Genomic DNA, 113,064 nt, shown 5'->3' on the forward strand with positions numbered 1-113,064 from the left:
TACTATCTGAGTCACTCACAGGCCTGATTTTCCAAGTCTGGATGCTCGGTTATCGGGGAGAGGGTCACTGTGGACTGAACTCTACTTTTGAAACCCTCTGAAAATGGGGGTATTACCCCCCGTTACTGATTCGAATACCTACCCAGCTCGCTGCCTCCACGCCCATAGGTCTGGGTCGGCAACCCATCGCCGCCAATCATCAACCAAAAAGCTTGAGGGAGCAGGGCGTGAGAGCCGGTAAAGCGGAGTATGACTTGCGTTAAGATGGGCTTGCCAATGGGCAATAAGCACCGCGGTAGGCGTCTCGGGGATATCGAGACCCGTGAATTCCTCATGAGGTAGCGGCCACTCGGCGGCCAGGTTGGTCAGCAGTTGCGCCCATAAACGGTCGATCTCTTCCTGAATCAGCAATTTGACTTGTGTAATGTCTGCCTGCGGGCACTGCACAATGTATGCCACGCTTGCCGGGTCGCCATCGATAAAGCGGACGGCGGCGATATAGCCCAGTTGGTGGGTTTGCCGCATAGCTTGAAAGAAAGGCGCGCTATGGCGTTTGGCCGCAATTGCCATTAACTGGCGATGAATAGCGCTGCCCGGTAGCGTTAGCGTACGCATCAACGTTACACGTTGTGACGGCGTGGCCGGGCCTTCTGCCGCATGGGGGGTGGGTACTTCAGGAAGCGCTGCCAGTAGCGGTGAAAGGGCGTGCGCCGCTTCGGTGCTATCTGTCCAGAGAAGTGGCCTGGTGGGGCTGGGCGTAAGCTCGGCAAGCAGGCGGTGCGCTTGCAAGCCCGTTAGCTCAGGTAGTGGCGTCAGCCAAGCTTTCTGCATTACCTCGCTTAGCGCATTGGCAAGCGGCTGTGCCCCATGGGCGCAAAGCCAGCTTCCATGCGCGGTGGTGTGCTGCAAAAGCCCAATGCCCTGGGCGGCCAGGCGCTTTTGTGCAAGTGCTGGTAGCGCTATTTTTCTGTCAGGATAAAAACAGGCAAGCCAGTGCGGGGGCAGGCCAGTGCCGCCGCCATCGCCCACTTTACTGATGACGTTGGCTGGGGGCATGGCGTGGTTTTGAGGCGCCATCTTATGGGCAGTGGCATTTGCGGGCGCGGTTAACAGTGCGTAAGCGGCCTGAGTGGCCAGCAGCCCCGGGCCGCTTATTTCTGATCCGGTAGCGCCAAATCGCTGGGCGAGGGCCTGCTGGCGCGTCTGGGTAAATAGCCACTCGGCAAGCGAGGGCCGGTCAACGGTGACCAGGGCGCGGTCAGTATGCGCTTCTAGCACGCGGTTAATCACTTGGGTAATACCTGCGCTGCGCGTTAAAAGTTCACGCTGTTGGTCTGCCGGTAGGTGAACCGTCACGGCGAGCGTATCGGTGGCACCACTTGGGCAAAGCGTTGCTTCATAGTCGTCGGCTAGGCCGTCCAATAGTTGTGTCAGTGCGCCTGCGTTGAGTGCTTGCTCGCTTGCTTTCAACACGTCCATGTTGTGAGCAAGGCCTGCAGCAGCAAGCGGCCAGAGTAGCTCTACTGAAGATGCCGCCCCCTCGATCTCTACCGGTTGCGAGGTAGGGCGCCAGCGCCTGCTCAACGGCTTGGTGTCAGGCGGCGTTGAAGGGTAATCGCCGGGCAGGATGGCGTCTAGCAGCGCCTGCTGTTGCACCTGGGGTAGCGGTGCCGAAAGGCCCACGCTGATACGTGAAGGCGTATAGTAACGCCTGTGAAAGTGCTTTAGTTCGTCTTTGAGCGTTTCAGGCGGGCGCCCCAGGCTACGGCGCGAGCCGTGGTGGCAGAACGCACCGGGGTGGGTAGCCTCGGCGAGCGTTTGAAGCCCCGCCAGCCGGCGCATGGCGGATGTGCCCAGGCGGGCCTGGTACTCGGCGTCAATCGCGGTGCTTTCGCTGGCAATGGTGGCTTCATCGAATCGTGGCGCAAAAAGCGTCTGGTGTAGGTAGGTCAGAAACTGCGAAAGCGACCCGGCAGGCAAGCTAGCGTGAATATCGGTGATCAGGTCATCGGTGCGTGCATTCAGCTTGCCTCCCAATTGCTCGGTCAACGCGAGCAGCGAGCTGCCCTGCACAACGGGCTGGGTGAGCAGTACGTGCTCCAGTAGGTGGGCAAGGCCAGGTGTCGATTCAGGCTCATCAAGATAGCCAGCACCGACGACGATGATGATATGGACAAGCGGCGTTGACTGGCGGGTATGAAAAAGGCCCTGGGCACCGCCTTTCAAGGCGGCCAGCGTGTAGGGGGAAGTGGGCAAGTGCAAAGCCATGGCCTAGGAGGAAAGCGACCTGTAGAAATCGAGTTCCTGACGGATCATCGTCATGCGGTTCTGAGGATTTTGCATACCGTGACTCTCGTTATCAAAAATCAGCACCTCAGCGCGCCCGCCGCTTTTTTCGAGTTGGCGAGCCAACCGATGGGCCTGCTCCGGCACCACGACTCTATCAAGCTTGCCCTGAATCAGCAGCACATTGACCTGATGGCCGCTCTGGGCAAGCGTATGCATGGGGCTGCGCTGCTGCTTTTGCGTTTCATCACCCAGCAGCCAGTCCAGATAGCCGGATTCAAAGCGGTGGGTCTGCTGTGCCAGGCTGACCGCATCGGTAACGCCGTAAAGGCTGGTGCCTGCCAAAAACCGTTGAGAGTGGGCGAGCGCATTGAGCACCGTAAAACCACCGGCACTCTGGCCGCGAATGAAGCAGCGCCGCGGGCAGATACTCCCCTGGGCAATCAGCGCATCGGTAAGTGTCTCGACGTCCTCGGTATCCAGTACACCCCATTGTTGGTGCAGTGCCTGACGGTAGTCCCGGCCAAAATTGCCGCTGCCACGCGGGTTGATATCCACCACGTTGAAGCCTTGCGCCACCCAGTAGTGAATCAGCGGGTCATACACCGGGTAGCAGGCCGAGGTAGGGCCGCCGTGTACGCGCATGATCATCGGAGCGGGGGCATCTTGCGCCGTTTGGCTTGCTGGATATAAAAACCCCTGCACGCGTTGCTCGCCATCACCCAGCGGTATGCTCAGGGTTTCGGGTTGGGGTGGATTGTCGATGGGGGCAGCGCCTCTTAATACCTTGTGGGGCTCGCCGTGCCTTCCCAGTTTGATCAGTTGCGTCGTGGTCGCCTGGCCCTGAGCCAGCACATACTGCCCGTGCGAGGCCTGGGCAAGGCTCACCACTCTGCCGGTATTCAGCGCAACGGGGTCGCTTTGGGTGGGAGTGATGCGGTAAAGCCGTGCGGCACCTTGCTCAACGCGCAGGCAAAGCCCTGCCTGGTTGCCCCAGGTGTGCTGCCGCTCGCCTAGATGCCAGGGGGTGGTGATGTGGTCAAAGGGGGCGTCGCTCAGGCAGTGCAGGCTGTCTTGAGCAACATGCCAGGGCTGCCACCAGCCCGCATGGTCGCTCATCACGATGAGTCCATTATCCGCAGTGAAGGTGGGCTGGCTGACGGCCGCCCCAAAATCGAAGGTGTCGATGATGTCAAGCGAGCCGTCACCGGTGATGGCGGCAAGCGTCAGCCGACTGCGCTGCCAGGGCATGTCAGGCAGAGACCATTCGACCCAGGCCATCAAGGCGCCGTTAGGCGAAATAGCCGGGGCGCCGTAAAAGTCGGCGCCTTCGGCAAGCACTTGCTGGCGGGTTTGGTCGATGGCGATCAGGCGCTGCAGGGTGCCCGCGACGCGTCGCTCCTCCACGGCGATGATGCGCTGACGCAGCGGGTCGGCGCTCAGCCCGCCCAGGCTGCCCTGTGCGGGGGTGTACCAGGTGTGGGTTTCCAGGGCAGCGCCATTTGAATCCAGGCCCTGCCAATAGCGAAGCGACTGATCGCGTTGGCGTATCCAGGCCGCGCCCTCATCAAGAGGTACGTGGCTGCCGCCACCGTATTGGTTGACCCGGCTACCCACGCTCTCTTCACTGCTCAAGCAGTGGGCCTTCGCCATATCGCCCGCCGGGCAGCGCCACAGGTGAGTGGTGCCGCGCTCGGCATGGCGTTCCAGCCAGAAAAGTGCCGATTCAGTGCAGTGTAGCTCGGCCATCCGCTCTGGCGGTGTTGCCGCTTCTTCAAGCGAGGGAGTCAGCATGAGCGCTCCTTATGCTCAGGTTTGACGACAAATGATTTGCGACTGGCGATGCTGGCGCGGTATGAGCGCCTGCTCGTCAGTCTGGGTGCTCTTCAGGCTGGCGACCAGCGCCTCGTGTTGCGCCGAGTATTGGCACACCGGATCGGTGGCAGCGGGGTCGCCGGTGAGAAGGTACGCCTGGCAGCGGCAGCCGCCCTGGTCGGTATGGCGCTCATCACAGGATTGGCAGAGCGGCGACATCCAGTCTTCGCCGCGAAACGCGTTGAACGCATCGCTTGATCGCCAGATGTCGGCAAGCGGTGTATCGCGTGTATTGGGAAACGTGAGCGGCAGCTCGCGGGCGCTATGGCAGGGCAGTGCCGTGCCGTCCGGCGCCACGGCCATGAAGATGCTGCCCCAACCGCCCATGCACGGCTTGGGTTTATTTTCGAAATAATCGGGCACTACAAACAGCAACGACATCTGGCGGCCCTGCCGGGCGAGCTTATCGCGCCAGCGTTCGGTGACGGCTTCGGCATGGCTTAGTTGTTCTTGGGTAGGCAGCAGCGCATGGCGGTTCAGAAACGCCCAGCCGTAGTACTGGCAGTTGGCCAGTTCCACCGCGTCTGCGCCAAGCTCGTCACACAGGGCGATAAGCTCATCGATCTGGTCGATATTGTGGCGGTGCAATACCACGTTGAGCACCATGGGGTAGCCCGCCGCCTTGACCGCCCGCGCCATGGCAAGTTTATTGGCGTGGGCCTTTTGTGAACCCGCTAAAATCGCCGAAAGCTCAGGGTCGGCGGCTTGCAGGCTGATCTGGATATGATCCAGCCCGGCTTCTGCCAGGGTGTTGACGCGCTTTTCGGTCAAGCCCACCCCGGAGGTCAGAAGGTTGGTATAAAACCCCAGCTCGCGGGCGTGGCTGACCAGGGTCTCCAGGTCGCGCCTGACCAGCGGTTCGCCCCCGGAGAAGCCAAGCTGGGCGGCACCCATTTCACGGGCCTGACGCAGCACGTTCAACCACTCATCGGTAGTCAATTCGTTGCGGTACTGGCTAAAGTCCAGCGGATTGGAGCAGTAAGCGCACTGCAGCGGGCACCGGTAGGTAAGCTCTGCGAGTAGCCAAAGCGGACCGTGGGAGGGAAATTTCGCCGTCGGCATACCTTACGACTCCTTGGCTAGCCAGCCATTTTGTTGCGCCTCACTAAGAAATTCGAGTACATCGCCTTCAAGCGCGCCTGCCTCGGGGTAGAGCGCTTCAAGGTTTTTGATGATCGATAACACGCTGCTTTCACCGTCGATTTGATTCAGGATCGCCCCGGCGGTTTCGTTGAGCTTGACCATGCCTTCAGGGTAGAGCAGTACGAAGCAGTCCTGGGTGGGCTCCCACTGGAACCGCCAGCCGCGCCGCCATTGGGGAATCGTTTCAAGCTTCATTAAACGCTCCCTTAAGCGAGCGGGTGCCAAGGCCGCGATGATAGACCCGCTCGTTCGTGACGGTATGGTAGGGCGGGCGGTCGAGCTGGTAGGCCAACGTCATGGCATCGAGCATACTCCATAGCACATCCAGCTTGAACTGGAGTATCTCCAAGGCCCGCGCCTGACGCGCGGCGGTTGTGCATACCTCCAGGGCGATCTCCAGGCCGTGATCCACATCCCGCCGGGCTTCGCTCAAACGCTTGCGAAAATAGCGGTATCCCTGCTCGTCAATCCAGGGGTAATGGGTAGGCCAAGTGTCCAGCCGGCTCTGGTGCGCCTCGGGGGCGAAAAGCTCGGTCAACGATGAGATCGCCGCCTCTTCCCAGCTCGCCTGACGCACAAAGTTGAGGTAGGCATCGACGGCAAAACGCACGCCGGGAAGCACATGCTCCTGGGCCACAAGCTCTTCACGCGTAAGGCCCACTGCCTGGCCAAGCGCTATCCAGGCTTCAATGCCGCCTTCATCATCCTGGTCGCCGTCGTGATCGAGTAAGCGCTGCACCCACTGCCTGCGCACTGCCGCGTCCGGGCAGTTGGCCAGCAGCGCTGCGTCTTTTTGCGGAATCATGAGCTGGTAGTAAAAGCGGTTGGCGACCCAGCCTTGAAGCTGCGCTTTGGAAAGCTCACCCCGGGCCATGGCTTGCTGAAACGGGTGGTGAAGATGATAGAACTGCCCTTTAGCCATCAGCGCCTCTTTAAACGCCTGCTGAGTAAGCGGCGCTGCGGTCTCAAGGGAGGAAGTGTTCGATAACATGGTAGGCCTCTTGAAAAGCGGCTTCGTGATGGCGTTCACCTGCGGCAAACGTGGCTTGGCAGCGCGAACTTGTTCTCAGGATTTCAAAGCAGGGCGTAAGCATCAAAGCGTCAGACGCATTCCATCGAACGCCACTTCGATATGCTCTTGGGTCAAGAGCGCGCGCTCCTCGCTTGCCTCATCAAGAATGGGGTTGGTGTTGTTGATATGGATGAGAATCTTGCGCGTGGCATCGGGCAGCGTGGCTAAATATTCGCGCATCCCGCCTTGGCCGTTCAACGCCAAGTGCCCCATTTGCTGGCCGGTTGAGGTACCCACCCCGGTGCGTATCAGCTCGTCATCTTCCCAGACGGTGCCGTCCACCATGAAAACATCGGCCTTTTTTAAATAGCCCATGGCCTCTTCGGTGGGCTGGCCCAGACCCGGCGCGTAGCAAAGTGACTTGCCGGTGGCCTTGTCGGTAATGAAAAGCCCTAGGTTGTCGCCGTTAGAAGGCCGGCCGCGGCGGGGTGAATAGGGGGGCGCGTTGCTTGCCAGGGCAAAAGCGGTAAAGTGAAGGCCCTCGCAGCTGGGTACATCAAAATCGATGGTCGAGGTGGTTTCATCGAGCCCGATGGCGCGCCATTGAAGACCACCGTTCCAGTGGCTCAGCATATTGAAAAGCGGGAACCCGCTGGTTAAATCGCTATGGGCGTTGGGGGTACACCAGACATCCAGCGGGCAGCCTTCACGTAGCGATAAAAGCCCTGTCACGTGGTCCACCTGGGCATCTACCAGCAGCACTTCGGCGATACCGCTGCCGCGAAGCGTATTGGGCCACAGCTCAGGGGTGGCGTTTAGCTGGCTGCGAATATCCGGGGAAGCGTTGCAAAGTAGCCAGCGTTTACCGTCGCTGCTGATGGCAATCGATGACTGGGTGCGGGCCGTATACCCCTCACGATTCTGGCGCACGCTTTCGCAGTTGGCGCAGTTGCAGTTCCATTGAGGAAAACCGCCGCCGGCTGCCGAACCAAGCACTAGTACCTGCATAAGCGTAACGCTCCATGTCTTGTGGCCAACGTACATCCGTGACGCAGCCTTTGATCAAACGTATTCATCAAGCAAAAGAAATGCCTGCCATGAAGGCAGGCATTGAGACGATCTTAACGATTTGAGATGTATAGGGTTACTTCAAACCCGAGACGAATATCCTGGTAAGCAGGTTTTTTCCACATGATGCGCTCCTTGATAGAAAGACAGGGGAAGATGCTGAGTCTACAAACAATCTTCACACTACAGCCTAGACCCTAACACAAGGTTTTGTGGATTTTTAAAGCCTCTTTATTGAGCAAATGATGCTGATACCTTGATGATGTCTACCCTCGGCCTATATATCATTGCCGACAACGGTAAATACATTGATAAGCCTGTGTTGAAACTCGGCTTAGGCACAAACCCAGCCATGATTCAGTAAGCCCAAATAACCGCAAACAGGACACCCCACCCTAAAGCGCTGGCCGCCATAATGGTGTAAGTAACCGAGATCGTGATGACATCAAATTCCTTGTGTGTACAAAGAGCCTGTAAACCGTGGTAAATCAAGCTGCAAGAGATGACCAGCGCAGAGAGTATGACGACAACGTTGAACAGCAGGTTAGGTACCAATAGCGCCAATGACGAGGCAAATAGAGGCAGTGGTGCAAAAGCGGCGAGTAAATAAGCATCTTGATAGCTGATGGATAACTCGTCAGTACCATTCACGACGGTATGTATTAACCAACCCATAATGAAAAAACTTAAGAGTTCTGCAAGGAAAATAATCGTGGTTATAAAACGCCACTCTCGATCAGCAAAACCTGCCATAAAAGCATCGCCATAGTGAGTGCCCGCAAAATAGAGCATCATGGGCGGTAGGAGCGACATGGGCAAAACCACTAGCCATACCAGTAATGGAATAGAGGGTGAAGAGGCCTGTAATTCTTTCCAACCGACGCGGTGGTTGAATGGCATTTTACAAAAAGTTAGAGCATTCATGGCAGTTTCCCCTTGGAGAAATATCCAAATGACTATTTATATCACATTGTGATATTATATTTTTAGAAGAACCACTATCATTTGTCAAGACAATGATCGTTGCGAATAAGGCACTGAGTAAGACACAGAGAATAGGCAAAATGGATAAGAAACCTACCCTTGATAAAAACGACTTTGAGCGGTTGTCCCAATTTCGTTATCGGCTTCGCTGTTTCCTTCGCCAAAGTGAAAATATCTGCCAGCGCTATGGGCTGACATCGTTGCAATATCAACTATTGCTACATCTACGTGGTTTCCATGGGAGGGACTGGGCAACCGTGGGAGAGCTTGCTGAACGACTCCAGGCGAAACACCATGGGGTCGTGGCGTTGGTTGACCGTTGTGAGCAGCTAGCGCTGGTTGAGCGGCGGCAAGGGCGCGAAGATCGCCGTCAAATAGAGATACATTTATTGGAAGAGGGGGTGAAACGGGTAACGCAAATAGCCGAAACCCATCAACCCGAATTGCGTCATTTGCACGAAGAGTCACCGTTCCCCCTTTGGGATCACCCCACTTAATGCAGGCATGAGGTCGGCTTATATAGCTAATAGGCATTGTTTTTCCTCATTAGAAAAAAAGTGGTTCTACCGTCATTTCTTTTTATGTTTACTCGGTGGCATTTAAGTGCCCTATTTCTATACTGTTGACTTACATACATAACTAACCAGGTACCTCTCTATGAAAAAGCATGATTTGCCTTCGGGAGCCGGAGATGTCGCCAACCAGTATCCTGAGATATGGGATGCTTATGCCGCTCTCGGCAAAGCCTGCGCTGAAGCTGGGCCGCTTGATGAACGTAGTCGGCGCTTGGTAAAGCTCTCGTTGGCCATCGGGTCGCGCTCAGAAGGGGCGGTGCATTCCCATGTTCGCCGTGCTCTGGATGAAGGCATCAGCGCTGAAGAGCTCAAGCAGGTTGCCATGCTGGCGATTCCTACCACCGGGTTTCCGACAGCGGTCGCGGCCCTGACTTGGATCGAGGACATTACCGATCCTGACTAAGGCCGCTTTGAAAGATCCTGGTGGTTGCTGAATGCTCGTTACTGTTCAAGGTTCTACCCGACACATGAGCGTCGGGTAGAACCGTTAGGGTAGAGCGTTAATACTACCCATCACCGTAGCGTTTAAGGCTTGGCGTTCTGTAGCGCTTGCGCTTCGATATCTCTATCGACTGAAGAGACGTAGTACTCGTCATCAAAGGCGCCCTCTGGCTCCTTGAGCCATACCAGGCAGATAAGCCAACTGATGAACGCGCCGGTAGCGATGATGTAGAAGAACTGCGACGGGGTGACAAAGGTAAAGATGGTCAGGTAGACCACTGCGCCTACATTGCCGTAGGCGCCAGCCATGCCTGATATCTGACCGGTGATACGACGCTTGATAGAAGGAATGATACCGAACGTCGCCCCTTCGGCCCCTTGCACGAAAATCGATGTGCCGATGGTCACGATCACCGCCAGTATCAGTGGCCAGCTAGAATTGAGCATGGCCATCAGCAAAAAACCCACGCTAATACCAAACATGTAGCACAGCATCACGAAACGCCGGTTACCCATGCGGTCAGAGACCATGCCGCCCATGGGGCGTGCCACCAAATTGACGAAGGCAAACGACGCCGCGATGATCCCCGCCGTCGCGGCATTCAGCCCCCAGGTTTGTTCAAAGAACATGGGCAGCATCGACACCACCGCCAGTTCAGCGCCGAAGTTGGCAAAGTAGGTGCTGTTAAGCGCGGCCACGCTATTGAAGGAGTACTTGTCATCCTCAGGGACGCCCTTGCGCAGGATCGGCAGGTTGACTCTGAGAATCTGGACTATCTGGTAAATGACGATAGCGATAATGACAAGATAAGCGACGACCGCCCCGGCAACCGATAAATAGCCCATATACTGGATACGCCAGACCAATATGGCGAGCACGCCGACCAGCGGAATAGTCCAGATAATCAGCTTGATCATATCGCCCCAGGAGCTAACCTCCATCGCGGCGGTCTTGCGTGGCTTACGGTGGGCCTGAGCATCGGGGCCGTCAGTGATCGCAAACCAGTAGTAAACACCGTAGGCTGCCATGACGATAGCGCTTTGGGCGATGGCCCAGCGCCAGCCATCGGGGCCGCCATACATGCTCAAGGCGATGGTCGGCAGCGACATGGCCGCCACGGCGGAGCCAAAGTTACCCCAACCAGCATAGAAACCTTCGGCAAAACCGATGTCCTTGGGTTTGAACCAAAGAGCGGTCATGTGGATACCCACCACGAAGCTGGCGCCAATCGAACTCAATACCAGGCGCGCCACCAGTAGCTGCGTCATGCTGTTGCCGAAGGCAAACGCCAGCGCCGGTAGCGACATGCTGACCATGAGTACCGAAAAGACCCGACGCGGGCCGAAGCGATCCAATGCCATGCCGACGATAATACGGGCGGGAATGGTCAAGGCGACGTTGCAGATGGCGAATAGCTTGAGATCATCCTGTGTTAGCCAGTCAACGCTCTTGAGCATGCTCGAGGCGAGTGGCGCCATGTTGAACCAGACATAAAAGGTAATGAAGAAGGCGATCCAGGTAAGGTGCAGGGCCCGGATTTCAGGACTGCGAAACTTGAATACAGCGGAAACTTTCATGGTCGTATCATCCTGTGTCCCAAAATGGCTAGGTGGGCTTTCAAGGGCTGGGTAGGATCAATAAAGGACATTCGGCGCGTCGGGCCAAAAACGAGCTGACGCTGCCAAAGGTCATGTAGTCGAGTTCGTCGACAAAGTACGTCAACGACTTGGCGATAATGCCGCCGTCCGGTTGGTGGCTATGGCGGGCAATCACCAGTAAGTCAGGCGCTAGCTTGCGTGTTGCCTGAAGAAGCATCTTGCGGGCATCGCCTTCGGCAAGCAGTTGTTCGGCCTTGAAGCCCTCGCCGGTTGCAAACGCCACGCCCTCCTGAAGGTGTTGTTTAAGGTCGCTCTGCTCCTGCTGAAAAAGCGTTTCGTTGTTATCGGTTGAGTCCAATGGGTTCTCTACGACGCCCACCAGTACAAGTAGTGGCTGGTTACAACGGAACATGTTGACGACTTGAGCGAGCGCCAGCTTGGCATTTCGCGAACCGTCGTAGGCAATCATGATCTTCATGGTGTCCTCCCGCAGTGGGGTAGGGGGTTGAACCCCGGAGCCAGGCTCCGGGAGTAAAAGGGCAGGCGGTGTTAGGGGTTCTTGACGTAGGCGCCTTTGCGCAGATAGAACCACCAGTTAATGACCAGACAAATGGCGTAGAAGACAGCGAAGCCGTACATGGCAAGCTCCGGTGTTCCGGCCTGGATTTGCTCACCCATTACCCGCGGTGCAATGAAGGCGCCATAGGCTGCTACCGCAGAGGTCCAGCCAAGTACCGGGCCTTTTTGTTGCTGGTCGAAAATTACGCCGATGCTGCGGAAAGTAGAGCCATTGCCAATGCCGCTGGCGGCAAATAGAACAATGAAAAGCAGCAGGAATAACCAGAAGAACTGATTTGGGTCGGTAGCGTTGTAGGCTTGCATCATCACGTAGCCGGTAGCGATGGAAGCGACCACCATGACGGCAGAGATGATTTGAGTAACGATGGAGCCACCCACTTTATCGGAGATCCACCCGCCCAGCGGGCGGATCAGAGCGCCCACGAAGGGACCTATCCAGGCCCAGGTCAAGGCGCTAGGTGCTTGCGGGTTGGCTACACGAACCAGCGTGCCGTCGGCGGCTGCTTCCATCATGTTGCCGAAAATGACGTTGATGGAGAGCGGTAGCGCCGCCGAAAAGCCGATAAAGGAACCGAAGGTCAGGATGTAGAGAATGGTCATCGACCAGGTGTGCTTATTGCGAAAGATGGCGAACTGCTTCTGGATATTGGGTTTGATATCGCCAGGAATCAGGCGTAATAGCGCCAGTGTCAGAACAATAGTCAGTGGCAAGGCAATCCACATGTTCAGCCAGCCGAGTGCCAGCATGCCAATGATGGAAGTAACCAAGCCGACACCGTAGAGCCCTAATATCTTGCTGAAAGCCGCCAGCGGCGAGCCGGGGTTAGGCGTAATAGAGCGCAGGTTATTCATGCCGAACCAGCCGATGAACGCCAATGGAATCAGAAACACCAGCCAAATAAAGCCAGCGTTTTGGATCCAGGTGTTGGTGCCTGCCTCGATACGGCCAATCAAGGTGCCGCTGGCGCTTTGCAACTCCATCGGAGCGCCGCCGATCACGCCGAAAATACCCACGGTCATCACCAGTGGAATCACGATCTGCATGGTAGTGACACCGAAGTTGCCAAGACCCGCATTCATGCCCAGGGCATAACCTTGTTGCTTGCTGGGGAAAAAGGTGGAAATGTTGCTCATGGAGCAAGCGAAGTTACCACCACCGATACCGGAAAGCAGGGCTAACGCCTGGAATACCCAGAACGGCGTGCCTGGGTTCATCAACGCGATACCGGTACCTGCGGCGGGAAGCATCAGTAGTGCCGTGGTCAGGAAGATGGTGTTACGCCCACCCGCTATACGGATCATGAACGAGGCAGGAATGCGCAATGTCGCGCCTGCCAAGCCCGCAAGCGCGGTCAGCGAAAATAGTTGAGTAACCGAGAACGAAAAGCCCAGATTCTGCATCTGGGTGGCAATCATTCCCCACATCATCCAAACAGCAAAGCCCATTAGCAGGCTGGGTATGGATATCCATAGATTACGGTTGGCGACCCGCTTGCCTTCCTGTTCCCAGAATTGGGGGTCTTCGACATCCCACTTCTCAATGTCGGCGTTTCTTTTACTCATGGCGGCTTCCCCTTGGCATCAAACCTTTTCTGCACTTAGCAGTTAGAAAGCAAGATACGCTCGGGAAAGGGGTTGTGGAATAGGCGAAAATAGCCTGAAAATCAGCGACATACCTCTTGAGAGGTAGTCGCTGATAAGGCCGAGTAAATTGATTTTAAAGGTAAAAAACTGGCCGGGGGTAGGTAGGTCGCAGTACAAAAAAACCTTGAAAGTCTTTGGAGGTAACCACTCAGAGCTGGCTAGTGGTCGATACCTTCCTGGACAGCCCAGACGGCGGCTTCAACGCGAGAGCGTAGGTTGAGCTTCTTGAGCAGATGCTTGACGTGTACCTTGACGGTGCCTTCCGTGATATCAAGCTTACGGGCAATAAGCTTATTGGAGAGGCCCGCAGCAAGCTCTCTCAGGATCTCGCGTTCGCGTTGAGTCAGGCTATGGATGTCGGGAGTGGTAGGCGCGCTTCGCTGATTACGCAAGGCTTCGGCCAGTAAAGCGGTCAGGCTTTCGCTAATCACCATGCGCCCTAGGGCCGCCTGACGCAGCTGGCGCACCATGTCTTCGGGCTCCATATCCTTCAACAAGTAGCCGTCGGCACCAGTACGCAGCGCCGCGACTACATCATCTTCATGGTCAGAAACGGTGAACATTACCACCCGACCACTGTAGTTAGCTTCGCGCAGGCGTCGCAATGCTTCCAGTCCGTTAACGCCCGGCATATTCAAGTCCAGCAAAACAAGGTCTGGCTCTAGCTTGAGGGCCAGCGCAATGCCTTCTTCAGGGTCACCCGTCTCGCCCACCAATTCCAGGTCGTCTTCAAGCTCGAGCAACTGCGCCACGCCACGACGTAATAGTGGATGGTCATCGATGATCAGCAGGCTGGCGGGGGATTCGTTGGAGGTTGATTGCGTCATTAAGAGGTCTCTGTACCTATAGGAGAGTCAGCGGCAGCCGAGTTTGGCTGCTGTTGGATTAAGCGAGCGGTCAAGGGCGTAAACACAAGTTCGACACAGGTCCCGCCGGTAGGGCGGTTGGCGATGCGAAGCTCCCCGTTCAGGGTGTTGGCCCGGTCACGTATGATGACCAATCCATAGTGCATCGGTGGCGAGCTGTCGTCTTCCAGACCAATGCCGTCATCCTCGATGCGAACCAGCAATTGAGCATCGGCAAAGCGTACCGTCACTGCGGCCCAGTGCGCATTGGCATGCTTATGGGTATTAGCCAGCGCCTCCCGGATGATCTGAAGAACATGGATATCTTCGTTAGGATTAAGTAAGTAAGGCGGCACATCATAATCAAGCTCGACCGTGGCGCCTATACGCCGGGAAAATTCATCCACGGTTTCACGCAAGGCAAACTGTAAACCCGGGCCTTCGAGCTTAAGCCGGAAGGTGGTGAGCAGTTCACGCAGTTGGCGATAGGCACTATTTAAACCGTTACGCAACTCTTCGAATACCGCCGACTGGGCTTCTCGAGTGGCTTCCTTTTGCTGCATGCGTTCGAGCCTGGCGACCTGCATCTTGAGATAAGAGAGTGATTGCGCCAGGGAATCGTGAAGTTCACGCGCAATGATGGTGCGTTCATTGATCAAGGTAACCTGTTGCTGCTCCTCGATACGTCGCTGTAGATATACCGCCGTGGCCAACTGGTCGGCCAGCATGGTGAGCAGCCGGCGGGTACTATCGTTGAGTCGCTCCAGGGGATACCACACTTCCAGTGTGCCTAGCAGCGTGTCGCCTACGCTGATCGGTAACAGCAGACATTGGGCCTGGTCAGAGGCCACCATGTCCAGAGGCCTGGGGTCGATCAGGCAGGCATTGCACTCCTGATCACGGCAATACTCTGGCCGGGTTCGCGAATGCGTTTCCAGTACCGCCATTTCCCGTTGGTCGAAAGGATCGTTCAGCGAAAGCCTTATTGGCCCGATATCCAGCAGCTTTTCCAGTTCACGCAACATCGGGGCTGCACTGGAGCAAAGGTCATTGCCGCCGCCATATAGCGAAAGACTGGCATCGTGCATCACCTGTAGCGCCTGATTGCTGCGCTCGAGCTCCTGTTCCTTGCGCGAGACTTTATCTTCCAGCGCTGCGTAGCTTGTCGCCAATTCGGCAGACATCTTGTTAAAGGTTCGGCCCAGCAGAGCCAGTTCATCACTGCCACGCAGTTGCGAACGCGGCTTGAAGTTACGCTGTGCCGCTTCACGTGCAAGCTCCATGAGTTGACGCAAAGGTACCACCAGATTGTGGCGAACATCGTAAAGGGCGATGGCGACCACAATGGCAATCAACACTAAAAAGAGGACTTGCATCATACCCAGCAGGCGTACCTTGGCTTCGGTACTCTGCTCCAGGTAGGTCACCAGCATTTCGATATCATTGACCATCGCCACGATCATCGTTTCAAGCGTATCAAGCGCCAAGTCACTGGAGGGGGCCAGTAGCGCCGGGCGAAGTGTAAGCTGCCAGTAGGTCTGTATCTTTTCCAACTGACGGTGGCGCTCATGGCGGTCATCATCCGGGATAGTTTGTTGCAGGGTGGTGCCATTCAAACGCCGGTCGAAACTGGTAATCAAATTTTCCAGTTGTTCTTCGCTTGCTTCCTCGGGTTCATACTCAAGGCGCTGCAGGGCCCCCATGATCTGGTAAGCATTCATGCGTAAGGAGCCTGCGACATTAATCGCGGCAGCATCGCCTCGACTGCCGTTGGACATCGCCATGGTCAGCAGGATGCAGATAAGTGCCATGCCGCTAATGGCTAGCAGTGACGCAATGATGCGAGCAACCAGCGAACGTTTAAGTAATTTCATGGCAGGTCCGGTAGTACAGAAGAGATAAGAGTGTAAGGCATTGTCTGCATCTTGATACGAGGACTATCCCTTTAGGGTTAGCCGAACTACCTCCGATGTTTTTTGACCTAGGCTCTGTATATACAGACAATTCTTACATGTCTTCTGATGTCTTCATACCCTTGCCGGGAATCGCTATGCCCTCATCCATGCCCCCACCCACAGTGGAGACATCTACCGCGCCGGTAAATGGCTATCAGTTGTTGGTCGCCATGCTGCTGATGCCGTTGGCTAGCGCCTTGGCGGTGGCTAGCTGGGCGCTCTACGCCTTGCTCGCCAAGCACCCAGTCTTTGTGCTGGTACCGATGAGTAGCGGCATGTTGTTGGCATGGCCTGTCTGGTATTACGCCAGGCGAGGCGACACCTGCCGGGTAATGCAATGGCTACTGCTGGGGCTGGCCCTATCACTGGTCGCCTTTGCGATGGCGAGCCAACCATGGGAATTTCTGTGTGTGGGGGGTGGGCTTGGCTTAGGTGGCGCGATGATTGCCACCGGCGTTGCTCACTCCGAAGGCTGGATGCCTGGCCGAACTGCCCGCTCATGGGTGGGGCTTTGTCTGGCGTTGGCCGCAGGCATCGGGTTTTCCTTACGAATGACGCCTCTTGTGGTGCAGGCCTATGGGTGGCGAGCGGCGCCCCTGAGTCTGCTGATCCCTCTTTGCATGATAATGCTGTTGCTATGGTTTTTCGTGGAGTCACCTGAGTAGCGCCTCCCTCTAAATCTAGTCGACTAATCTTACCTAAAGCGATAAGGCCCATTATATGACGATAGCAACCTTTGCCGATCTACTACAGGAAGCCCGTAAACAGCCAAAGCCTCAGCGGCTGTTGTTTGTGTTTGTGCGCGCAGAGCTGCCCGACTTTCCCGATGAAGAGCAGCGTCGTCGCTTTGAGCAGGGCGAAGGTGGCGTGTTGGTGCCGGTAATTTGCGTGGACAAATCGACCGAAGAGCTGAGCAACATGGCGGCATTGGTTGAGGAATCACGCCGCACGGAGATCGAATGGGATCTGGTGTTTGCTGCTGCCATGGACGATCCAAGTGATGACAGTGAGGTTGAGCGCCAGCTTCAGCGCATGATGGAATCGCTACAAATGGGTAATATCAGCTCATTTCTTGCCTTCGATCCCCACGGTGAAGCGGTGAACGTCGGCTAGGGAGTGATCATGGAGCACTATTTTCTCATCAAGCAACTGCACATGACCGCCGCCACGCTGAGTATTTCGTTTTTTGTACTACGCGCCTGGTGGTCGGTGCGCGAAAGCCCCTATATCAACGCGCGCTGGGTCAGGATATTGCCCCATCTCATTGATACGGCCTTGCTGGGGCTGGGCGTGACCCTGATGGTATTACTTTCCTTATGGCCCTGGCAGCTGCCTTGGCTTGGCGCCAAGTTACTCGCGTTGCTGGCCTACATTGGTTTTGGCACCATCGCGATCAAGCGCGGGCCAACCCCCCAGGCGCGAGCCATTGCCGCCGTTGTGGCGGTGGCTATTTTCGCCTATATGGTGGGAGCCGCGGTTCGCCACAGCCCGCTTTCCTGGCTTTCCTGACCCGCGGCCAGGTGAACCTGGCCGCTTCGCTTTGCACGTAAACGCGCTACGTTGCCTGTTTACGTGCATGTTAGTGTGCCATTGAGTGGGGGGCATGGCCCTCCATATGGCCGCCCGCATGCTCGTCCGCTTCGCCGCGCCCAAGCTGGGCCAGTAGTTCCAGGTTGATATCCTCATAGCTGATTATCTCGCCACCATGCTTGGCCACAAACTGCGCGGCACGTTCACGGTTGGAAAAGGGCGCCAGCGTATGCCCCATGCTGCCGCGGCGATCATGGCCAATGACATACCAGGCATCTTCAGCGCCAATGTAGGCATCCTCCTCAGGCGCCTCCCAGGGCGTCTCTCCTACATCATGCACATAGGCGTGGCGTAGCTGTGCCTGATTTTCGGGCTGTTGGAGAAAGACAAACATCTCCAATGTGGAGCAGAACTTGCGTGCATGGCTGCTGTTCTCCATCAATGCTTGCCCTTTGGGACCTGGAAATTCAGAGATGAGCATCCCACACACATGGCAGATATCATCACTGCTGATAGGCTGAGGCGACGAGTTGTCGGCGCTATCGGTGGCGTTGTTGCAACCGACCAGCAGCAAAGAAATCAACGTAAGGACTGGCAATAAAGCGGGCATGGTGAATCCTCCGAAACGGATGTCAGACAAAACTTAGGCGGCATGGCGATAAAAACGACGCATGGCCAAGAGTAGCGGCACGGCAATCCACGCAAGCAACGCCAGGGGCGGCCAGGCAGGATGAAACGCGCCGTGGTGAGCGAGAGCGGCGATACCATTGTCAAGCTGTGTGCCGTCAAAGCCCGTCAGGTTGATCAAGCGAAAGCTGTCGGTTGGATTCAATAGCATCAGGTAGGGAAGCCAGTTACCGCCTTGCTTGACGCTGACCAGCAGCGCCAGCAGGATCAGGTCGAATACCAGCACGAAAAAGAACCACACGCCCAGCGCCAGTCCGGCGGCGCGGGCTTTTTCACTGACCGTTACACTGATCAGGTAGGCGAAGGCCAAGAATACCCAGCCCAGCAGCACACTGCTGACAATCAACCGCGCTAAACCGATGCTCAGCTCTATCAATGAAACGCCTTCAGCGCCGAGGCCGATAACGACACCGGCAATACCGAACCCTAGCAACGTGGCAACGGCCATGATCAAACCATGACCGAGAAACTTGCCTAACAAGAGCGAAGATCGGCTCAAGGGGTAGGTCAGTAAGAGCAGCAGCGTGCCGGCTTCCTGTTCGCCGACAATCGCGTCATAAGCCAACATTAAGGCGATCAGCGGAATCAGAAACACGGCCAGGGTAGACAGACTGACCAGCGTGGTTGCCAGCGACGTAAAGCCGAGCCCGCCGCTCGCCGCAGCACCAAAATAGGCGATACCCATGGCCAGCACGGCAAGGGTCAGGGTAATTGCCAGCACCCAGCGGTTACGCAGCCCGTCCTGGAACTCTTTAGCGGCGACGATGAAAATGGCCTTCATGAGCTGACTCCAGAAACCGGGGAGGCGGGACGAGTAGAAAAGTGCGTATAAAGGTGTTCAAGCGTCGGTGGCGATAGCTCGATGTCGTCGATATTCGGCATGGCGGTTAACTGGCGCAGCACCTGCATTTTATCGTCGGGTGGCACACTGATTTCCACACAGCGCTCATTGAGTGGCGTTGGTTCAAGTGACATGGCTTTCCAGAACTGAGCATGCATTTCCAATGATGAGCCTTGAATACGAAATCTAAGCGGTAGCTGTGCTTCTAGTCGTAGCTGTTCAAGGCTACCTAGCGCCAGACGGCGACCTTTACCCAGGATCAAGGCGCGATCGATATACGGCTCGATACCGGGCAATACATGCGATGAGAGCAAAACGGTGCAGCCTTTATCGCGCAGGTCTTTAACGGCGTGGTAAAAATCGCGGGTAGCCGCGGGATCAAGACCGGTGGTGGGCTCATCAAGCAGCAATAGCCGGGGGGAGCCGAGGAGAGCCTGGGCCAGACCAAGGCGTTGGCGCATGCCCTTGGAGTAGGTCTTGACGCGCCGGTCAGCGGCCTCGACCAGGCCAACCCGCTCAAGCAGAGTGGCGACCTGGTGCCGATCTGCTTGCTTCAGACGCGCAAAATAAGTGAGCACTTCGCGTCCGGTAAGCTGCTCATAGAAGGTGACGTTTTCGGGCAGATAGCCAAGCTGACGGCGCAGGCGCTCGGCATGTGGGCCGTTGGGAGCACCACCAAGCACCTCAACACGGCCCGAGCTTGGCGCAATCAAGCCCAGAATGAGTTTCATGATGGTCGTCTTGCCAGCACCGTTATGCCCCAGCAGGGCCAGCATCTCGCCTTCCTGGATAGTGAGTTCCAGTTCTTCCAGGCGTGCCAATGCCCCGTGACGCTTGGTAACGCGCTGGAGTTCTATTACCGATGTCATAAGGAGGTACCTTCTAGGCTGGGTTCGTTCATCAACGGCGCGCTATCTTTCACTCCAGCCGGAAGAAATACTGGAAACTGACGCTGTACCCAGCGTAGCGCCAGTACGGCTGGGCTTTGCATCAGTAGGCGAGCAGAAGGGTGGTGCCACAAGAGATGATCCATGGCGTCGTTAGGCTCGTAGGTAGTGTCGCCGATGCCGTCGTTGTCCAGATCCCAGCCCAGGTAATCGCTCCAGTAGTTACCGGACCAATCCTGCTCGCGGGTGGCGACATACATGACTTGCTGCTTGTTGGCGATAAAAGCGTTGCCCACCATGGTGTTGTCCTCTGAACCGGCGGTGAGGTGGATGCCGATGTCGCTGGCAGCGAAACGATTGTGCTCAATACGGTTGAACTGCGAGTTATAAACAAACAGCGCCTTGCCATCGCCGCCATTCAAGCGACCCTCGCCATCGGCACCCAGCGGTTGGGTGATGCCGGTAACCCGATTGCCGCTCAAGTGAGAGTCGGTAATGTTATTCATCAGGATCCCGTAGTTGTCGTCTTCTTCTGAGCGGTTATTGATGACGTCCAGACGTTTGGATTGCATTAAGGCGTAGCCGGTCCGGGTTCGTTGAGTCAGGTTGCCTTCCAGACGATTATCGAAGGAGTACATGTAGTGCACGCCGTAGCGCAGCTCATGCAAGGTGTTATCGCGCAGTACATTGTGGCGGCTGGTATCGAGGTAGATCCCGTCGCGCGTGTTTGCAACATCATTGTCGTCGATAAGGGAATTACTGACGTTATAGAGGTGGATGCCGTTGCCGCGATCCTGGGAACGTAAACTTGTATCGCCACGAATGGTATTACCCACCACGCTGACCTCGTTGACCGCGTCGAGCCAGATGCCGAAGCCAGGTCCGTATAGGTGGTTGTCACGAATGCTACTACCATGAGCGCTGGGTGCGACGAAAATAGCGGCGTCCATCTCGGTCAAGTTTTCTCCCCAGCCTTCGATAGTCAGGTTTTCGAGGACAACGTCGGGGGCCGTCAGCATCATCGCATTACCCTGACCGCCCGCATCGATGATGGTGCTCGCCTCGCCCCGTATATGCAGCGAACGGTTAACCAGTATCTGTCCGGGGTAACGTCCTGCTGGCAGCAGCAGTCGGTCGCCGTCAGCGGCCTGGTCGATCAGTGGTTGTAACGGCTCCCCGGGGGTAGCGTGCCAGTCGGCGGCCGCAACCCCGCCAGAGAGCCAAAACAGCCATAGCGCTGCCAACACGCAACCCAGGTAGCCAGGATGTCGTTTCATGGTGTTCTCCCGCAGCGGGCCGACAGAATCGGCCCGCATGGTGGCGTCAGAGTCCTTGAGCCAGTGAAGCGTCAGGCGGGCTCGACCAGCATACGGCCGGTCATTTCCATGTGCATGGCATGGCAGAACCAGTTGCAGTAATACCAGTGCACCCCGGCTCTGTCGGCGGTGAAGGTCACACTAGAGGTCTGTTGCGGGCTTATCTCCATCTGTACGCCGTGATTGACCATGCAGAACCCATGGGTCAGGTCTTCGACTTGATCGAGGTTGGTAATGACCACTGTCACCTCATCGCCCTGTTTGACTTTAAAATCGGTCAAGCCAAATTGTGGGGCGATGGAGGTCATGTACACCCGCACCTTATTGCCGTCGCCGATTACCTTGCTTTCGCTTTCAAGATTGACTCCATCGGCCTTGGCCATGGCCACGGTCTCGGCAAAGAAGGGGTCGTCCCGAGTCCATACCCGGCTAGGAGTGATCTGGTCGGCACGAACCAGAATACAGTCATGGGGCTCGGCGTAAGTAGGGCCGTCGTGCACCAGCTTCATTTCCTCGCCGGAAATATCGATCAGCTGATCGTTTTCGGGGTGCAGCGGACCTACCGGCAGGAAGCGGTCCTTGGAGAACTTCGACAGCACCACCAGCCATTTGCCGTCGGCATCCCGGGTCTCAGTGAGGCTGGCGTGGTTGTGCCCCGGTTGGTAGTGCACATCGAGCTTCTGGCGAAGGTAGTTGACGTCTTCGCCGTTGTAATGGCGGATCGCATCTTCGATATTCCACTTGGCCACCTGGCTGTCGATGAATAGCGTGGTATAGGCGTTGCCTCGGCCATCGTAGGTGGTGTGAAGCGGCCCCAGGCCAAGCTCAGGTTCGCCGACGACAGCATCACGTGGCTCAATGCTGTCATTGAACAGTTGCGGTAACTTGTCGATGGCGATGATGGTGCAGGTAGGAGATAGCTTGCCGTTGGCGATGAAGTATTTGCCATCCGGGGAGGTATTCACGCCGTGTGGGTTCTTGGGGACAGGAATGTAGCGCGTCAACGGCGAGCCCTTGCGTCCATTCAATACCGGCACACTTGAATCGCCCAGGGTCTTGTAGTCGCCTGCTGCCACCGCCGCTTCAATTGCCTCGACATCAAACACGACGACCCAGTCGCGCTCGTTACGCATGGTTTCGGTCAGGGTCATGCCCATTTCCGAGTTATAGCAACTGGATGCCACGAAACGACCGGTGTAGTCGGCATCGGTATTGTCGAGGTTGCCATCGACAATCACTTGCCAAGCCACGTCCATGGTCTCGGCATCGAGCGCGTTGAACATGGTGGCGTAGTTAGCCGGTGTTTCCAGGTCACGACCGTCATTGAGCTGAGGGATTGGCAGCTCGGCGTTGGCGAAAACATATTTGGTGTAAGGCACTTTCTGCAGACGCAGGCCGTGGATCGCCTGGACGTTGGGGATGGTAGTGATCTTGTCCGTCTTCATGACGTCAAGGCGGATACGTGCCACTCGTGTATTGGCCTTGTCGTTGATGAACAGATACTTGCCGTCATAGCTGCCATCGGTCATGGAAATATGAGGATGGTGGCAGTCGCCGTTGAGAAAACGGCTCGATTCGCCCAGTATCCGCTTAGACTCGTTGCTGATTCCCCAGCCGGTGGCGCTATCCACGTTAAATACCGGGATACGCATCAGTTCCCGCATGGAGGGGATGCCGAGTACCCGAACCTCGCCCGAGTGGCCGCCGCTCCAGAAACCGTAGTATTCATCAAGTTCGCCCGGCGCCACTTCGACACCGGTGCCGCTAGCTGCCTGTGCTTGGCGGCTGTTGAGCAACGCTCCTGCGCCGAAACCTCCGGCCAGTCCCGCTCCGGCTACGCCAGTCACCGCGGTATTACGCAAGAAATGGCGGCGGCCAATATTATCAATATGGTCTTTTTTATCGCTCATGCTGGATTCCCCTTGAATCAGTCTTGCTGGTGAAGAGGGATACGTTGCCATTCGGCCTGTTTGCCGCTGGCGGAGGCATCCCGTTGGGTCGCAACGCTATTACCACGCGATGACATGTTGGCCGCCTTCTCAAAGCGCTTGCGGCGCTTGACCATCGGTGGGCAACGCTGGTCATCGTGATAGGTCACTTGGCAGTCGAGACAGTAGTGGCACTCGTTGGCGTTGATATGGCCGTCCGGATGAATGGCCCCGACTTCGCATTCATGGGCACATATCTGGCACGGGGTGCCACAGCTACCGCGGTGGCGCTTGAGCCAGTCGAACAGACGCAGACGAGAGGGAATTGCCAGCCCCGCGCCCAAGGGGCATACGTACCGGCAATAGAACTTGTGATTGAAAGCGGAGACGGCGATCAGTCCCAGGGCATACAGGACGAAGGCCCAGTCGCGCTGGAAGCGCAGGGTGATCGCGGTCTTGAACGGCTCCACCTCGGCGTAGCGTTCAGCCGTGCCCAGTGAGTGCAGCGAGACGGCGAACAAGGCCAGCAGAATGATGTATTTGATCGCCCATAGCCGCTCATGGAGCCCAAAAGGTACTTCAATCTGTTTGACATGCAGTTTGCGTGCGATCTGGTTCACCAGGTCCTGCAAGGCGCCGAAGGGGCAAAGCCAGCCACAGAACACCCCGCGACCCCAAAGCAGTAGGCTCACCGCTACAAACGACCAAAGGATGAACAGCATTGGATCAATCAGAAACGACGTCCAACTGAAGCCACTGATCAGCGAGTTGGTAAAGGTAAGAATATTGACGACCGATAGCTGAGCCAGCGAGTACCAGCCGATGAAGAACAGGGTGTAAAGCTTGAATCCCTGGCGTAGCGGATTCAGCACGCGTGGATGGCGCGCCAGCACGTCCTGGAACAGCATGATGCCGGTGAGCACCAGTAACCCGGCACCCAGTATGCCGATTTGGAAGACCTTGTCCCGCCATACCTGTACCCAGATAGGCTCTTCCACCAGCGGCTCGGGCCGCTCGATATAGGCTTCAGGGACGCTGTAATCGGCGCTGAAGCGGCTGAATTCGGTATCCAGGGGACCCGAGGGACGGCGGACCAGCAGTTCCAGCTGCCAGGGTTGGCCGGGGTCAAAGCCAGCTTCCTCACGAACGATAAAGATATCGCGCTCGGCCAGGGAGGGCGCCTCATCCAGAGCCAGTTCGCCCAGGCGGATGTGATCACGATCATGAAAGCTGACCCGGTTGCTTCCCTGGGAAAGCTCGATACGGTCGAAGATGCCGCCGCGTACATAGCCAGACCCCTTGAAGGAGTAGTCACCTCGACCCATGACGGCAATGGCGTGCTCGTCTGGCGCCAGCTCGGCCATAAGTTGCTCATAACCGGTGTCGCCCAACAGATTGCGCCCGGCAGTGGGCGGGTTGAGGTAGGTGTAGAACAGCTCGATAAAGGTGTTGTCTGCGGGTTGTGGCGTGCGCAGGTAATTTTCGGCGGGTGTGCCTACGAAGCTTTCATCGACCTCGCCATGGGTGAGATGCAGGCGGCGAATGGTGCCGTCGCCAGTGAGTTCGCTCCAGTCGGCGGGGACGAAAACATCGTCGCGAACCCGTGCCACCGGGGCCAGCGATGGGTCGGCAATCAACTGCTGTTCAGCCGCCACTTTCCTGGCACTGCGCATGATGGTATCGCTGACGACAATGACGGTAACGGTGGCGCCAGAGATAGCGTCAAGTTCGCCGCCGACTCTGAGCCTGTCATTAACGTGAGCCGAGACATGCGCGTCGGCGAAGTTATCCAGCTTTGACTCTGGAATGCCGACCAGCATGATAGGTTCTGAATGGCTGATAACGTCGGCCTGAACAATGCGGCCCTCAAGGTCTATTGCCATCAGCATATTGACCGGTTTGCCCGAGTAGGCGGGGATCGGGGCGACCTCAACACTTTCATAAGCGTACCCGAGCAGTTGACCGTCGCCGTCAACGACACGGCTTACTGGCCATTGTGAATCCGCTGCCTCAAGGCGTTCGGCTTGAGGGAATCCCGTGAGCACCTGTTCAAGCTCAATAGCCTGCGCGGGGAGCGCGGTGGCCATGAACAGCAAAAGGCCAAGCCATAGGCTGGTAAGCCAGGGTAGAGAAGCCACACGGGACATGGCGGTTTCCTCTTGGGTTAATAGTGTTACAGCACTGGTTCGAGCAGGTAATCCACGGCGGCTTTCACGTCGTCATCACTCAGGTTCAGTTGGCCTCCCTTGGGCGGCATTGCCTGAAAGCCGTTGATGGCGTGGTCGTAAAGGGTGTCGACGCCTTTTTCGAGGCGCGGCGCCCAATTATCTGCATTGCCACGAATGGGGGCGCCAGCAGCGCCAGTCATGTGGCAGGCCATGCAGGCTTGGTTGTAGGTGGCTTCGCCATCCGCCTGAGCGGTAATCGAGACAGCGGTGACGACGCCTAACAGCAGTATGGACAAGCGGGTTTTCATTGAAGTATTCCTTATGCATCTTTTGAGGTGTGGTTACCGGTTCTGCAGCGTGAAAATGTGATTGATAAGGGTAACGCTAATGGCTGGTTAGGGATTTCGGCGTGCGAGAAAAGGTATGGAATTCACTTTAAAGACAAGTGGTAAGGCGATTGTTGATCTGGGTCATTTTTGCCACCGTCTACTCCTTTAGCGTGCTGGGTTACCTCTAAAGAGGTAAATCAATGGGAAAGGTTGAGGGCATCAGGTGTGTGACTCATTCTTCAGGTGCCAGATAGAACACCACGACCATAGGGTCGTGATGCTGTTTGCAAGCGGATTTCCCAGCTCGCTATTTCAACATTCTCAGGTACTGGCGCAACACTTCAGCGTTGTTGTGGCGTTCATCCTTGGAGGCGAACACAAGGGTGACCTTTTCTCTCTGGGCACGCTGCGCCAAGTCGCGAAGGCTTTCACGATGGTCAGTTAATTCTTTCATATAGCGCTGACGAAAGTCGCCCCAGCCCAGCAAACCATCATGAAAGGCCTTGCGTAGATCACTGCTGGGGGCGAGCTCCTTGCGCCACTCATCGATCTTGGCGTCTTGCTTGGAAACTCCCCGAGGCCAGATTCCATCAACCAAAACACGATGACCATCGTTGCTATGGGGCGAGTCAAAGGCGCGCTTCAATTCGATATCCATTGTTACCTCCCTATCAAAGATCTATCTACGGGGTTATCAACCAAGCGGACTTGCTTTTTAAGCCTAGTGAAACCATGCCGCTTGTTCTACTTATGACCTGTTTCTGAGGCGAGAGCTTATTGTATGCCTGCCCCCGGTCACGCCGTTTCTGGCAGGCCGGTGGTAGCGGTGTATGGCAAGGGAGCGGTTGCTGGCAGGCTTGTCTGTGGTGATTCGGGGCGATATTTTCGCATGACATAACGTAGCCGTTTCATCACATCCAGATTGGCAGCCTCCATTCGTGCCAGAGCAGTCATTGCTTCGTCCATGCGCCCTTGCTGGTGGTATGTCACGGCTTCGATAGCCTGCTGATGCACTTCGCGATGCGGCGCTTCCAATGCCCGGAAATCCTCGTCACTGTAAAATTGCTGATTACCCGTGCCTGTGTAGTACCACTGGCCCAATGCGCACTCGGATTCACCGGGAAGATCTGAGGCTGTCTTGGTCGAGAGGCCCATAAAGATACGATAAACTTCTAGCTTGATTTCCAATTCCTCTAAATTCGCCAACTCCACTTCACTAAGCATGGCTGAGAAAGAGAGTGCCTGACGGCTCTCGTTGGTCAACGCCAGAAGATGTTCCGTACGCTGCATCACATGATTGGTCTCGGCGCTCAACCGCTCGGCTTTAAGGGCATTGTCGTTCATCACGCTGTCCACTTGGTCGGCCTGACTCCTGATGCTGCTGTTCAGATCGCCGATGACATGGGTGGCTTCATTGGTTTTGACGGCGAGCCCACGTACTTCGGTGGCCACCACGGCAAAGCCTCGTCCGGCTTCACCGGCCCGCGCTGCCTCGATACTGGCATTAAAGGCGAGAAGCGTTGTCTGCATGGAGACTTTGTCGATGGCATTGACAAAACTGTCGATACGCCCGGCGTCATCCCGCAATGAAGTGACCTGTTTCGCGGCACTGCCAATACATCCATTGAGTGCGAGCAAATCCGAGACCATGGCGTTCAAGGCCTCTTGGCTGCGCTGGGATTCGCTGGCGGTGAAATCACTTATTTGCTGATTGCCCAGCAGCAACGTCGAGAGATCCGAGAAAGACTCGCGTAAAGCCACCACGGAATCGCCAAACTCGGTCAGGTTGGTAAACAGATGTTGGTGAAGCCGATGTTGTGCTTCCAGATCGTTGACACGGGATTGAAGTCGGTCGCGCTCGGCATGCAGTTTTGCAACGTGAGTATGTTCGCTAGGTGATGGTGAGGCGGAACTAGAGCGGAAAAGGCGCATGGTCTCTCCTGTTTGTTGAATACAAACCGCTTAATACGATCTGTTGAGCATGGAAAACTCGTTTAGCGCACGGAACTAGAAGGAGTTGCTTCCCCTTGTTGGGTCAAGACGGGCATCATTTTCCTGCCTCGTAATGGGTAGTGATCTTGGCTGGCTTTAAAGTATCATCTTATGATATTAATTGTCTGAATCAAGCGCAACGGAAATTCACAGCAACGTTAGTGACTGCAGGTGTTGGTTATTTGGCGGGTATAGACCTTCATTCTCATTCCCATACGAGAGGCTTATACAAGACGTCGGCGCCTCTCGCTTTTCAAGGAGATATCATGAGCGATACGATTCAGCAGGATTGGGATCCGCGCGCCGAGAGCGTTCTGAATGATCAGATCGCAGCTTATGACGACATACGCGGGCGGTGTCCGGTGGCCTTCAGTGACTATCTACAATGGTCACTTTTTCGCCACGAAGACGTGAGGCGAGTGCTTAACGATCACGAGACCTTCAGTAACGCAGCAAGCCGCCATCTGTCGGTGCCTAATGCCATGGACCCGCCCGAACACAGCCATTTTCGCCAACTCATAGAACCCTATTTCGGTCCTGACGCCATGCGCGTGTTCGCGCCACAATGCTGGGCTATCGCCGAACGCGTAGTGGGTCGCTTACCGGTCGATGGTGACGTGGAGGCGATGACTGAAATGGGGCAGGACTTTGCCCTGGAGATCCAGTGTGCCTTTATGGGCTGGCCGACTCGACTTCACGAGCCGCTGCGCGCTTGGGTAAAACGCCAGCAGGACGCCACCTTGGCTGGTGATCGCCAGCGGTTGGGCGAGCTGGCGCTGGAATTTGACGGCGTGATTCGCGAGCAATTGGAAAGCCGTCGCGCGCTGGGTGATGCTGCCCCCGTGGATGTCACCACCCAGATCATGAATGAAACGGTGAAAGGGCGTTCGCTGAGCGACGAGGAAATCGTCAGCATCTTGCGCAATTGGACGGTCGGCGAGCTCGGCACCATCTCGGCGAGCATCGGCATCTTGATGAACTATTTAGCGCTCAATCCCGAGTTGCAGGCTCGCTTGCGCGTCGAACCGTCATTATTGTCAGCAGCCATTGATGAGATTCTGCGTGTCGATGCGCCGCTGATGTCGAATCGTCGTATCACCACGCGCCCGGTGGAGATCGGCGGCCGGCACATTGCGGCCGGTGAGCGTCTGACGCTCTTGTGGGGCTCGGCTAATCGCGACGAGGCAGTGTTTGGAAATGCTGACGAGGTGAGGCTGGATCGCAACCCGAAGGACAACCTGCTTTACGGTGCAGGTGTGCACGTTTGCCCCGGCGCGCCGTTGGCACGCATGGAGCTGGAGTTCTTTATCAAAGCGTTGCTGGAAGCAACCGTTGAATTGGCGCCCATCGCAGAGCGCCCCGCGATACGAGCGCTCTATCCAGCCGGGGGATATTCAGCGGTGCCGCTAAAAGTACGCCGCCAGCAAGCTTGAAACAAGCGAAACGGGCACCTCATAGCCCGATGCGATGCGCCCGGTCGGTAAAGAAGATGCCGCTGGGCGATTCGCTTTCCAGCCGCGCCACTTCATTCAGGGTGCGGGTATCGTAGACCGTCACACGATTGCTGTCCCTGGCCGAAATCCATACCTGCTCGCCACGGGGAGTGAACTCCATGTGCAATACGGCCTTGCCGGGTGACAGTGTTGCTACGATCTCCCTCGTTTCGGTATCGATGACCTGTACTACGTCGTTGTCGGGATGCGCAAAGCTGACCCAGACCTGCCGCTGATCTGGTCGGCTCATGACGAAGATGGGTTGGCCGTGCACCGGCAGGCGATCGAGCAGCGACCAGTCGTCCTTGTCCGCGATGAGTACTTCGTGGCGGCCGACCGCCGGCAACCAGGCTTCATTCCCCGCGATGGCCCAGCCTTCAAGGTGCGGCATCTTGTAGACCGGCAAACGTTCTTCCCCGCGGCCGTAGTTGGGCAGAATGCGTTGCACACCGGCATCAGGGTGCCATAGATCGAGCAGGGCGAGGCCATCCTCTCCGAACAGCCCGGCAATGTAATAGCGTCCACTGGGATCTATCAGCGCGTCATAAGGGTTTTTACCTATCTGAGTGAAGCGCATCAGTTCAGGGGTTTCTCCGTTCATGTCGACGACATGAATCTCGCCTGCTTCGAACAGGCTATACACAAAGCGATTTCCTGGAGCGTCCACCAGGCCGACCACCTTGGCGCGCTGCTCGTGGCCGTTTTCGTCCTGCCAAGTGGCGGGAATATCGGCCACCAACTCAAGGTTGGCGCTGTCGAAGAGCTTCACACCGCCCGGTTCATAGTTGGCCACGGCAACTAGCTGGCCATTCTGGGAGATAGCCCCGCCAATACTGTTGCCTGACTGCATGACTCGTGCGGTGACGTCGCCAGTCAGCAGGTCGACCTTGCTTAGCCCCCCGTCGCGGCCAAAGACAAACGCGTAACGGGCATCGCGTGAGAACTTGACCGAGGCGTGGGAAAGATCGCCCAGTCCTTCTATCCGGGCCAGTTGCCGCTGGTGGCTGGTATCCACCAGGGCAAGGCTCCCTGTGGCACGCTCCACGATGACGCCAAGATCGCCCGTTCCTCTTAGGGCGTCAGGCGTTGTCTGGCAACCGGCAAGCAGTGCCGTGAGCACCATGGTCGCAAGGAGGGAATGCCGTAGGGAGTGCAGGGCTGTCAATCTCATAAGACCTCCAGGTCAATGCTCAAGGGAATTGTCGTTTTGCAGGTGATCGGCTAGCCAGTGTGCATCCTGCTCACTGAGCAAACCCTTCCACCGGGGCATCGCAGTGCCGGGAACGCCTTGCAGAATCAAGTTCGCCAGGGCATCGGGCGTATAAAGGTTCATGCGTTCACGGGAAAGGGCGGGGCCTAACCCACCTTTCAATGTCATTCCATGGCAAGAGCCACAATCCTGATAGAGCAATGTTTCCAGTTCTTCCTCACGTTCAGGGTCAATATCTAACGCGCTTGCTTGGAGAGCGATTAGCCAAATCACACAGAGTAGTAGGGTGCGAATCAGAAAATGCATAGCGGCTCCAGGTGATGACGACTCGGATGAGTGTCTGCCGTATGTTTAATGTTTTTATTGATAGAGATCACAAAACTCATTAGGCAACCGTCAGTTCACCTTAATGTTCAGTGGTGTGCTGCTTTGGGAGACAGAAAATCGAGAGTGAAAAAACAGCTTGATATAAATCAATAACGAGCGGGAAAGCTGGCCTACCAATCAAAAGAAGCATGAAAAATATATTTTATTGCTCCATGCTTTTTTAAAGCAGCGATACGCCTGGATTTTCCAGCGAAAATTAAAATAGCGCATTACCTGACAAGGCTGCTTATGTTGACCATGACATAGGTGAAGCAATGAAAAAGAGAAGCAGGTATTTAAAACCACTAGCTGTGGCCGTGACAGCGGCCTCACTTGGTTTAGGTGTAGTTCATGCGTTTGAAGATGACCCCAATCAAGATCAAGATGCTGCGAGGCTGTATCGTGGCACAGAGTCAACGGTGGATTCGACATCAGTGAATACAGTGAGGACGCCGGGCGCTCCTGATCTCACCGAGGAAGAGTTCGAGCGGGCCAAGGAGATCTATTTTCAGCGTTGCGCAGGATGCCATGGGGTGCTCAGAAACGGGGCGACCGGCAAGCCGTTAACCCCGGATATTACCCAGGAGCGCGGCCTCGATTATCTCAAGGTCTTTATCAATTACGGTTCTCCCGGCGGCATGCCCAATTGGGGAACGTCGGGTGATTTCTCCGAGGAAGAAGTCGAACTGATGGCCAAGTACGTCATGCACGAGCCTCCGGTTCCGCCTGAATTCGGCATGGCCGACATGCAGGAAACCTGGGAGGTAGTGGTACCGCCAGAAGAGCGCCCCACGCAGCAAATGAACGATCTGGATCTTGAAAATCTTTTCTCGGTGACGCTTCGTGATGCTGGTCAGATTGCCTTGATAGACGGTGAGAGCAAGGAAATTGTCGATATTCTTGATACCGGCTATGCGGTGCATATCTCGCGTATCTCCGCCTCGGGGCGCTATCTGTTTGTGATCGGTCGCGATGCCAAAGTGGACATGATCGACATGTGGATGGAGGAACCGGGAATCGTCGCCACCATCAAGGTAGGGATGGAGGCGCGTTCCGTCGAAACCTCAAAATATGAGGGATATGAAGATCGCTTTGCCATTGCTGGCGCCTACTGGCCGCCCCAGTACGTGATCATGGATGGTGAAACCCTGGAGCCATTAAAAATCGTCAGTACCCGTGGGATGACGGTGGGGACTCAGGAATACCATCCTGAACCGCGCGTGGCGGCCATTGTCGCCTCTCATCAACATCCTGAGTTCATCGTCAACGTCAAGGAGACTGGCAAGGTTCAACTGGTCAATTACGAGGACCTGGATGCCTTGAGCATGGTGGAAATCGACACTTCGCGCTTTCTACATGACGGCGGCTGGGACAGCACCGGCCGCTACTTCATGACCGCGGCCAATGAATCCAACCAGATCGTGGTGATTGATGCTCAGGAGCGTGAGCTAGAGGCCATCGTTGACGTAGGCAAGATTCCCCACCCTGGTCGCGGCGCCAATTTTGTCGACCCTGAGTTCGGACCGGTATGGGCGACCAGCCACCTGGGAGATAACACCATTCAACTGATTGGTACCGATCCCGAAGGCCACCCGGATAACGCCTGGAAAGTCGTGCGCACACTCGAAGGCCAGGGTGGCGGTTCGCTGTTCATTAAAACGCATCCAGAATCGAGCAATCTGTATGTCGATACGGCGCTCAACCCCGAAGAAGCGATTAGCCAAAGCGTTGCGGTCTATGACCTGAACAACATGGACGCTGGATATGAGGTGCTGCCTATCGCTGAGTGGGCCGATGTTGGCGAAGGCCCCAAGCGGGTAGTACAGCCCGAGTACAACAATGCTGGTGATGAAGTCTGGTTCTCGGTATGGAACACCATGGACCAAACCTCTGCGCTGGTGATCGTGGACGATAAGACCCGTGAGTTGAAGGCAGTGATCAAGGATGAGCGCTTGGTGACGCCGACAGGCAAGTTCAACGTCCTCAATACTCAGCACGACATCTACTGAGCGGAAAAAGCAGCAGTCCGCAGGGCTGCTGCCTTTCCTATGCCAGAAGCACACGACAAGAGTGAGCTGCGCGTATGCATTGCCGTTACCCCGATCTAGACTCGCTGGACCGTCGTTTAATCGATGGATACCAGCGCGACTTGCCGGTTTGTTCACGGCCCTTTCTCGCCATGGCCAAGCGACTTGATACGACTGAAGAGCAGGTGATCGGGCGCCTACAGCGGCTGCAGTCGTTGGGTGTATTGAGCCGTGTTGGACCGGTCTTCGATCATGCCCTGGCCGGTGCCAGTCTGTTGGCCGCGGTGGCCGTTCCAGAAGAGCAACGCGATGCTTATGCAGAGCTTATCAATCAGATGCCAGGGGTAAATCATAATTATGCCCGGGAGCACTATTACAACTTATGGTTCGTCATGACGGCCGCAGATGAAAACAGCCTTGCCGCTTGCCTTAACCAACTTGAAGCCATGCTCGACCGGAAAATTCTGCGCCTACCCATGCTGGAAAGTTTTCATATCGACCTGGCGTTTAACATTCCCTGGTCCGAGCTGGAGGAAGTATGACCCCCACACCGCTGCCTGCCATGGTGAATGGTGGCCAACCGATTGAACTCAGCGCACATAATAAGTTGCGTGCGCTTCTTGAGCAGGGCTTACCGCTAACCTCGCATCCTTGGCAGGCCCTTGCTGAACAAAGTGGGCTGGAGGAAGCCGAGGTCATGGCCTGCGTAAGTCGTTGGCAAAATGATCATCTGATCAAGCGCTTGGGGCTGGTCGTTCGCCATCGCCGCCTGGGTATCGACGCTAACGCCATGGTGGTGTGGAACGTGCCCGATGAGCAGGTATCCCTTGTGGGGCAGGCGTTGGCAGCGGAGAGCGTTGTCACCTTGTGCTATCGCCGGCCCCGGCGTCTGCCCGATTGGCCGTTCAACCTTTTTTGCATGATTCATGGGGTTAAACGCGAACAAGTTCTTGAGCAGTTGGAGGCGCTTGTCCACCGTCATGGGCTGGCGGAAATAGAGTGTCAGGTACTGTTCAGTCAACATGCCTATCGTCAGTGCGGTGGACGGTATGCAAGGAGGAAAAGCGATGAACACGCTGACGCTTGATACCCGTGACCGTGCCATCATCAATCGTCTGCAGGACGGCTTGCCCCTGGTACTGCATCCTTTCGTGGCGGTAGCGGCGGAACTCGGTCTTTCTGAGCAGGAGTTGCTCGAACGCCTGGCACACTTGCGCGCTACCGGCGTGCTTAGCCGGTTTGGCCCCATGTACCACGCTGAGCGCCTGGGAGGTGGTCTGACCCTGGCGGCTCTGGCGGTACCTGAAGCCGACTACGAACGTACCGCCGACCTACTTAATACCCTCCCCGAAGTGGCGCATAACTACCGCCGCGAGCACGAGTTGAATATGTGGTTCGTCCTGGCCACCGAGACATCAGCGCGTATTCCGCAAGTAGTCACAGAAATCGAGTCGGCCACTGGTCTGACGGTATTTAACATGCCCAAAGAAAGGGAGTTTTATGTCCGCCTTCATCTACCCGTCTGATACCCGTGAGGCCGACGCTATCCGCTTGGATGAGCAAGACCGGGCCATTGTCCTGGCTACCCAGGAAGGCCTGCCGCTGGTCAGCGATCCTTGGTCTGCGGTGGGCGCGCAGGTGGGTATGAGCGGTGATGAAGTACTTTCGCGCATGCAGGCGATGCTCGAGCGTGGGGTGATCCGTCGCATTGCCGCAGTACCCAATCACTATCGTCTGGGATATGTGGCCAACGGCATGACGGTGTGGGACGTGGCGGATGCCGATATAGAGAGACTAGGCCGCACGATCGCCAGCATAGAGGGCGTCAGCCATTGCTACCAACGCCCTCGTCATCTGCCTCATTGGCCTTATAACCTTTTCGCTATGCTCCATGGTCGAAAACGTGAAGACGTCGAACAGCAGACCCAAGTAATTCGAGACTCTCTGGGGGAGGCATATCGAGACCATCGGATCCTCTACAGTACGCGCATCTTGAAAAAAACCGGATTACGTTTGACCGCCGCCAATCCGCAGACCGCTAGCACCGAGACCGACGCGCGAGGCTAAGCCTTGTGGCAGAAGGAGAACGCTATGTTTCGTGTCACCCGCTATATCAAGACCCTGCTAGAACCTGGCCCCCTCCCGGCAGCGCGCAAGCCTCCCGGCCCGGTGGTGATCTGGAACCTTATCCGTCGCTGTAACCTGACCTGTAAACATTGTTACACCGTCTCGGCAGATATCGATTTCAAGGGCGAGCTGACCACCTTGGAGGCGCATGCGGTACTCAACGACCTACACAATTTTCATGTGCCGGCGTTGATCCTCTCCGGCGGTGAGCCGCTGATGCGCCCGGATATCTTCGAGCTTTCACGCCGCGCCACCGAGCTTGGCATCTATACCGGGCTTTCCACTAACGGCACGCTGATCACCGAGGCAAATATCGATGAGATCGCCGACGTTGGCTATCACTACGTGGGTATCAGCATCGACGGGTTGGAAACCACCCACGATACCATTCGCCAGCGCAAGGGAGCCTTTCGCGAATCCATGCACGCGGTGAAGCTATGCAAGGAAAAAGGGATCAAGGTAGGGCTGCGCTTTACCTTGACCCGAGAAAACTACGCGCAGTTCGGCGATATCCTGGCGCTGATCGAGGAGCACGATATCGACAAGTTCTACCTCTCGCATCTCAATTACGGCGGTCGCGGTAGACGCCACAGCAAGCAGGATGCCTGGTATCAGATGACCCGCGATGCCATGTATCGATTGTTTGAGCATTGTCATGGCGAACTCAAGCGTGGGGTGGAGCGAGAATACGTGACTGGCAACAACGACGCCGACGGTCCCTTTTTACTGCAGTGGGCCGAGCAGCATTATCCTGAACAAGCCGATGCGTTGCGTCAGCGCCTGGTGAACTGGGGCGGTAATGCCTCAGGAGAACATATCGCCAATATCGACAACCTGGGTAACGTGCACCCCGATACATTCTGGTGGGATCACGACCTGGGTAACGTTCGTCAACAGCCCTTTTCGAGCATATGGCGAGACACCCAAGATTCATTGATGGCGGGGTTTCGTCAGCGGCCACGTCCGGTGAAAGGGCGCTGCCGCGACTGTCGATATCTGGCTATCTGCAATGGTAATACCCGCGTGCGGGCCTGGAAGGTCAGCGGCGATCCCTGGGAAGAAGATCCCGGCTGCTACCTGACCAATCAGGAAATAGGGGTGGCTGATAGGGCGTTACGGCGCATCGACGCGCCCTTTGCATCCAGCATTGATGCCATCGAACTCTAGCGGAGGCAGTGCCATGACATCCCATCGTGTTGCTTATGACCTTAACGAGGCACTACTGGCGCCCGGCGAGGTGGCCATCATCGGGGCTGGCCCCGGCGACCCCGGCTTGCTGTCGCTTCGTGCGCTGGCGCTGATCGAACAAGCCGACTGTCTAGTGTTTGATCGGCTGGTGTCCAAGGAGGTTCTGGCGCTGGCAAATTCCGGTGTGCGGCGTTTCTATGTCGGCAAGGCCGCCAACTGCCATGCCATGACGCAGGAGCAGACCAACGCCTTGTTGGTGCGCCTGGCCGGTGAAGGTAAGCGTGTAGTGCGACTGAAAGGGGGAGACCCGTATATTTTTGGGCGTGGCGGCGAGGAGGCGGAAATACTGATCGATAATGGCATACCGTTTCGTGTCGTACCGGGCATTACCTCGGCGCAAGGGTGCGCCGCCTACGGCGGATTTCCACTGACGCATCGCGACCATGCCCAGAGTGTTACCTTCGTGACCGGTCATTGCAAGGGCGACGGTGAACTTGCCTTGAACTGGCAGGCCCTGGCGGCGGCGCATCAAACCGTGGTGTTCTACATGGGACTGGCCAATGCCGCGCTGATCAGCGAAAAGCTACAGGAGTACGGTTTGGGCGCCGACCATCCAGTCGCCCTGGTGGAGCGGGGCACAACACCTGAACAACGCCAGGTTATCACCTGCCTGGGCGAGCTGGTCAGCACGATAGACGAGCAGGACCTGCGGCCGCCGACGCTGATCGTGGTCGGCAATGTCGTGCGTCTGGTCGATGTGCTTGCCCAGCCAATCCCCGAAGAGACGGTTTTTGCCAGCGGCGAAACACTCGAACTAGCCTGGGAGCGCATCGTCCTGTGAAAGCGCATCGTCCTGTGAAGCTTATTACTCTTGTCGTCCGATTGGCGCTTTTTTTGCCAGCTTTCTCCGTTCTGGCGGATGACGCGGATACAGGCGCGCTTTATCAAGCCCAGTGCGCCGCGTGTCACGGTGAGTCTCGCCTGGGCGGTCTTGGCCCGGCGCTGTTACCAGGCAATCTCTCGCGGTTGTCGCAAGAGGCCGCGGCGGATGTTATCCGCGACGGGCGCTTGGCCAGCCAGATGCAGGGGTTTGGCGAGACACTTTCCGATAACGAGATTACCTCACTGGTGGAGTGGATCTATCGTGCGCCGGCGTCTGCACCCAGCTGGAATGAGGCGGATATCCGCGAAAGCCAGGTCGTGCCTTACCCCGACGGTAGCCTGCCGGATCAGCCTCTGTTCGAAGCTGACCCGCTTAATCTGTTCATTGTGGTAGAAACCGGCGATCACCATGCCAGTTTGCTCGATGGCGACAGCTTTGAGCGAATCCATCGATTTGAAACCCGCTATGCACTGCATGGCGGCCCCAAGTATACCCCCGACGGGCGTTACGTCTTCTTTGGCTCGCGCGATGGCTGGATCACCAAGTACGACCTTTACAACCTCAAGGTCGTCGCCGAAGTCCGTGCTGGCATCAATATGCGCAATATCGCTGTCTCGGCCGATGGTCGCTATGTCATGGCCGCCAACTACCTTCCGCATAGTTTGGTGCTGTTCGATGCCCATGACCTGGATCTGATGCATGTTTATCCGGTGGCCGACGAGGCGGGTAACGGCTCACGGGTCAGTGCCGTCTACGCCGCGCCGCCGCGAGGCAGTTTCATCGCCGCGCTGAAGGATATCGAAGAAGTATGGGAAATTCCCTGGCCACTGCCTACCGAGCCCGTGGTGTCCACTGGTCACATGAGCACACCATTGACGCCCCAGCGTTCCCATGACACGCCCAATTTCGGCGTCCGGCGCATTGCGGTACCGGATTACCTGGACGATTTCTTCTTTGATCTCGATTACCGCCATGTCATTGGTGCCTCAAGGGGCGGGCAGGGCGGAATGGTGGTCGACCTGGACAGCGGCGAAAAAGTGGCCGACTTGCCGCTGGCCGGGATGCCGCACCTCGGCTCCGGTATCACCTGGGAGTACGAGGGGCGCCGGGTAATGGCCATTCCGCACCTCTCTAAGGCGGAGGTGTCGATTATTGACATGAATGACTGGTCGGTAATCAAGACCCTTGAGACCGACGGCCCAGGATTCTTCATGCGTAGCCATGCCGAGTCGCCCTATGCCTGGGTGGATGTGTTCTTCGGCCCTCACCGCGACCGGGTGCATGTCATCGACAAGGCAAGCCTGGAAATCGTCGCGACCTTGACGCCGGAGCCTGGCAAGACCGCTGCGCATGTGGAGTTCGACCGCTACGGCAAGAAGGTACTGTTAAGCCTGTGGGAAGAGGATGGCGCGGTGATCGTCTACGACGGCGATACCCTTGAGGAGCTCCAGCGTATCCCCATGAGCAAGCCGTCGGGCAAGTACAACGTCTGGAACAAGACGCACTACGAAGAAGGCACTAGTCATTGAGGCGATGATGTGACGCTGAGGACAACGAGGTTGCTTTGACTCGTTGCCCAGTCATCTATTGTTAGCGTTTTTTTAAAGGATAGCGTCTTTTCAAAACTTGACCTGCGACAAGGCCAGTGGGGTTATTCTCTTGCTAACATAAAGTTGTAATTTAAATACATCTTAAAAGAGGCGCCTTTGGCTGCCAAGCCTCAGGCCAATCAAGACTAGCAAGGGAGTACGGCTTATGGCTGATGGTCTGACTAAATCGGCGGCCCGCAATATCTTCTACGGCGGCTCGCTGTTCTTCTTCCTGCTATTTGCCGCGCTAACGGCTCATAGCCACTGGTACATGCTCAATGTGTCCACCGACAGCGAAGGTCTCACTGATTCCGTGAAACACGGTAAAGAAGTATGGGAAAGGAACATGTGTATCAACTGCCATAGCATCATGGGAGAAGGCGCTTACTTTGCTCCTGAATTGGGCAATGTGTGGGAACGCTATGGAGGCCACGATAATCCTGATGCCGCTCGAGCCGGTATCAACGCCTGGATTCGGGCCCAACCATTGGGGATAGAAGGGCGCCGGCAAATGCCCTCGTATGATTTTAGCGAAGAAGACATGAACTCGTTAATTGACTTCCTCGAATGGACCGATGGCATCAACGCTCAGGATTGGCCCCCGCATCCAGCTGGTTGAAACATCCGCCAGGGGATGAATCAAGGAGAACCGTGTAATGAAATATGCAACACAGAAGGTCGCTTTACCCTTTTTCATGGTAGCCATGGCGTTATTCGCGCTACAAATCGTCTTCGGACTACTGGCGGCCACCGTCTATGTCATGCCGAATTTTATAACCGAGGTGATGCCCTTCCATATCATGCGCGTCAGCCATACCAATCTGTTGATTGTGTGGTTATTGATCGGTTTTATGGGCTGTACCTACTATTTGATGCCTGAAGAGGCCGAGCGGGAAATTCATAGCCCCATGTTGGCTTATATACAACTGGCGATCTTTGCCTTCGCTGGGGTCGCTGCCCTGGTTGGCTATCAGTTCGGTATTCACGAAGGGCGCGAGTTTCTGGAACAGCCGTTCTGGGTGAAAATACTCATTACTATTTCTTTCCTCATCTTTCTGTTCAATACCAGCATGACGTTACACAAGGGCCGCAAGACCGCCATTAATCTGGTGCTGATGCTGGGGCTTTGGCTGGCGGCGGTGTTCTGGTTATTCGCTTTCTACAATCCGAGCAACCTCGCGATAGATAAACTCTACTGGTGGTGGGTGGTGCACCTCTGGGTTGAAGGTGTATGGGAGTTGATCATGGCTTCCTTGCTGGGTTACCTGTTGATCAAGATGACCGGTGTGGACCGCGAGGTGATCGAGAAATGGCTCTATATCATTGTCGGATTGGCACTATTCTCCGGCTTGCTGGGAACCGGGCACCACTATTACTGGATTGGCGCGCCTGGCTACTGGCAGCCTATCGGCAGTATCTTCTCGACGCTTGAGGTAGCACCGTTCTTCGCCATGGTGATTTTCGCCTACACCATGTTCTGGAAAGGCAGCCGTAACCATCCCAATAAAGCGGCCATGCTCTGGGCCCTGGGCTGTCCTACCATTGCGTTTTTCGGCGCGGGTGTCTGGGGCTTTATGCATACACTCTCGTTCGTGAATTACTACAGTCACGGCACCCAGGTGACTGCTGCACATGGTCACCTGGCCTTCTATGGGGCGTATGTAATGTTGATTCTGGGGGTCGTTACCTACGCCATGCCACAGATCCGCCGTGTGCAACCTTACAATCAAATAATGAATATGTGGGGCTTTTGGATCGTGACCAGTGCCATGTGTTTCATGACATTTACCCTGACGTTTGCCGGCGTAGTGCAGACTCATCTGCAGCGCGTCAATGGCATGAACTATATGGAAGTACAGGATCAGTTAGGCCTGTTCTACATCATGCGTCTTGGCGCTGGTGTGGCCGTCGCCGTGGGGGCAATCATGCTGCTCTACTCATTCTTTGGGCCCGCTCGTAAGCAAGTGCCATCAGGCGGCACACAGATTACATCCGGGGTGGGCTCGGCCTAAACGAAACGGCCCTTCGGGGCCGTTTTGCTTCTTTTATTACTTTCCGGCCATGGAGGGTTCCCATGCCTCTGTCTTCTGTCGCTAACCGTGCCGATCAACGTGAGATACCTTTCTACGAAAGTGTGGGTAACGAATGCGCCATGTTCGAGCACGCCTTTCAACAACGTTTGCCGCTGTTGCTCAAGGGCCCCACGGGGTGTGGTAAGACGCGCTTTGTCAGCCACATGGCTGCCAAACTAGGGCGTCCGCTATACACGATTGCTTGTCACGATGATCTAACCTCAGCCGACCTTACCGGCCGCTACTTGTTGCAGGGTGGTGAAACCCGTTGGGTGGATGGCCCACTTACCCGAGCAGTACGCGAAGGAGGAATATGCTATCTCGATGAAGTGGTAGAAGCGCGCAAAGACGTTACCGTGGTGCTGCATCCGCTCACCGATGATCGTCGCTTGCTGCCATTGGAACGTACTGGTGAATTGCTCGAAGCGCCCGATGATTTCATGCTGGTAGTATCCTATAACCCCGGTTATCAGCATATTCTCAAATCGCTTAAACCCAGCACCCGCCAGCGTTTTCTGGCCATGTCGTTTGATTTTCCACCACCCAAGGTGGAGCGCGACATCGTCGCCCGGGAAAGCGGCCTGCCCGGCGAACAGTGCGCCGCGCTGGTCAATCTTGCCGCCAGCTTGCGGGCCATGAAGGGACAGGATCTAGAAGAGGGGGTTTCCACGCGCCTGCTGGTTTACTGCGCCACCCTTATTGCCGCGGGGATGCCTGTGCTTGAAGCCGCCCGCGCTACCCTGGTAGAGCCATTAAGCGATGATGCAGATGTTCAGGAAGGGCTGATGGAAGCCATTAAAGCGACCTTTGGTTGAGGGTGTCGTATGCTTGATTTTCTAGAAGTCGAAGAGTTTGTTGGCCGTCATTGGCATCGCTGGGCTTCCGGTGCGGCAAGCTATCCCGACCACCCTGAGGCGGCGGTGCGCCTCGAAACGCTGCGGCCCATGCTGGGGGTTTTCTTTCGCGCTAGTGGCGGCGAAGCGGGCATCGAGGTAGCTGCTATCGCAGGGCGCTCTTCGTTGCACCGCTTGTCTCTACGTCAACGGCTTGGGCTTGATGAAGAAGTGCTCGACCAGGCCCGGCGTGATGAAGAAAGCCTGCTGTTACCGCCGCGCATCGCGCTGTTCGCCGAGGCTTCCTTGAACCGGGATCTTTACCTCTGGTTGGTGGCGTATTTAGCAGGTGCCCGGCGAATCCCTGGCGCGCAAGATCCGCTGCAAAATGACCTGCTTCGATTACGCGAAGCCCGACGGGGGGTACAGGCAGCACTCGCTCTTTTTCCCGGGCTTGAGTCGCGTTATACCCGGCTATGTCAGCAATTACTGGCCATTCGCCCACAGCGCAAGCGGCTACCTCCGTTGGAAGCGGCACTAGAGGTGGCGCTATGTGCGTTGCTTGGTGACCCGGTGCCGAAGGATGGGTGGGCCAGCGACATGTATCGTGCCATTGTCGATAATGCAGTGGCTCTGGACGACTTTCATGCCCCGAGAGGGTATCGTCCGCCGCTGCCGGTGCCGCTATGGGGACAGGCGGTCACCTTGGGCACTAACCTGGAGGCCCGCAACGAACAAGACGATGATGAGGCGCCGGTCGCGGCTAACAATACCCCAGAAGATGATCATGGAAAACGCAAGGCTGACCGCCGTGAGCAGGATCAGGCCGACCGTGACGACTCCTTGATGCTCAATGCCTCTGAAAAGATGCTCTCCTGGGCCGAGATGGTCAATCTCAACCGCCATATAGAGGATGATGACGATGACGAGGCCAAACTGGCTGCCGATCAGATTGATGAAATCGTGCTTAGCGCCAACCGCAAGAAAGCCTCTTCAAAGTTAAAGCTAGACCTTGATCTGGTGCCGGAGGAGGTAAGTGGGGGGCGGCTGCGAGGCCGTCATACCTACCCTGAATGGAATCATCGCAAGCAGGCCTATCTGCCGGATCACTGTGTCGTACTCAGCGATATACAGAGCGAGGAAGGCGAGAGCTGGCAGCCTGATGAAATGACCCGGCGGCGTATTCGCCGTGTCCGGCGCGAGTTTGAAGCACTCAGGCCGCGTCGGGAAACACTGCGTGGCCAGCTGGATGGCAGCGAGCTGGATATGGACGCGGTGATTCGCTCACGCTGCGATCTGGCCGCTACCGGTGAAGCCAGCGATCGTCTTTATCAGGCAAGCCGCACCCAGGCGAGGGACTTGGCGGTCTCGATTCTGGTGGATGTCTCGCTTTCCACCGAGGCGTGGCTGGAAGACCGGCGCGTGCTGGATGTAGCCAAGGAGGCGCTGCTGGTGCTGGGGCACGGCCTGGCGGGCTGTGGCGATGATTATGCGATTCACAGCTTTACCTCGCATCGCCGTCAGCGTGTTTGGGTCAACACCCTTAAAAGCTTCGATGAGCCTATGGGCGAGCGTGTGTCACGGCGTATCGCCGCGCTCAAACCAGGCCACTATACCCGCATGGGGCCGGCTATTCGGCACCTTTCCAAAGAGCTTGCCAAACGACCCAACCGGCACCGGTTATTACTGCTGTTGACCGACGGCAAGCCTAACGATACCGACTATTATGAAGGGCGTTATGGTATTGAGGATACGCGTAAAGCGGTACTTGAAGCGCGACAGGAAGAAGTGCGTGTATTCGGTGTAACGATTGATCGGGAGGCGGGGCGCTATATTCCTCATCTGTTTGGGCGCGGTGGTTATGCCATTGTGCAGCGACCAGAACATCTCTCCTTGGCGCTGCCGGGTATCTACCGTCAGATTATTGCTTCCTAAGGGGGTTCTTCATGTCTCGCTGGCGCTTCGTAGTGGCAGTTACCCTGTGGTCCCTGGTTGCGTTAGGCATCATTGTACCGCTGGTATGGCTGATCAATAATCGCGATTGGGGGGTGGCGTTGATGTTGCTGGTCCCCTTTATCGTTTACGGCTTGATGCGTCTAGGTCGACGGCTGGAGCAGTGGGCAAATACTCCTCCTCGGCCTTCAACTACGTCAGGTTCTGGCTCCACCCGGCGCTGAAAAGCCAGCTGCGTTAACCCACCAAATGAAAGCGCCCGACCAGGTAGCCCGCCGCAATCAACGTCAGTGTTAACAGCGTCAAAGCGATGAAAACCCCTTTCCAGGCAGCAGTGGCCGCGCGCAAGTTTAGGTAGACCATTAATACGCGGTGGGCTTTAAAGCCTGTTGCCATCAGTACCAGAGCTGCTGACCAAAGGGGCAGCGCCTGCCAGTTGGACTGATCTAGTCGAGCTGACACCATGGAAAGCACGGTCAGCGCCATTAACAGGCCCCAGGTCATCAGCAAGCGTCGTGTGCCGGGTAGTGCCGTCATTGTTACCTCGGTTTTATCTAAGCAGGTAAATCAGCGGGTAGAGTAAAATCCATATCAAGTCCACCATATGCCAGAAGGCGGCTGCCGTTTCTATGTTGTCAGTCGAAGCGCGCCAGCTTACCAAGCCCAACAGCATCAAGCCGAACACGACATGAGCAAAATGAAAGGCGGTTAACCCGTAGTAAAAACCAAAAAAGACGTTGGTTTCCGGGGTTATCCCGGCAGCAAACTTGTCGGCGTACTCAACACTTTTGATAATGCAAAAGGTCAGGCCTAGCAGCATGGCGCCCCCTAGCCACTGTCTGCTGCGTCGACGACGCTTAGCGCTTATCGCCTCCACGGCAAAGGCAACGCAAAGCCCGCTGGTTAATAGCACCAGTGTGTTGATGCCCCCCAGCACTGGATCAAGCTGTTGTTGTGAGGCATTGAATAGAGCGGGATCAAGGGCGCGCTGAGCCGCGTAAAGCGCAAAAAAAGCGGTGAAAACCAGCATTTCGCTGAGAATCAGCACCCACATCAACGGGTTGCCAGGTAATGCCGATAAGGGCCCCCAGCCGGGGTTAGGCAGGTCGCGGCTCATTCAACCTCCACACGTAAGGTGCGCATTAATATTGACTAATATAATAAGTTGTATATTAAATGAATGTTAATAGTCGCGCAATATTTGGTCTTATTTGATGTATATCAGCATCCTCTTACAAGGCAACGCTTAGCATCCTTTATCTAGTGTTTGCCGACGATGCCTTACCTCGGAGTATTTGTTATGTCATTACTGCCTTCATCTTTATCGCTCTCCTCTTTTTCATCTCCTCCTGTTACTGCTAGTCATTTGATTCGTTTCCTTGACCCGAAGGTTCCTTTTACCCTCAAGCGTCGGCTTGTCGAGCCTTTACTCAACCGTACGTTTGCCAAACCGCTTTCCGAGGGTGACTTCGACGCGGTAGAGGGGCGGCGTATCAGCCTTGCCATTGCTGATTTGGGGGTGACACTAAGCCTGACCCTTGAGGCTCAGCGCTTGATCTTGTGCCGTGAAAAGGGGGAGGCCACTATTCGCGGAGGCTGGCGTGAGTTTTTATGTTTGGCCGCGCGCCAGGAAGACCCTGATAGCCTGTTTTTCCAACGGCGTTTAATAATAGAAGGGGACACCGAGCTGGGATTGACACTCAAGAATCTACTCGACGGTTGTGAGGAAGGACTTGTTCAGGGGCGTTTAGGGCAGCTGGTGTTAGGCCTTGAGCGCTTGGCTCGCCAGTAATGGCATGATCTTGATGCTCGGCTCCATGCGTTTTAACAAGCGACCCCGGCACCGGTGCCGGGGTCGCTGCCATCACGCTGCGCTGAGGGGGCGAGAGGGGCCGAAGTGTTCGAAGTGTCGGCGATCTTCATCAACGCCCAGTTCAGACAAGGCACTATTGATCGCGGTCATGAACCCTTGAGGCCCAACAAAATAGCAACGTGCCTTAAGATCTGGCAGATAGTGCGCCAATAAGTGGCGGTCGATACGACCAATATGTTCGGCGTCGATTCCGCGCTCATGAATGAACACTGGCTGAAAGCGCTGCGGGTATTCGGCTTTCAAATCAGCTAATTCTTGTTGAAAGGCTTGGTGCTCGGCATCGAGAGAAGCGTGTAGGTAGACCACCTGCCGTCCAAGCGCCAAGGCATGGCGTGCCATGGGGAGTAGAGGCGTTTGACCCACGCCGCCACTGGCAAGCAGCAGCGGCTCGTTGCCATCGATCAGGGTTAGATCACCTGCCGGTGGTAAAAGCTCAAGAGTATCGCCGGGCTGCAATACATCGTGAAAGTGACGGCTGACGCGTCCCTTGTCTTCGCGTTTGATCGAGATTCGGTAGTGTCGGCCATTCGGGGTATCTGAAAGGCTGTAATGCCGATAGACAGGTTCGCCGTTAATGGTTAAACGTACACCAATATACTGACCTGGCTCATGGTCAGCGACGGGCCCACCATCCTCGGGTTCGAGTATAAACGAGCGAATCAAGGCGCTTTCCTGTTGGGTGCTGGCGATCTTGAAACGGCGTGTGCCCCGCCAGCCGCCCGGCCGCTGTTCGAACTCTCGATAACGCTGATCTTCAAGGTCGATCAGAAGGGCAGCAAGCTCGTTATATAAAGCGCCCCAGGCATCGGCGATGTCAGGCGTCACTGCATCTCCCAAAATTTCACCAATCGCCGCCATCAAACATTCACCAACGATAGGGTATTGCTCGGGAACAATGCCTAACGAGATGTGTTTGCTGACGACTATATCCAGCGTGGCACGCGCTTGAGCAGGATTATTGCGTAATTGGACGTACGCCAGGACAGCATTGGCCAAGGCACGAGGCTGGCCGCCGCTTTGTTGATGGACCTCATTAAAGAGCGGCTTGACCTCTGGGTAGCGAGTGAACATCAGCGGATAGAATCGCTGAGTGATTGCATTCAAGTGTTCGGCAACGACAGGCGCCGTGGCGTTGATCAGTTTTTCCTGCTCATTTGTTAACACGATGTATACCTCTAGCCTTAAGATTCATTACAAATACATCTTAAAGCCGGGAGGCTGAAAATGCCAATAACAAAGCAGAATTTATTACCGCAGATTTTTTGCTAAATAAACACCAGTAGGCAGCCATGGGTACGGCGCTTTTCTTCAGGCCGAGCCAAGCAGACAATCACTGTTGAAAAGTAGCGCAAACAGGCGCTTGCTCTTCGGGAGCGAGCTTGACCACTTCGGTTATATCGTCGCTGATATTATTGAAGGCAAGTCGCCACTGGTGATCGATATCGATAGGGTCACAGCTTCCTTCGCTTCCCTCACCGAAATTGGAATCGATCCAGTAGTGCACATCGTAGAGCTTGCCTTCTTCAAATACATCCGAAAAATGAAATGAGAAAGAGGGTTCTTCGGTCCCTGAAATGGTGCCTGACTGCTTTGTCACTACGTCGTTGGCATGGATGTCGACGATAGCGACATGAATGCTGTTACCTTGATGTGGAATCAAGAAGGTGCCGTCACCCTCGAAGGTGAGATCATGACTGTTATTGGCTTGCGCCTGAGTGACGGCAAAGCATAAAGGAAGCAGCCAAGCTGCGTTTGCTGAGCGAGCCATTAAAGACGAAATAGACATAGTTACCTCATCATTTGACATTAAATTCAATTATTTAGCCAAGCGTTTTTTTACAGCATTGCGCTTCAATTGCAGCCTGTCGGCGGTGGCTTTCTGCAAAAAAGCGCCTTCACCCATAAGCGGCTAGCATACCCAAGGCTTAAAGATGCATTATTGATACTTGTCATGGTTTTTGTCATTGGTCTGACGCACAATGGCTCTCAAGCAAATCAGTGGGGTATTACGCTATGTCGACTGTCACCTCTTCCCAACCCACCTCCCAACCCAAGCAACTGCCGTTGTTACGTCTGGCTTTTCGGCCTTTTTTTTTACTGGCCGCTTTGTTTAGCGTCATATCGCTGCTGGTATGGTTGGCCTTTTGGCATGGCAATATTCTGTTACGTCCGTATGGCGGTTTGGTGTTTTGGCATCAGCATGAAATGCTGTTTGGCTTTGCTGCGGCGATTGTCGGGGGATTTTTACTAACGGCTGTACGCAACTGGACCGGTTTGCCGAGTTTAAATGGCGGGCCTTTACTGGGGCTGGTGGCGTTATGGATAGTGGCTCGATTGGTGATGGCATTCCCCATGAATTTGCCAGGATGGCTGCTGCTGGTGGTTGACCTTGCGTTTCTGCCGGTGGTCGCCATTGTGATGGGCTACCTGGTGATCGCCGCAAAGCGCTGGCGAAACCTGATTTTTATTCCCGTGTTGTTGCTGTTTGCTACCGCTAACCTGGCCATGCACTTAGGCGTCATGAAAGGTAACGCTGAGTTGATTCGCCAAGCGGCGTACCTCGCTGTCCTGTTAATTACCTTAATGATGACGGTGGTGGGTGGTCGGGTGATCGCCATGTTTACCGCTAATCGTTTGGGGCGCCCAAAACCAGCCCCTCTTCCTTTACTTGAAGGGGTCACATTGGTTAGCTCGGTTGGCGTTGTGCTGCTGCAGTTGACCATCATGGTGGGAGGACATGTTCCTGCTTCATTACTAGGTGGAGTGATGCTGTTGGCGGCGCTCGCCAATATCGTTCGCATGGCGCGTTGGGGCGGTCTGCACAGCTGGCGTGAACCATTATTATGGGGCCTGCACGGCAGCTATGCCTGCATTCCACTAGGACTCATCATGTGGGCTTTATCGCTGACGGGTCTGATGCGTACAGAACTTGCCGTGCATGCCCTCACGATAGGAGGAATAGGTACCATGATGCTGGCGATGATGGCGAGGGTGTCGTTAGGCCATACAGGCCGTCCCATCCGTACGTTGCCGGGGGTAGGTGTCGCTTTGGGGCTGATGCTATTGGCGGCATTGGGTCGCTCGCCGGTCTTGGCGATGTTTCCCCAGATCACTCATTGGACCTACACCCTGAGTATTATCTTCTGGTGTGTGGCCTACGCAATATTTCTGGCGCACTACACATGGCCGTTGATGCAGGCAAGAATCGATGGGCAGGATGGTTAAGAAGATAAGCACATTACGCCTGCTGAGGCAGGCGTAGAAACGTCATCAAGAAGGTTGGATCAAGCAGGTTGGATCAAGAAGGTCAGTTCTAATCAACGGTCAGCCAGTGTGACCCGGGCGCCGCCAAAGGCAAGGCTTCGCGGGTTGGCGATTGGTCGGTTGTTGGTGAGGTGGGTGATACCGATCCCGCAACGACCCACCATCCAGATCAGGCAGGCGGTAAAATAGAGATAACCCAGTGCCCAGGGGACATGGGCCGGCAACCCGATCCACCCGAGTAGTTGCCAAGCGGCCATAAACAATATCCCGCCTATTAGCCCTAACCAGAACGTGCGAATCTGAAACTGCAGATGGGAAGCAACCCATTCATCCGCATTATGTTTTTTCAGATGGGCTATGAGCGCTCCTATGGGAGCGGTCACGACCGCTAATACGCTACCCAGAAATAGCATATACACAATGATCGCTACGCCACGCCCGCGGCTATTCTTGAGGGAAGTAGCGGCGTCCGTGGTTATGGGCACATCGGATTGAGCATGGGAGGAAAGGGAAGGGGGAGTAGTAGCCATAGATAACCTCATTGAGCAAAGCGAAGATTATTAACAGTGGAACTAAGGTGCATTTATAATGCATTAATTAACATGACGCTAAGTGTGGCTTTTCTAGCTGAAATGCATCGGCTTGTGGCTAATAACTGTTAGGTATTGACGGCGGGTATACGCATTAATCCCGCCAGTTGCGGGTAACGATTGCTCAATACATCTGCCAAGGTATAACGGTCAAGTACTGACAGGAACGCTGTCAGTGCTTCGCCCAAGATGGATTGGAGCTGACACGAGGGGGTGATAATGCAGGCATTATCGCTATGAAAGCACTCGACTAATTCCATCCCATGTTCCATTTCGCGCACCAGCTTGCCCAGCACGATTGTCGCTGGATCGCGGGTGAGCAATAAACCACCATTCTTGCCTCGGATAGCCGTCACGTAGTTCTTCTGACTAAGCTCTTGAACGACTTTCATCAAATGGTTGCGAGAGATATCAAAGGTCTCCGCGATCTCATTGATGGTGGAGCGCTCTTCTCCTTTTACGGCAAGAAAGATCAATACACGTATTGAATAATCGGTGAATCGAGTCAGATGCATGGAGGGCGCTGTGCTCCGCTAGTAGTCAAACCATTAAACAAATATGTTGTATGAATATTCAGTCAGTTGCAATCACAACATGGGTGCATAATGTTGACCTGGATCCATAAGGTGAGCATTAGTGGCGCAGTTCAAGTCGGCAAAAATACGGTGCCAAGCGTTTGACCAGCGCATTCAACTGAGTGAGCGAAGGTGAGTCATTAACAGGTTCGGTATAGCGTGGATCAAGACATTGCTCGCTGCGAGCTAGCTGTAACGCATAGTGGCGTACTCCGCAGTCGGCAAGCGTGAGTGCCAGACGTTCCACGTCGCCAAACTGAAAGTCTTTCCAGTGCAGGGTGGTGCGGCACTCGAAGCTGATACCGCTTTCAATCAAAGCCCCCAAGCTGCGTGCATGCCGTTGCCACATACCCGGCTGGTTGCAGATACGGTCAAATGCGTCGCCGCGACCTTTGACATCCAACCCCACCCAGTCAAGGTGCATCAAGAGCTGCGCCAAGCGGTCAGGATAGACGCCGGCGGTATGCAGCCCTACCTTGAATCCCATGGCTTTTACTTGCTTGACCGCCTCAAGCAAACCGCTATTCAGGGTTGGTTCTCCACCGCTGAACACCACGGCTTCAAGCAGTCCCTGGCGAGAGGTTAAGAAATCAAGCACCGCCTGCCACTCTTGAGGCTCGCCTCGTCGCGGTGAGATCATGGCGGGATTGTGGCAATAGCCGCACCGTAGCGGGCAGCCTTGCAGAAAGACCACGCACGCCAGGTGATCGGGATAATCCAGCGTCGTCATGGGAACAAGACCGGCGATCGGCAGCCTGACTGAGGCAGGCTGGGCGCTGGTATCGTCAAGTGTCGTGATAAGAGCCATTGTGATAACCCCACTCTGGGTGCCTGTTGAAGGCACCCAGCCGTCGTGTATGAAAGAACAGGGTGTGGGTTACCGAGAAGCGGCACCTTCCGTGAAGTGGCGGCGTTCCTGATGTTCGGCATGCTTGCCGATATTGAATTGGCTCACCGGCCGGTGGTAGCCCATGACACGGGTCCATACTTCGCAACGTTGGCGTTGTTCAGTAGGCAAGTTGGCGTATCGAGTGGTTTGCATTGGTATGCTCCTTTGATGTGTTGATATTACTGAGACAATAGCCTCATGCGGTGGCGACGTCGGTTGCATTCGCCGTTTGCGCCCAGAGTGCTTCATCGCACTTCGGACAGAACTCGTGTTCACCGGACAGGTAGCCATGTGACGGGCAGATAGAAAACGTCGGCGTCACTGTGAGGTAGGGTAAGCGAAAGTGAGAAAGCGCCGTTTTTACCAGCTTGCGGCAGGCTGAGGCCGAGGTGATCCGTTCACGCATATAAAGATGCAGCACCGTGCCGCCGGTATAACGCGTCTGTAAGGGATCCTGGTGGCTAAGCGCCTCAAAGGGATCATCGGTATGGCCCACCGGCAATTGACTGGAATTGGTGTAATAGGGCGCCTCGGGAGTGCCAGCCTGGAGAATGGCAGGAAAACGGGCCAGATCCTCCCGGGCAAAACGGTGCGTCGTGCCTTCTGCCGGAGTGGCTTCAAGGTTGTACATATGGCCGGTCTGTTCCTGAAATTCGCGCATTCGCTCACGAACGTGATCAAGCAGATCAAGCGCCAGCTGTAGCCCCTCTGACGTGGCGATATCGCAGTGATCTCCAGTGAAGTTACGCACCATTTCATTGAGCCCATTTACTCCCAGCGTGGAGAAATGATTGCGAAGCGTGCCCAGGTAGCGTTGAGTGAAGGGATACAGTCCCTGGTCCATCAGTTGCTGGATACGCTCGCGCTTGAGCTCGAGGCTATCGCGCCCAAGACACAGCAGACGATCCAGCTCGGTGAACAGCCCGGCTCGGTCACCCGCGAAGCGGTAACCAAGCCGAGCGCAGTTGATCGTCACCACGCCTAACGAACCGGTTTGCTCTGCGCTACCGAACAGGCCGTTGCCGCGCTTGAGTAGCTCGCTTAAATCAAGCTGCAGGCGACAGCACATGGAGCGCACCATGTGAGGTTTTAGATCTGAATTGAGAAAGTTCTGAAAGTAGGGCAGTCCATACTTGGCGGTCAGTGCGAAAAGCCTCTCGGCGTTGTCACTTTCCCAATCAAAATCATGGGTAATGTTGTAGGTGGGGATAGGGAAGGTGAACACCCGCCCATAGCGGTCACCCGCCTCCATGACATCCAGGTAGGCACGGTTGATCAAGTCCATCTCAGCCTGCAGCTCAGCGTAGCTGAAAGGCTGCTCTTCGCCGCCGATGACCGGCACCTGCTGGCGCAAGTCCTCGGGGCAGACCCAATCGAAGGTCAAGTTGGTGAACGGTGTCTGACTCCCCCAGCGCGACGGCACGTTGAGATTGTAAATGAATTCCTGGATCGCCTGCTTGACCTGGGCATATGAAAGGCCGTCCTTGCGAACGTAGGGAGCTAGATAGGTATCGAAAGAGCTGAAGGCTTGAGCCCCGGCCCATTCGTTCTGCAAGGTACCCAGAAAGTTGACCATCTGACCCAAGGCGCTGGAAAGGTGACGGGGTGGATTGCTTTCAGCCCGCCCCGGGACACCATTGAATCCCTCAAGCAGCAGCGTGCGCAGCGACCAGCCAGCACAATAGCCGCAAAGCATATCCAAATCATGAATATGCAGGTCACCTTCCCGGTGGGCTTCCCCAACGGCGTGTGGGTATATCTCATCGAGCCAGTAGTTGGCGATTAACTTACCCGAGACGTTGAGGATCAAACCGCCCAATGAATAACCCTGGTTGGCATTGGCATGAACTCGCCAGTCGGCGCGTTGGAGGTACTCGTTGACTGTCGACGCAACATCGATGTGACGTTTTGGGTGAGGGTGGCTCGTGGGCATGCTCATGGTATTAAGCCTATATATGCTATGTTTTTTAATAAAGTGCACAATATGTGGTATCTGGATGCTAATAGTTTTGGCCTGGACGATAGGTGATTCAGGTCAAGAAAAGCACAGGTGAGGACGATGGCGGGTAACGCTGGTAGTTAGACCAGCGTCATTTGAGAAGGGGTAGCGACAGGCAAGGACACTTCTAGAGAAGCACGTTCCTAGATAGATAGGGAGACCAGATGGCAGCCGGAGACGTAACAGGACTGGACGCACCGGGCGCATCCCAGGCAGTCATCGACTGATACGTGAGGAAGCCCCTCGCCAGGCAAGATGATGGCCTGGCTGGGGCACGCCTCTTGACACAACGAGCAGCACTCGCCGTAGCTCAATACGCAATTATCGTTGAATACCGGGAAAAGCCCGCTCATGGGGGGAAGCTCAGGCGCGAGGGCGCGTGTCTGGCAGGCAGTGGTGCAGGCCAGGCAAAGGTCGCAGACGTTGTGTTCCAGATTCAGGCGCGGGAGACCTTGTTCCATACTGATGATCTGGTTAGGGCAGGCGGTAACGCAGGCACCGCAGTCAGTGCACAGCCGGGCTAGAAGCGACTCCTCCTGTGCCTGAGGGGGGCGGGGGGTTTCGCGCTGCAGCCGGGGCGGCGTTTGCGCGAAAGAGTCGGTAACCGGGCGCAGTAATCCACGCAGCAGTTCACGGCGGCTGAGGTGGGTATGGCCGAGGCGGGCACGCAGGTAGCGCTCGTCAAGACGGCTCACCGGTAGAGCCTCGGCTGTAGTGGCGTGATACCTCGTTCTGTTTGCCATTGGTGAAGCGTTACGATACTCAGTCGGGCCAGTGTGCAGTAGAAAGAGTGCGGGGAATATTCCTCGAGCTGCTCGAGATAGCGCCAGCTCCAGGGCAGGAGGAACTCACCGAGTAGTCGGTCAACGTGGGCCTCTTGTCCTTCTTGCGCCCATTGACTGAGAAGCAGCAGCAAAAGGCCAATATGATCGAGCGGCTCACGCCGGTCGGCCATGAGGGATACGCCCACTTGCTGCTGTAAAAAATGCTTGAGAGCCTGGTGAGACTCGCCGAAGAGCACCTGCTCAGGGTCCAGGTAAACCGACCCCCAGGGGGGAGCAGCGAGCGCATCAGGGCCGACGAACAGCTGCTGATAGGCGTCCTTGAGTTGCGGCCGTCGGCATGCCTCACTTAGCGTCACGAGTAGAGGGGCTCCCGCCGCGTAGGGCCATGCGTTGGCAAGGCGGCCCTCATCAAGGTGCAGGCCCAACTGTGCCAGCGCCGGCGCATCCGGTGGATAGTAGAACCAGGCACCCAGCAAGCGGGCGGAATGAGCGAGGTCCCGCATGGCGTGATTCATAGCCCCGCGGTCATGTGCAGATTGTAGAAGAGATTACGCCCCAGCATTTCCGCCACCAGCAACAGCGCAAAGCTTGCGCCCAAGGCTAGCGGCTGGTGACGAACGTTACGTAGAGCGAATAACCACAGCGCCAATACCGTGGCCAACAGGGTCATGCGAATGAGTAACAGACCTTGAAAGTGAGGCACCAGATCAGCCGCCGACTGAATGGCCGTTTGGATGCTCGCAAGGCTCATGGCTTGGGCCACGCTGGTGCCCAGTGCGAGCGCTATCGCCAGCCCCCCCAGCCACGGTAACAAACGCGCCAGCTGCCCTTGACCGCTCACGTTTAGCAGTAAATGGGCAAGCAGGGCGCCGCCTATGACACTGGTCAGCAAAAAGGCTATAGGCGTGTAAGGCGTGTCCCACGTGGGCACGGTGGGTATCATGTAGACACGGATAGTGGCAAATACAAAGGCGACGCCCACCAGCATGGCAATACCAAGCAGTATTCTGCGCAGTAGCGGCTTGCCCATGCCGAGGAGCGTTAACAGCCAGAAGAATCCGCCTAGCGCAAAGAAGAGGCTACCCAGGAAAATCTCATTGCTTAGCCAGGAGCCACCCAGGCGCAGCAAGGCATTGGGCGCCCGTAGGGGTGTGCCCAGGTGCAGCGTTGATGCCGCGAAGGCCAGGCCCATCAATACCCAGATAAACAACATCTGACGATTGAGGCGACGGAGGGACGTGCTCTCGAGCCGGCCCATGAGGATTAGCGCGCCCAGCAGGATGAAAGCACCCACGGCGCATTGGGTGAGAACGGTGAATATCACCAGAGGAAGTTCGTGCCAGCCCATTTCACACCTCCTTGGGATTAGCGAGAGAACCGGTGGTGTCGCCCACTGGACGCGCATTGCGGTTCGGTTTGATCACGATGCTGGGGCCGGTGAACGATGCCGGCGGAAGCGGGGCTACCTCATCAAGGGTGCCGTAACGTTCGCGTAGCTCCTCTATCGGGGCGAAATCCAGCGCCCGCAGGGGGCATGACTCTACACACACAGGCTTGAGTCCTTCAGCGACCCGTTCGTAGCAGCCATCGCACTTGGTCATATGGCCCTTGCGTGCGTTGTACTGAGGGGCTCCATAGGGGCATGCCATCGCACAGGATTTGCAGCCGATACAGGTATCGGTATCCACCACGACCAGACCATCTTCTTGGCGCTTATGCATTGCACCGCTAGGGCAAACCGGTACGCAGGCGGGCGCTGCGCAGTGGTTGCAAGCGATTGACAGGTAATAGGAAAAGATTGATGGCTGCCAGGTGTCGCCATCGGCTTGCCATGAGCCACCGGCATACTCGTAGATACGCCGGTAGTTCACGTCGACGTCAAGATCCTTGTAATCCTTGCAGGCCAGTTGGCAGGTCTTGCAGCCAGTACATTTGCTGGAATCAATGTAGAAACCGTATTGCGTCATGACGTCCTCCTCAGGCCTTGTGCACTTCGACCAGGTTGGTGTGCGAAGGATTACCCTTGGCCAGCGGCGAAGGTCGTTGGGTAGTCAGCACGTTGATACTGCCGGCCTGGTCCGTGCCGCTGCGGTTTGGGGCATACCAGGCACCCTCAGCAAGCGCCACCACGCCGGGCAAGATGCGCGGCGTTACCTTGGCGGCGATGCGGACCCTTCCATGCCCGTTATAGATTTCCACGTTGTCGCCGTTGTCGATCCCGCGTGCCTGGGCATCGATGGGGTTGATCCACATTTCCTGGCGGGCAGCGGCCTTGAGCAGTGCTACGTTGCCGTAGGTGGAGTGCGTGCGTGCCTTGTAGTGGAAACCGATTAACTGCAACGGGTATTGGGCTCGTTCCGGTGCGTCCCAGCCATCGAAGGTGGAAACGTGAATCGGCAATGGATCGATGACATCTCCCTCTGCAAGCTCCCACTCGGCAGCGATCTTGGCCAGTGCCTCGGAGTAAATCTCGATTTTGCCGGAAGGGGTGGTGAGCGGATTCGCCTGTGGGTCGCGCCGGAAGTCACGGTAAGCCACAAAGAAGCCATCTGGGTTCTTGCGCTTGTAGATGCCCATTTCGCGAAACGCCTCGAAATCAGGCAGTTCCGGGTCACGCTGGCGGTTCTTGGCGAGCAGGTGACGCAACCACTCCTCCTGCGTACGGCCTTCGGTAAACGCTTCGCCAACGCCCATGCGTGCGGCTATTTCACTGCACATCTCGTAGATCGATTTGCATTCAAACAGGGGGTCGGTGGCCTTGTCGGCAAAGATCAGGTAGTTCATGTTGCCAGCGTTGGCATCCATGGCGAAGTCCATCTGCTCGGAGGTCGTCAGGTCAGGGAGCAGCAGGTCGGCGTAGCGTGCCGAGGAGGTCATGTGGTTATCGATGACCACGATCATCTCGCAGAGCTTTTCATCGGACAGGATCTCGTGGGTGCGGTTGATGTCGGAATGCTGGTTCACCAGGCAGTTGCTGGCATAGTTCCAGATAAACTTGATCGGGACGTCTAGCTTATCCTTGCCGCGAACGCCGTCGCGGGTGGCGGTCATCTCGGGGCCTCGAACAATGGCATCGGTCCAGGTGAACATGGAAATGCTGGTGTCAATTGGATTTTCCAGGGTAGGAAAACGCTCAAAGGGAATAGCGTACCCACCTTCACGGGCACCGCTGTTGCCGCCATTGATCCCCACGTTACCGGTAAGAATGGCCAGCATGGCGATGGCGCGCGAGACCAGTTCACCATTGGCGTGTCGTTGGGGCCCCCACCCCTGAACGATATAGCACGGCTTGGTAGAGCCGATCTCCCTTGCGAGCTGAACGATCCGCCGAGAAGGAATGCCGGTGATGCGCGAGGCCCACTCAGGCGTTTTGGCGACCCCATCGGGCCCCTCGCCAAGAATATAAGCCTTGTAATGGCCGTTGGCTGGCGCGCCTTCGGGCAGAGTGCGCTCGTCGTAACCAACGCAATAGCGATCCAGAAACGGCTGGTCGACCAGGTCTTCGCTGATCAGCACATGGGCTAGACCCGCCGCCAGGGCGGCGTCGGTACCCGGGCGAATGGGCACCCACTCGTCTTCGCGTCCCCCGGCGGTGTCGCTATAGCGTGGATCGATGACGATCATCCGCGCGTCGGAGCGTTGGCGAGCTTCCTCGAGGTGATAGACAATGCCACCGCCACTCATGCGTGTCTCGGCGGGATTGTTGCCAAACATCACCAGTAGTCGGGTGTTGGCGATATCTGAAACGCTATTGCCCGCGGCCCAGCCACCGTAGGTGTAGTTGAGCCCTTCGGAGATCTGCGCGGTACTGTAGTCGCCATAATGGTTGAGGTAGCCACCACAGAGATTCATCAAGCGCGCCACCAACGATGAAGCAGGTGGCCATGATTTGGTGACGGTGCCGCCCAGGGTACCGGTACCGTAATTGAGATAGACAGCCTCATTGCCGTACTCAGCGATAATACGCTTGAGGTTGTCGGCGAGCAGTTGGTAGGCCTCATCCCAACTGATACGGGCGAATTTTCCCTCTCCACGTGGGCCGACACGCTTCATGGGGTACTTCAGGCGGTCAGGGTTATAGATACGCCGCCGCATCGAACGGCCACGTAGGCAAGCACGAACCTGGTGCTCACCGTATTCATCAAGCCCGGTATTATCGGTCTCTACCCAGCTGACCTCGCCGTTGCGTACATGCATGCGTAAGGGGCAGCGACTGCCACAGTTGACCGTACAGGCGCTCCATACTACGCGCTCCTCTGCCTCAGATGCTGGCGCAGCCTGGGCCGACGCCCTGGCCGACACAAAAGGAAGCGGGATGGAACTCGCCGCCAGCGCCAAGGTGCCGGCGGACCCCGTCTTTAACACGTCCCTGCGGCTGACGTTCGGATTGAAAACCTGATGGAGGAGACTAGTTGAAGACTCGTTTTCCATTGCCGATGCCCTTTAGGAGGATAGTTATTTCACTATAGGGCGATGGCTGGAAGCGGAGTTGTCACGCATCAATGTTTAGTCACTTAGTCATTGTTTGTAAAAGAGTTTTGATATCATTTGAGGATGCTTCTCGCTGCCATTTAGGACGGAATCATGGCGGCCTTGTTACGGGTGCTCTCCATGCCTGGTCGGCCATACCAGTATCCGTCGCAGACGTCGGCCTCCACCAGTGCCAACGGGTCGGGAGCAGGCAGTTTGCCGTGTCGAGCCTGATCGAAGGCGTTGACGACCTCGGCCATTCCCTGTGCCCGGGGGCTAAGTCGTGCCACTGAAACGCCCATCTGCGCCATGGTGGAAAGCTCGTGGCGCAGATCCTGACAGGCGCTGGAAAGGGTTTGAATACCGTTCAGGGTAAATACATCGTGGGACTCCTGTGAGCGCAGCACCAAGCCTTCGGGATACTTCTGGCAGACAAACTTGCAGCGATCCTTGGGTGTTTGATGGCGCCGAGCGGTAAAGCAGCGTGACGACCAGGCCAAAGGCAGGTGCCCATAGGCAAACACTTCGCAAGGGTGGGGTATTCCCGCCTGACGGCAGTCGCTGATCAGCTGAGCCAAGCCTTGCTGCGACATTTCCACTGGGGCTTGCCAGCGCTGCATACCGGCACGCGCCAGGACCTGCAGAGTGGGTGGGTTGTAGAGATTGAGCGCGGCCCCTGCGATGAACGGCAACCCTGCCTTTGAGAGGCGTTGCAGGGCGCTTTGGTCATTGGCCTCGACGATAAAATCACCGTTGTCACACAGCTTGCGCAAGTCACGCAAATCGGCTTCGGACTCGATCAAGGTCTGGCTGGCGAGAACGACCTGCTTGCCAGCCTGGGTAAGCTCGCGTCCAATGCCCAGCCAGTCGTCCAGCTTCATGTCGCGTCGCCTGGAGCAGACCGTTTCGCCCAGAGTAACAATGTCTACCGGCCAGTCGGCCGCGTCGCGATAGAACGCTTGGTAGCGTTCCCGGGTCCAGTAAAAAAGTACCGGCCCGAGGGAGAGTTGCAAAGGGGTGGGGGCTGAGATCGGTGGCGTGGTTGTGCGGGTCATCTTTAGCTCCTATTTCCAGCGCCGCTCGTAGGCGCCCAGGGTGGTAATCGCTCCTTCGGAAAGCTCGGCAAGGCCGTTCATCCAGGTGGCTTCTGGGTGAAAGCGCTCAGGCTCGGCTTCCAGGCGGTTGAGCGCCTGACGCCAGATGCCGGCCACTTTCGAGACATAGGCAGGGCTGCGCTGACGACCTTCAATCTTGACCGCGCTGATACCCAGTTCACGGAGTTCCGGTAACAGTTCCAGGGTATTGAGACTGGTGGGTTCTTCGATGGCGTGGTACGTCTCACCGGCGACCTCAAAGCGGCCCTTGCATAGGGTGGGGTAGCCTGCATGCTCGCCTTCGGCGTAGCGATCAATCAGCACATTGTTAAGCCGCGACTCCAAGCCTTGAGGGGTTTCTTCCCAGCGGACATGGGCAGCCGGTGAGCAAACGCCGCGATTATTGGGAGAATCGCCGGTGAGATAAGAAGAGAGATAGCAGCGGCCTTCGGCCATGATGCACAGGCTGCCAAAGGCGAACACTTCCAATTCCACGGGGGTGTGCCTGGCCAGGTCGCGTACCTGAGTGATCGACAATACCCTTGGCAGCACGGCGCGCTTGATGCCAAAGTGCTCGTGGTAGAAACGCAACGCTTCATGGCTGGTTGCTGACCCCTGCACCGACAGGTGTCGCGAGAGTGCTGGGTGGTGTTGGGTCGCGTAATCCAGCAGCCCCATATCGGCGAGAATCAGCGCGTCCACCCCTAACTCAGCGGCTTGATCGACGGCCCGGGTCCACTGTTGCCAGCCATCGGGCTGGGGGTAGGTATTGATCGCGCAAAAAACACGCTTGCCGCGTTGGTGGGCATAATCGATACCTTCACGGGCACGTTTATCGGTAAAGTTTAGCCCGGCGAATTGGCGCGCATTGGTAGAATTCTGGAAACCGAAATAAACCGCGTCAGCTCCCTCGTCAATGGCACGTTTCAGGGCGGGCAGGTTACCAGCGGGGCATACGAGCTCCATAGCGAGACTCCAAGCGATAAAAGTCCGAGCATTTTAGTCACCTTTTCTGGTCAGCTTTTGACACAGGTCATAAGGGAGGGGCTTTCAAAAAGCGAGGAGCGCCACAGAGCCGGTATGCTGGGGGGCAGACGGTTTATAAAATGTATACTGTACGAATATTAATCTACGCTTGCTTCACCCACTGCTAGAGACTTTTCCGATCATGCAAGATGACCTGCTCTTCAATCGTCCCCTGGTGGAAAAATATGACCGTCCAGGGCCGCGTTACACCTCTTATCCCACCGCGCCGCAGTTTCATGCAGCCTTCGCCGAAGATGATTATCGTAGCGCTGCCGAGCGCAGCAACCGGGCCGAAGAGCCGAAGCCGCTGTCGGTGTATGTGCATATCCCGTTCTGCAAAAGCCTGTGTTATTACTGCGCCTGCAACAAGATCATTACCCACAATACCGAGCGAGCGGCTGAATACCTCGAATGGTTAAAGCAGGAGATTGGTGTTCAGGGGGCGCTATTTGATAGTTCCCGGAAAATGACCCAACTGCATCTGGGCGGCGGCACTCCGACCTATCTAAGCAACGCGCAGCTAGGTGACCTGATGGAGGCGCTCGATGCAGCCTTTCATTTCGCCGCGCCTGAAAAGCGCGAATTCTCGCTGGAGGTCGACCCGCGCACCGTGACACCCGAACAGGTGTATGAGCTATACGCGCTGGGCTTCAATCGGTTGAGCTTCGGTGTTCAGGACTTTGATCACGACGTGCAGGAGGCGGTCAACCGGGTCCAGAGCGAAGAGCAGGTGGTATCGCTGGTCAAGGCAGCCCGCGACGCGGGGTTTGACTCGGTCAGTGTTGACTTGATCTATGGCTTGCCACTGCAAACCGTGGCGAGTTTTGATACCACGCTTGCAAAAATCATTGCCCTGCAGCCGGATCGCATCGCGGCCTACAGTTACGCTCATTTGCCTGAGCTGTTTAAAGCGCAGCGGCTGATTCGCCCCGAGGACATGCCGCCGCCCGAGCGCAAGCTGGAGTTGCTGGAGCTGACCATCAAACGCCTGACGGCCGCCGGGTATGTGTACATCGGGATGGACCACTTCGCGCTACCGAATGACGAGCTGAGCCTGGCACGTGAAAATGGCACTCTGCAGCGCAATTTCCAGGGCTATTCCACCCACGCCGATTGCGACATGATTGGGCTGGGGGTCACCTCTATCGGTAAGGTCGGCGATACCTATAGTCAGAACGTCAAGGAGACGGCCCAGTACCAGCATCGTCTGGATGAAGGTCGCTTGCCGGTCTTTAGGGGCTATCGCCTTAGTGACGACGATCGGCTGCGCCGTGATGTCATCAACACCTTGATGTGCCACGGTCGTCTTGAGTTCGCCGCTATCGAGGCTCGTCACAATATTGATTTTCGAAGCTACTTCGCGAGTGCCTTGGCGAGCGTGGAAGAGATGGCGGACGACGGTCTGATTGCATTACGCGACCATGAAATCGAAGTGCTGCCGCCGGGGCGGCTGATGGTCCGCAATCTGGCCATGGCCTTCGATGCCTATCTGAAACCAGCCGAAAATCGCTATTCGCGCACGGTATGAAGTCATCCATTTCAAGCGTCTATTCCCATCTGTGGGCCGCTCTATCACCTTGGGGGTAGAGAGGGTGTATATGGAGGTAATCACGCAGTAATTCTCTTGTCGATCGCGCAGAATCTACTCCATGGAACCCGCCTGGCGGGTATGCAAATTTCCGAGGAGCCTGGAGATCGACCATGAGTCACTTCATAGATCGGCTGAATTTCTTCCGCAAGTCCCGCGAGCCTTTTGCCAACGAGCACGGTGAATTACGCAGCGAATCCCGCGAGTGGGAAAATAGCTATCGTGCCCGCTGGCAGCATGACAAGGTGGTACGCAGCACGCACGGTGTGAACTGCACCGGCTCTTGCAGCTGGAAAATCTACGTCAAAAACGGTTTGGTTACCTGGGAGACCCAGCAGACCGACTACCCGCGTACCCGTCCCGACCTGCCCAACCATGAACCGCGTGGCTGCCCACGCGGTGCCAGCTACTCCTGGTATCTGTACAGCGCCAATCGCCTCAAGTACCCATTGGTCCGTAAGCCGCTGCTGGCGCTCTGGCGCGAAGCGCTCAAGACCAATCCGGACCCGGTAGAGGCCTGGGCATCTATCGTCGAAGACCCGGCCAAGACCAAGCAGTACAAGCGTGCTCGCGGCATGGGCGGTTTCGTGCGCGGTGACTGGGATGAGCTCAACGAGCTGGTCGCCGCCTCGAACGTATACACAGCCAAGCAGTACGGTCCCGACCGTATCATTGGCTTCTCGCCGATTCCCGCCATGTCGATGGTCAGCTATGCGGCGGGCAGCCGCTACCTGTCGCTGATTGGCGGCGTCTGCATGAGCTTCTATGACTGGTACTGCGATTTGCCACCGGCGTCACCGATGACCTGGGGCGAGCAGACCGACGTTCCGGAATCCGCTGACTGGTATAACGCCGGCTACATCATCGCCTGGGGTTCTAACGTTCCCCAAACGCGTACCCCGGATGCTCACTTCTTTACTGAAGTGCGCTACAAAGGCACCAAGACCGTCTCGATTACCCCGGACTACGCCGAGGTTTCCAAACTCACCGACGAATGGCTGTCTGCCAAGCAGGGCACCGATGCCGCCCTGGCGATCGCCATGGGGCACGTCATTCTCAAGGAATTTCACCTTGAGAATCCCAGCGCCTATTTCACCGATTACGTGCGTCGCTATACCGATATGCCGTTTCTGGTAGAGCTTGAGGTACGTGAAGATGGCAGTTTCGCCCCTGGCCGCCAGCTGCGTGCCAGCGATTTCGATGCCGCGCTGGGTCAGGAAAACAACCCCGAGTGGAAAACCGTTGCCTGGGATGAAACCCGTGACCAACTAGTGGTACCGCGTGGCTCCATCGGTTTCCGCTGGGGTGAAACTGGCGATGAAGTGGGCAAATGGAACCTGGAATCGCTGGACGCTGAAGGCACCGAAATCAAACCGCTACTGAGCCTGGCCGAGCATCACGACAGCGTTGCGCGGGTAGCGTTTCCCTACTTCGGTGGCATTGAACATGAACACTTCAAACACGTAAAAGGGGCCGGTGCTGGCGCCGCCGATGACCTGCTGTTCCACAACTTGCCCGCCAAGCGGCTAAAGAGAGCCGATGGCAGCGAGATGCTGGCCGTTACCGTTTTTGACCTGATGTGTGCCAACTACGGCATCGACCGTGGTTTTGCCGGAGACGGTGAAGACGACGGCGCCACCTCGTATGACCAGATTCGTCCTTATACCCCGGCGTGGCAGGAGAAAATCACCGGCGTTCCGGCTGAACAATGCACCCGTATTGCCCGTGAATTTGCCGACAACGCCAACAAGACCAACGGACGCAGCATGATCATCGTGGGTGCCGGTATGAACCACTGGTACCACATGGACATGAACTACCGTGGCCTGATCAACATGCTGGTGATGTGTGGCTGTATCGGTCAGAGCGGCGGTGGCTGGGCGCACTATGTGGGCCAGGAGAAGTTGCGTCCACAAACGGGCTGGACCCCGCTGGCCTTTGGCCTTGACTGGCAGCGCCCGCCGCGCCACATGAACTCCACCTCCTTCTTTTATAGCCACTCTTCCCAGTGGCGCTACGAAAAGCTGGAAATCAAGGAAATCCTCTCGCCGCTGGCCAAGGTTGAAGACTACCCGGGCAGCCTGATCGATTTCAACGTGCGCGCCGAGCGCATGGGCTGGCTGCCGTCGGCACCGCAGCTGGACACTAACCCGCTGCGCCTGGCGAAAAAAGCCGAAGCGGCGGGCATGTCTACCGCGGACTATGCCGTCCAGCAGCTTAAAAGTGGCGAACTGCGCTTTGCTGCAGAAGACCCGGATGCGCCTGAAAACTTCCCACGCAACATGTTCATCTGGCGCTCCAACCTGTTGGGCAGCTCCGGTAAGGGCCATGAGTACATGCTCAAGTACCTGCTGGGCACCCGTCACGGTATTCAGGGCAAGGACCTTGGCGACTTCGGCGGCCAGAAGCCTGAAGAAGTGGTATGGCGTGAGGAGGCACCGGAAGGCAAGCTCGACCTGCTGGTGACGCTGGATTTCCGTATGTCCACCACCTGTCTCTACTCGGATATCGTGCTGCCGACAGCGACCTGGTACGAGAAGAACGATCTCAATACCTCTGACATGCACCCCTTTATCCACCCGTTGACCGCAGCGACCGACCCGGCGTGGGAATCACGTAGCGATTGGGATATTTACAAGGGTATCGCCAAGGCCTTTTCCAAGGTGTGCGTAGGACACCTGGGCGAGGAGACTGACCTGGTCACGCTGCCGATGCAGCATGACTCGCCAGGAGAGTTGGCTCAGCCGGCGGTGATGGATTGGAAAAACGGCGAATGCGAAGCAATTCCGGGCAAGACCATGCCCTCGCTGATCGAGGTCAAGCGTAACTACCCTGAAACGTATGAGCGCTTCACCTCTGTTGGGCCTTTGCTTGAAAGCATCGGCAACGGCGGCAAGGGGATCGCCTGGAATACCGATGCAGAAGTCGAACTGCTGGGTAAACTCAACCATCGCAAACTGGATGGGCCGCACAAAGGTCGCCCGTTGATCGATAGCGCTATCGATGCCGCCGAAATGATTCTGACCCTGGCACCCGAAACCAACGGTCAAGTGGCGGTAAAAGCGTGGGATGCGCTGTCCAAGATTACCGGGCGCGATCACACCCACCTGGCAAGACCCAAGCATGAAGAGAAAATCCGCTTCCGCGATATCGTGGCCCAGCCGCGCAAGATTATCTCCAGCCCGACCTGGTCTGGTCTTGAAGATGAGCACGTCTCTTATAACGCCGGTTACACCAACGTTCACGAGCTGATCCCCTGGCGCACCGTGAGTGGCCGTCAGCAGTTCTATCAGGATCACGCCTGGATGCGCGCGTTCGGCGAAAGCCTGCTGGTCTATCGTCCACCCATCGATACCAAGGCAGCTAAGGGCTTCCAGCTCCCTGCTGATAATGGCTTCAAGAGCAAGGCGTTGAACTTCCTCACGCCGCACCAGAAGTGGGGTATTCACTCCACCTATTCAGACAATCTGCTGATGTTGACGCTCAACCGCGGCGGCCCGGTGGTATGGCTTTCCGAGGCGGACGCAGCGGAAATCGATATCGAGGACAACGACTGGATCGAGGTCTACAACGCCAACGGCTCGATTGCGGCACGGGCCGTGGTCAGCCAGCGGGTCAAGGACGGCATGGTGATGATGTACCACGCGCAGGAGCGTCAAGTGAACGTTCCAGGCTCCGAAGTCACCGGTACGCGTGGCGGTATCCACAACTCGGTGACCCGTGTCTGTCCCAAGCCCACTCATATGATCGGTGGCTACGCGCAGCTCTCTTACAGCTTTAACTACTACGGCACTGTCGGCTCAAACCGCGATGAGTTCGTGTTGGTACGCAAGATGAAACACGTTGACTGGCTGGATGATGAAGGCAATGACAGTGTCCAGGAGAACGTGGCTCTGAATAACAGTACTAGGAATAACAGTGCTCAGGAGGCCGTGAAATGAAAATTCGCTCCCAGGTAGGCATGGTCCTCAACCTCGACAAGTGTATCGGCTGTCATACCTGTTCGGTGACCTGCAAAAATGTCTGGACCAGCCGCGAGGGTATGGAATACGCCTGGTTCAATAATGTCGAGACCAAACCCGGTATCGGCTATCCCAAAGAGTGGGAAAACCAGACCAAGTGGAAGGGCGGTTGGATGCGTCGCACCGACGGACGGATCGAGCCGCGCATCGGCGGCAAGTGGCGGGTATTGGCGAACATCTTCGCCAACCCCGACCTGCCCGAGATGGACGACTACTACGAACCGTTCACGTTCGACTACCAACATCTGCATACCGCCAAAATTGGCCAGCATCAGCCGGTGGCGCGCCCGCGCTCGCTGATTTCCGGCAAGCGCATGCAAAAGATCGAATGGGGCCCGAACTGGGAAGAGATCCTGGGCACCGAGTTTGCCAAGCGGCGCAAGGATGCCAACTTCGACAAGGTCCAGGCGGATATCTACGGCCAGTTCGAAAATACCTTCATGATGTACCTGCCGCGCCTGTGTGAGCACTGCTTGAACCCCACCTGTGTGGCGTCCTGCCCCAGTGGTGCGATCTACAAGCGCGAAGAGGACGGTATCGTCCTGATCGACCAGGACAAGTGCCGCGGCTGGCGCATGTGTATCTCTGGCTGTCCGTACAAGAAAATCTACTACAACTGGAAAAGCGGTAAGTCCGAGAAGTGCATCTTCTGCTACCCGCGCATCGAGTCCGGCCAGCCGACCATTTGTTCAGAGACCTGTGTAGGCCGTATTCGCTACCTCGGCGTATTGCTCTACGACGCTGACCGCATTGAAGAAGTGGCAAGCTCACCCGATGAGCGCGACCTTTATCACCGTCAGCGCGAGATCTTCCTGGATCCGCATGACCCGGAAGTGATTGCCCAGGCCAAGCGGGATGGCATTCAGGAAAACGTGATCAAGGCCGCCCAGGCCTCACCGGTCTACAAGATGGCGATTGACTGGGGGCTGGCGCTGCCGCTGCACCCGGAATACCGCACGCTGCCGATGGTGTGGTACGTGCCGCCGCTTTCGCCGATTCAATCCGCCGCCGAGGCCGGGCATGTCGAGTTCGACGGTATCCTGCCCAAGATCGAATCGCTGCGTATCCCGGTGAAGTACCTTGCCAACCTGCTGACTGCCGGCGAAGAAAAGCCTGTGGTGCTGGCGCTCAAGCGTTTGATGGCGATGCGCCTTTATATGCGGGGCAAGCACGTGGAAGGCGCCCCGGATGCCAAGGTGCTTGAGGCGGTGGGGCTCAGCGAGGCGCAGGTGGAAGAAATGTACCGCTACCTGGCCATTGCCAACTACGAGGATCGTTTCGTGATCCCCACCAGCCATCGCGAAATGGCTACCGAAGCCTTCCCCGAACGGGGCGGATGCGGCTTTACCTTTGGCGATGGCTGCCACGGTGAAAGCCAGCCCAACCTGTTTAACGGCCGCAAGCAGACCAGCGTGCTGGTCAAGCCTGTCGAAGTCTTCGAGCCGCAGCCCCAACTTGAGGAGACTCGTCATGACTGACGCTGCTATCCAATCGCCTGACACAGCTGGTCTGGTAGACCCATCGTACGAGTCAGTCCAGGGCATGCGTAGCCTGCGTGTGCTGGCCCGCCTGCTCGATTACCCGACTCGGGAATTGCAGGATGCCTGCGGCGAGCTAATCGAAATCCTCAACGCCGAGCGCCGCCTGGGGGCGGCTCTCAAATCGTCATTGATGCAGTGGTGTCAGCAACTGCAAGACGCTGATTTGATGGAGCTGCAGGCCGAGTACGTGGCGATGTTCGATAAAGGACGCGCTACCTCTTTACTGCTGTTCGAGCACGTTCACGGCGAATCCCGCGATCGTGGTCAGGCGATGGTCGATCTGATGGCCGAATACAGCGCGGCCGGTTTCGAACTGGATGCCCGCGAGCTGCCGGACCACCTGCCGGTATTTCTTGAGTACCTTTCGTTATGTGACGACGCCGAGATCGGCCGCTGGCTGGGCGAAATACGCCACATCCTGGCGCTGCTCACCGCGCGCCTTGAGGAGCGAGGGGCGGATCACGCCCTGGTGCCGCTGTCACTCTTGGCGTTGATCGGGGCCGAAGGAGATGTCGAAGAGCATCGGCCACAGGTCAAACAGGAAAAACCCGACAACACGCCTGAAGCACTGGATGCGGTTTGGGAAGAAGAAGCGGTGCGCTTCTCGGCGACGTCAGACGAAGATTGCGCTTTGCAGTCTGCCGAAGGCCGTCGTCTTGCTGAGCGCAAGAATACCGTCAAGAGCGAGGCCGTGCGCATCATGACGCCCGCCTCTTCAACCTCTTCTGCCAATCGTTAATAGGAGAACCGCTATGTACGACGCGATTGCGCACTACTTCACCCATCTGATCTATGGTTACTACCCTTATCTGGCGGGCACGGTATTTCTACTCGGAAGCCTGCTTCGTTTTGATCATGGCCAGTACACCTGGAAGACCGGTTCCAGCCAGATGCTGTCATCGAAAAACATGCGCCTGGCCAGCAATCTTTTCCATATCGGTATTATCGTGATCTTCTTCGGCCACTTGGTGGGCATGCTGACACCACACTGGGTCTACGCGCCATTCCTGCATGCCGGTACTAAACAGCTGGTGGCTATTGTGGTGGGCGGTATTGCCGGCGTCATGTGTCTGGTGGGCGGGGGCATGCTGTTATACCGCCGCCTGTTCATGCCGCGCGTGCGCCAATCCTCTAGCCTGATGGACACCTTGATACTTGCCATTCTGGTGGTTCAGGCAAGCCTGGGGTTGGTCACTATCTTCTTTTCGCTGGGGCATATGGACGGCGAGATGATGCTGACACTTTCCAGCTGGGCACAGTCCATTGTCTTCTTCAGCGGTGGTGCGGCGGACTACATGCAGGAAGTCTCGTGGATCTACAAAGTTCATATCTTCCTGGGGTTGACCATTATTCTGCTGTTCCCATTCACCCGGCTGGTGCATGTGTGGAGCGCCCCGTTTGGGTATGTTACCCGGCGTTATCAGCTTGTCCGTCGCCGGGGCTAAAAACTGGCTTGTGCACAGCTTTCGCTCACTCAGTTTTATCGAGAGGAGAAATAACATGCAGATGATAGATATAGAACAACTACCCGGCGGCGCTGCGGCGCCCCTGGTACGCGTCGGCAACGCCAGCATCGATGAAGCAACGATTGCGTTGGAAATGCAGTATCACCCCGCCGACACGGCGGGAGAGGCCCAGCTCCAAGCGGCCCGCGCTCTGGTGGTCAGGGAACTGCTGCGTCAGCGGGCTAACGTGCTTGGTCTGATGCCCTCTGAGGATCCGACCGAAGCGCAAGAGGACGCGGCCATTGCCGCTTTGCTCGAACAGGAACTGGAAGTCCCCGAACCTGATGAGGCCGATTGCCAGCGCTTTTTTGACACCCACCGTGAGCGCTTCAGTGAACCGACCCAGTTACGCGTGCGGCATATCCTGCTGGCCGCCGCCCCCGATGACTCCCAGGGGCGCGATGAAGCCTACCAACTGGGCGAAAAGCTGCTTAACGAACTGGCGCTGATACCCGAACGGTTTGCCGAATTTACCCAACACCACTCTGCTTGTCCTTCCAAGGAAATGGACGGTGATTTGGGCTGGCTGGTACCAGGGCAGACCGTGCCTGAACTTGATCGCGCGTTGCAGCACTTGCCGGAAGGGTTGCACGAGCGCCCCTTGGCGTCTCGCTATGGCTGGCATGTGGTGAGTATCGATAAACGGCAGGAAGGGCGGTCGTTACCTTTTGACCAGGTGGCTGATCAAGTGCGTCACAGCTTGCGCGAACAGGCGACCCGGCGTGCGTTACGCCACTACCTGCTGGCGCTGGAAAGTGACATTGGCGTCGAAGGGATCGTGCTGGATGACGATGCTGGCGGCAGTTTGATGCAATAGCTTGATGCAATTGTTTGTTGCAATAGGAAAGCTTTAGGAGAGTGTAATGTCCCATGTTCCTGCGGATGCGCTTTTCATCCCGCTTAGCATTGCAGTGTTGACGGTGTCCGATACGCGTGGCTTCGATGAAGACGGCAGTGGCGATCAGCTTGTAAAACAACTGAGTAAAAATGGTCATCTCCTGGCGGAGCGCCGCATCGTACCCGATGACATCTATCAGCTGCGAGCGGTGGTCTCTGAGTGGATCATGCGTACTGATATTCAAGTGGTGTTGGTTAACGGCGGCACTGGCTTTACGCGTCGAGATACCACTCCCGAGGCGCTGACACCTCTGTTTGACAAGGCCGTCGAGGGCTACGGCGAGCTGTTCCGGTACTACTCCTTGCAAACCATTGGCACGGCGACGATTCAGTCGCGAGCCGTGGCGGGGGTCGCTAATCAAACGCTTATTTTTACAATGCCCGGCTCCCCCAAGGGGTGCACCTTGGCGTGGGAAAGAATTATCTCCTTGCAGTTGGACGCCCGCACCCGGCCCTGCAACTTTGTGGCGATGGTCTTACCTTCTGTGACCCCGTGCAGTGGGCGTCATCCGGCGCCGACGTCAAATGAGCTGGAGCACTTATGAACTGCCAGTGTGGTGAGGTGGTTACCCCTGGCTTGCTGGACGTGTTTAAAGCACGCCAATGGCTTATCGATGCAGCTTCCCCGCTTGATTCAATTGAGGATATAAGCCTGGACAGCGCGGCAGGACGAGTGCTGGCGCAAACGGTGGTGGCACCTCTCGATATGCCCGGAGTAGACAACAGCGCGATGGATGGCTATGCACTGCGTCTGGCCGACTATCACGCTTCCCTTGGTGGGGCAGGGCTACTGGTTCTTCAGCGCGTTCCCGCCGGAGCCGGGGTATTGCTGCTTCCCGCGGGAGGCTGTGCACGTATTTTTACCGGCGCGCCGGTGCCGGTGGGTGCCGATACCGTGGTGCCACAAGAGCGCGTCACCCTTGACCAGCATGGTCATGTTCACCTTGAAGGTGCGCTGGTGAAAGGCGCTAACATTCGCCGCCAAGGCGAGGAAACGTGTGCAGGAACCCAACTGCTTGCGGCGGGAGAATATCTCAATGCTGCCTCAATAGCGCTGTTGGCAAGCCACGGTATCGATACCGTTAGCGTTAAACGGCGCCTGCGGGTGGCGCTACTATCAACCGGCGATGAGCTGATAGCCCCGGGTGCTTTGCGCTCACCAGGGCAGGTGTATGACAGCAATCGCGCCATGCTCAACGTTCTGTTGGCACAGGCGCAGTGCGATGTGGTTGATTTGGGCGTCACCGCCGATTCGCCTCATGCCTTGCATCACGCTTTTGATCATGCCCAAAGCGCTGCCGATGTAGTGCTATGCACCGGGGGCGTTTCAGTCGGTGAAGAAGACCACGTACGACCGGTGATTGAACAGCGTGGCGGGCTGCATTTTCACGGCGTCGCCATGAAGCCTGGAAAGCCGTTTGCGTTTGGCTATCTAGACGCCGGGAGGTTTTCCGTCACACCGTTAATCGCGCTGCCGGGAAATCCTGTGGCTTCTTTGGTGGGCTGGCAACTATTAGCGCTGCCGTTTATCCACGTTATGCAAGGCAGGCGTCCGATGGCGTTACAGCGCTATAGCGTCAAGGCAGGCTTTGCCAAGCGAGGCCCGCGGGGGCGCTGCGAACTGCTAAGGGTAGTGCTGGATGGGTCAAACGAAGAGCCGGTCGCGCAATTAGCCGGTGGGCAGGGCTCGCATATGCTCAGCGCGGCAAGTCAGGCCCATGGTTATCTGATGGTGAATGCGGACACCGATGTAGTGGAAGGGGGCGACTACGTCTACTACCCCATCAGCCAGTTCGCTGCTTGAAACGCTGTTGCTGGTGTGACGCATAACGCCCGTTCCCCGATGCCCGTCCCGTTAGAGGAGACCACAAATGAATGCGTTGGTTGATGGCTTTGGCCGCACGGTGCGTTACCTGCGCATATCGGTGACTGACCGCTGTGACTTTCGTTGCGTTTACTGCATGGCGGAAGAGATGACCTTTCTGCCGCGCGCCCAGCTCCTTACGCTTGAAGAGATAGCCATGCTGTCGAAGGCATTCGTTGAGTTGGGCGTGGAAAAGATTCGCCTGACCGGCGGTGAGCCACTGGTACGCCAGGGGGTGCTGACGTTAGTGGAGAATATTGCGGGGCTTGAAGGCCTGCGCGAACTGGCCATGACGACCAATGGTGCAGGGCTCGTCAAACATGCTGATGCGTTGCGCCAGGCGGGGCTTGATCGGCTCAATATCAGCCTTGATTCACTCAAACCCGAGCGTTTTAAAGCATTGACGCGTACCGGAGATCTTAACCAGGTGATCGCGGGTATTCGCGCAGCCCGTCGCGCGGGGTTTGCGTCTATCAAACTCAATGCGGTCTTGCTCAAGGGGCGTAACGATGAAGAGATTCTCGATCTGGTCAATTTCGCACGGGATGAGCAGGTAGATATCAGTTTTATAGAGGAAATGCCGTTAGGTGCTATCAGCGAGCATCACCGTGGCGAAACTTTCCTTTCTACCGATAAAGTACGCGAAACCATTGAGCCGTATTATCCCCTCCTGCCCACCACCGAGACCACCCTGGGGCCGTCACGTTACTACCGTATGGCAGACAGCCATTCACGCATTGGGTTTATCTCCCCTCATAGCCATAATTTTTGCGATGCCTGTAATCGCGTCCGGGTGACCGCGGAAGGGCGTTTGTTACTTTGCTTGGGTCACGAGCACTCGGTCGACTTACGCGCCGTGATGCGGCGCTATCCTGGCGATAGCCAACGCCTCAAAGCAAGCATAGTGACGGCCATGCAGAAAAAACCGGAGCGCCACCATTTCACTACTGATGGTGACGTTCAAATAGTGAGGTTTATGAATGCCACTGGCGGATAATTCGTTTTAAACAACGCTAGCCCACCTTTTTAGAAAGCCTTTCACAACCATTGCTGTTGCGGAGGTATAACGGTTGAATGGTGTTATTCAGAATAAACTTGTCTGTTTATTAACCGTGAGTGTTTATCGCTAATGCCTAAAGGCAGCAAGCCTCGCCAGTTGCCCGGCGAGGCTTGCTCGTATCTTTTCGTAAATACGTTTGAATTTTTAATATATGTTATTGCTTTAGTGTTTAAGGTCGGTTGTTAGTGTGGTCATTTGGCCGCCTTTCCGGAGTATTGCGCGGGGTTGCCTGAGGCTGTTGGGGTGACTGTTGTCCCGTCTTGCGCCCTTGGTACTTGTTCCAGGCGTCTTTGGCTTTTTGCCGGTTGGCCGGCTTACGAAACCAGTTCGCAACGGCCATCATTATCCACTTTTTCATATGAACCTCCTGGTTCCTTTTGAGAGGTGTATAGTTATTCTACCCTTAGCTATAGCCTAATTAATGGTATTTGACTAGCGCTGATCTGACTCGGACTCGCTACACCTCACATTGTTTCAGCATGAATTGAAAACAACTTGCCCCGGTTAGCGCAACATGGCTATCCGCATTGGTTCAGGGGTTAACGGGTACCTAATGAGGTGATACTGGCGCTGCTTAAACGTAGAACGATGTTCCCTATGTGCTTTCTATGCGCTTTCTATGTGCTTGGAGAGAGGTAGATAATAACACCTACATAAGATCCGGTCAGTCAGTGCTAAACGACGACTATCTTACCTTCTTTATTTTCCAAAAATGAGGGTGTGAATAATACGGCAATTAATGAGCCAGATAATGATTAGCCGGCTTAGAGTTATAATAACCTATATTATATTTTTGATTAATACCGCCGCGCCAAATGATTTAGATATAATTAACAACAAGATATATTTTTTTAGCTCGGCCTCATGAGTGACGCTTAAGGGTGAACGAGGCAACGGTAAATGCTGATGTGCAACCTAAAGCAGGGTCACAACAATGATAAAAAACATATAGTATTAAGCTTCAGGAAAATCCCATTTAGTCAGCACGAGACGAGCGTATGCCCCCACGAACGACCACAATGCAATAAATGCCTTGCCGATGGTTGGCATTGGGGGCTCGGCAGGGTCGCTTCAGTCCCTTAAATCCTTTCTTGCCAAGCTACCTGCCGATACGGGAGCGGCGTACATTATTGTGACTCATCATCCTAAAGGTGAGCGCAGCCTGTTGCCCGACATTTTGGGGCCTCATATGGACCTGCCGGTACAGTTGGCCGAAGAGGGTGAAAACTTGGTGTCGGACAGAGTGTACGTGGCGGTTCCCGACGATGGGTGGATACTATGCAAAAGACAACTAGTGCGATCCGGAGGGAGCCGAGAAGGCGCAGAGGCAGATACGCCAACGTATCGGGCTGGAGTTCCGCATCCTATTGATACGTTGTTTCGCTCGCTCGCGGAAGAAGCAGGTCACTGCGCTGTGGGGGTCGTTCTTTCTGGCACAGCAAGCGACGGCACCCTCGGCATTACCGCTATCAAGTCCCAGGCCGGGATGGTAATGGCTGAGGATCCAAACACAGCCGAGTACGGTGATATGCCCGCCAATGCTATCGCCACCCACCAGGTTGACTATGTGCTGCCTGTAGAGGATATGCCGGCTACCTTGGCAGGCTACCTCAGTACGCAAAGCCATCGCCAAACGCAGGTTGAGTACCAACAGCATGCTATACCCCCAGACATGTTGAGAAAGATACTCCATCATGTGAGGTATCGTACCGGTCACGATTTTTCGGGTTACAAGGTCAGTACCCTGAATCGTCGTCTGGAACGCCGCATGGACTTACGACAGATCCTTGAGCCTCAAACGTACCTGGTTTATTTGCAGGACCATCCCGAGGAAGTCGATCTCCTGTTTCAAGAGTTTCTTATCAGCGTTACCAACTTTTTCCGGGACCCTCGCGTCTGGGCTTCACTAAGAGACTTATTGCCGGCGATGCTTAAGCAGTCTGTCCGAACGGGACAGGAGTTCCGGGCCTGGGTGCCGGGGTGTGCCACGGGCGAGGAAGCTTATACCCTGGCTATTCTCATTCAGGATTGTATTGCAGACTGGGAACAGCCTCCGACAGTCAGAATCTTCGCCACCGACGTGGATCAATCCGCTATCGAGAAGGCTCGAGTGGGTCGCTATCCCTCCAGTATCGGCCAAGATCTTGGCGAGTCACAAATGCAGCTGCATTTCAATGCCGAGAGCGATACCGTGCGGATTAATCGTGATGTGCGCGACATGGTTGTGTTTGCCGAGCACAACGTCTTACAGGATCCGCCCTTTACCAGTTTGGATATCATTACCTGTCGCAACCTTATGATTTACCTCGAGCGAGACCAACAAGAGCGTCTCTTGCTGGTATTCCGCTACGCCTTGCGCAGCCAGGGCCTAATGATGTTGGGTCCCTCTGAAAGCCTGGACCATCAGACCGAGGCTTTCTCTGTGGTAGATAAGGACAGCCGAATCTACCGTGTGGCCGAAGGTTATTCGACGCCCCGATTGTTGGATATGCCCAGCCCCAGCCGTCACCGTCGTTCACTGCCCTTTGGAGATTCGGCCAGGAGCGCCACACAACAGTCCAGTGAGGCGCTTTCTCATAATGTCGAGTGCCTGCTCGCGCTTCAGTTCGCCCCACCAGCGGTAGTGGTCAATGACCGGGGTGAGGTGATTTATGTTCATGGCAGGACTGGCCGCTTTCTCGAGCCTGCCAGCGGCCCCGCCCGTAATCAGTTGCTGGAGATGGCCCGTCCAGGCTTACGTGCTCCGTTAAGTCAGGCACTACAGAAGGTATCCAGCGGCGATACAGACCATGTCAGCCAGCAGGTCGAGGTGCTAACGGACGGCGACTCCGAACGGGTTCGGCTTGATGTGAGAATGGTTAGGACACCCAAAGCGCTAGCGGGGTTTCACCTTGTGGCGATGCAGGTCGTGCCTTTAACGGACGAGGTGACGGCGGCCAATCAGCCTGAAGGCGCTAACATCGATGCTGCAGACACCCATAGCGGGGGCAGTGAGGCCGAGGCGCGACTCACTAGGAAACTGGACATCCTTCGTCAAGAAAAGGAGATCGCGCTCAAGGAGATGCAGGCCGCCAATCAGGAGCTGCAGTCGCTGAACGAGGAGCTTCAATCCATGAACGAGGAGCTTCAGAGTAGCAACGAAGAGCTGGAAGCGGCCAAAGAGGAAGTGGAATCTCTCAATCAGGAACTGCGTAGCGTCAATGCCGAACTCAATATTCGTGTCGATGACCTGACAGAGGTTAATGACGACCTGAAAAATCTCTTGGATAGCCCTCATCTCGCCACCCTGTTTCTTGACGAATCCCTGAATATCAAACGTTTCACCGCTCCCGTTCAGAAATTGATCGCCGTGCGCACGTCAGATATTGGTCGGCCCCTGAGCGAACTGACCACTAAGCTTTGTTACGACTCCTTGCTTGACGATGCCGATGCCGTGCTGGATAACCTGGTCACCAAAGAAATAGAGGTACAAACCAAGACCGGGCATTGGTATCTACTGCGCGTCCAGCCCTACCGTAGCACTCGAAATGTCATTCGCGGCGTGGTCTGCACGTTTCAGGATATTCAGGCGGCGCATAGCATCGCCAAGCGCGAAACCATGCTTCGCTCCGTTGTCGACACCATGGTTGAGCCGTTATTGGTGCTTGATCCGACATTCCAGGTAGTGACCGCCAATAACAGCTTTTATAGCTCCTTTCTTTTGCCCTCGCATGAAGTGGAAGGCAAGAGCCTGTTTGACTTGCGTACAGGAAAGTGGGACCACCCCGCGTTAAGAACTCTGTTAGCCGAGGTACTGCCCGAAGGGCGCGCTTTCGAGAACTTCGAGCTGAGCATGGAGCTCGGTGACCCTGATCCGGCATGCTTGCGCATAAATGGGCGTCCACTAGCACTGGAAGGTGGTTCGGCCATGATCCTGCTTACCATCAAGGTGCAAAGGACCTAACCCTAGTCTTTGTAACCATCGAAAGGAACTCGGATCATGAACCATAACGACCTTCGGTCTTTATCATCCACTTCGCTTAGGGAGGCTGCTCGCGAAAGCCTAGACCAGAGCCTAACCGATGTATCCACGTGGACCAATGCGGACATTCAGTCGTTAGTATCCGAACTGGAGCTACATCAGGAAGAGCTTCGAATCCAGAACGAGGAGCTTCAGCAAACCCGAGACCGGCTTGAAGTAGCCTGGAAAGTTGCCCAGGACGCCTATCGTGATCTCTTTGAACTAGCGCCAATGAGTTATCTTCTTCTGGATGCACAAGGATGTATCTTGGAGGCCAATCGAGCTGCCGCTCAACTCCTGGCTCCTGGTTCTGATCTGGTAGGCAGCTTGCTGTCTGCTTTTGTCGCTCCTGAATCCCAGGATGCCCTCTACCTACACCGACGTGGACTCGCCTCGGCACGTAATACGATTGCCGTCGACCTGACATTGGCCGTCGGTGAAGACGTTAGCCGTACGGTGCGTATGGAGAGTGTGGTTGAGCCTTCTGATGATCCCGACGCTATGCGCTTTCGTTGCGCACTAATCGACATTACCGAGCGACAGCTAACGGAAGATAAACTTCGCATTGCCGCTAGGGTGTTTGAGGAAATCGGCGAGGCAATCGTGGTGATGGATCCCACGGGCTGCATTCAGTCTATCAATAAGGCCTTTACCTCTATTTCCGGCTATACCGAGAGCGATGTTCTGGGCGTTACCATGAGCGGTCTGGTTAAGTCCTCTCGTCAAGGTCATGCCTTCTACAAACAGATGTGGGAGAGCCTTAGTGCGCGGGGCTGCTGGCAGGGAGAAATTTGGGGGCGTCGCAAGAGTGGTGAGATCTACCCGCAGTGGCTGACTATCAATCACCTTAGTGGCGATGAAAGGCAACCACGCAATTTAGTCGCGGTATTCTCTGATATTAGCCAAATCAAGGACTCGCAGCGCAAGATCGAATATTTGGCTAGCCACGACGCCCTGACGGGGCTTCCTAATCGTAGTTTGTTCCGTGAGAGAGCCCAACAGGCCATTGATAAGGTGAAGCCTGGTGGAGGAGGGGCAGCGCTGCTTTTTTTGGATTTGGATCATTTCAAGGATATTAACGACACGCTTGGCCATGAGGCGGGAGATGAACTCCTTGTTCAGGTGGCCAGCCAACTTCGTGAGTGGGTTCGAGACGGAGATACGGTCGCAAGGATCGGCGGTGACGAATTTACCGTCGTTCTTACCGAATGCGGTAAGGAGGAGGCTGAGTTTATTGCTCAACGCTTGGTGGCCGAGTTTGCTGGAACGTTCAGTGTCGGGGAGCGCAACTTGCGCGTCACGGCGAGTGCCGGGCTAGCCTTGTATCCTCAAGACGGCGAAGACGTGGACACCTTATCACAGGCAGCCGACATGGCGATGTACTGCGCCAAGGCTGAGGGGCGCAACCGGCTCCGGTTATACAAGTCAGAGCTACATCAACAGATACTGGATGACACCGCCATTGAGGAGGCGCTGCGCCACGCGCTCACCAATGGTGAACTTCGTCTTGTGTATCATCCTCAATTCGATGCCAATGAGCCCCAAAGACTGGTGGGGGCGGAGGCACTGCTGCGCTGGGATAAACTTGAGAAGGAACCCATCAGCCCAGAGCGTTTCATTCATATCGCTGAGCGATCCAACTTGATCACTGAGATGGGTTGGCGGGTGCAAGAGCTGTTGTGCAAGGATATCCATGAGTGGCAAACGGTGGGACTCAAGCCTCCGGTGATTTCTTTCAATGTCAGTCCCAAAGCTTTTCGGGAAGGGAAATTTGCTTCCCGCCTACGTGATGTTATGACCCGATACGATATATCACCAGGCCAGCTCCAAGTAGAGTTTACTGAGAGTACGCTTACCGAACGCTCCGATATTGTCCACCAGGAGATACGCGAACTTCATGAGGGGGGGATTGAACTGTCGATCGATGACTTTGGTACCGGCTATTCCTGCTTGATCAATTTAAAGCGTCTGCCTTTGGCGGAGCTTAAACTCGACAAATCCTTTGTCGATGGGTTGGGCGAAAATGAGCACGATGAAGCGATCGCCAGAGCCACCCTTTACATGGCTCAGGCCTTTGGACTTAGAACAGTGGCTGAAGGAGTTGAAACTCACTCACAGCTCTCTTGGCTGCAAGCGCATGGTTGCAACCGTATCCAGGGCTTCCTGCTTGCGTATCCACTGGAAGCCAGGGAATTCCAGTCCATGCTTTCGCATAGCTAACCCAAAAACTGATGCCAGCACGTAAAAAGGCGGTTATTGGCTATTGCATGGTGGGCGTGAATAAGAAGGTAGGAGTGAATACGGACGTGACTGGACGCTTTGCGTTAGCCAAGCATTGATAACGGATACCTATGACCTCTATACATGCCATCGGTAGGGAACCTATTCTTGTGGCCGTGGTTCTAAATAAGCAGTAATGGCAAAAGGAGAGCCAAGATGAAGCGTATCGAACAGTGTCAGAAATGCGGTCAAGACTATAAGGCGGATGGGAAAGAAGCCCCGGAAGAGGTAGCTAAATGTAATACCTGTGGCGCCGAAATAGTCCCAAGCGAGGCGCACAAAGAGCATGAAGTTCAAGGCCCTAACGATGACGAACATCTGATTGAAAAGGGTTTGCGTAAGGTAACGGATGGCATAGCCGCCAATAAAACGAAACACTAAAAACCCCTCAGGCCAATCAGCGTTGCCCCGGTGGGCGTCCTTGCCGGGGCAATTAAACAGCGCTAACTGGCTGCTAGCGCATTATCGCGCGCCTCATCTAAACGTCTCATCAGCTCTGCAACGCTAATGTCCTTAAGGTCGCTCGGCGTTTCAAACGATACCGAGACGCTCGCTTGTTTATCTTCATTAATATATTTCCCTTCCACAAAACCACCATGACTCATCACGTTGACGGAAAAGTCCGCTAGCGTCCAATGGCTCATCGCTGCCTCCTGTTTGGTGCGTGGACATTGATGCATTACCCACATAATGCTGGTCTTACCGTGAGGCAATATCAACCGTCAATGTGATGCCTCCATAAAATTGCTTTTGAATGTGTCCAGCGAATGGCAAAACACTCGCCAATAATAAGACAGTATCTGCCACTTGGTGGGTAGCTCGTGGGCCATTTAATCTATGTTTGTCTAAAAAACAGGTTATCCCCCAGGCTTTTTACTAGTTTGTTAGTAACGGTTGAATATGAGTGTTACCGAGTGCTTAGCGCGTCATGAGCTTGGTGCGAGTATTCATCGGCACGATGCCAGGAACAAAGGCACGCTTAGGAGAAATGGGGATAACTAATAAAACGACGTCACCTTGCTATCGATTAGCTATAAATAGCCAGATGTTCAGGCACACTCATTGGCAACCCTCGCGGGTACTTGGAGCCGCCGTGATGGGGCTTCTTAATGTCAGTGCTGCTCAAGCTCAACAACCCGCGCCGGAAACGTTGGCGGGCGCCAACGACCCCCTGGAGGTAACGCTCGAACATCCCAGTGAGCACCTTATTGTCAGCGGCTTTCCTGGTACCGCCGTTGATGCCGAGCTGTCAGTCTGGCAGGAGTACATTCCGGGTATTGAGGATATCGACATCCCGTCTTCGGCGGATGACACCAGGCAGCCAGCCCTCTTCTATGACTCCGGTACGGACGAAGAGAAGCCATTGTTGCTGGTACTGCATAGCTGGAGCATCAACTATCTGCAAAATATTGATATCCCCCTGGGGCAGTTTGCGGAGGCTAATGATTGGGTGTTTATACACCCTGATTTTCGTGGCGAGAATGATGGCCGTCCCGAATCGACGGCCTCCGAACTGGTGATATCGGACATGGAGGATGCGCTTGCCTATGCACGCGAAAACGCCAACATCGACGAGTCGCGAATTTATCTACTCGGCTACTCCGGCGGAGCGATGAATGCTCTGCATTTCGCCAGCCGCCATCCCGATGACTTTGCTGGTGTTGTGGCATGGGTGCCGGTTTATGATCTGGTGACCTGGTATCAATGGAATGACGAGCGTGGTGAGCCGTATGCCAGTGAAATTGCCGGTGCCTGCGGCGGAGTGCCTGAAGAGGTGAGCAACGCTCAGGAAGAGTGCGCCGAGCGCAGTGTTAGCGTCCATTTGTCTGATGTGGCGGGAGAGGTTCGCGTGCTCATCGGTCACGGTATTGATGATCACACCGTGCCGCCGGAGCAGGCGCTTCACGCTTTCAACGACCTAGCCGCCGAGGAGGACACTATTCCGCAAGATCAGATCAATCAGCTCATGGAGCATCGAGAGGTGCCCGACGCGCTGGTCGAGCGCTCAAATCTCAATGAGCGTTCCTTCCCGTATTTCGATGAGGCTGGTGCGGAAGTCCTGCTTTATCTGCAGTCGGGGCCAGCCGAACTAATACTCTTCGATGGCGAGCATGACATGCTTTACCGGCCCGGCCTCGAGTGGCTTGCTCGTCAACAACGCAAGTGAGGCAATCTTCAACCAATGTCTTTTATAACGGGCTTCTACCATCGTTGTTAACAACAAGGAGACCTTATTGATGTCCTGTGTTTTCTTTCAGCGGCGCTTCTTACGAGCCACCAGCACATGGCTCGCCGTTGCTGCTGCTTGTGGATGCTGGAGTGCCAGTGCGCTCGCCGCCGACGATTGGGCTGATATCACCGAGCCAATGTCCGGCGAGCCCCGTATCATCGGCCATCATGGTGGGGCCTGTTTGATTGGCGCTGAGCAGCTTCCTCCGGAGGGCGTTGGCTACCAAGCGGTGGATCTAGTGCGTAATCGCCATTACGGTCATCCTACGCTCATTGACTATATTCAACGGCTTGGCCAGCGTGTCGAGGCGGCGGGGGTTGGCCCTATGCTAGTGGGGGACATGGCCCAGCCACGCGGAGGGCCGATGCCCTCTGGGCATGTAAGCCACCAGAGTGGATTGGATGTCGATATCTGGTTTCGGCTTGACCTGCCTCCGCTAGCGCGTAGCGAACGCGAAAATCTCGCACAACCGATACTGGTGGACCCCGCGACCAACCGAGTTGAGGGTGTCTGGGGCGCCGATCACGCCACGCTGATTCGTCTTGCCGCGGAAGATGAGCGTGTGGCCCGTATCTTTGTTGATGGCGCGGTCAAGCGCGACCTTTGTGAGCGGGAGTGGGATGACCGTTCCTGGCTGCGTCGGGTTCGTCCCTGGCACTCCCATGACGAACACCTACATGTACGTCTGCGTTGTCCGCCTGGGGCTACTGAATGTGTTGGCCAACCCGCACCGCCCCCTGGTGAAGGCTGCCATACGTTCGCCCCAACCCCTCGCCCAGAGGTCTATCCCAGTCCAAACCGAACGCTACCGCCTGCCTGTGCTGCGGTATTAAACCCCTAAGCGTTTATTTATGACTGCTTTGGTAGAGGTTGTTGGCTGTTTCGATTAAGCTCCCTGCACATTTATATCCACCTACGTTAAGGTAAATGTATGGGGAGCCTCCTAAGGCTGTCTGCAATCACTCTGTCAGTGTTTTTGATAACCGGTTGTACAGATCCAAAAATCGATACAAGCTCCATGCCGGCATCGGTGCTCTCGGTCGAGAAAGTGCGCAACGCATTGCCCAGTTACAAGCGCAATGATTTTGATCAAGCGTTGATCATCATTGCCACGTCAACAGCGTTTAATGGCATCAATATTCTTAATCCTGACCGCATGAATGCGGTCGAAATTGCCGAATCAGCCAATGAGAAAATGCATGGTCTGACGGGAGACCAAATTATTCATCGTGCGGACGAGATACTCCGTGAGCAACGGTCACGCGAGCGTGACCAAGCCATTCGTACCTTGAAACGTCTGGAAGAAAAGCAGGCTACCGCCAACCGTGAGCAACAGCAGTTAGCACTGTTTACCATTGATAAAGCACATTATTACATGAGCCAAAGTCCGTACGGCGTTCCAGAGCCCGTCATTGACCTTGAAGTGACCAATGGGACTGATCAAACGATCAGCGAGTTGGTGCTAACAGGTGTTCTTAACAGTCCTGGTCAATTAACCCCTTGGGTCGATGAAACATTTTATTATGTGATACCGGGAGGAATTGCCCCAGGAGAGACGTTGGCATGGAGTCTGGCTCCAAATCGATTTGGCCCATGGGGACAGTCGGAAATACCTGATGATGCTCAGCTAACGCTTGTATTGGAAGGGGTGCGGGGTAGCGAACAACAGCCTTTATGGGATGCTCCCGCACTGACAGATAAGGAGCTTGCCACATTGGAACGTTTGCGTACTGAGTACGGTGGGGTGCTCTTCAGCGTGGAATAAAACGACTTAACGTCACTGAAAGCGCTCTAAACGAGAGTCCTTAGAGCGCTCCTGTCATGACCTGGTTAAAGTGGGTTATTGGTTGGCTTCATGATCTGCCAGCGCAGCCGCAATGGCCTCTTCCCACTGTCCTTCGGATAGTTCCCAATGTTCCATTTCCGCTTGATCAGCACTGCCTTCGGACGCATCGCGTAACTTCTCAATACTGCTACTTTCATAGCAGTGTTTAGCGAAGTCTTTGGTGTTGCCATCTTTCAGTTGGTCGATCATCGACATGTTGAGTTCCTTTCAAGGTGTCAGAGCGAGAAAATACTCACTAAGCGTCGTTAGTTAGGTTATGTATTTCTAAAATGGTTCCTGGCGCTGCCTTGTCCAAATGGCAGCGCCCATTGGTTATGGTGCTTTCATGATTAGTTGGCAATCAGCGTATCGATGAAAATTTTGCCAGCGATGCCTGCAAGCAACAACATAATCAAATTATCAAACCAGCGGTGGGGTAGCTGCTTACCCAGCCGCGCGCCAAGTGGCATAGTGGCCACGATAACGATCAAGGCCAGCACACTGAAGCAAAAAAGCTCTACTGTTAAAATCCTGGCGCTGACAAGGGCTGGTATTTGTACGCAAGTGATCGCAACAAAGAAAACCGAAATAGAGCCAATATAGACTCGCCGCTCCAGTTGCATGGCATTCAGAAACGTGACCGACGCGGGGGCCGACATACCTGCCGCCCCTTGCAGCATCCCAGCAAGTAAGCCAACCGGAATCACCATCCGCTGAGCAATATGAAAGGGCAGTGCCATTTGGCGTCTGGCTAGTTTAATAATGAGATACAGCACAATGGCACAGGCGACCCCTAGTGACAGGGTCTCAGCCGAGAATGCCACCAGCCCCCATGTTCCCAGCACAATACCCAGGCCACCGGCGAGAGAAAAAGCAGCTAGAAAACGTAGCGGCAATAGGTGGCGCCGATACTGCCATACCTGTAGCGCATTGCTGAACAGATTGGGCGCCACTAATACGGCAATAGCGAGCTTCACATCGTAGAGCATGGTCAGAATGGGCACTACGATAACCGGGACACCCGAGCCGATGGCCCCTTTGACGATGCCTGCGGCTAACAGCGTTATCAACGTAATCAGCATTGTAAGCATCCCGGTGTTTTTCTCGTGGCGCTTCTATGGAAATAGCGGTTTATTTAATCGAGCGCCCCTATTTAAGTACATAGCAGGGCGTATAAGGTTGGCCATCGAGTTTCATGCGTCCTTGAGCCACAAACGAGGTTAATAACTCATCAAGCCGTTGCATTAGTTCAGGCTCGGCTGTCAGCACAAACGGGCCATTAGCTTCAATGGCGCGTATGCCGGCCTCTTTGACGTTACCTGCCACAATGCCTGAGAAAGCGCGACGAAGATTGGCCGCTAGCTCGTGGGTAGGTTGTTGGCGATGAAGCGCTAAGCTGCGCATCGCTTCGTGGGTGGGTTCAAACGTAGCCTGAAATTCTCGAGCAATGGTGAGCCGCCAGTTGTAGTAAAAAGCGTCCTGATGGGCACGTCTAAACTCCGCGATCTCATTGATGCCATGCCGCATAGCGCGCGCCACTGCCACCGGATCACCGGTAATGATGGTGTAATAGCGGCGGATGTCCTCGCCGAGGGTATACACCAGGAATTCATCAATTTTCTGAAAATAAGCCGACGAACTAGCCGGGCCAGTGAAAATCAAGGGGAAAGGCGTGCCCGTGTTACTGGGGTGCAGCAGAATGCCCAGTAAATATAAAATTTCCTCGGCGGTACCGACCCCGCCTGGGAAGACGATAATGCCATGCCCCAGTCGAACGAACGCTTCCAGGCGTTTTTCAATGTCCGGCATGACCACGAGTTCGTTAACGATAGGGTTAGGTGCTTCGGCGGCGATAATGCCGGGTTCGGAAATGCCTAAATAGCGGCTATCCTTGCGTCGCTGCTTGGCATGGGCGACGTTAGCCCCTTTCATCGGGCCTTTCATTGCACCGGGCCCACAGCCAGTACAAATATCCAAATCACGAAGCCCTAAGTGATACCCCACATCTTTGGTGTATTCGTACTCTTCCCGCGAGATAGAGTGGCCTCCCCAGCACACAACAAGACTGGGATCGCGGCTGGGTTGTAAGGTGCCTGCTTTGCGTAAAATATGAAAAACGGCGTTGGTGGTGCCTTCTCCGGTGCTTAGATCAAAACGATCATGGTGCTGGATTTCATTGTAGACATACACAATGTCGCGGATTATCGAGGATAAATGCTCACGTATACCGCGTATCATGCGGCCATCGACAAACGCTTCAGCGGGCGCATTCGTTAGTTTTAAGCGAATGCCGCGATCTTGCTGCAGTACTTCAATATCAAAATCTTTATAAGCTTCTAAAATCGCCAGGCTGTCGTCGCTGGGATTGCCGCAATTGAGTACAGCTAATGCACAGCGCCGTAACAGATCATGTAGGCCGCTTTGGGAAGTGCTGTGAAGCCGATTAACCTCATGCTGTGAGAGTACTTCAAGGCTCCCTTCAGGAGAAATTATGCTGGAAAGGGTCTCGCGGGGTTGAGCGTGCTCGGTCATTATCGGGATTATCCATAATCGTTTGGTGGCTATTGGCATACTACCATGCACCTGCATTGGGTACAGCGGGGCGGATGGCTAAGCCGGCTGTGTTATTATGGGGCTTATTTAAATCACGGCGGCTAACGAGCCGATTGTTACCCAAGACGGTTTTTCAAACCGGTTTTCAAAATCATGGCGCTTAACTATGTTTAATGCCCAATATTTTCGTACCTTTATTACGCTTGTAGAAACAGGGAGTTTTACACGCACCGCACAACGCTTGGAAATGACTCAGCCTGGCGTAAGCCAGCATGTGAGTAAGTTAGAGCACTATTTAAATAAAGAGCTGCTAGCGCGTAGAGGCCGTAGTTTCACGCTCACGGAATCTGGGCGGCGTGCTTATGATTATGCGCTAAAACTTTTTGCTGACCATGAGCAGTTTCGCCATGGACTGGATGACGATTCATTAGATAGTGGCGATTGCCGGATTGCCTCTCCAGGCAGCGTGGGGCTAATGTTCTATCCCTATATATTGGGGCAGCAGCAAATGCACCCTAATCTAACCGTTAACTACAGCTTTGCCTTCAACCACGAAATCGTCAACGACTTGCTGGAAGGACGTTACGACATCGGTATCGTCACCGAAGCCATGAGCCACCCCGAGCTTGACTGCACTATTTGGCATCAAGAGCCGCTCTGTTTGGTCGTGCCCGCTGATTTTGCCGGTGATACGCTGTCGGACTTGATGGGGATCGGGTTTCTTAACTATTACGACGGCATTAACCATGCGAATGCGCTGCTGCGCGCGAACTACCCGGACGAGTTTCGCTCCATGACGCATTTTCGTCATCAGGGGTTTACCAATGAAGTCAGCATGGTGCTGGACGCGGTAGCGCGTGGGTTAGGCTTTACCGTTGTTTCACGCCTGGTCCTGGAAACCTCACCCTGGCAGCGTCAGGTTAAGGCACTCAACCTCGCCAATGCCGTCAATGAAGTGCTTTATTTACTGCGTCGCCGTGATTCAGTACTGCCCAAGCGCTATGAAAAACTGCTCAGTGGTTTTCATGCCCAGCGTTTGCAAGAAAAAACACCCCTGGTGTCATCGCCTTTATAAGGCACCAGGGGCGTCGTGTCGTACAGTGTTTAATCGAACAGCGTGTTAATCGCGGTAGTCGTCGATGCTGGGGCAGGAGCAGATTAACTGACGGTCGCCAAACACGTTATCGACCCGGTTAACGGCAGGCCAGTACTTCGCTGCCTGCACGGCCGCGGTGGGGAATGCCGCGGTCTGGCGGTCATAAGGGCGCTGCCAGTCGCTGTCCATCAAATCCGCTTGGGTATGCGGTGCATTCACTAGCGGATTATCGTCGAGCGACCACTCGCCGCTCTCGACTCGGGCAATTTCAGCACGAATAGCGATCATGGCATCGCAGAAGCGATCGATTTCATACAGCGACTCAGACTCCGTCGGCTCAATCATCAACGTGCCAGGCACCGGGAAGGACATGGTCGGCGCGTGGAAGCCATAATCCATTAATCGCTTAGCGATATCCTCTTCACTAATACCCGAGGCGCTTTTTAACGGACGAATATCGATAATGCATTCGTGCGCCACGGTGCCGTTTTTACCCCGGTAAAGAATCGGGAACGAGGCTTCCAGGCGTTTGGCGATGTAGTTGGCGTTGAGGATGGCAAGCTCGGTAGCTTCGCGTAGCCCTCGGGCACCCATCATTTTAATGTAGGCCCAGGAGATTGGCAGAATGGAGGCACTGCCAAACGCGGCGGCAGCGACAGCACCACTATCAGCGTTAACACCGTTGATAGGAGTGACGACATGGTTAGACACGAAGGGTGCCAGGTGTGCTTTGACACCAATCGGCCCCATGCCAGGGCCACCGCCACCGTGAGGAATACAGAACGTCTTGTGCAGGTTGAGATGCGACACGTCGCCGCCGAAATCGCCAGGACGGGTTAAGCCAACCTGCGCATTCATGTTGGCGCCGTCAATATAGACCTGACCACCGTTGTCATGCACTACGTTGCATGCTTCCCGCACACTGGTCTCAAACACCCCGTGGGTGGAGGGGTAGGTCAACATAATGGCAGATAGATGATCGCGGTGCTGTTCGGCTTTAGCACGCAAGTCCGCCATATCGATATTGCCATTATGATCGCATTCAACCACCACCACTTTCATTTGCACCATCGCTGCCGAGGCTGGGTTGGTGCCGTGGGCGGAGCTAGGAATCAAACAAACATTACGATGCCCTTCGCCCTGAGCGGCCTGATAGCGACGAATTGCCACTAACCCAGCATACTCGCCTTGCGCGCCTGAGTTGGGCTGCATGGAAAGATGGTCGTATCCGGTTACTTCCACCAGAAAAGCCGATAACTCATCAATCATCTGGTGGTAGCCAGCCACTTGATCACGCGGTGCAAATGGATGCAGATGGGCAAACGAGGGCCACGAGACAGGGATCATCTCGCTGGTTGCGTTCAGCTTCATGGTGCAGGAGCCAAGCGGAATCATCGCGTGGGCAAGCGACAGGTCCTTGTTCTCCAGGCGCTTTAAGTAGCGCAGCATTTCGGTTTCGCTGCGATAGCGGCTGAAGGTGGGATGCTGTAAAAAGTCGCTTTCGCGCTGACAGGCAGCGGGAATGCCAGAGGCACCCTCAGCGACTATCTGTTCGTCAAGTTGGGTAACGGAAAGGCCGTGTTCATCGCCCAACAGGACATCCAAGAGCGTCGCGGCATCGCGGGCAGTGGTAGTTTCATCCAGGCTAATGCCGACATCACCATTCGAAAAGTAGTGCAGATTGATATCATGGGTCATGGCACGACCATGAATTTTGCCTGCGTCTACCCCCGTCAAGCGCAGCGTATCAAACCAGCTGTCATGGACGAGCGTGACGTGTGCCTGTTTGAGGCCTTCTGCGATGACCGTGGTTAAACGATGAACCCGGTTGGCAATTTTGCGTAACCCTTCCGCACCGTGATAGGTGGCGTAAAAGCCTGCAATGTTGGCCAGCAACGCCTGAGCGGTACAGATGTTAGACGTGGCCTTTTCGCGACGGATATGTTGCTCGCGGGTCTGCATTGCCATGCGTAGGGCGGTATTACCCCGGCTATCTTTGGAAACGCCGATAATACGTCCAGGAATAGAACGTTTGAGCTTATCAGAGGTGGCAAAAAACGCCGCGTGAGGGCCGCCAAAGCCCATTGGCACCCCAAAACGTTGGGAGTTGCCGACGACAATGTCTGCTCCCAGCGTGCCTGGCTCTTTGAGTAATACCAGGCTTAAAAGGTCACTGGCCACGCAGGTCATGATATGACGCTCGGCCGCCGCGCTTAATAGCGGCGCCAGATCGCGAACTTCGCCGCTGGCAGAAGGGTACTGAATAAGAGCACCAAACACATCGTGCTGGGTAAGCTCTTCTGCTGGGCCGGTAATCAGTTCGAAACCAAAGAACTCCGCACGGGTTTTAACTACATCAAGCGTTTGGGGAAAGACATCGTCAGCAACGAAAAAAGCGTTGGAGTTGGTTTTTTTATTGCTACGTTTGCATAACGCCATGGCTTCGGCAGCGGCGGTCGCTTCGTCGAGCAGGGAAGCGTTCGCCAGTTCCATACCGGTCAGGTCCATGACCACTTGCTGAAAGTTAAGTAGTCCTTCCAGGCGACCTTGTGAGATTTCCGGCTGGTAAGGCGTATAAGCCGTATACCAGCCTGGATTTTCCAACACGTTACGCTGAATGACGGCCGGCATATGGGTGCCGTAATAGCCTTGCCCAATGTAGCTTTTGGCTACACGGTTTTGCCGCGCCAGTTGTGCTAGATAGTCCAAGGCTTCTGCTTCGCTGCGCGGCTCCTCTAGCGCGAGCTCACGGCCAAGGCGGATATCGCTCGGCACGGTCTGCTCAATCAGATCTTCCATGTGCTGCATGTTAAGCGCTTTTAGCATCGTGGCCACGTCTTCGTGACTTGGACCATTGTGACGTTTGATAAAAGCATCGTGATCGGCCAGCTCGGCCAGACGGCGTGTTTCAAAAGACATGAAGAAGATTCCGGACGTTAGAGGGAGCCGTGCAGAGTAATAAGCTAAACAGCCTGTCTGTAAGGCAGGCTGTCAGGATAATCAGTCGTCAGCGCTTAGTGTTGCTTGATAAGCCTTGGCGTCTAGCAATCCTTCGAGCGAATCGCTATCCAGGCGAACTTTCATGATCCAGCCGCCTTCATAAGGGGCTTCATTGACTGTTTCAGGGGCATCTTCTAGTGCGTTGTTAACTTCAAGGACTTCACCAGCAATCGGCGAGTAAAGGTCTGACGCGGCTTTGACAGACTCGATCACGCCAAACTCTTGGCCCTTGCTCAGCGTAGTACCCACCTCGGGCAGTTCAACAAACACAACGTCGCCCAACGCTTGTTGAGCATGGTCAGTAATGCCGACCGTCACGGTGCCGTCTTGGTTGTCTAGCACCCACTCGTGGCTTTCGGCGTAACGAAGAGTAGCAGGAAGGTTGCTCATGATGTTTTCCTATAAGAAACAGTTTTCTGGACCCGAGCATACTAGCGGTTGTGGTTCGCTTTGGCGACTGCTGGCCGATGCGTTGATTAACCTAACCACTGAGGTTTGATTGAGCCATCGTCAGTTGCTGGCCGAGTAAATCTGCGCCTATGGTACCGTGTTTCCAATCGGAAACAAATTTCTTCATTGCGCCATACTGGCACCAATAACTCCCCTTGGCTTGCTGAAATAGCACTACTATCGAGGCACTGCTTGTTAGGCACGGATAGTTGGACACTGATAGTTGGACACGGATAGCTAGACAATCGTCGTTAGACAAAAACGGGTGGGTTATGAAAAAAGCGGTATCCTCTATGCACAAGCGACATCACGATAGATGCTTGTTAAATTTATAGTGTAAAACATTCAAATCGTCCGCTAAGCGTTATACGCGACGTTACGAATAAACAATAATCGACGTACGTTACACAGTGAGGAGATAAACGTGGAGACATTAACAAGCCTCTTGGGGGCGATCAATGGCGTGGTTTGGGGCCCCGTCATGTTGATTCTGCTGCTAGGTGTGGGGATATATCTGCAGGTTGGCTTGAAACTGATGCCGATTAGAAAGCTCGGTATGGGTTTCAAGCTAATGTGGGGAGGGCGTGACGCTAAGCCTAGTGTTGCCAAGCCGACAGATAAAGAGAGCGATGAAGGTGAAATATCGCCTTTTGACGCGCTGATGACGGCACTATCGGCGACCATCGGAACCGGCAATATTGCCGGCGTGGCCACTGCGATTGCCTTGGGCGGGCCCGGCGCGGTTTTTTGGATGTGGATTACCGCCTTAGTCGGGATGGCCACCAAGTTTGCCGAGGCGGTATTGGCGGTGCGCTATCGTGAAACCGACAGCACCGGCTATCACGTGGGTGGCCCCATGTTTTATATCAAAAATGGTCTGGGTCAGAAATGGCTGTGGCTAGGGGGCTTGTTTGCCTTCTTCGGCGCTGTGGCCGCGTTTGGTATTGGCAATACCGTTCAGTCCAACTCTGTTGCTGATGCGATGGATGCTACCTTCAGTATCCCGCACTGGCTAACAGGCGTGGTGATTATGGTGCTGGCCGGTGCGGTGATTTTGGGCGGCATCAAGCGTATCGCGAAAGTGGCTGGCAAGCTGGTACCAGTGATGGGTATTGCTTATGTGGTGGCGGGCCTGCTGGTGCTGATCATCAACGCGTCGCAGATTGGTGAAGCCTTTAGCCTGATTTTTTACTATGCCTTCAACCCCATGGCGGCGGCCGGTGGTTTTGCCGGGGCAGCAGTGATGGCGGCTATCCGCTTTGGTGTGGCGCGCGGTATTTTCTCGAACGAAGCGGGGCTGGGGAGTGCGCCCATTGCTCATGCAGCGGCCAAAACCAAAAATCCAGTACGCCAGGGCTTAATCGCGATGCTGGGCACGTTTATCGATACCATTATCGTCTGCACGATAACCGCGCTGGTGATTCTGACCTCTACGGTTTGGCAAACGGGCGAACAGGGGGCCTCACTGACGGCGCTCTCGTTTGATGCGGCACTGCCGGGCTTTGGCAATCAGATCGTGGCGGTGGCGCTAGCTATTTTTGCCTTTACCACTATTTTAGGCTGGTCATTTTACGGCGAGAAGTGCTGCCAGTTTTTGTTTGGTACTCGGTCTATCATGCTCTACCGGGTGCTCTTTGTACTGGCCATTCCGCTAGGTGCCATCGCTCAGCTTGGTTTCATCTGGCTAATGGCTGACACCTTTAATGCCATGATGGCGATTCCTAACCTGATTGCCTTGGCCTTGCTGTCACCGGTAGTCTTTAAGCTAACCAAGGATTACTTCGACGGTAAAGACGTGTTGCCTGGTGAAGAACTCGATCACGATCAATAATGCTTTCGTGCTCGGGCAATAGCCTTGTGCGTACCGAATGTGCATTGACGATGTGAGTAACGGCAAGCTCGGGAAGGCACCTTAAGGTGGCTTCCCGTTCTCTTTGTTAGTAAGTGATTTTAACGTAAGGAAAGCCCCATGAGCGATTTGAAGAGAACGCCGCTGCACGCGTTGCATCTCAAGCTGGGCGCCAAAATGGTGCCCTTTGCCGGCTACGATATGCCGGTACAGTATCCGTTGGGCGTCAAGAAAGAGCATGAGCATACGCGCCAACAGTGCGGCCTGTTTGATGTTTCCCATATGGGACAAATTGCGGTGTCCGGCGACAATGTCGCCGAGGCCCTGGAAACGCTGATACCTGCTGACTTGGTAGGGCTTGAAAAGGGCGCCCAGCGCTATGGTGTGTTTACCAACAGTGACGGCGGCATCATTGATGATTTAATGGTGGTCAATGCGGGCGATCATTTTTATCTGGTGGTGAACGCTGCCTGTAAAGACCAGGATTTAGCCCACCTACGCCTCAACCTGGATTCAACATATACCATTGAGCCTTTGGATCGTGGCTTGTTAGCGTTGCAGGGCCCTCAAGCGCGGGATGTGATGCAACGACTCTGTCCTGACGCGTGTCAATTAGTCTTTATGCAGCATGCTCGCTTTACCATTGCCGGTCACGACGTTTGGGTAAGCCGCAGCGGTTACACCGGTGAAGATGGTTTTGAGATCTCCGTGGCCGCCGATGCCTGCGAGGATTTTGCCGAGCAACTCTTAGCGGAGCCTGAGGTAGAGGCGATTGGTCTGGGTGCCCGTGACTCGCTGCGTTTAGAGGCGGGTTTGTGCCTCTACGGCCACGACATGGATATGCAGACGACACCGGTGGAAGCCGGGCTTATTTGGTCAGTGGGCAAGCCGCGTCGTCATGGCGGTGATCGCCCCGGTGGTTTTCCGGGCGCCGAGATTATTCTTCATCAGGTGGATGCGAAAGATCATACCCGCAAACGTGTGGGGCTATTGGCGGAAGGGCGTGCACCCGTGCGAGAAGGCGCAGTGTTGGTGGATCAGGCGGGCAATGAGGTTGGTGTTGTGACCTCCGGCAGCTTTGGGCCCAGTGTTGGCAAGCCCGTTGCAATGGGGTATGTCTCGCGTGACGTAGAAGCGCCACAAACAACGTTATTTGCCATTGTGCGTGGCAAGCAACTGCCCATGGTGGTAACCCCCACGCCATTTATAAAACCTGGTTATTATCGAGGCTAGGGCCGTCGTCAAACGGCTCTGGTGTTGTGGTGGTAAGCGGTCTCTTCTGCCCAGGCAGGAGAGACCGTCGGTTAGCGCAACACCTTCTTGGGATCGATAGGTTTGCCGCCTTGACGCAGGTCAAAGAGTAAATCGTAGCGTTGGGTGGCGCTGCTTTTACCTACTTCACATAGCGGGTCGCCCGCCTTCACCTGCTGCCCTACGTTGACGATGATTTGGTCGCACAGCGCGTACACGGTTTGCAGGTTGTCAGCATGATGCACGATCACTACTTCGCCTAACTGGCGCATGCCATCTGCAAAGCGTACCTCCCCGGGCGCTACCGATTTGGCCTGGGCGCCAGCCTGGGTTGCCAGCAGCATGGGCTGCAAGGTGCCACGGCTATCGGGTCCAAAGCGACGAACCACACGATAATCATCTAACGGCCAAGGCCAACGGCGCGCTGCTGCGGGTAACGGCTGGCTCGGTGCACTGGCGGCCGGAGCCGGACTGCTCGCATTAGAGGCGCTGCTTCGATTGGTGCCACTGGTTGACGCAGACGCGTTGCGGGGCGTCGAACTGGCAAGCGGCAGACTAATCACCTGGCCTATGCGCAAGTGGGTAGGTGATGCGCTGGGATTGGCACTCTGGATACGGCCAGTCGTGGTGCCAAAATGCCTGGCGACACTGGAAAACGTGTCACCGGGACGGATTTGGTAGCGATAAGGGCCGCCAGAGGGAGCACGCTCTTGCTGGGTAGGAATCAATAAGCGTTGGCCGATTTCAAGACGGCGAGCATTCACGCCCGGATTAAAGCGCTGCAGACGTTCTAAGGGGACATTAGCCCGAGCTGCCAATTTGCCCAACGTATCACCGCGCCGTACCTGAACCCAGTCGCCGCTAATCTGGCTGGCATTGGTAATGTTGGCGCGTTGGTAAGAGGGCGGTGGCGAACTGGCGCAACCGGTGAGTAGCCCTGCCAACAAGCAAACACTCAACCAACCGCTTAATCGTGATCGGTTTGGTTGGCCAGCAGACCATCTTTTTCCAACCAAAGTGAATTGATCCATGTGTGGAAGCGTTCCTTATGCTGCTTTTCATCGAGATTATCCGGGGCATACATCCACTCAGGAATGCTGAGTTGGCGTACCTGCAACGTAACGGGCGCCTCCTTGCCGCACAAAAAACCCCAAAATGTAGGCGTGGGGTTGGCATAGCTGATGGTGACATCCAGGATACCATTCAATTGCTTGCCTAGCAGACTAAGTACCTGCGCAACACCGCCTGCTTTGGGGCGCAACAAATGGCGGTAGGGGCTCTGTTGAGCATCACGCTTGGCCGCACTAAAACGGGTGCCTTCCACAAAATTAAAAATCGCAATGGGCTTTGTGCGTGCCTGGCGGCACATCCGCTCAGTAGACACTCTGTCGATGGTGGCTAATTTAGGGTTTTTGGCAATTTGCTCTCGACTAAAACGGCGCATGAAAGGAAATTCCAGCGCCCAAAATGCCAGTCCCACAATGGGAATCCAAATTAATTGGCGCTTAAGAAAAAAACGCGGCATTGGAATCCGCCGATGCAGCGCCATTAGCAGCATAAAAATATCTGTCCAACTGCGATGGTTAGATATTACCAACCACCACTGCTGGGGACTTAAATTATCGGGTACATAGGCACGTAACTCCGTATTTAACCAGTGGCGCATCCACCATAGGTTAAACCCTATCCAATTCAGGGCGACGCCATTTAGTCCCTGTAACACCGTTTGTTTTAGCTGCTGCCCCGGAACGACAATTTTTAGCAGGGTCAGCAGAATAAGAGGTCCGCCCCAAAACAGCGTGTTGAGCGTTAATAGCAATGCACTAACTAGCCCTTTGAAAATAGCCATACCGCGTTTCCCTTACTGTCAGGCCAATAGCTTAGGGTTGAATGCTAAAGGATCGTAGCCACGCTGCCCAGCATAAACCTAGCCCGCGACAACGTTTGTATCGCCCTAGTCTAACGTTAATGAAGGCGCTTGAACGGTCTGACACAGCACCGTTCGCAACGCATGGGCGGCAACGGAAAGCTCTTGATGGGTCAATATACCTACCTGGCAAGAGATGGCGGGTGCTGTCAGCGGTATGCAGCGGGCGCCCAGTTCATGCATTTGTCGAATACACATGGAGGGCACCGCGCTAACGCCAAGCCCATCAGCGACCATTCTACCCACCGTCGACAGCTGATGGCTTTCAAAGGCTACCGATAGCTCCATGCCCCGCTTATTCAACTCTTGCTCCAATAAACGACGCACCATTGAAGGGCGCTGCAGAGTGATTAAATCATGCTTGAGAAGTGTCGCCCAGTCGAGATGAGGGGCTTGGGCCAATCGGCTTGTGGGGGGGACGACGGCTATGAAATGATCATCAAACAACGGTGTAAAAAGCAGGCTGCCGGTGCCTTCCGGTAAAAAGGCAATGCCCATTTCAACCTGACGGGAGCGCACCATTTCGGTGACTTCTTCATTGATCACATCGTGTACGGTGATATTGATTTTAGGGTACTGCTGTCGAAATTTAACTAGCGCGGCGGGGAGTAGGTTGCAGGCAAAGGCCGGCATGGCTGCCACACTAAGCCGCCCAAGCTGAAGCGTGAAGCGCTGACGCAGGCGTTCTTCGGTATTGTCCCATTGGGCCAATAGATGCTTAGCTAGCGGTAGTAGAGACTCTCCTTCAGGCGTTAGTCTGACGCTACGGGTGCTGCGGATTAGCAGTTTACCGCCCAGGGACTCTTCCAGGCCTTTAATGGCCAAACTGAGCGCTGGTTGAGATAAGTGCAAGCGCTCACAGGCCTGAGTAAAGCTGAGCGTTTGAGCGACTGCAAGAAAAGCGCGTAGCTGTTTAACCGTCATGGAGTGCCTTTTATTGGTTTTATAAATAAATTGATAAAAAAAACAAACTTAACAAATATATCATCTCGCACAACACTGACACTAGCGGACTAGCCGGTTAACGTATCAATGACAGCATTTATCACCCACAACAATGTGAGGCATAACAATGGCAGGATTCGATAAGCGGGTATCTTCCTACGAAGAGGCAATGGAAGGCATCGAGAGCGGCATGACAGTGCTCGCCGGTGGTTTCGGTCTATGTGGAATCCCCGAAAATTTGATTGCCGAAATTAAGCGACGGAAAGTCGACAATCTTACGGTGGTGTCCAATAACTGTGGGGTTGATGGCTTTGGGCTGGGAGTGCTGCTCGAAGATCGTCAAATCAGCAAAATTCTTGCTTCTTATGTGGGTGAGAATGCTCTGTTTGAACAGCAAATGCTCAATAACGAAATCGAGGTCGTATTGACGCCACAGGGAACGCTGGCTGAGAAAATGCGCGCCGGTGGTGCGGGTATCCCTGCTTTTTATACCGCTACCGGCTATGGAACGCCGATTGGTGAAGGCAAAGAAGTACGCGTATTCAATGACCGTCACTATATTTTAGAAGAAGCGATTATCGGTGACTTCGCTATCGTGAAAGGTTGGAAGGCGGACCGTTACGGTAATGTGATGTACCGTCACACGGCGCAGAACTTTAACCCTATGGCGGCCACCGCTGGAAAAATCACCGTCGTGGAAGTAGAGGAAATCGTCGAGCCAGGTGAGCTTGAGCCTAGTCAGATCCATACGCCCGGGATTTATGTGGATCGGATTATTCAAGGCACGTTTGAAAAACGTATCGAAAAACGCACCGTGCATAGTTAACGCATCTCATCGTTAACACGCCACTCTTTCAAACGTTTCACCGCTTTATATCGGCTCAACAAGAGGAAGTCACCATGGCTTTAACACGAGAACAGATGGCTCAGCGTGTCGCTCGCGAACTCGAAGATGGTTTTTACGTCAACTTGGGGATCGGTATTCCCACCCTGGTAGCCAATTACATACCCGACGGTATTGATGTCATGCTGCAGTCAGAAAATGGCCTGCTCGGAATGGGGCGTTTCCCGACCGAAGAAGAGCTTGACCCCGACCTGATCAATGCCGGTAAACAGACGGTAACAGCCCGCCCTGGGGCAGCCATTTTTTCTTCTGCTGAATCGTTTGCCATGATTCGCGGTGGGCATGTCGATCTGACCGTATTAGGTGCTTTTGAGGTCGACCAGGAGGGCAATATTGCCTCGTGGATGATTCCTGGCAAGCTGATCAAAGGGATGGGCGGCGCAATGGACCTGGTCGCTGGCGCCGAAAACATCATCTGCACGATGACCCATGCTTCAAAACACGGCGAATCCAAGCTATTGGAAAAATGCGAGCTACCGTTGACCGGTGCCGGCTGTATTAACCGCGTCTTGACGGACCTGGCTTACCTGGAAATTAAAGACGGCGCCTTTGTGCTTAAAGAGCGTGCGCCGGGCGTTAGTGTTGAAGAAATTATCGAAAAAACCGCAGGAAAGCTGATTGTTCCTGACCATGTTCCCGAGATGACATTTGTCGGTGAATAGTATCTGCTTCAACTGGGGACTCATTTAGCTCATTTAATCGTCCAGTAATGGAACGCTGGCGGCGTTATCGCCAGCGTTTCAGGCCATTTCACATCGCGTGTGGTAGGGCAGGAGTATTTCAGCAGTACGCTCATGGGTGTCGCTCACGCGTTTTTGAACGAGTGCCAAACCACCACAGCAAAGACGATGCTCATCGCCATCAGCGAATACCAGTTTTTGCGCTGAGGTTGGATAAAAACAATGTTCAATCAACGACGAGACCGAAAAGACCCCATTTTGTTGCCCTTGAAGGCTAGGCATGCCGACCTCAGTGATTCGCTCATTGAGAACGGGCAAAGGCTCGCCTAACGTGTTGCAATCAAAACCAGCATGATGAAGACGCGGCCCCATTACCGAAAGCCATGCGGCTAGCGGATTAGCCTGCAGTAGCTGCTGATAAAGCGCCCATGAGGGCATCGGCCAAGGCCTTCCTCGACAAAGTAAATTGTGGCCTTTGCAATCTTGTGGGTGAGATTGTTGAACCAGCCCTTCGATAGCTCGACGAGGCGCTTTGGACAACGTACCGATCTGCAGCTCGGCCAACACCAGCCAACTGCTGCTATCACTAGGTGCCAGTAAATGAATCAGCAACCCTTTGTCGGCCATCGCGTAGTGACCCATAGGGCGATAGCCCATATGGACTAATTTACTGGAAAGCGGATTAGCAGCAAACGCACCGTAATTGAGCGTTACCAGGGTTAGGTATTCGGCTGCAATCGAAATAGGCCAAAGTCTTAAAGCGCCAATATCGGGATGGGTATGGACATAGTCAAGCCATAGCTGCTGAGCAAACTCTTGACGTTGCATGGGGAACTCCTTGCTCAAACATGCACATTTGGCGTGGGTCGTTAACTAACTGAACCAGTATAGGCAAGCATGAAAGGCAAGGATTCAACGGGTGTTAACGCGGCTTTTAACGGCACGGCCGCGCTTGATTAATAAGGGGGGTTAACCAGCCAGTAGCTGCTTATCACGAACAAACTGGTCAAACTCGGTGAAGCCGCCGACATGGGCCTGGTCGACAAAAACTTGCGGTACCGTACGAATGGGTTTTCCCGCTGTTTTGGCGATGTTTTCTTTGGTAACCCCTTCAGATGGCATATCTATATAACGATAACCTTCTATTTTACCTGAGTTTTCCAAATGTTCGGCAAGTTGCTTCGCGCGTACACAAAAAGGGCATGACATGCGACCATATATAACCACAAACATCGTTGGCGCTCCTTAACGATAAGTAGAATAAATGACAAAGTAGGCACTAACGGCGTCGTAAACGAGTGGCTGGTGAGACGCCAATTTAACGTCCATTGTGGATGAGATGAATACGTTTCGCCAATAGCGGCTCGCTACATTAGCCATTGATAGCTGTAATGACCGAGGATAGGGCACCTTTATGCAAATGCTGACCGCTGATGAATACGCGTTTCTCGCTAAGCTGGCGACGGCATATCGAAATGAGCATCTTCCTGTCATCAAACAAGGGAAGGGGTGGAATCCCCACTTGGGGGTAGATGCGCTATGCTTTCAGCATCATGCTGATGGAGGAATGGTGGGCGCGCTGATAACGCCGTGCGAGCTTAGTCTGGTCAAGGTACCTGATCAAACGTGTCTTACTGAGCCGGTGGCGGATTCGCTCAAGCTATTACTTCCTTCCGGCATCTATTGGCTCTCCCTTGATCGCCTGCCGGAGGGACATGTGTTTTATAAACGAGTGATTTTGTCCGATGTAAGCGATCTTGAAAGCATGCAAGAGGCCGCTAGGCTTGCTCAGCATATGATGTCTCGTTTAATGCAACCGACCGAAGAGATAAGTACCTAACTGAACACCGCTACCTTAAAAAGTCTCTCAACCTAGTGAAAGGATTTAACTATGACCTCTCAAGCCGTGACAACTCCCCGCGTTGCCCTGGTAACCGGTACTAGCAGTGGTATTGGTGCCGCAGTGGTTAAACATTTTTGTGAATGCGGTTATCAAGTTCTCGCCGTTGATTTCAATCCGGCAGGCAAAGCAGTTGCTGAGGAGGCTGGGGCGGCTTTTTTTGAGGCTGATTTAACCGATGCTGATGCCTGCCGTGGGGCAGTGGCCGACGCGGTCAAGCGCTTTGGTGGCGTCGATATCGTGGTCAATAATGCCGGTATTCAGCATGTGGCATCTATTGAGACGTTTCCAGAACAGAAGTGGCGCCAAATAATGGATCTTATGCTGACGGCCCCTTTTTTGCTCACCCAGGCCGCGTGGCCGCATATGCGTAAAAATGGCTGGGGGCGCATTATTAATGTGGCGTCGATTCATGCCCAGGTGGCGTCACCCGGTAAAGCGGCGTATATCAGTGCCAAGCACGGCATGATTGGCTTAACCAAAACAGCGGCACTGGAGGGTGGAGAGCAGGGAATTACGGCCAATGCGGTATGTCCTGCCTATGTGAAAACGCCGCTTGTCGATAATCAGATTGCCGATCAGGCTAAGTTGCACGGTATGGATGAGCAGGAAGTCATTGAAAAAGTTATGCTCAAGCAGGCGGCCATTAAACGCTTGATCGAGCCTGAGGAAGTTGCTCAGTTAGTGGCTTATCTAGCGTCAGATGCTGCCGGTGCGGTCACAGGCTCAAGTTTTAATATTGATCTAGGCTGGACGGCGCACTAAGGCGCTAAGCTATCTCTATTGCTGAGAGGGCGGGTATTGCCGCCTTCCTTGGCGGTCAGGCGAGAACCGTGTCTACTGGGTTGCTGCTGGTCAATCTGTGCACGTTCCCTGTGCACAGGTGTTGCTTTTAGGATTACCCAAACTAGCGACGTACAGGCCGTTTCTGCAATTTGCGCTGCAGCGTGCGTCGATGCATTCCTAGCGCGCGTGCCGTGGCCGAGATATTGCCATCATGCTCTTGAAGCACCTTTTGAATATGCTCCCAGGTAATACGATTGATGGACGGTGGATTGTCGGCAAGCTCAATGTCGGGGTCGCCACCTTGGCGTTCAAACGCGGTCAGCACATCGTCGGCGTCCACAGGCTTGCAGAGGTAATTGGCAGCGCCTAATTTAATCGCCTCTACAGCGGTTGCGATGCTTGAGTAGCCGGTAAGAACGACGATACGGCATTGAGGGCAAGTAGCCAGTAGCTCTGGCAGTAGTTTCAAACCTGAGCTGTTTTCCAGCTTTAGATCAAGTGTCGCCATGCTCGGTGAGTGTTGCGCGGCCATTGCCAATGCCTGCTCTGCATCGTGAGCAACGATGACTTCATAACCGCGCCTTGATAGCGCGCGATTCAGCACATGACAGAACATTTCATCGTCATCAATAATCAGCAGGCGTTGTTCTCGCATTTGCATGATGGTCTTAACCTATTGCTGGAGGTGCTTGTTACTAAAAATTCAGGGGTGCCTCATTATTTAATGAGGTGCTCCGCAGCGAGGCAGGGTCACTTCCGTTAACGTGCCTCCGTCCGGGTGATTATACAGGCTTACGCCACCCCCAAGGCGATTGATAGTGGCATGGGTTAAAAACAAACCGATACCCATGCCTTTGCTTTTTGTCGAAATGAACGTTTCGCCCAACTGGTCGGCAATCGACATGGCCACGCCTGGGCCGTGGTCTCTAATATCAATTACCACGCTCTCTTCGTGCCAGTCTATGCGAATGGCGATCTGCTCAGGGTTTGCGTCGGCGGCATTGTTCAGTAAGTTGGTTAACGCTTGGTCAAGGGTGGCGTCTACGGCGAGCCAGGGACGGCCGCGTTTGCCCGTTACGTCAAATTGGTGGCTAACATCCGGCCGCAAGACCAGCCAGCGTTGTACCACACCCGAGAGCCACTCCTCAGCGTCGAGCACTTCGGCTTCAGCCATGCGCCGCCGGTCAGCGTTGGAAACTAGATTTTGCAAGCGCGATTTGCACACATCCACCTGCTGGCGCAGTAAGTTAATGTCCTGCTCAAGCGTCGAGTCCGCAGGAGCGTCAGCCTGCATTTCTTTAAGCAATACCGCCATGGTAGACAGCGGTGTACCTAGTTCGTGGGCGGTGCCCGCCGCTTGGGTGGCCACGGCCAGCACTTGTTCATTGCGCAGAGCGGCTTCACGGGTACGGGAAAGTGCTTGGTCGCGGCTGCGCAGCGCATGGGCCATTTTGTAGATAAAAAACGTCACGAGCCCCGCTGAGAGACCAAAATTAAGCCACATGCCCAATATGTGCAGGCTCAGTGGGCTATCAATATTGATATGACCCAACTGGGGAATGGGGTGGTAGGAAAACATCAAAAAGGTGTAGCCAGCCATAGAGCACCCGGCAATGATCCAGGCATGACGCCAGGGCAGGGTAGCCGCGGCAATGGTCACCGGCACCAGGTAATAGGTAATAAAGGGGTTGGTTGAACCTCCAGAGAAGTAGAACACTAGCGTCAAACCGGTAATGTCGGCGAGTAAGTGCAGTAGGTATTCCAGATGAGTAACGGCGCGTGGGCGCCCTAGACGCCACCAGGTGGCAATATTAAGAATGCCCATAGATATCACCACACTGACGACAGCGGTGACCGGCAATGCGAAGTTGAGTAGCTCGACGCCAACAATGATGGCGATTAGAAACCCCGTCCAGGTAATGCCGCGCACGATAGTGAGCCGCACCAGGTTGCGGTTAGGGGTCGATAGGGGCAGTGGAAGCGCTGTGGGCATGTTGGACTTATTTAGACTTGGCTTTGAGGCCGTGAATGATAAATTTAATGAACAGCGTCATGACATAGGTGGTCCACCCAGCTGACGCTAATATAGTGTATATCAACATTTTAGGTGGTAGCCAGGCACTACCTAATAAGGCTTCCAGCATGATGTGGAAGAACATCGCTAGCAGCAGCGGAAGCGCCAAGATGTGCATCCACATGTCGGTGCGTCGTTTGCGGATATGGTAGCGACCAAGTAAAAAACGCAGTGGCCGATGCGCCCAGCTAAAGACTACCAGTGCCCCAATCACAAATAGGCTGGCCAGGATGGGTTCGGTGCTGCCGATATGGACGGAAAGAGAAATCGACCAGATGAGGCTGAGCCACATCAACCCTTCCAGGCTGGCAATAATATCCGCATAGCGTCGCACGTTCTGCATAAACAACGGGATCCTTACTAAGACAACATGATAATGAAACGAGCCGCCATGATACGACACTTGGTCAATACTGTGGTGGCTTGCATAGCGGATTTATCTGATTATGCAAAGGCGTATACTATGCGGACCGTTTTTATACCCGATTTAACTTTACTACAGGATATGCCGTGGACACCGTAACATTGACTCGCCCTGATGATTGGCATCTTCATTTACGTGATGATGAGGCGCTGAAAGCGGTGGTCGGTCATACCGCCGCTCAGATGGGGCGGGCTATCATCATGCCTAACCTCACGCCACCGGTTACCACAACCGCAATGGCGCTTGAGTATCGTCAGCGAATTTTGGATGCGTTGCCAGCACACAGCGCTTTTGAACCCTTAATGGTGCTGTATCTTACCGATACCACGCCCCCAGAAGAGATAGAGCGTGCCGCACAGAGTGGCATTGTGAAGGCGGTTAAGCTGTATCCTGCGGGAGCGACTACCAATTCTGACTCCGGGGTGACCGATCTCGCCCGCTGTGACGCTACTATTGCGACCATGGCGAAAGTAGGTATGCCGCTATTGATGCACGGTGAAGTGACTGACCCAGCGATCGACATCTTTGATCGCGAAGCGGTGTTTATCGACAAGGTGTTAAAGCCGCTGCTGGCGCGTCATCCCACCCTGAAAGTCGTGTTCGAACATATCACCACACAGCAGGCAGCAGAGTTTGTTGCCCAGGCGCCCGATAACGTGGCGGCGACGATAACGGCTCATCACCTTCTGTTTAATCGCAATAAAATGTTGGTCGGGGGCATACGGCCACACTATTACTGTTTGCCTATTTTAAAGCGTGAGCAACATCGTCAGGCGTTATTAAATGCGGCCACTAGCGGTAGTCATAAATTCTTCTTGGGCACTGATAGCGCGCCCCATTCGCAAGGGGCTAAAGAATCAAGCTGTGGCTGTGCCGGCGCCTATACCGCGCCGGCGGCGATTGAGCTTTACGCTACCGCTTTCGAGGAAAGGGACGCCCTGGACAAGCTGGAAGCGTTTGCCAGTCTCAACGGTCCGCGGTTTTACGGTCTTGCGCCTAACGAAGACACCATTACGCTTGAGCGTCGTGAGTGGACGTTGCCCGAAAGCTTTCCCTACGCTCAGGGAGCGGTAATTGTGCCTTTGCTGGCGGGTGAATCACTTGGCTGGGCGATGAAAAAATAGCATTAGCAATGGGGTAGGGGCAGTGTCTGTCAGCCATCGGTGAGTATTCGCCGATGGCTTTTTTTATGAAAGCTCAGTTTGTGAAAAATTAGTTCTTGGAAGCTCAGTTCATCAAAGATTAGCTTATGAAAGCTTAGCTTATGAAATCAGAGTGACGCGACTACTTCTCGCCAAGCTGTTTTAGCATTTCGTCGACCATGCGTGACGAGTGATCGGCAGCGACTTCTAGAAACTCATCAAAGGAAAGATGGTTGTCTCCACTACCGGGGATATCGGAGAGCGCTCGAATCACCACAAAAGGGCACTGATAGAGATAGCAGGTTTGGGCAATGGCGGCGCCCTCCATCTCGACAGCCAGCATGGTTGGAAACTGTGACCGGGTCGTCTCCACTCTGACAGGGTCCGCCATAAAGGCGTCACCGGTGGTGATCAACCCTTCACGCACCTGTACTTCACCCAGCGAGGTGATCGCCTTACGGGCGATGTCGCGTAGCGCTGTGTCAGCGGCATAGGCGGCGGGCATGCCCGGTACCTGGCCCATTTCATAGCCAAATACCACGGCGTCAACGTCGTGATGGCGCACTTCGTCGGAAATAATCACATCACCAATTGCCAGGTCAGTCGCAAACCCACCGGCAGAGCCGGTGTTGATAATGGCATCAGGCTGATGGCGCTCTAATAATATGGCGGTGCCCACCGCAGCGTTGACTTTGCCGATGCCTGACTGAAGCACGATCACTTCAAGTCCATAGCGGGTGCCGGTATGAAAAACGAAGCCTGCATGCTCATAGCGCTGGGCTTCGTCTAACTGACTCACCAGAATCTTCACTTCCTGCGCCATTGCGCCAATAATACCGATACGTTTCACTACGCTATGCTCCTGAATTATAACAGATAAAGAATTGAGTTAAGCGCGATCCAGCAGGGCGCGATCGTGGTGCTCAGCCGCTTCCAGGGTGTTTTCCAACAATGTGGCTACGGTCATCGGGCCGACGCCTCCCGGTACAGGGGTGATAAAGCTTGCACGTTGGGAGGCGGTGTCAAAATCCAGATCCCCCGTCAAGGTGCCATCCTCCTGTCGATTAATGCCTACATCAATCACGATGGCGCCAGGCTTAATCCATTCCCCATCCACGATCCCCGGTTTACCTACCGCCACTACTAAAATGTCGGCGCGGCTCACGTGATCTTTAAGCTGTTGAGTAAAACGGTGGCAAACGGTTGTTGTGCAGCCCGCTAACATCAGTTCCAGCGCCATGGGGCGACCAACGATATTGGATGCGCCCACCACGGTGGCGTCCAACCCGCGTAACTCGATATTGCTCTGAGCCAGTAGGGTCATGATTCCTTTAGGGGTACAGGGGCGCAAGGCAGGCATACGCTGTGCTAAACGGCCAATATTGTAAGGATGAAAGCCGTCTACATCTTTGTCTGGAAGAATACGTTCCAAGATGGGATCAGCATCGAGATGTTTGGGAAGAGGCAGCTGAACCAGGATGCCATCTATCGTTGGGTCACTGTTGAGCTGATCCACCAACGCCTCTAGTTCGTGCTGTGATGTGGTTTCCGGCAGGGCATGCTGAACCGAAATGATGCCTGCCTGTTCGCAGGCGCGGTGCTTATTATTGATATAAACATGAGAGGCGGGATCGTCCCCGACCACAACCACGGCTAGTCCTGGTGCTCGTCCGCCTGCTTGACGTCGAGCGGCGATCTTTTCAGCAACCTGTTGGCGGACAGTAGCGGCGATGGCTTTGCCATCGATTAGTTGGGCGGTCATGTATGTAAATCCCTGTGGACGTTAAAAGGCCAAGTCTACAAAGCGCCCGGCGAGCAGCGCTTGAAAGGCGGCAATTTTCGCACGCTAGGGCATCCAGGCAAAGCGCCTTAACTCTTCATCACATTAATGGTTGACTTTAAAATTAAAAATAGTAATATATGCCTCGCTTGAGACGGGCCATGCGGCAAGCGTCTAGGGTGATAAATCGGGATGTAGCGCAGTCTGGTAGCGCGCCTGCTTTGGGAGCAGGATGTCGGGGGTTCGAATCCCTCCATCCCGACCACACTAACGTGAAAGATAGCTGTTAGCTTCTCCAAGCTTTGGTTGTGGTCTAGTGCTCATCGGTATTCGTTACTTCTGAATGCTCTATGTGCGCCCATAGCTCAACCGGATAGAGCAACGGCCTTCTAAGCCGTAGGTTGCGGGTTCGATTCCTGCTGGGCGTGCCATCTATTTTAGTGGTTATAGCCAGTTGGAAACACGTTGTAAGCACGCAATGCTCGTGTATACGTAAGATTGTCTATGGTGGGTGTAGCTCAGGGGTAGAGCCCCGGATTGTGACTCCGGTGGTCGTGGGTTCAAATCCCATCATCCACCCCAGTGACAATATTTGCGTTTCCAGTTTTAGGTTGTGGTGGGTGTAGCTCAGTGGTAGAGCCCCGGATTGTGACTCCGGTGGTCGTGGGTTCAAGTCCCATCATCCACCCCATTACCCCGCATTAAACTTTCCTCTCATTACTCCTCTCGTTTTCCCTCGCTTTTTATACTATCTCTCTTATCTGTTTTGCTTATTTAATTTGTCATTTCTTATTACTCTTTCGCTTATTAGTAACCCCGTTGCCAATGACCAGCATGGCATTACTTTTACGCGTTACGTTGCTGCATTAATGCGTGATTCTCGCTTAGCAAATAAAGATCCTTACTAACAGCAATCCTCAGGTGTCGAGCTGATGGCCTAGCGTCAGTTCTGGTATGTTCAGCGGTCCTTTTAATTTCTCGTAGCCTGCTTGCATCATGAATGCGCTCCCCACGCATGATGCTATACAGGTTTTTTAAAAAATACTGACGCCATGGTGCGCGTGCGCTACGTTGTTGATGACGCTATCGATGGTGTGCATGGTGCATGTAATGGCGACCATAGACGCACATTATCGCTTTGCGCTGCAATTTTTAGCATGGTTTTTGAGTGCCAGGACCTTGTCGAACAGCAAGCTTCGTTATTACTGACCGGCGCTAAAAGCCTTCAGGGCGCCGGTTGAGACGCTAATAGTGATGTCGCCCTTTTTTTGAGGTTTGAAGAATTATATTGCTGTTTTTAGGCATATAAATAGCGTTTTACACTATGTTATTGCCCTTATTTTGGTGATATTTTTCAAGAGGTTGTTATAAATCAATCTTGACTATCAATGGGTAAGCGGGGGTAAGCAAATGACGCGTCAAACGGTAGTGTTGGGAGCGGGTATGGTGGGCGTCAGTATCGCTTGGCATCTGCGTCAGCGTGGGCATGAGGTCACCCTGATAGACCGGCTTCAACCTGGCCGAGAAACGTCGTTTGGTAATGCAGGCATTATTCAACGCGAAGCCGTCCGCCCTTATCCCTTTCCACGCGATGTCAAAACACTATTAAGCGTGTTGCCCAATCGGCGGGTCGATATCCGTTATCGTGCGGCGGGCATGTTTAGTGCTGCTTCTCCATTATTGCGTTACTGGCTGAATTCAGCGCCCAAGAATTACCAGCATATCGTGCCTGAATACGCCTCATTGATTCAGCTATCGTTAAAAACGCATGGGCCGATGATTGATGCCGCTGGAGCAGAGCACTTGGTGCGTCGTCAGGGGTGGCTCGAACTTTATCGTACTCCCCATAAGTTAGCTGCCCGTATAAAAGAAGCTGAAGAGGCGCGCCAACTTTATGGTGTTCAGTTTGAAGTATTGGATCGCGCGGCGCTGGCAGCCAAAGAGCCTGCGATCAGTGACACCATTATTGGCGCGATTCACTGGCTAGATCCTTGGACGGTCGCTGATCCAGGGGCATTGGTAGCGGCTTACGCCCAAGCGTTTAACGATGACGGTGGTCGAATCTTGCAGGCCGATATTCGCTCTGTTCAGCAAGTGAATCGTCGCTGGCAGGTCAGGACAGAGACGGAAACGTTAGAGGTAGACAGCGTCGTGGTGGCGCTAGGCCCCTGGGCAGGAAAGTGGCTTAAAGAGCTCGGCTACCGTTTCCCCACCTTTGTGAAGCGTGGCTATCACATGCACTACTCATCCCAGGGAGAAGCTAAGCTTAATTTTTGGGTGATGGACGCCGAGGTCGGGTATCTGCTGGCGCCGATGAACGCCGGTATTCGGCTGACCACAGGGGCTGAGCTTGACCAGCTTGATGCCCCTGCCGATGTAAACCAGCTTAGTGCTGCCGAAAAAGCGGCGCGGAGCGTGTTTCCGCTTGGTGAGCACCGGGATGACGCTCCTTGGAAGGGGGCACGGCCTTGCTTGCCCGATATGAAGCCGGTGATTGGGCCTGCGCCGCGTCATCCAGGGCTGTGGCTTGCCTTTGGTCATGGCCATCAGGGGTTTACGCTTGGCCCAGCCACGGGGCAGCTGCTTACTGACATGATTGAGGGCACGCCCACCGCCATCGATATGGCTCCGTTTCGTGCCGATAGATTTTAATTCAGAAAGTTTGGTGATCTGACTAAGTAAATTAAGTGCTTGGCTATCATTAATTAGTACGATAGTTTTGCGCATGAACTAGTACTTTGCTAGTTTGTAATGACAGTTGTTCGCCATGAGGTGGAGATATGGACGTAGGTATCAGCAGTGCAGTAAGCGCCTCGCTCTACATGAACCAGGCGCAAACGGCCGAGCAGGCTCAGATGCAGGTATTTAAACAAGCCTTGGATATTCAGGCTGATCAAGTAACTGAAATCATGGCGTCTGCCGATAGCGGTTCACAGCCGGACTTGGCCAAAGAAGGAAGCGTAGGTACTCAAGTAAATACCTTCGCCTAGAGATATACAGTCTTGATGTTAGTCATCGTCTGAATATCATCTATAGTTTCGATCGCGGTTCCATTGAGCCGCCTCGTGCTACCAACGCTGACACTGTCAGCGTTTTTTTTGCTCGAATGCCGGGGCCTTAGTCGTCATGCCACCCGCGACAACAGTAGCTTCAAAGCGTTACAATTAGCGCAATGGAACTTGCTCAACGCCCGGCGCGAGGCTAATGCTGCGCAGGGCTGTGACCCCACAGTCGAAGAGGCACAATGAAAGACACTCAACTAGCCCGTGAAGCAGATCTTCGCAGGACGTTTGCTATTATCTCCCACCCCGACGCCGGTAAAACCACCATCACCGAAAAGATGCTGCTGTTTGGGAATGCCATTCAGTTGGCGGGGTCGGTGAAGAGTAAGCGTAACGATCGCCATGCCACGTCGGACTGGATGAAAATGGAGCAGGAACGGGGTATTTCTGTGACGACCTCTGTGATGCAGTTCCCTTATGGGGGGCGCATCGTGAACCTGCTTGATACGCCGGGTCACGAAGACTTCTCCGAGGATACCTACCGGACGCTGACAGCGGTTGATTCTGCCTTGATGGTCATTGATGGCGCCAAAGGGGTTGAGGATCGCACCATCAAGTTGATGGAAGTGTGCCGCCTGCGGACCACGCCGATCCTGACGTTCATTAACAAGATGGATCGCGATATCCGTGACCCCATCGAGGTGATGGATGAAGTGGAAACGGTGCTCAATATCCAGTGTGCACCGATGACCTGGCCCATTGGCATGGGGCGTCACTTCAAAGGGGTTTACCACCTCTATAATGATGTTATTCACCTCTACACCCAGGGGCAGGGAAGCCGGATTCCTGAAGACAAGCGCATTGAAGGCCTGGATAGCCCTGAAGTCGATTCCGTTTTAGGCGAGGAGCAGGCTGAAGAGCTACGCATGGAAGTGGAGCTGGTGCGAGGCGCCTCGCATGAGTTTGATCTGGACGCTTATCGCCGTGGTGAGCTTTCGCCGGTTTATTTCGGTACCGCGATGGGTAATTTTGGCGTACGCGAGATGCTTGACGGTTTTGTTGAGTACGCTCCGCCACCCCAGGACCATGAAACGGATACGCGGGTGGTGACTGCCGAGGATGAACGCTTTACCGGCTTTGTGTTTAAGATTCAGGCCAATATGGACCCTAACCACCGCGACAGAATCGCTTTTTTACGGGTCTGCTCGGGTAAGTACGAAAAAAACATGAAGATGCGTCACGTGCGTATTGGCAAGGACGTTAAAATTGCCGATGCGTTAACCTTCATGGCGTCTGATCGTTCCCAAGTGGAAGAAGCCTGGCCCGGTGATATTATCGGCCTGCATAACCATGGCACCATCCAGATCGGCGATACGTTTACCGTGGGAGAGGACATGCGCTTTACCGGCATACCTCACTTTGCCCCCGAACTGTTTAAACGTGTTCGGCTTAAAGACCCGCTCAAGATGAAGGCGCTCCAGAAGGGGCTACAGCAGCTTTCCGAAGAGGGTGCTACCCAGGTCTTTATGCCAATGGATAATAATGACCTGATTCTTGGCGCTGTCGGTACCCTGCAGTTTGACGTGGTCGCTCACCGGCTTAAAGAAGAGTATAAAGTTGACTGCTTATATGAAGGCGTCAATGTACAAACGGCGCGCTGGGTCTACTCTGAAGATAACAAGAAACTGGAAGAGTTTAAGCGCAAGGCCAGCGCTAACCTGGCGATCGATGGGGGTGGCTATCTTACCTATATTGCGCCAACCCGGGTTAACTTACAGATGACGCAGGAGCGCTGGCCGGATATTCGTTTCCAACCTACCCGCGAGCACTAGGAGCCACCATGCTGACGGATGCCCACTGCCATCTCGACTTTGATCAGTTCGAAGACGATCGTCAGGCGGTATTTGCAGCCGCAAAGGCAGAGGGTGTCGAGCGCTTTGTGGTGCCTGGCACCACAAAGGCAAGCTGGCAACAGGTGCTGGCGCTAGCTGAGCGAGACAATGTTTGGTCCTGCCTGGGCTTGCACCCTTACTTTATCGAGCAGCATCAATCCGCCGATATTGATGCACTTGATCAATTGCTTGGTGAGCATCCCGAGGTGGTGGCCGTAGGTGAATGCGGCATTGATGGGCGCTTTAAAGACACGCTGGATGAGCAGTGGGATTATTTTGACGCTCAACTGAAGCTTGCAAAGCAGCACTCATTGCCGGTAGTGGTGCACTGCGTTCACGCCAACGACAAGGTAGTTAAACGGCTTCGTCAGTTGCAGTTGCCAAAGGCAGGGCTCATTCACGCCTTTTCGGGGTCAATAGAGCAGGCAACGGCGTTTCTTGAGTTGGGTTTCAAGCTAGGCTTGGGCGGCGCGGTGACCTATGAGCGAGCGCAGCGGTTACGAAGAACGGTGGAGGCACTTCCCGACGATGCTTTCGTATTGGAAACCGATAGCCCCGATATGCCGTTAAGTGGCTATCAGGGGAAACGTAACGAGCCACAACGCGTAGCGGAAGTGTGCAGCGTAGTGGCATCTCTTCGTGGGCAAACCTTCGAACAAGTGGCGGCACAAAGCAGCGCCACTGCCGCGGCACTGTTTGGCCTCCCATCGGTTTAGAGAGATTTTCTACTATCTATACGTATGTATTCAGGCCTACGTATTTAGGCCTATGTATTAAGGTCTGTGTATCAAGGTCTTATGTATTCAGACTAACGGCCATTTGCTCGGGATCAACGCGCTCTATCGCGTAGGGCAGTTCGAGTAGATGAAGCGGCTGCTCATCAAGAAATACAGCGATAGCCTCTTCTGCCACCTTCGTGTTCATGACGATGAGTAACTCAGCGCTCTCAGGGCCAGCAACGGCACTGGAGACGACCTCACCCAGCGGTTTATTATCGCTGTTAACAACCGTGGCGCCTATGTCAGGCAATATGTGGGTTTCCACACCAGCCCGCATCAGGCGTTTTTTAACCTGTCCGCGAAAATGCGCCCGAGCGACCACTTCTTGGCCCGTATAGCAGCCTTTTTTAAAGCTAATACCGCCAAGCGCTTCCCAGTTAAGCATTTGAGGCAGGAAGTGATCCTGCTGAGCATCGGTAAGCCACGCTAAGCCGTTGCGAATATCATCCAGTTGCCAGGCGTTGCGGCCGTCATCGCTATCGTCAATCGATAACGCTTGATCGTCGCGTTCTAAACAGACCAACCAGCGACGTTCACCTGGGTAACGTAGAACGCAGGCATGCTCGTTGTGGACCTGGGTATTGACCGATTCCGGGAACGCCAGCGATAGCTTGTCAGCAAGCGCATGGTCGTTATCACGGACGCCAATAAAGGTAAGCTCTGGAAGTGGTATCAGTTCAGCGCGGTAAAACGCAGCGAATTTTTTTAAATGGCTGGCGACGCTGTCTAGCAAGGTATGGCTAAGTAGCAGCCTAAAATGATCATCGCCCAGGCGTAGCAATTGCGCATTGGCCAACATCCGTCCCTTAGGGGTGCAAAAACAGGTCAGCGGGGCAAAACGACCGTTCGCCAAGCTCACTTGAGCGCTAGTTTGGCCTTGAAGAAACTTCTCAGCGTCCGCACCTTTCACATCCAGGGCGGCTAAGTGAGTAAGGCGGACGCTGCCAGGGACGGAAGTGGGAGAGGTAACGGTCGCCATAAGAACTCCTGATGATCGTGATGATGGGAGGTAAATAAAAGAGCATGCCTAAAATAACATGCGTAGTGAGTCTCTAGGTGCGGGCAACGGAGGTTAATTGCAAGGCACTAGTAGCATGCTAGACTCGTTCTCTTGTATGAGGTTTGCACAGCTCAACCAGTAGGGTAATGCTATGGCGCAGCAGTCATTAACATTTCAAGGTGTTAAAACAGTCGAACAGGTCAATAAAATCACCACAGCGCTTATGATGCTCGATGGCGTTGACAGTGCTGAGGTGGGGCGCCACGGAGCCGACGTAGAGGGCCGGGCGAAGCGCGAAATGCTGATAAACGCGATTGAAAAGCTCAAACTAGGCATCAAGGTATCTTAATGCACATACCGATCAGCGTTATCAGTGAACGTAATCGTGTCTTTAGGCAGCGCGTCGAGGTCAGTGGTCTGGAAAGCGTCTATGCTGATGTGCCGAAGGCCGTCGGTGGCGACGGCAGCGCACCAGACCCTCATGACTACTTCGACATTGCACTCGGGACGTGCAAAGCCATTACGGTGCAAATGTACGCCAAGCGTAAGGAGTGGCCACTTGAAGGTATTGTCGTCACCGTACAGCGTGATGACAGCCAGGAGCGAAAGGGGCTTTACAGGTTAGACGTTCACCTCACGCTGCTCGGTATCGACGATCCTGAGCAGCGGGCCAGGCTTGAAGAGATTAGTCATCGTTGCCCTATACAGCGGCTAATGACGGAAGCCACGGTCGAGATTACTACGCGTCTTGTTTAATTTATCTTCTCTTTGGAGTACTGATGAGCAAAGCCTTTCGATTGCAGTCTAAATTTCAGCCTGCTGGTGATC

Annotated in this window: 109 protein-coding genes and 4 tRNA genes (1 of these 113 only partly in view); 55 read left to right on the forward strand and 58 right to left on the reverse strand. The window is 55.0% G+C overall.

All coding sequences use genetic code 11. The features are described from left to right. Window positions 1-138 precede the first annotated feature (138 nt). The 8 genes from ACFFLD_RS00010 to ACFFLD_RS00045 form a co-directional block, all read right to left on the reverse strand. Window positions 139-2,256, reverse strand: coding sequence for a M16 family metallopeptidase (locus ACFFLD_RS00010; protein WP_386043610.1), 2,118 nt, complete (start codon window positions 2,254-2,256; stop codon window positions 139-141). A 15-nt stretch (window positions 2,257-2,271) separates the two neighbouring features. After that, window positions 2,272-4,080, reverse strand: coding sequence for an alpha/beta hydrolase family protein (locus tag ACFFLD_RS00015; protein WP_386043612.1), 1,809 nt, complete (start codon window positions 4,078-4,080; stop codon window positions 2,272-2,274). A 15-nt stretch (window positions 4,081-4,095) separates the two neighbouring features. Continuing rightward, window positions 4,096-5,223, reverse strand: a complete 1,128-nt coding sequence (gene pqqE, locus ACFFLD_RS00020) for a pyrroloquinoline quinone biosynthesis protein PqqE (RefSeq protein WP_386043614.1) — start codon at window positions 5,221-5,223, stop codon at window positions 4,096-4,098. 3 nt (window positions 5,224-5,226) lie between these two features. Next, window positions 5,227-5,499: a pyrroloquinoline quinone biosynthesis peptide chaperone PqqD gene (pqqD, locus tag ACFFLD_RS00025; RefSeq protein ID WP_386043616.1), complete on the reverse strand. Its 273-nt coding sequence runs from the start codon at window positions 5,497-5,499 to the stop codon at window positions 5,227-5,229. After that, complete coding sequence (gene pqqC, locus ACFFLD_RS00030; protein ID WP_386043618.1) at window positions 5,489-6,295, reverse strand: pyrroloquinoline-quinone synthase PqqC; 807 nt, start codon at window positions 6,293-6,295, stop codon at window positions 5,489-5,491. The genes pqqD and pqqC overlap by 11 nt, the downstream gene beginning before the upstream one ends. A gap of 102 nt (window positions 6,296-6,397) precedes the next feature. Further along, a complete protein-coding gene (gene pqqB, locus ACFFLD_RS00035) occupies window positions 6,398-7,324 on the reverse strand; it encodes a pyrroloquinoline quinone biosynthesis protein PqqB (protein WP_386043620.1) in 927 nt (308 codons plus the stop codon). Window positions 7,325-7,437: 113 nt separating this feature from the next. Then, complete coding sequence (pqqA, locus tag ACFFLD_RS00040; RefSeq protein ID WP_113268409.1) at window positions 7,438-7,509, reverse strand: pyrroloquinoline quinone precursor peptide PqqA; 72 nt, start codon at window positions 7,507-7,509, stop codon at window positions 7,438-7,440. Window positions 7,510-7,741: 232 nt separating this feature from the next. Then, entirely contained in the window at window positions 7,742-8,308 is a 567-nt protein-coding gene (locus ACFFLD_RS00045) for a YIP1 family protein (RefSeq protein WP_386043622.1), read from the reverse strand. 140 nt (window positions 8,309-8,448) lie between these two features. Between ACFFLD_RS00045 and ACFFLD_RS00050 the strand changes: the two genes are divergently transcribed. Both ACFFLD_RS00050 and ACFFLD_RS00055 read left to right on the forward strand, forming a co-directional pair. Further along, window positions 8,449-8,865 (forward strand): MarR family winged helix-turn-helix transcriptional regulator, encoded by a 417-nt coding sequence (locus tag ACFFLD_RS00050; protein ID WP_386043624.1) that lies wholly within the window; start codon window positions 8,449-8,451, stop codon window positions 8,863-8,865. Between the two features lie 160 nt (window positions 8,866-9,025). Further along, the gene (locus ACFFLD_RS00055; protein WP_386043626.1) at window positions 9,026-9,346 is read left to right on the forward strand and encodes a carboxymuconolactone decarboxylase family protein; all 321 of its coding nucleotides are present in this window, start codon (window positions 9,026-9,028) and stop codon (window positions 9,344-9,346) included. Between the two features lie 122 nt (window positions 9,347-9,468). On the opposite strand, the gene ACFFLD_RS00060 is transcribed toward ACFFLD_RS00055, so the two are convergent. The 5 genes from ACFFLD_RS00060 to ACFFLD_RS00080 all read right to left on the reverse strand — a co-directional run bounded on the left by ACFFLD_RS00060 (window position 9,469) and on the right by ACFFLD_RS00080 (window position 15,925). After that, complete coding sequence (locus ACFFLD_RS00060; RefSeq protein WP_386043628.1) at window positions 9,469-10,962, reverse strand: MFS transporter; 1,494 nt, start codon at window positions 10,960-10,962, stop codon at window positions 9,469-9,471. A gap of 40 nt (window positions 10,963-11,002) precedes the next feature. Next, window positions 11,003-11,461 (reverse strand): universal stress protein, encoded by a 459-nt coding sequence (locus ACFFLD_RS00065; protein WP_386043630.1) that lies wholly within the window; start codon window positions 11,459-11,461, stop codon window positions 11,003-11,005. A gap of 71 nt (window positions 11,462-11,532) precedes the next feature. Continuing rightward, window positions 11,533-13,125, reverse strand: a complete 1,593-nt coding sequence (locus ACFFLD_RS00070; protein WP_386043632.1) for an antiporter — start codon at window positions 13,123-13,125, stop codon at window positions 11,533-11,535. Between the two features lie 239 nt (window positions 13,126-13,364). Further along, the gene (gene narL / locus ACFFLD_RS00075; RefSeq protein ID WP_386043634.1) at window positions 13,365-14,033 is read right to left on the reverse strand and encodes a two-component system response regulator NarL; all 669 of its coding nucleotides are present in this window, start codon (window positions 14,031-14,033) and stop codon (window positions 13,365-13,367) included. Next, window positions 14,033-15,925 carry a type IV pili methyl-accepting chemotaxis transducer N-terminal domain-containing protein gene (locus tag ACFFLD_RS00080; RefSeq protein WP_386043636.1) on the reverse strand — a complete coding sequence of 631 codons (1,893 nt, stop codon included), beginning with the start codon at window positions 15,923-15,925 and terminating at the stop codon, window positions 14,033-14,035. Before ACFFLD_RS00080 ends, narL begins: the two co-directional genes overlap by 1 nt. 176 nt (window positions 15,926-16,101) lie before the next feature. On the opposite strand from ACFFLD_RS00080, the gene ACFFLD_RS00085 reads away from it, so the two are divergent. From ACFFLD_RS00085 to ACFFLD_RS00095, 3 genes are read left to right on the forward strand one after another with little or no spacing between them, the layout of a single operon-like run. Beyond that, window positions 16,102-16,671 (forward strand): hypothetical protein, encoded by a 570-nt coding sequence (locus ACFFLD_RS00085; RefSeq protein WP_386043638.1) that lies wholly within the window; start codon window positions 16,102-16,104, stop codon window positions 16,669-16,671. 55 nt (window positions 16,672-16,726) lie between these two features. Next, on the forward strand, window positions 16,727-17,119 hold the full coding sequence (locus ACFFLD_RS00090; RefSeq protein WP_386043640.1) for a ribonucleotide reductase subunit alpha: 393 nt from the start codon (window positions 16,727-16,729) through the stop codon (window positions 17,117-17,119). A 9-nt stretch (window positions 17,120-17,128) separates the two neighbouring features. Then, a complete protein-coding gene (locus tag ACFFLD_RS00095) occupies window positions 17,129-17,515 on the forward strand; it encodes a SirB2 family protein (protein WP_386043642.1) in 387 nt (128 codons plus the stop codon). A gap of 70 nt (window positions 17,516-17,585) precedes the next feature. Here the strand turns inward: ACFFLD_RS00095 and ACFFLD_RS00100 are convergent, their stop codons facing one another. From ACFFLD_RS00100 to ACFFLD_RS00140, 9 genes are all read right to left on the reverse strand, one after another. After that, window positions 17,586-18,146 carry a nitrous oxide reductase accessory protein NosL gene (locus ACFFLD_RS00100; RefSeq protein ID WP_386043644.1) on the reverse strand — a complete coding sequence of 187 codons (561 nt, stop codon included), beginning with the start codon at window positions 18,144-18,146 and terminating at the stop codon, window positions 17,586-17,588. Between the two features lie 33 nt (window positions 18,147-18,179). Further along, a complete protein-coding gene (locus ACFFLD_RS00105; RefSeq protein ID WP_386043646.1) occupies window positions 18,180-19,004 on the reverse strand; it encodes an ABC transporter permease subunit in 825 nt (274 codons plus the stop codon). Continuing rightward, window positions 19,001-19,933: an ABC transporter ATP-binding protein gene (locus tag ACFFLD_RS00110; protein ID WP_386043648.1), complete on the reverse strand. Its 933-nt coding sequence runs from the start codon at window positions 19,931-19,933 to the stop codon at window positions 19,001-19,003. The genes ACFFLD_RS00105 and ACFFLD_RS00110 overlap by 4 nt, the downstream gene beginning before the upstream one ends. Further along, window positions 19,930-21,228 carry a nitrous oxide reductase family maturation protein NosD gene (locus ACFFLD_RS00115; protein WP_386043650.1) on the reverse strand — a complete coding sequence of 433 codons (1,299 nt, stop codon included), beginning with the start codon at window positions 21,226-21,228 and terminating at the stop codon, window positions 19,930-19,932. Before ACFFLD_RS00115 ends, ACFFLD_RS00110 begins: the two co-directional genes overlap by 4 nt. A 71-nt stretch (window positions 21,229-21,299) precedes the next feature. Further along, a complete protein-coding gene (nosZ, locus tag ACFFLD_RS00120; RefSeq protein ID WP_386043652.1) occupies window positions 21,300-23,177 on the reverse strand; it encodes a TAT-dependent nitrous-oxide reductase in 1,878 nt (625 codons plus the stop codon). 17 nt (window positions 23,178-23,194) lie between these two features. Beyond that, a complete protein-coding gene (gene nosR / locus ACFFLD_RS00125; protein ID WP_386043654.1) occupies window positions 23,195-25,342 on the reverse strand; it encodes a transcriptional regulator NosR in 2,148 nt (715 codons plus the stop codon). Between the two features lie 26 nt (window positions 25,343-25,368). Continuing rightward, window positions 25,369-25,671, reverse strand: a complete 303-nt coding sequence (locus ACFFLD_RS00130) for a c-type cytochrome (RefSeq protein WP_386043656.1) — start codon at window positions 25,669-25,671, stop codon at window positions 25,369-25,371. 328 nt (window positions 25,672-25,999) lie between these two features. Continuing rightward, a complete protein-coding gene (locus ACFFLD_RS00135) occupies window positions 26,000-26,350 on the reverse strand; it encodes a DUF488 domain-containing protein (RefSeq protein ID WP_386043658.1) in 351 nt (116 codons plus the stop codon). Between the two features lie 137 nt (window positions 26,351-26,487). Beyond that, window positions 26,488-27,624 carry a methyl-accepting chemotaxis protein gene (locus tag ACFFLD_RS00140; RefSeq protein WP_386043660.1) on the reverse strand — a complete coding sequence of 379 codons (1,137 nt, stop codon included), beginning with the start codon at window positions 27,622-27,624 and terminating at the stop codon, window positions 26,488-26,490. Window positions 27,625-27,950: 326 nt separating this feature from the next. On the opposite strand from ACFFLD_RS00140, the gene ACFFLD_RS00145 reads away from it, so the two are divergent. Then, complete coding sequence (locus tag ACFFLD_RS00145; RefSeq protein WP_386043662.1) at window positions 27,951-29,117, forward strand: cytochrome P450; 1,167 nt, start codon at window positions 27,951-27,953, stop codon at window positions 29,115-29,117. Between the two features lie 19 nt (window positions 29,118-29,136). Here ACFFLD_RS00145 and ACFFLD_RS00150 read toward each other — a convergent pair whose 3' ends face one another. Both ACFFLD_RS00150 and ACFFLD_RS00155 read right to left on the reverse strand, forming a co-directional pair. Next, the gene (locus ACFFLD_RS00150) at window positions 29,137-30,348 is read right to left on the reverse strand and encodes a cytochrome D1 domain-containing protein (protein ID WP_386043664.1); all 1,212 of its coding nucleotides are present in this window, start codon (window positions 30,346-30,348) and stop codon (window positions 29,137-29,139) included. A 12-nt stretch (window positions 30,349-30,360) separates the two neighbouring features. Then, entirely contained in the window at window positions 30,361-30,693 is a 333-nt protein-coding gene (locus ACFFLD_RS00155) for a c-type cytochrome (RefSeq protein WP_386043666.1), read from the reverse strand. Window positions 30,694-31,187: 494 nt separating this feature from the next. On the opposite strand from ACFFLD_RS00155, the gene ACFFLD_RS00160 reads away from it, so the two are divergent. The 13 genes from ACFFLD_RS00160 (at window position 31,188) to ACFFLD_RS00220 (ending at window position 43,649) form a co-directional block, all read left to right on the forward strand. Beyond that, entirely contained in the window at window positions 31,188-32,762 is a 1,575-nt protein-coding gene (locus ACFFLD_RS00160; protein WP_386043668.1) for a cytochrome D1 domain-containing protein, read from the forward strand. Window positions 32,763-32,836: 74 nt separating this feature from the next. Then, entirely contained in the window at window positions 32,837-33,322 is a 486-nt protein-coding gene (locus ACFFLD_RS00165) for an Lrp/AsnC family transcriptional regulator (RefSeq protein WP_386043670.1), read from the forward strand. After that, the gene (gene ahbB / locus ACFFLD_RS00170) at window positions 33,319-33,867 is read left to right on the forward strand and encodes a siroheme decarboxylase subunit beta (RefSeq protein ID WP_386043672.1); all 549 of its coding nucleotides are present in this window, start codon (window positions 33,319-33,321) and stop codon (window positions 33,865-33,867) included. Before ACFFLD_RS00165 ends, ahbB (ACFFLD_RS00170) begins: the two co-directional genes overlap by 4 nt. Then, window positions 33,848-34,306, forward strand: a complete 459-nt coding sequence (locus ACFFLD_RS00175) for an Lrp/AsnC family transcriptional regulator (RefSeq protein WP_386043674.1) — start codon at window positions 33,848-33,850, stop codon at window positions 34,304-34,306. The genes ahbB (ACFFLD_RS00170) and ACFFLD_RS00175 overlap by 20 nt, the downstream gene beginning before the upstream one ends. Continuing rightward, window positions 34,281-34,847 carry a siroheme decarboxylase subunit beta gene (gene ahbB / locus ACFFLD_RS00180; protein ID WP_386043676.1) on the forward strand — a complete coding sequence of 189 codons (567 nt, stop codon included), beginning with the start codon at window positions 34,281-34,283 and terminating at the stop codon, window positions 34,845-34,847. The genes ACFFLD_RS00175 and ahbB (ACFFLD_RS00180) overlap by 26 nt, the downstream gene beginning before the upstream one ends. A 24-nt stretch (window positions 34,848-34,871) precedes the next feature. Further along, window positions 34,872-36,074: a heme d1 biosynthesis radical SAM protein NirJ gene (gene nirJ / locus ACFFLD_RS00185; protein ID WP_386043678.1), complete on the forward strand. Its 1,203-nt coding sequence runs from the start codon at window positions 34,872-34,874 to the stop codon at window positions 36,072-36,074. 13 nt (window positions 36,075-36,087) lie between these two features. Beyond that, window positions 36,088-36,936 carry a uroporphyrinogen-III C-methyltransferase gene (gene cobA / locus ACFFLD_RS00190; RefSeq protein ID WP_386043680.1) on the forward strand — a complete coding sequence of 283 codons (849 nt, stop codon included), beginning with the start codon at window positions 36,088-36,090 and terminating at the stop codon, window positions 36,934-36,936. Window positions 36,937-36,989: 53 nt separating this feature from the next. Beyond that, the gene (locus tag ACFFLD_RS00195) at window positions 36,990-38,507 is read left to right on the forward strand and encodes a cytochrome D1 domain-containing protein (protein WP_386043682.1); all 1,518 of its coding nucleotides are present in this window, start codon (window positions 36,990-36,992) and stop codon (window positions 38,505-38,507) included. A gap of 226 nt (window positions 38,508-38,733) precedes the next feature. Continuing rightward, window positions 38,734-39,186 carry a c-type cytochrome gene (locus ACFFLD_RS00200; protein ID WP_386043684.1) on the forward strand — a complete coding sequence of 151 codons (453 nt, stop codon included), beginning with the start codon at window positions 38,734-38,736 and terminating at the stop codon, window positions 39,184-39,186. Between the two features lie 37 nt (window positions 39,187-39,223). Continuing rightward, complete coding sequence (locus ACFFLD_RS00205) at window positions 39,224-40,579, forward strand: cbb3-type cytochrome c oxidase subunit I (RefSeq protein WP_386043686.1); 1,356 nt, start codon at window positions 39,224-39,226, stop codon at window positions 40,577-40,579. 62 nt (window positions 40,580-40,641) lie between these two features. After that, window positions 40,642-41,454 carry a CbbQ/NirQ/NorQ/GpvN family protein gene (locus ACFFLD_RS00210; RefSeq protein ID WP_386043688.1) on the forward strand — a complete coding sequence of 271 codons (813 nt, stop codon included), beginning with the start codon at window positions 40,642-40,644 and terminating at the stop codon, window positions 41,452-41,454. A 9-nt stretch (window positions 41,455-41,463) separates the two neighbouring features. Continuing rightward, window positions 41,464-43,407, forward strand: a complete 1,944-nt coding sequence (locus tag ACFFLD_RS00215; RefSeq protein ID WP_386043690.1) for a nitric oxide reductase activation protein NorD — start codon at window positions 41,464-41,466, stop codon at window positions 43,405-43,407. Between the two features lie 11 nt (window positions 43,408-43,418). Further along, window positions 43,419-43,649, forward strand: a complete 231-nt coding sequence (locus tag ACFFLD_RS00220; protein ID WP_386043692.1) for a hypothetical protein — start codon at window positions 43,419-43,421, stop codon at window positions 43,647-43,649. Between the two features lie 13 nt (window positions 43,650-43,662). Here the strand turns inward: ACFFLD_RS00220 and ACFFLD_RS00225 are convergent, their stop codons facing one another. Next, the gene (locus tag ACFFLD_RS00225; protein WP_386043694.1) at window positions 43,663-43,962 is read right to left on the reverse strand and encodes a cytochrome C oxidase subunit IV family protein; all 300 of its coding nucleotides are present in this window, start codon (window positions 43,960-43,962) and stop codon (window positions 43,663-43,665) included. A gap of 13 nt (window positions 43,963-43,975) precedes the next feature. After that, complete coding sequence (locus ACFFLD_RS00230) at window positions 43,976-44,542, reverse strand: cytochrome c oxidase subunit 3 family protein (protein WP_386043696.1); 567 nt, start codon at window positions 44,540-44,542, stop codon at window positions 43,976-43,978. Window positions 44,543-44,725: 183 nt separating this feature from the next. On the opposite strand from ACFFLD_RS00230, the gene ubiT reads away from it, so the two are divergent. Then, window positions 44,726-45,217 (forward strand): ubiquinone anaerobic biosynthesis accessory factor UbiT, encoded by a 492-nt coding sequence (gene ubiT / locus ACFFLD_RS00235; protein ID WP_386043698.1) that lies wholly within the window; start codon window positions 44,726-44,728, stop codon window positions 45,215-45,217. A gap of 72 nt (window positions 45,218-45,289) precedes the next feature. Here the strand turns inward: ubiT and hmpA are convergent, their stop codons facing one another. Both hmpA and ACFFLD_RS00245 read right to left on the reverse strand, forming a co-directional pair. Continuing rightward, complete coding sequence (gene hmpA, locus ACFFLD_RS00240; protein ID WP_386043700.1) at window positions 45,290-46,462, reverse strand: NO-inducible flavohemoprotein; 1,173 nt, start codon at window positions 46,460-46,462, stop codon at window positions 45,290-45,292. Between the two features lie 166 nt (window positions 46,463-46,628). Next, entirely contained in the window at window positions 46,629-47,084 is a 456-nt protein-coding gene (locus ACFFLD_RS00245; protein WP_386043702.1) for a hypothetical protein, read from the reverse strand. A 227-nt stretch (window positions 47,085-47,311) separates the two neighbouring features. On the opposite strand from ACFFLD_RS00245, the gene ACFFLD_RS00250 reads away from it, so the two are divergent. Beyond that, the gene (locus ACFFLD_RS00250; protein WP_386043704.1) at window positions 47,312-48,523 is read left to right on the forward strand and encodes an NnrS family protein; all 1,212 of its coding nucleotides are present in this window, start codon (window positions 47,312-47,314) and stop codon (window positions 48,521-48,523) included. A 92-nt stretch (window positions 48,524-48,615) separates the two neighbouring features. Here the strand turns inward: ACFFLD_RS00250 and ACFFLD_RS00255 are convergent, their stop codons facing one another. The 12 genes from ACFFLD_RS00255 to ubiU all read right to left on the reverse strand — a co-directional run bounded on the left by ACFFLD_RS00255 (window position 48,616) and on the right by ubiU (window position 59,930). Next, on the reverse strand, window positions 48,616-49,092 hold the full coding sequence (locus ACFFLD_RS00255) for a DUF4870 family protein (RefSeq protein WP_386043706.1): 477 nt from the start codon (window positions 49,090-49,092) through the stop codon (window positions 48,616-48,618). 128 nt (window positions 49,093-49,220) lie between these two features. Continuing rightward, window positions 49,221-49,667: an Rrf2 family transcriptional regulator gene (locus ACFFLD_RS00260; protein WP_386043708.1), complete on the reverse strand. Its 447-nt coding sequence runs from the start codon at window positions 49,665-49,667 to the stop codon at window positions 49,221-49,223. A gap of 118 nt (window positions 49,668-49,785) precedes the next feature. Beyond that, on the reverse strand, window positions 49,786-50,535 hold the full coding sequence (locus tag ACFFLD_RS00265; RefSeq protein ID WP_386043710.1) for an anaerobic ribonucleoside-triphosphate reductase activating protein: 750 nt from the start codon (window positions 50,533-50,535) through the stop codon (window positions 49,786-49,788). A gap of 69 nt (window positions 50,536-50,604) precedes the next feature. Beyond that, the gene (gene nrdD / locus ACFFLD_RS00270; protein WP_386043712.1) at window positions 50,605-50,769 is read right to left on the reverse strand and encodes an anaerobic ribonucleoside-triphosphate reductase; all 165 of its coding nucleotides are present in this window, start codon (window positions 50,767-50,769) and stop codon (window positions 50,605-50,607) included. Between the two features lie 43 nt (window positions 50,770-50,812). After that, window positions 50,813-52,588 (reverse strand): ribonucleoside triphosphate reductase, encoded by a 1,776-nt coding sequence (locus ACFFLD_RS00275; protein ID WP_386043824.1) that lies wholly within the window; start codon window positions 52,586-52,588, stop codon window positions 50,813-50,815. A 170-nt stretch (window positions 52,589-52,758) separates the two neighbouring features. Continuing rightward, window positions 52,759-53,310, reverse strand: coding sequence for a 4Fe-4S binding protein (locus ACFFLD_RS00280; protein WP_386043714.1), 552 nt, complete (start codon window positions 53,308-53,310; stop codon window positions 52,759-52,761). Beyond that, entirely contained in the window at window positions 53,307-53,903 is a 597-nt protein-coding gene (gene dmsD, locus ACFFLD_RS00285) for a Tat proofreading chaperone DmsD (RefSeq protein ID WP_386043716.1), read from the reverse strand. Before dmsD ends, ACFFLD_RS00280 begins: the two co-directional genes overlap by 4 nt. 8 nt (window positions 53,904-53,911) lie before the next feature. Further along, window positions 53,912-54,748, reverse strand: coding sequence for a DmsC/YnfH family molybdoenzyme membrane anchor subunit (locus tag ACFFLD_RS00290; RefSeq protein WP_386043718.1), 837 nt, complete (start codon window positions 54,746-54,748; stop codon window positions 53,912-53,914). 1 nt (window position 54,749) lies between these two features. After that, entirely contained in the window at window positions 54,750-55,367 is a 618-nt protein-coding gene (locus ACFFLD_RS00295) for a DMSO/selenate family reductase complex B subunit (protein WP_386043720.1), read from the reverse strand. Window positions 55,368-55,377: 10 nt separating this feature from the next. Then, complete coding sequence (locus tag ACFFLD_RS00300; RefSeq protein WP_386043722.1) at window positions 55,378-57,831, reverse strand: DmsA/YnfE/YnfF family dimethyl sulfoxide reductase; 2,454 nt, start codon at window positions 57,829-57,831, stop codon at window positions 55,378-55,380. A gap of 140 nt (window positions 57,832-57,971) precedes the next feature. Next, window positions 57,972-58,925: a U32 family peptidase gene (locus tag ACFFLD_RS00305; RefSeq protein WP_386043724.1), complete on the reverse strand. Its 954-nt coding sequence runs from the start codon at window positions 58,923-58,925 to the stop codon at window positions 57,972-57,974. A 9-nt stretch (window positions 58,926-58,934) separates the two neighbouring features. After that, entirely contained in the window at window positions 58,935-59,930 is a 996-nt protein-coding gene (ubiU, locus tag ACFFLD_RS00310; protein WP_386043726.1) for a ubiquinone anaerobic biosynthesis protein UbiU, read from the reverse strand. Between the two features lie 202 nt (window positions 59,931-60,132). Here ubiU and hemN point away from each other — a divergent pair, with 202 nt between their 5' ends. The 9 genes from hemN to moaA all read left to right on the forward strand — a co-directional run bounded on the left by hemN (window position 60,133) and on the right by moaA (window position 72,404). Continuing rightward, complete coding sequence (hemN, locus tag ACFFLD_RS00315) at window positions 60,133-61,518, forward strand: oxygen-independent coproporphyrinogen III oxidase (RefSeq protein WP_386043728.1); 1,386 nt, start codon at window positions 60,133-60,135, stop codon at window positions 61,516-61,518. Between the two features lie 173 nt (window positions 61,519-61,691). Then, the gene (locus ACFFLD_RS00320; RefSeq protein ID WP_386043730.1) at window positions 61,692-65,519 is read left to right on the forward strand and encodes a nitrate reductase subunit alpha; all 3,828 of its coding nucleotides are present in this window, start codon (window positions 61,692-61,694) and stop codon (window positions 65,517-65,519) included. Beyond that, window positions 65,516-67,078: a nitrate reductase subunit beta gene (gene narH / locus ACFFLD_RS00325; protein ID WP_386043732.1), complete on the forward strand. Its 1,563-nt coding sequence runs from the start codon at window positions 65,516-65,518 to the stop codon at window positions 67,076-67,078. Before ACFFLD_RS00320 ends, narH begins: the two co-directional genes overlap by 4 nt. Then, window positions 67,071-67,880, forward strand: a complete 810-nt coding sequence (gene narJ / locus ACFFLD_RS00330) for a nitrate reductase molybdenum cofactor assembly chaperone (protein WP_386043734.1) — start codon at window positions 67,071-67,073, stop codon at window positions 67,878-67,880. Before narH ends, narJ begins: the two co-directional genes overlap by 8 nt. Before the next feature lie 13 nt (window positions 67,881-67,893). Further along, window positions 67,894-68,586 carry a respiratory nitrate reductase subunit gamma gene (gene narI, locus ACFFLD_RS00335; RefSeq protein WP_386043736.1) on the forward strand — a complete coding sequence of 231 codons (693 nt, stop codon included), beginning with the start codon at window positions 67,894-67,896 and terminating at the stop codon, window positions 68,584-68,586. Between the two features lie 55 nt (window positions 68,587-68,641). Further along, window positions 68,642-69,463, forward strand: coding sequence for a peptidylprolyl isomerase (locus tag ACFFLD_RS00340; protein ID WP_386043738.1), 822 nt, complete (start codon window positions 68,642-68,644; stop codon window positions 69,461-69,463). A 46-nt stretch (window positions 69,464-69,509) separates the two neighbouring features. Then, window positions 69,510-70,088, forward strand: a complete 579-nt coding sequence (gene moaB, locus ACFFLD_RS00345; RefSeq protein ID WP_386043740.1) for a molybdenum cofactor biosynthesis protein B — start codon at window positions 69,510-69,512, stop codon at window positions 70,086-70,088. After that, entirely contained in the window at window positions 70,085-71,347 is a 1,263-nt protein-coding gene (locus tag ACFFLD_RS00350; RefSeq protein ID WP_386043742.1) for a molybdopterin molybdotransferase MoeA, read from the forward strand. The genes moaB and ACFFLD_RS00350 overlap by 4 nt, the downstream gene beginning before the upstream one ends. Before the next feature lie 67 nt (window positions 71,348-71,414). Continuing rightward, window positions 71,415-72,404 carry a GTP 3',8-cyclase MoaA gene (gene moaA / locus ACFFLD_RS00355; protein WP_386043744.1) on the forward strand — a complete coding sequence of 330 codons (990 nt, stop codon included), beginning with the start codon at window positions 71,415-71,417 and terminating at the stop codon, window positions 72,402-72,404. Between the two features lie 232 nt (window positions 72,405-72,636). Here moaA and ACFFLD_RS00360 read toward each other — a convergent pair whose 3' ends face one another. Then, entirely contained in the window at window positions 72,637-72,825 is a 189-nt protein-coding gene (locus ACFFLD_RS00360; RefSeq protein WP_386043746.1) for a hypothetical protein, read from the reverse strand. Between the two features lie 681 nt (window positions 72,826-73,506). On the opposite strand from ACFFLD_RS00360, the gene ACFFLD_RS00365 reads away from it, so the two are divergent. The 3 genes from ACFFLD_RS00365 to ACFFLD_RS00375 all read left to right on the forward strand — a co-directional run bounded on the left by ACFFLD_RS00365 (window position 73,507) and on the right by ACFFLD_RS00375 (window position 79,128). Further along, entirely contained in the window at window positions 73,507-76,410 is a 2,904-nt protein-coding gene (locus ACFFLD_RS00365) for a CheR family methyltransferase (RefSeq protein WP_386043748.1), read from the forward strand. A gap of 36 nt (window positions 76,411-76,446) precedes the next feature. After that, window positions 76,447-78,687, forward strand: coding sequence for a putative bifunctional diguanylate cyclase/phosphodiesterase (locus tag ACFFLD_RS00370; RefSeq protein WP_386043750.1), 2,241 nt, complete (start codon window positions 76,447-76,449; stop codon window positions 78,685-78,687). Window positions 78,688-78,903: 216 nt separating this feature from the next. After that, on the forward strand, window positions 78,904-79,128 hold the full coding sequence (locus ACFFLD_RS00375) for a hypothetical protein (RefSeq protein ID WP_386043752.1): 225 nt from the start codon (window positions 78,904-78,906) through the stop codon (window positions 79,126-79,128). A 62-nt stretch (window positions 79,129-79,190) separates the two neighbouring features. Here the strand turns inward: ACFFLD_RS00375 and ACFFLD_RS00380 are convergent, their stop codons facing one another. Continuing rightward, entirely contained in the window at window positions 79,191-79,391 is a 201-nt protein-coding gene (locus ACFFLD_RS00380; protein ID WP_386043754.1) for a hypothetical protein, read from the reverse strand. 452 nt (window positions 79,392-79,843) lie between these two features. On the opposite strand from ACFFLD_RS00380, the gene ACFFLD_RS00385 reads away from it, so the two are divergent. The 3 genes from ACFFLD_RS00385 to ACFFLD_RS00395 all read left to right on the forward strand — a co-directional run bounded on the left by ACFFLD_RS00385 (window position 79,844) and on the right by ACFFLD_RS00395 (window position 82,742). Further along, a complete protein-coding gene (locus ACFFLD_RS00385) occupies window positions 79,844-80,914 on the forward strand; it encodes an alpha/beta hydrolase family protein (protein ID WP_386043756.1) in 1,071 nt (356 codons plus the stop codon). Window positions 80,915-80,984: 70 nt separating this feature from the next. After that, a complete protein-coding gene (gene mepA / locus ACFFLD_RS00390; RefSeq protein WP_386043758.1) occupies window positions 80,985-81,818 on the forward strand; it encodes a penicillin-insensitive murein endopeptidase in 834 nt (277 codons plus the stop codon). A gap of 90 nt (window positions 81,819-81,908) precedes the next feature. Further along, a complete protein-coding gene (locus ACFFLD_RS00395) occupies window positions 81,909-82,742 on the forward strand; it encodes a DUF6694 family lipoprotein (RefSeq protein ID WP_386043760.1) in 834 nt (277 codons plus the stop codon). 75 nt (window positions 82,743-82,817) lie between these two features. Here ACFFLD_RS00395 and ACFFLD_RS00400 read toward each other — a convergent pair whose 3' ends face one another. From ACFFLD_RS00400 to ppnN, 3 genes are all read right to left on the reverse strand, one after another. Beyond that, window positions 82,818-83,018: a hypothetical protein gene (locus tag ACFFLD_RS00400; RefSeq protein ID WP_386043762.1), complete on the reverse strand. Its 201-nt coding sequence runs from the start codon at window positions 83,016-83,018 to the stop codon at window positions 82,818-82,820. Window positions 83,019-83,152: 134 nt separating this feature from the next. After that, complete coding sequence (locus tag ACFFLD_RS00405) at window positions 83,153-83,884, reverse strand: sulfite exporter TauE/SafE family protein (protein WP_386043764.1); 732 nt, start codon at window positions 83,882-83,884, stop codon at window positions 83,153-83,155. A gap of 67 nt (window positions 83,885-83,951) precedes the next feature. Further along, window positions 83,952-85,334 carry a nucleotide 5'-monophosphate nucleosidase PpnN gene (ppnN, locus tag ACFFLD_RS00410; protein WP_386043766.1) on the reverse strand — a complete coding sequence of 461 codons (1,383 nt, stop codon included), beginning with the start codon at window positions 85,332-85,334 and terminating at the stop codon, window positions 83,952-83,954. 187 nt (window positions 85,335-85,521) lie between these two features. Between ppnN and ACFFLD_RS00415 the strand changes: the two genes are divergently transcribed. After that, a complete protein-coding gene (locus ACFFLD_RS00415; protein WP_386043768.1) occupies window positions 85,522-86,430 on the forward strand; it encodes a LysR family transcriptional regulator in 909 nt (302 codons plus the stop codon). Window positions 86,431-86,475: 45 nt separating this feature from the next. Here the strand turns inward: ACFFLD_RS00415 and gcvP are convergent, their stop codons facing one another. Together gcvP and gcvH are read right to left on the reverse strand one after the other, a co-directional pair. Beyond that, window positions 86,476-89,370, reverse strand: a complete 2,895-nt coding sequence (gene gcvP / locus ACFFLD_RS00420) for an aminomethyl-transferring glycine dehydrogenase (protein WP_386043770.1) — start codon at window positions 89,368-89,370, stop codon at window positions 86,476-86,478. A gap of 81 nt (window positions 89,371-89,451) precedes the next feature. Continuing rightward, window positions 89,452-89,841, reverse strand: coding sequence for a glycine cleavage system protein GcvH (gcvH, locus tag ACFFLD_RS00425; RefSeq protein WP_386043772.1), 390 nt, complete (start codon window positions 89,839-89,841; stop codon window positions 89,452-89,454). 484 nt (window positions 89,842-90,325) lie between these two features. Here gcvH and ACFFLD_RS00430 point away from each other — a divergent pair, with 484 nt between their 5' ends. Beyond that, a complete protein-coding gene (locus tag ACFFLD_RS00430; RefSeq protein ID WP_386043774.1) occupies window positions 90,326-91,732 on the forward strand; it encodes an alanine/glycine:cation symporter family protein in 1,407 nt (468 codons plus the stop codon). 138 nt (window positions 91,733-91,870) lie between these two features. After that, a complete protein-coding gene (gene gcvT / locus ACFFLD_RS00435; protein WP_386043776.1) occupies window positions 91,871-92,983 on the forward strand; it encodes a glycine cleavage system aminomethyltransferase GcvT in 1,113 nt (370 codons plus the stop codon). Window positions 92,984-93,054: 71 nt separating this feature from the next. On the opposite strand, the gene ACFFLD_RS00440 is transcribed toward gcvT, so the two are convergent. From ACFFLD_RS00440 to ACFFLD_RS00450, 3 genes are all read right to left on the reverse strand, one after another. Beyond that, window positions 93,055-94,032 (reverse strand): LysM peptidoglycan-binding domain-containing protein, encoded by a 978-nt coding sequence (locus tag ACFFLD_RS00440; RefSeq protein ID WP_386043778.1) that lies wholly within the window; start codon window positions 94,030-94,032, stop codon window positions 93,055-93,057. Then, on the reverse strand, window positions 93,969-94,850 hold the full coding sequence (locus tag ACFFLD_RS00445; RefSeq protein WP_386043780.1) for an acyltransferase: 882 nt from the start codon (window positions 94,848-94,850) through the stop codon (window positions 93,969-93,971). Before ACFFLD_RS00445 ends, ACFFLD_RS00440 begins: the two co-directional genes overlap by 64 nt. Before the next feature lie 105 nt (window positions 94,851-94,955). Beyond that, complete coding sequence (locus ACFFLD_RS00450; RefSeq protein WP_386043782.1) at window positions 94,956-95,852, reverse strand: LysR family transcriptional regulator; 897 nt, start codon at window positions 95,850-95,852, stop codon at window positions 94,956-94,958. Between the two features lie 148 nt (window positions 95,853-96,000). Between ACFFLD_RS00450 and ACFFLD_RS00455 the strand changes: the two genes are divergently transcribed. Both ACFFLD_RS00455 and ACFFLD_RS00460 read left to right on the forward strand, forming a co-directional pair. Next, complete coding sequence (locus ACFFLD_RS00455) at window positions 96,001-96,699, forward strand: CoA transferase subunit A (RefSeq protein WP_386043784.1); 699 nt, start codon at window positions 96,001-96,003, stop codon at window positions 96,697-96,699. 74 nt (window positions 96,700-96,773) lie between these two features. Continuing rightward, complete coding sequence (locus tag ACFFLD_RS00460; RefSeq protein ID WP_386043786.1) at window positions 96,774-97,439, forward strand: CoA transferase subunit B; 666 nt, start codon at window positions 96,774-96,776, stop codon at window positions 97,437-97,439. Window positions 97,440-97,517: 78 nt separating this feature from the next. Here the strand turns inward: ACFFLD_RS00460 and ACFFLD_RS00465 are convergent, their stop codons facing one another. Both ACFFLD_RS00465 and ACFFLD_RS00470 read right to left on the reverse strand, forming a co-directional pair. After that, window positions 97,518-98,285, reverse strand: a complete 768-nt coding sequence (locus tag ACFFLD_RS00465; protein WP_386043788.1) for a DUF1338 domain-containing protein — start codon at window positions 98,283-98,285, stop codon at window positions 97,518-97,520. A 141-nt stretch (window positions 98,286-98,426) separates the two neighbouring features. After that, complete coding sequence (locus ACFFLD_RS00470; RefSeq protein ID WP_386043790.1) at window positions 98,427-98,690, reverse strand: GrxA family glutaredoxin; 264 nt, start codon at window positions 98,688-98,690, stop codon at window positions 98,427-98,429. Window positions 98,691-98,871: 181 nt separating this feature from the next. Between ACFFLD_RS00470 and hybE the strand changes: the two genes are divergently transcribed. Beyond that, window positions 98,872-99,297, forward strand: a complete 426-nt coding sequence (hybE, locus tag ACFFLD_RS00475) for a [NiFe]-hydrogenase assembly chaperone HybE (protein WP_386043792.1) — start codon at window positions 98,872-98,874, stop codon at window positions 99,295-99,297. Between the two features lie 51 nt (window positions 99,298-99,348). Then, the gene (locus ACFFLD_RS00480; protein WP_386043794.1) at window positions 99,349-100,122 is read left to right on the forward strand and encodes a 3-hydroxybutyrate dehydrogenase; all 774 of its coding nucleotides are present in this window, start codon (window positions 99,349-99,351) and stop codon (window positions 100,120-100,122) included. A 142-nt stretch (window positions 100,123-100,264) separates the two neighbouring features. On the opposite strand, the gene ACFFLD_RS00485 is transcribed toward ACFFLD_RS00480, so the two are convergent. The 3 genes from ACFFLD_RS00485 to ACFFLD_RS00495 are packed head-to-tail and all read right to left on the reverse strand — an operon-like array spanning window position 100,265 to window position 102,560. Beyond that, window positions 100,265-100,804 (reverse strand): response regulator transcription factor, encoded by a 540-nt coding sequence (locus ACFFLD_RS00485; protein ID WP_386043796.1) that lies wholly within the window; start codon window positions 100,802-100,804, stop codon window positions 100,265-100,267. A gap of 60 nt (window positions 100,805-100,864) precedes the next feature. Further along, window positions 100,865-102,136 carry an ATP-binding protein gene (locus ACFFLD_RS00490; RefSeq protein ID WP_386043798.1) on the reverse strand — a complete coding sequence of 424 codons (1,272 nt, stop codon included), beginning with the start codon at window positions 102,134-102,136 and terminating at the stop codon, window positions 100,865-100,867. Window positions 102,137-102,143: 7 nt separating this feature from the next. Further along, window positions 102,144-102,560, reverse strand: a complete 417-nt coding sequence (locus ACFFLD_RS00495) for a hypothetical protein (protein ID WP_386043800.1) — start codon at window positions 102,558-102,560, stop codon at window positions 102,144-102,146. Window positions 102,561-102,727: 167 nt separating this feature from the next. Here ACFFLD_RS00495 and pyrC point away from each other — a divergent pair, with 167 nt between their 5' ends. After that, the gene (pyrC, locus tag ACFFLD_RS00500; RefSeq protein ID WP_386043802.1) at window positions 102,728-103,765 is read left to right on the forward strand and encodes a dihydroorotase; all 1,038 of its coding nucleotides are present in this window, start codon (window positions 102,728-102,730) and stop codon (window positions 103,763-103,765) included. Between the two features lie 160 nt (window positions 103,766-103,925). Here pyrC and mtnN read toward each other — a convergent pair whose 3' ends face one another. Continuing rightward, window positions 103,926-104,633 carry a 5'-methylthioadenosine/S-adenosylhomocysteine nucleosidase gene (gene mtnN, locus ACFFLD_RS00505; RefSeq protein WP_386043804.1) on the reverse strand — a complete coding sequence of 236 codons (708 nt, stop codon included), beginning with the start codon at window positions 104,631-104,633 and terminating at the stop codon, window positions 103,926-103,928. A gap of 39 nt (window positions 104,634-104,672) precedes the next feature. Beyond that, window positions 104,673-105,545: a bifunctional methylenetetrahydrofolate dehydrogenase/methenyltetrahydrofolate cyclohydrolase FolD gene (folD, locus tag ACFFLD_RS00510; RefSeq protein WP_386043806.1), complete on the reverse strand. Its 873-nt coding sequence runs from the start codon at window positions 105,543-105,545 to the stop codon at window positions 104,673-104,675. 206 nt (window positions 105,546-105,751) lie between these two features. Between folD and ACFFLD_RS00515 the strand changes: the two genes are divergently transcribed. The 8 genes from ACFFLD_RS00515 to ACFFLD_RS00550 all read left to right on the forward strand — a co-directional run bounded on the left by ACFFLD_RS00515 (window position 105,752) and on the right by ACFFLD_RS00550 (window position 111,173). After that, window positions 105,752-105,828: transfer RNA gene (locus ACFFLD_RS00515), tRNA-Pro, on the forward strand. Between the two features lie 89 nt (window positions 105,829-105,917). Continuing rightward, window positions 105,918-105,994 (forward strand) — tRNA-Arg (locus ACFFLD_RS00520). Between the two features lie 76 nt (window positions 105,995-106,070). Further along, window positions 106,071-106,145: transfer RNA gene (locus ACFFLD_RS00525), tRNA-His, on the forward strand. 34 nt (window positions 106,146-106,179) lie between these two features. Then, a tRNA-His gene (locus ACFFLD_RS00530) sits at window positions 106,180-106,254 on the forward strand. A gap of 719 nt (window positions 106,255-106,973) precedes the next feature. After that, on the forward strand, window positions 106,974-108,215 hold the full coding sequence (locus tag ACFFLD_RS00535; protein ID WP_386043808.1) for an NAD(P)/FAD-dependent oxidoreductase: 1,242 nt from the start codon (window positions 106,974-106,976) through the stop codon (window positions 108,213-108,215). Window positions 108,216-108,343: 128 nt separating this feature from the next. Further along, entirely contained in the window at window positions 108,344-108,553 is a 210-nt protein-coding gene (locus ACFFLD_RS00540; protein WP_386043810.1) for a putative motility protein, read from the forward strand. A gap of 254 nt (window positions 108,554-108,807) precedes the next feature. Beyond that, a complete protein-coding gene (locus ACFFLD_RS00545) occupies window positions 108,808-110,397 on the forward strand; it encodes a peptide chain release factor 3 (RefSeq protein ID WP_386043812.1) in 1,590 nt (529 codons plus the stop codon). A gap of 8 nt (window positions 110,398-110,405) precedes the next feature. Next, window positions 110,406-111,173 (forward strand): TatD family hydrolase, encoded by a 768-nt coding sequence (locus ACFFLD_RS00550; protein ID WP_386043814.1) that lies wholly within the window; start codon window positions 110,406-110,408, stop codon window positions 111,171-111,173. Window positions 111,174-111,252: 79 nt separating this feature from the next. Here the strand turns inward: ACFFLD_RS00550 and ygfZ are convergent, their stop codons facing one another. After that, window positions 111,253-112,215, reverse strand: coding sequence for a CAF17-like 4Fe-4S cluster assembly/insertion protein YgfZ (gene ygfZ / locus ACFFLD_RS00555; protein ID WP_386043816.1), 963 nt, complete (start codon window positions 112,213-112,215; stop codon window positions 111,253-111,255). Window positions 112,216-112,387: 172 nt separating this feature from the next. On the opposite strand from ygfZ, the gene ACFFLD_RS00560 reads away from it, so the two are divergent. The 3 genes in view from ACFFLD_RS00560 to uvrB are tightly spaced (at most 23 nt apart) and all read left to right on the forward strand, a layout consistent with a single transcriptional unit that may run on beyond the window. After that, complete coding sequence (locus ACFFLD_RS00560; protein ID WP_386043818.1) at window positions 112,388-112,585, forward strand: hypothetical protein; 198 nt, start codon at window positions 112,388-112,390, stop codon at window positions 112,583-112,585. Next, entirely contained in the window at window positions 112,585-112,992 is a 408-nt protein-coding gene (locus ACFFLD_RS00565; protein ID WP_386043820.1) for an OsmC family protein, read from the forward strand. Before ACFFLD_RS00560 ends, ACFFLD_RS00565 begins: the two co-directional genes overlap by 1 nt. Window positions 112,993-113,015: 23 nt before the next feature. Beyond that, window positions 113,016-113,064: the beginning of an excinuclease ABC subunit UvrB gene (gene uvrB, locus ACFFLD_RS00570; RefSeq protein ID WP_386072409.1), read on the forward strand. The gene runs 1,976 nt beyond the window's last position; the window shows 49 of its 2,025 coding nt (coding positions 1-49); it begins with the start codon at window positions 113,016-113,018; its stop codon lies off the right edge, out of view.

The sequence above is a fragment of the Vreelandella sulfidaeris genome (assembly GCF_042429665.1).
GTDB lineage: Bacteria > Pseudomonadota > Gammaproteobacteria > Pseudomonadales > Halomonadaceae > Vreelandella.

Coding starts and splice junctions, on each gene's coding strand:
- ACFFLD_RS00015 (WP_386043612.1), bottom strand. CDS start 4,080: ATGCTGACTCCCTCGCTTGAAGAAGCGGCAACACCGCCAGAGCGGATG.
- pqqE (WP_386043614.1), bottom strand. CDS start 5,223: ATGCCGACGGCGAAATTTCCCTCCCACGGTCCGCTTTGGCTACTCGCA.
- pqqD (WP_386043616.1), bottom strand. CDS start 5,499: ATGAAGCTTGAAACGATTCCCCAATGGCGGCGCGGCTGGCGGTTCCAG.
- pqqC (WP_386043618.1), bottom strand. CDS start 6,295: ATGTTATCGAACACTTCCTCCCTTGAGACCGCAGCGCCGCTTACTCAG.
- pqqB (WP_386043620.1), bottom strand. CDS start 7,324: ATGCAGGTACTAGTGCTTGGTTCGGCAGCCGGCGGCGGTTTTCCTCAA.
- ACFFLD_RS00045 (WP_386043622.1), bottom strand. CDS start 8,308: ATGAATGCTCTAACTTTTTGTAAAATGCCATTCAACCACCGCGTCGGT.
- ACFFLD_RS00050 (WP_386043624.1), top strand. CDS start 8,449: ATGGATAAGAAACCTACCCTTGATAAAAACGACTTTGAGCGGTTGTCC.
- ACFFLD_RS00055 (WP_386043626.1), top strand. CDS start 9,026: ATGAAAAAGCATGATTTGCCTTCGGGAGCCGGAGATGTCGCCAACCAG.
- ACFFLD_RS00060 (WP_386043628.1), bottom strand. CDS start 10,962: ATGAAAGTTTCCGCTGTATTCAAGTTTCGCAGTCCTGAAATCCGGGCC.
- ACFFLD_RS00065 (WP_386043630.1), bottom strand. CDS start 11,461: ATGAAGATCATGATTGCCTACGACGGTTCGCGAAATGCCAAGCTGGCG.
- ACFFLD_RS00070 (WP_386043632.1), bottom strand. CDS start 13,125: ATGAGTAAAAGAAACGCCGACATTGAGAAGTGGGATGTCGAAGACCCC.
- narL (WP_386043634.1), bottom strand. CDS start 14,033: ATGACGCAATCAACCTCCAACGAATCCCCCGCCAGCCTGCTGATCATC.
- ACFFLD_RS00080 (WP_386043636.1), bottom strand. CDS start 15,925: ATGAAATTACTTAAACGTTCGCTGGTTGCTCGCATCATTGCGTCACTG.
- ACFFLD_RS00085 (WP_386043638.1), top strand. CDS start 16,102: ATGCCCTCATCCATGCCCCCACCCACAGTGGAGACATCTACCGCGCCG.
- ACFFLD_RS00090 (WP_386043640.1), top strand. CDS start 16,727: ATGACGATAGCAACCTTTGCCGATCTACTACAGGAAGCCCGTAAACAG.
- ACFFLD_RS00095 (WP_386043642.1), top strand. CDS start 17,129: ATGGAGCACTATTTTCTCATCAAGCAACTGCACATGACCGCCGCCACG.
- ACFFLD_RS00100 (WP_386043644.1), bottom strand. CDS start 18,146: ATGCCCGCTTTATTGCCAGTCCTTACGTTGATTTCTTTGCTGCTGGTC.
- ACFFLD_RS00105 (WP_386043646.1), bottom strand. CDS start 19,004: ATGAAGGCCATTTTCATCGTCGCCGCTAAAGAGTTCCAGGACGGGCTG.
- ACFFLD_RS00110 (WP_386043648.1), bottom strand. CDS start 19,933: ATGACATCGGTAATAGAACTCCAGCGCGTTACCAAGCGTCACGGGGCA.
- ACFFLD_RS00115 (WP_386043650.1), bottom strand. CDS start 21,228: ATGAAACGACATCCTGGCTACCTGGGTTGCGTGTTGGCAGCGCTATGG.
- nosZ (WP_386043652.1), bottom strand. CDS start 23,177: ATGAGCGATAAAAAAGACCATATTGATAATATTGGCCGCCGCCATTTC.
- nosR (WP_386043654.1), bottom strand. CDS start 25,342: ATGTCCCGTGTGGCTTCTCTACCCTGGCTTACCAGCCTATGGCTTGGC.
- ACFFLD_RS00130 (WP_386043656.1), bottom strand. CDS start 25,671: ATGAAAACCCGCTTGTCCATACTGCTGTTAGGCGTCGTCACCGCTGTC.
- ACFFLD_RS00135 (WP_386043658.1), bottom strand. CDS start 26,350: ATGGATATCGAATTGAAGCGCGCCTTTGACTCGCCCCATAGCAACGAT.
- ACFFLD_RS00140 (WP_386043660.1), bottom strand. CDS start 27,624: ATGCGCCTTTTCCGCTCTAGTTCCGCCTCACCATCACCTAGCGAACAT.
- ACFFLD_RS00145 (WP_386043662.1), top strand. CDS start 27,951: ATGAGCGATACGATTCAGCAGGATTGGGATCCGCGCGCCGAGAGCGTT.
- ACFFLD_RS00150 (WP_386043664.1), bottom strand. CDS start 30,348: ATGAGATTGACAGCCCTGCACTCCCTACGGCATTCCCTCCTTGCGACC.
- ACFFLD_RS00155 (WP_386043666.1), bottom strand. CDS start 30,693: ATGCATTTTCTGATTCGCACCCTACTACTCTGTGTGATTTGGCTAATC.
- ACFFLD_RS00165 (WP_386043670.1), top strand. CDS start 32,837: ATGCATTGCCGTTACCCCGATCTAGACTCGCTGGACCGTCGTTTAATC.
- ahbB (WP_386043672.1), top strand. CDS start 33,319: ATGACCCCCACACCGCTGCCTGCCATGGTGAATGGTGGCCAACCGATT.
- ACFFLD_RS00175 (WP_386043674.1), top strand. CDS start 33,848: ATGAACACGCTGACGCTTGATACCCGTGACCGTGCCATCATCAATCGT.
- ahbB (WP_386043676.1), top strand. CDS start 34,281: ATGTCCGCCTTCATCTACCCGTCTGATACCCGTGAGGCCGACGCTATC.
- nirJ (WP_386043678.1), top strand. CDS start 34,872: ATGTTTCGTGTCACCCGCTATATCAAGACCCTGCTAGAACCTGGCCCC.
- cobA (WP_386043680.1), top strand. CDS start 36,088: ATGACATCCCATCGTGTTGCTTATGACCTTAACGAGGCACTACTGGCG.
- ACFFLD_RS00200 (WP_386043684.1), top strand. CDS start 38,734: ATGGCTGATGGTCTGACTAAATCGGCGGCCCGCAATATCTTCTACGGC.
- ACFFLD_RS00205 (WP_386043686.1), top strand. CDS start 39,224: ATGAAATATGCAACACAGAAGGTCGCTTTACCCTTTTTCATGGTAGCC.
- ACFFLD_RS00210 (WP_386043688.1), top strand. CDS start 40,642: ATGCCTCTGTCTTCTGTCGCTAACCGTGCCGATCAACGTGAGATACCT.
- ACFFLD_RS00215 (WP_386043690.1), top strand. CDS start 41,464: ATGCTTGATTTTCTAGAAGTCGAAGAGTTTGTTGGCCGTCATTGGCAT.
- ACFFLD_RS00220 (WP_386043692.1), top strand. CDS start 43,419: ATGTCTCGCTGGCGCTTCGTAGTGGCAGTTACCCTGTGGTCCCTGGTT.
- ACFFLD_RS00225 (WP_386043694.1), bottom strand. CDS start 43,962: ATGACGGCACTACCCGGCACACGACGCTTGCTGATGACCTGGGGCCTG.
- ACFFLD_RS00230 (WP_386043696.1), bottom strand. CDS start 44,542: ATGAGCCGCGACCTGCCTAACCCCGGCTGGGGGCCCTTATCGGCATTA.
- ubiT (WP_386043698.1), top strand. CDS start 44,726: ATGTCATTACTGCCTTCATCTTTATCGCTCTCCTCTTTTTCATCTCCT.
- ACFFLD_RS00245 (WP_386043702.1), bottom strand. CDS start 47,084: ATGTCTATTTCGTCTTTAATGGCTCGCTCAGCAAACGCAGCTTGGCTG.
- ACFFLD_RS00250 (WP_386043704.1), top strand. CDS start 47,312: ATGTCGACTGTCACCTCTTCCCAACCCACCTCCCAACCCAAGCAACTG.
- ACFFLD_RS00255 (WP_386043706.1), bottom strand. CDS start 49,092: ATGGCTACTACTCCCCCTTCCCTTTCCTCCCATGCTCAATCCGATGTG.
- ACFFLD_RS00260 (WP_386043708.1), bottom strand. CDS start 49,667: ATGCATCTGACTCGATTCACCGATTATTCAATACGTGTATTGATCTTT.
- ACFFLD_RS00265 (WP_386043710.1), bottom strand. CDS start 50,535: ATGGCTCTTATCACGACACTTGACGATACCAGCGCCCAGCCTGCCTCA.
- nrdD (WP_386043712.1), bottom strand. CDS start 50,769: ATGCAAACCACTCGATACGCCAACTTGCCTACTGAACAACGCCAACGT.
- dmsD (WP_386043716.1), bottom strand. CDS start 53,903: ATGCGGGACCTCGCTCATTCCGCCCGCTTGCTGGGTGCCTGGTTCTAC.
- ACFFLD_RS00290 (WP_386043718.1), bottom strand. CDS start 54,748: ATGGGCTGGCACGAACTTCCTCTGGTGATATTCACCGTTCTCACCCAA.
- ACFFLD_RS00295 (WP_386043720.1), bottom strand. CDS start 55,367: ATGACGCAATACGGTTTCTACATTGATTCCAGCAAATGTACTGGCTGC.
- ACFFLD_RS00300 (WP_386043722.1), bottom strand. CDS start 57,831: ATGGAAAACGAGTCTTCAACTAGTCTCCTCCATCAGGTTTTCAATCCG.
- ACFFLD_RS00305 (WP_386043724.1), bottom strand. CDS start 58,925: ATGACCCGCACAACCACGCCACCGATCTCAGCCCCCACCCCTTTGCAA.
- ubiU (WP_386043726.1), bottom strand. CDS start 59,930: ATGGAGCTCGTATGCCCCGCTGGTAACCTGCCCGCCCTGAAACGTGCC.
- hemN (WP_386043728.1), top strand. CDS start 60,133: ATGCAAGATGACCTGCTCTTCAATCGTCCCCTGGTGGAAAAATATGAC.
- ACFFLD_RS00320 (WP_386043730.1), top strand. CDS start 61,692: ATGAGTCACTTCATAGATCGGCTGAATTTCTTCCGCAAGTCCCGCGAG.
- narH (WP_386043732.1), top strand. CDS start 65,516: ATGAAAATTCGCTCCCAGGTAGGCATGGTCCTCAACCTCGACAAGTGT.
- narJ (WP_386043734.1), top strand. CDS start 67,071: ATGACTGACGCTGCTATCCAATCGCCTGACACAGCTGGTCTGGTAGAC.
- narI (WP_386043736.1), top strand. CDS start 67,894: ATGTACGACGCGATTGCGCACTACTTCACCCATCTGATCTATGGTTAC.
- ACFFLD_RS00340 (WP_386043738.1), top strand. CDS start 68,642: ATGCAGATGATAGATATAGAACAACTACCCGGCGGCGCTGCGGCGCCC.
- moaB (WP_386043740.1), top strand. CDS start 69,510: ATGTCCCATGTTCCTGCGGATGCGCTTTTCATCCCGCTTAGCATTGCA.
- ACFFLD_RS00350 (WP_386043742.1), top strand. CDS start 70,085: ATGAACTGCCAGTGTGGTGAGGTGGTTACCCCTGGCTTGCTGGACGTG.
- moaA (WP_386043744.1), top strand. CDS start 71,415: ATGAATGCGTTGGTTGATGGCTTTGGCCGCACGGTGCGTTACCTGCGC.
- ACFFLD_RS00360 (WP_386043746.1), bottom strand. CDS start 72,825: ATGAAAAAGTGGATAATGATGGCCGTTGCGAACTGGTTTCGTAAGCCG.
- ACFFLD_RS00365 (WP_386043748.1), top strand. CDS start 73,507: ATGGTTGGCATTGGGGGCTCGGCAGGGTCGCTTCAGTCCCTTAAATCC.
- ACFFLD_RS00370 (WP_386043750.1), top strand. CDS start 76,447: ATGAACCATAACGACCTTCGGTCTTTATCATCCACTTCGCTTAGGGAG.
- ACFFLD_RS00375 (WP_386043752.1), top strand. CDS start 78,904: ATGAAGCGTATCGAACAGTGTCAGAAATGCGGTCAAGACTATAAGGCG.
- ACFFLD_RS00380 (WP_386043754.1), bottom strand. CDS start 79,391: ATGAGCCATTGGACGCTAGCGGACTTTTCCGTCAACGTGATGAGTCAT.
- ACFFLD_RS00385 (WP_386043756.1), top strand. CDS start 79,844: ATGGGGCTTCTTAATGTCAGTGCTGCTCAAGCTCAACAACCCGCGCCG.
- mepA (WP_386043758.1), top strand. CDS start 80,985: ATGTCCTGTGTTTTCTTTCAGCGGCGCTTCTTACGAGCCACCAGCACA.
- ACFFLD_RS00395 (WP_386043760.1), top strand. CDS start 81,909: ATGGGGAGCCTCCTAAGGCTGTCTGCAATCACTCTGTCAGTGTTTTTG.
- ACFFLD_RS00400 (WP_386043762.1), bottom strand. CDS start 83,018: ATGTCGATGATCGACCAACTGAAAGATGGCAACACCAAAGACTTCGCT.
- ACFFLD_RS00405 (WP_386043764.1), bottom strand. CDS start 83,884: ATGCTGATTACGTTGATAACGCTGTTAGCCGCAGGCATCGTCAAAGGG.
- ppnN (WP_386043766.1), bottom strand. CDS start 85,334: ATGACCGAGCACGCTCAACCCCGCGAGACCCTTTCCAGCATAATTTCT.
- ACFFLD_RS00415 (WP_386043768.1), top strand. CDS start 85,522: ATGTTTAATGCCCAATATTTTCGTACCTTTATTACGCTTGTAGAAACA.
- gcvP (WP_386043770.1), bottom strand. CDS start 89,370: ATGTCTTTTGAAACACGCCGTCTGGCCGAGCTGGCCGATCACGATGCT.
- gcvH (WP_386043772.1), bottom strand. CDS start 89,841: ATGAGCAACCTTCCTGCTACTCTTCGTTACGCCGAAAGCCACGAGTGG.
- gcvT (WP_386043776.1), top strand. CDS start 91,871: ATGAGCGATTTGAAGAGAACGCCGCTGCACGCGTTGCATCTCAAGCTG.
- ACFFLD_RS00440 (WP_386043778.1), bottom strand. CDS start 94,032: ATGGATCAATTCACTTTGGTTGGAAAAAGATGGTCTGCTGGCCAACCA.
- ACFFLD_RS00445 (WP_386043780.1), bottom strand. CDS start 94,850: ATGGCTATTTTCAAAGGGCTAGTTAGTGCATTGCTATTAACGCTCAAC.
- ACFFLD_RS00450 (WP_386043782.1), bottom strand. CDS start 95,852: ATGACGGTTAAACAGCTACGCGCTTTTCTTGCAGTCGCTCAAACGCTC.
- ACFFLD_RS00455 (WP_386043784.1), top strand. CDS start 96,001: ATGGCAGGATTCGATAAGCGGGTATCTTCCTACGAAGAGGCAATGGAA.
- ACFFLD_RS00460 (WP_386043786.1), top strand. CDS start 96,774: ATGGCTTTAACACGAGAACAGATGGCTCAGCGTGTCGCTCGCGAACTC.
- ACFFLD_RS00465 (WP_386043788.1), bottom strand. CDS start 98,285: ATGCAACGTCAAGAGTTTGCTCAGCAGCTATGGCTTGACTATGTCCAT.
- ACFFLD_RS00470 (WP_386043790.1), bottom strand. CDS start 98,690: ATGTTTGTGGTTATATATGGTCGCATGTCATGCCCTTTTTGTGTACGC.
- hybE (WP_386043792.1), top strand. CDS start 98,872: ATGCAAATGCTGACCGCTGATGAATACGCGTTTCTCGCTAAGCTGGCG.
- ACFFLD_RS00480 (WP_386043794.1), top strand. CDS start 99,349: ATGACCTCTCAAGCCGTGACAACTCCCCGCGTTGCCCTGGTAACCGGT.
- ACFFLD_RS00485 (WP_386043796.1), bottom strand. CDS start 100,804: ATGCAAATGCGAGAACAACGCCTGCTGATTATTGATGACGATGAAATG.
- ACFFLD_RS00490 (WP_386043798.1), bottom strand. CDS start 102,136: ATGCCCACAGCGCTTCCACTGCCCCTATCGACCCCTAACCGCAACCTG.
- ACFFLD_RS00495 (WP_386043800.1), bottom strand. CDS start 102,560: ATGCAGAACGTGCGACGCTATGCGGATATTATTGCCAGCCTGGAAGGG.
- folD (WP_386043806.1), bottom strand. CDS start 105,545: ATGACCGCCCAACTAATCGATGGCAAAGCCATCGCCGCTACTGTCCGC.
- ACFFLD_RS00535 (WP_386043808.1), top strand. CDS start 106,974: ATGACGCGTCAAACGGTAGTGTTGGGAGCGGGTATGGTGGGCGTCAGT.
- ACFFLD_RS00540 (WP_386043810.1), top strand. CDS start 108,344: ATGGACGTAGGTATCAGCAGTGCAGTAAGCGCCTCGCTCTACATGAAC.
- ACFFLD_RS00545 (WP_386043812.1), top strand. CDS start 108,808: ATGAAAGACACTCAACTAGCCCGTGAAGCAGATCTTCGCAGGACGTTT.
- ACFFLD_RS00550 (WP_386043814.1), top strand. CDS start 110,406: ATGCTGACGGATGCCCACTGCCATCTCGACTTTGATCAGTTCGAAGAC.
- ygfZ (WP_386043816.1), bottom strand. CDS start 112,215: ATGGCGACCGTTACCTCTCCCACTTCCGTCCCTGGCAGCGTCCGCCTT.
- ACFFLD_RS00560 (WP_386043818.1), top strand. CDS start 112,388: ATGGCGCAGCAGTCATTAACATTTCAAGGTGTTAAAACAGTCGAACAG.
- ACFFLD_RS00565 (WP_386043820.1), top strand. CDS start 112,585: ATGCACATACCGATCAGCGTTATCAGTGAACGTAATCGTGTCTTTAGG.